The 113046-nt window shown below is 67.3% G+C and carries 96 protein-coding genes, 6 tRNA genes and 6 pseudogenes (2 of these 108 running past the window's edge); 50 read left to right on the top strand and 58 right to left on the bottom strand.

Features of this window, described 5'->3' with window-relative positions; translation table 11 throughout:
* Window positions 1-138, bottom strand: partial view of a myo-inosose-2 dehydratase gene (gene iolE, locus CLV01_RS13650; RefSeq protein WP_099734086.1) — the start only. 789 nt of this gene lie to the left of the window's left edge; only the first 138 of its 927 coding nucleotides appear in the window; the start codon lies at window positions 136-138; its stop codon lies beyond the left edge, outside the window.
* 73 nt (window positions 139-211) lie between these two features.
* A complete protein-coding gene (gene iolD / locus CLV01_RS13645; RefSeq protein ID WP_099734087.1) occupies window positions 212-2095 on the bottom strand; it encodes a 3D-(3,5/4)-trihydroxycyclohexane-1,2-dione acylhydrolase (decyclizing) in 1884 nt (627 codons plus the stop codon).
* 254 nt (window positions 2096-2349) lie between these two features.
* On the opposite strand from iolD, the gene CLV01_RS13640 reads away from it, so the two are divergent.
* Genes CLV01_RS13640 through CLV01_RS13610 form a run of 7 tightly spaced genes read left to right on the top strand, consistent with a single transcriptional unit; the run spans window position 2350 to window position 9990 of the window.
* Window positions 2350-3351, top strand: a complete 1002-nt coding sequence (locus CLV01_RS13640; RefSeq protein WP_180288390.1) for a sugar ABC transporter substrate-binding protein — start codon at window positions 2350-2352, stop codon at window positions 3349-3351.
* A 3-nt stretch (window positions 3352-3354) separates the two neighbouring features.
* Entirely contained in the window at window positions 3355-4920 is a 1566-nt protein-coding gene (locus CLV01_RS13635) for a sugar ABC transporter ATP-binding protein (protein WP_180288389.1), read from the top strand.
* Between the two features lie 28 nt (window positions 4921-4948).
* Complete coding sequence (locus CLV01_RS13630; RefSeq protein WP_097202768.1) at window positions 4949-5998, top strand: ABC transporter permease; 1050 nt, start codon at window positions 4949-4951, stop codon at window positions 5996-5998.
* A gap of 24 nt (window positions 5999-6022) precedes the next feature.
* Window positions 6023-6946, top strand: a complete 924-nt coding sequence (locus tag CLV01_RS13625) for a sugar phosphate isomerase/epimerase family protein (protein ID WP_099734088.1) — start codon at window positions 6023-6025, stop codon at window positions 6944-6946.
* A gap of 9 nt (window positions 6947-6955) precedes the next feature.
* Window positions 6956-7777, top strand: coding sequence for a TIM barrel protein (locus CLV01_RS13620; protein WP_099734089.1), 822 nt, complete (start codon window positions 6956-6958; stop codon window positions 7775-7777).
* 15 nt (window positions 7778-7792) lie between these two features.
* Window positions 7793-8806 (top strand): Gfo/Idh/MocA family protein, encoded by a 1014-nt coding sequence (locus tag CLV01_RS13615; protein ID WP_099734090.1) that lies wholly within the window; start codon window positions 7793-7795, stop codon window positions 8804-8806.
* An 11-nt stretch (window positions 8807-8817) separates the two neighbouring features.
* Window positions 8818-9990: a Gfo/Idh/MocA family protein gene (locus CLV01_RS13610; protein WP_099735158.1), complete on the top strand. Its 1173-nt coding sequence runs from the start codon at window positions 8818-8820 to the stop codon at window positions 9988-9990.
* A gap of 88 nt (window positions 9991-10078) precedes the next feature.
* Here the strand turns inward: CLV01_RS13610 and CLV01_RS13605 are convergent, their stop codons facing one another.
* Window positions 10079-11407, bottom strand: coding sequence for a dicarboxylate/amino acid:cation symporter (locus tag CLV01_RS13605; protein WP_012204771.1), 1329 nt, complete (start codon window positions 11405-11407; stop codon window positions 10079-10081).
* Between the two features lie 213 nt (window positions 11408-11620).
* Here CLV01_RS13605 and CLV01_RS13600 point away from each other — a divergent pair, with 213 nt between their 5' ends.
* Window positions 11621-14272 (top strand): hybrid sensor histidine kinase/response regulator, encoded by a 2652-nt coding sequence (locus CLV01_RS13600; protein ID WP_012204770.1) that lies wholly within the window; start codon window positions 11621-11623, stop codon window positions 14270-14272.
* A gap of 24 nt (window positions 14273-14296) precedes the next feature.
* Here CLV01_RS13600 and CLV01_RS13595 read toward each other — a convergent pair whose 3' ends face one another.
* Entirely contained in the window at window positions 14297-14935 is a 639-nt protein-coding gene (locus CLV01_RS13595; protein WP_034392075.1) for a LuxR C-terminal-related transcriptional regulator, read from the bottom strand.
* Between the two features lie 529 nt (window positions 14936-15464).
* On the opposite strand from CLV01_RS13595, the gene CLV01_RS13590 reads away from it, so the two are divergent.
* Both CLV01_RS13590 and CLV01_RS29095 read left to right on the top strand, forming a co-directional pair.
* Entirely contained in the window at window positions 15465-16493 is a 1029-nt protein-coding gene (locus CLV01_RS13590; protein ID WP_013803085.1) for a porin, read from the top strand.
* Window positions 16494-16728: 235 nt separating this feature from the next.
* The gene (locus tag CLV01_RS29095) at window positions 16729-16893 is read left to right on the top strand and encodes a hypothetical protein (RefSeq protein WP_013803086.1); all 165 of its coding nucleotides are present in this window, start codon (window positions 16729-16731) and stop codon (window positions 16891-16893) included.
* A 59-nt stretch (window positions 16894-16952) separates the two neighbouring features.
* Here the strand turns inward: CLV01_RS29095 and CLV01_RS13585 are convergent, their stop codons facing one another.
* The 4 genes from CLV01_RS13585 to CLV01_RS13570 form a co-directional block, all read right to left on the bottom strand.
* The gene (locus CLV01_RS13585; RefSeq protein ID WP_099734091.1) at window positions 16953-17693 is read right to left on the bottom strand and encodes a hypothetical protein; all 741 of its coding nucleotides are present in this window, start codon (window positions 17691-17693) and stop codon (window positions 16953-16955) included.
* Complete coding sequence (locus CLV01_RS13580; RefSeq protein WP_013803088.1) at window positions 17690-18682, bottom strand: MlaD family protein; 993 nt, start codon at window positions 18680-18682, stop codon at window positions 17690-17692. Before CLV01_RS13580 ends, CLV01_RS13585 begins: the two co-directional genes overlap by 4 nt.
* Window positions 18683-18747: 65 nt before the next feature.
* Window positions 18748-19551 (bottom strand): MlaE family ABC transporter permease, encoded by an 804-nt coding sequence (locus CLV01_RS13575; RefSeq protein WP_012204765.1) that lies wholly within the window; start codon window positions 19549-19551, stop codon window positions 18748-18750.
* Between the two features lie 72 nt (window positions 19552-19623).
* Window positions 19624-20088 (bottom strand): Cd(II)/Pb(II)-responsive transcriptional regulator, encoded by a 465-nt coding sequence (locus CLV01_RS13570; RefSeq protein ID WP_013803089.1) that lies wholly within the window; start codon window positions 20086-20088, stop codon window positions 19624-19626.
* Between the two features lie 39 nt (window positions 20089-20127).
* On the opposite strand from CLV01_RS13570, the gene CLV01_RS13565 reads away from it, so the two are divergent.
* From CLV01_RS13565 to CLV01_RS13520, 10 genes are all read left to right on the top strand, one after another.
* Window positions 20128-22344 (top strand): heavy metal translocating P-type ATPase, encoded by a 2217-nt coding sequence (locus CLV01_RS13565; protein WP_099734092.1) that lies wholly within the window; start codon window positions 20128-20130, stop codon window positions 22342-22344.
* Window positions 22341-22727 carry a DUF3703 domain-containing protein gene (locus CLV01_RS13560; protein ID WP_013803091.1) on the top strand — a complete coding sequence of 129 codons (387 nt, stop codon included), beginning with the start codon at window positions 22341-22343 and terminating at the stop codon, window positions 22725-22727. Before CLV01_RS13565 ends, CLV01_RS13560 begins: the two co-directional genes overlap by 4 nt.
* 49 nt (window positions 22728-22776) lie before the next feature.
* On the top strand, window positions 22777-23268 hold the full coding sequence (locus CLV01_RS13555; protein WP_228676793.1) for a hypothetical protein: 492 nt from the start codon (window positions 22777-22779) through the stop codon (window positions 23266-23268).
* A 121-nt stretch (window positions 23269-23389) separates the two neighbouring features.
* Window positions 23390-23749 carry a hypothetical protein gene (locus CLV01_RS13550; protein WP_099734093.1) on the top strand — a complete coding sequence of 120 codons (360 nt, stop codon included), beginning with the start codon at window positions 23390-23392 and terminating at the stop codon, window positions 23747-23749.
* Window positions 23746-25194, top strand: a complete 1449-nt coding sequence (locus CLV01_RS13545; protein WP_099734094.1) for a TolC family protein — start codon at window positions 23746-23748, stop codon at window positions 25192-25194. Before CLV01_RS13550 ends, CLV01_RS13545 begins: the two co-directional genes overlap by 4 nt.
* Before the next feature lies 1 nt (window position 25195).
* Complete coding sequence (locus tag CLV01_RS13540; protein ID WP_012204758.1) at window positions 25196-26578, top strand: multicopper oxidase family protein; 1383 nt, start codon at window positions 25196-25198, stop codon at window positions 26576-26578.
* Between the two features lie 20 nt (window positions 26579-26598).
* A complete protein-coding gene (locus CLV01_RS13535; protein WP_047474288.1) occupies window positions 26599-27090 on the top strand; it encodes a cupredoxin domain-containing protein in 492 nt (163 codons plus the stop codon).
* Window positions 27091-27125: 35 nt separating this feature from the next.
* The gene (locus CLV01_RS13530; RefSeq protein WP_065346266.1) at window positions 27126-27656 is read left to right on the top strand and encodes a DUF411 domain-containing protein; all 531 of its coding nucleotides are present in this window, start codon (window positions 27126-27128) and stop codon (window positions 27654-27656) included.
* A gap of 15 nt (window positions 27657-27671) precedes the next feature.
* Complete coding sequence (locus CLV01_RS13525; protein WP_099734095.1) at window positions 27672-28064, top strand: copper-binding protein; 393 nt, start codon at window positions 27672-27674, stop codon at window positions 28062-28064.
* A gap of 66 nt (window positions 28065-28130) precedes the next feature.
* Window positions 28131-29141, top strand: coding sequence for a P1 family peptidase (locus CLV01_RS13520; protein WP_099734096.1), 1011 nt, complete (start codon window positions 28131-28133; stop codon window positions 29139-29141).
* Window positions 29142-29147: 6 nt separating this feature from the next.
* Here CLV01_RS13520 and CLV01_RS13515 read toward each other — a convergent pair whose 3' ends face one another.
* The 3 genes from CLV01_RS13515 to ettA all read right to left on the bottom strand — a co-directional run bounded on the left by CLV01_RS13515 (window position 29148) and on the right by ettA (window position 34786).
* On the bottom strand, window positions 29148-30293 hold the full coding sequence (locus CLV01_RS13515; RefSeq protein WP_012204753.1) for an FAD-dependent monooxygenase: 1146 nt from the start codon (window positions 30291-30293) through the stop codon (window positions 29148-29150).
* Between the two features lie 167 nt (window positions 30294-30460).
* Entirely contained in the window at window positions 30461-33064 is a 2604-nt protein-coding gene (locus tag CLV01_RS13510) for a DUF1631 family protein (RefSeq protein WP_099734097.1), read from the bottom strand.
* 60 nt (window positions 33065-33124) lie between these two features.
* Entirely contained in the window at window positions 33125-34786 is a 1662-nt protein-coding gene (ettA, locus tag CLV01_RS13505; protein WP_013803101.1) for an energy-dependent translational throttle protein EttA, read from the bottom strand.
* 267 nt (window positions 34787-35053) lie between these two features.
* On the opposite strand from ettA, the gene CLV01_RS13500 reads away from it, so the two are divergent.
* From CLV01_RS13500 to CLV01_RS13485, 3 genes and pseudogenes are all read left to right on the top strand, one after another.
* Window positions 35054-36853 (top strand): DEAD/DEAH box helicase, encoded by a 1800-nt coding sequence (locus CLV01_RS13500; protein WP_097202784.1) that lies wholly within the window; start codon window positions 35054-35056, stop codon window positions 36851-36853.
* Window positions 36854-37093: 240 nt separating this feature from the next.
* Window positions 37094-38850: pseudogene (locus tag CLV01_RS13490) on the top strand (M14 family zinc carboxypeptidase).
* Between the two features lie 85 nt (window positions 38851-38935).
* A tRNA-Arg gene (locus CLV01_RS13485) sits at window positions 38936-39012 on the top strand.
* Window positions 39013-39439: 427 nt separating this feature from the next.
* Here the strand turns inward: CLV01_RS13485 and CLV01_RS13480 are convergent.
* Entirely contained in the window at window positions 39440-40342 is a 903-nt protein-coding gene (locus CLV01_RS13480) for a LysR family transcriptional regulator (RefSeq protein WP_099734098.1), read from the bottom strand.
* A gap of 132 nt (window positions 40343-40474) precedes the next feature.
* On the opposite strand from CLV01_RS13480, the gene ycaC reads away from it, so the two are divergent.
* Together ycaC and CLV01_RS13470 are read left to right on the top strand one after the other, a co-directional pair.
* Window positions 40475-41101, top strand: a complete 627-nt coding sequence (ycaC, locus tag CLV01_RS13475) for an isochorismate family cysteine hydrolase YcaC (protein ID WP_099734099.1) — start codon at window positions 40475-40477, stop codon at window positions 41099-41101.
* A gap of 10 nt (window positions 41102-41111) precedes the next feature.
* Window positions 41112-41801: a hydrolase gene (locus tag CLV01_RS13470; protein WP_099734100.1), complete on the top strand. Its 690-nt coding sequence runs from the start codon at window positions 41112-41114 to the stop codon at window positions 41799-41801.
* 105 nt (window positions 41802-41906) lie between these two features.
* Here CLV01_RS13470 and CLV01_RS13465 read toward each other — a convergent pair.
* The 17 genes and pseudogenes from CLV01_RS13465 to CLV01_RS13390 form a co-directional block, all read right to left on the bottom strand.
* A pseudogene (locus CLV01_RS13465) lies at window positions 41907-42280 on the bottom strand (type IV pilin protein).
* A 134-nt stretch (window positions 42281-42414) separates the two neighbouring features.
* Window positions 42415-46896 carry a pilus assembly protein gene (locus CLV01_RS13460; RefSeq protein ID WP_099734101.1) on the bottom strand — a complete coding sequence of 1494 codons (4482 nt, stop codon included), beginning with the start codon at window positions 46894-46896 and terminating at the stop codon, window positions 42415-42417.
* Window positions 46897-46915: 19 nt separating this feature from the next.
* Complete coding sequence (locus tag CLV01_RS13455; RefSeq protein ID WP_099734102.1) at window positions 46916-47509, bottom strand: pilus assembly PilX family protein; 594 nt, start codon at window positions 47507-47509, stop codon at window positions 46916-46918.
* On the bottom strand, window positions 47506-48300 hold the full coding sequence (locus tag CLV01_RS13450) for a prepilin-type N-terminal cleavage/methylation domain-containing protein (RefSeq protein ID WP_099734103.1): 795 nt from the start codon (window positions 48298-48300) through the stop codon (window positions 47506-47508). The genes CLV01_RS13455 and CLV01_RS13450 overlap by 4 nt, the downstream gene beginning before the upstream one ends.
* A 28-nt stretch (window positions 48301-48328) precedes the next feature.
* Window positions 48329-48619 (bottom strand): hypothetical protein, encoded by a 291-nt coding sequence (locus CLV01_RS29545; protein ID WP_257221605.1) that lies wholly within the window; start codon window positions 48617-48619, stop codon window positions 48329-48331.
* Between the two features lie 98 nt (window positions 48620-48717).
* A pseudogene (locus CLV01_RS29540) lies at window positions 48718-48849 on the bottom strand (prepilin-type N-terminal cleavage/methylation domain-containing protein); the annotation flags it as partial.
* A gap of 23 nt (window positions 48850-48872) precedes the next feature.
* Window positions 48873-49385, bottom strand: a complete 513-nt coding sequence (locus CLV01_RS13440) for a GspH/FimT family pseudopilin (RefSeq protein ID WP_097202792.1) — start codon at window positions 49383-49385, stop codon at window positions 48873-48875.
* A 450-nt stretch (window positions 49386-49835) separates the two neighbouring features.
* Window positions 49836-49911: transfer RNA gene (locus CLV01_RS13435), tRNA-His, on the bottom strand.
* Between the two features lie 256 nt (window positions 49912-50167).
* Window positions 50168-50243: transfer RNA gene (locus CLV01_RS13430), tRNA-His, on the bottom strand.
* Window positions 50244-50317: 74 nt separating this feature from the next.
* Window positions 50318-52213: a SurA N-terminal domain-containing protein gene (locus tag CLV01_RS13425; protein ID WP_099734104.1), complete on the bottom strand. Its 1896-nt coding sequence runs from the start codon at window positions 52211-52213 to the stop codon at window positions 50318-50320.
* Window positions 52214-52273: 60 nt separating this feature from the next.
* Window positions 52274-52349, bottom strand: a tRNA-Val gene (locus tag CLV01_RS13420).
* A gap of 14 nt (window positions 52350-52363) precedes the next feature.
* Window positions 52364-52636 (bottom strand): HU family DNA-binding protein, encoded by a 273-nt coding sequence (locus tag CLV01_RS13415; protein WP_012204727.1) that lies wholly within the window; start codon window positions 52634-52636, stop codon window positions 52364-52366.
* 452 nt (window positions 52637-53088) lie between these two features.
* The gene (gene pgsA, locus CLV01_RS13410) at window positions 53089-53658 is read right to left on the bottom strand and encodes a CDP-diacylglycerol--glycerol-3-phosphate 3-phosphatidyltransferase (RefSeq protein WP_026062576.1); all 570 of its coding nucleotides are present in this window, start codon (window positions 53656-53658) and stop codon (window positions 53089-53091) included.
* 77 nt (window positions 53659-53735) lie between these two features.
* Window positions 53736-55688, bottom strand: coding sequence for an excinuclease ABC subunit UvrC (gene uvrC / locus CLV01_RS13405; protein WP_063326573.1), 1953 nt, complete (start codon window positions 55686-55688; stop codon window positions 53736-53738).
* Window positions 55689-55747: 59 nt separating this feature from the next.
* The gene (locus CLV01_RS13400) at window positions 55748-56734 is read right to left on the bottom strand and encodes a Bug family tripartite tricarboxylate transporter substrate binding protein (RefSeq protein WP_043823497.1); all 987 of its coding nucleotides are present in this window, start codon (window positions 56732-56734) and stop codon (window positions 55748-55750) included.
* 51 nt (window positions 56735-56785) lie between these two features.
* Entirely contained in the window at window positions 56786-57775 is a 990-nt protein-coding gene (locus CLV01_RS13395; protein ID WP_099734105.1) for a hydroxymethylglutaryl-CoA lyase, read from the bottom strand.
* Window positions 57772-58989, bottom strand: coding sequence for a CaiB/BaiF CoA transferase family protein (locus tag CLV01_RS13390; RefSeq protein WP_099734106.1), 1218 nt, complete (start codon window positions 58987-58989; stop codon window positions 57772-57774). Before CLV01_RS13390 ends, CLV01_RS13395 begins: the two co-directional genes overlap by 4 nt.
* A 168-nt stretch (window positions 58990-59157) precedes the next feature.
* Here CLV01_RS13390 and CLV01_RS13385 point away from each other — a divergent pair.
* The 5 genes and pseudogenes from CLV01_RS13385 to CLV01_RS13365 all read left to right on the top strand — a co-directional run bounded on the left by CLV01_RS13385 (window position 59158) and on the right by CLV01_RS13365 (window position 64126).
* Window positions 59158-60041, top strand: a pseudogene (locus tag CLV01_RS13385) (LysR family transcriptional regulator).
* Window positions 60042-60046: 5 nt separating this feature from the next.
* Complete coding sequence (gene earP, locus CLV01_RS13380; RefSeq protein WP_099734107.1) at window positions 60047-61180, top strand: elongation factor P maturation arginine rhamnosyltransferase EarP; 1134 nt, start codon at window positions 60047-60049, stop codon at window positions 61178-61180.
* A gap of 162 nt (window positions 61181-61342) precedes the next feature.
* Window positions 61343-61897: an elongation factor P gene (gene efp / locus CLV01_RS13375; protein WP_012204719.1), complete on the top strand. Its 555-nt coding sequence runs from the start codon at window positions 61343-61345 to the stop codon at window positions 61895-61897.
* Between the two features lie 153 nt (window positions 61898-62050).
* Window positions 62051-62653, top strand: a complete 603-nt coding sequence (locus CLV01_RS13370) for a DUF2239 family protein (protein ID WP_099734108.1) — start codon at window positions 62051-62053, stop codon at window positions 62651-62653.
* A 54-nt stretch (window positions 62654-62707) separates the two neighbouring features.
* Window positions 62708-64126, top strand: a complete 1419-nt coding sequence (locus CLV01_RS13365; protein ID WP_096915858.1) for an MATE family efflux transporter — start codon at window positions 62708-62710, stop codon at window positions 64124-64126.
* Window positions 64127-64188: 62 nt separating this feature from the next.
* On the opposite strand, the gene adhP is transcribed toward CLV01_RS13365, so the two are convergent.
* From adhP to CLV01_RS13320, 9 genes are all read right to left on the bottom strand, one after another.
* On the bottom strand, window positions 64189-65217 hold the full coding sequence (gene adhP, locus CLV01_RS13360; RefSeq protein ID WP_012204716.1) for an alcohol dehydrogenase AdhP: 1029 nt from the start codon (window positions 65215-65217) through the stop codon (window positions 64189-64191).
* A gap of 150 nt (window positions 65218-65367) precedes the next feature.
* Entirely contained in the window at window positions 65368-66756 is a 1389-nt protein-coding gene (gene rimO / locus CLV01_RS13355; RefSeq protein WP_016453016.1) for a 30S ribosomal protein S12 methylthiotransferase RimO, read from the bottom strand.
* Between the two features lie 92 nt (window positions 66757-66848).
* Window positions 66849-67388: a polyhydroxyalkanoate synthesis repressor PhaR gene (gene phaR, locus CLV01_RS13350; RefSeq protein WP_043819348.1), complete on the bottom strand. Its 540-nt coding sequence runs from the start codon at window positions 67386-67388 to the stop codon at window positions 66849-66851.
* 214 nt (window positions 67389-67602) lie between these two features.
* Window positions 67603-67679, bottom strand: a tRNA-Val gene (locus CLV01_RS13345).
* Window positions 67680-67749: 70 nt separating this feature from the next.
* Window positions 67750-69015, bottom strand: a complete 1266-nt coding sequence (locus tag CLV01_RS13340) for a Zn-dependent hydrolase (RefSeq protein WP_099734109.1) — start codon at window positions 69013-69015, stop codon at window positions 67750-67752.
* A 24-nt stretch (window positions 69016-69039) separates the two neighbouring features.
* Window positions 69040-70500, bottom strand: coding sequence for a dihydropyrimidinase (gene hydA, locus CLV01_RS13335; RefSeq protein ID WP_099734110.1), 1461 nt, complete (start codon window positions 70498-70500; stop codon window positions 69040-69042).
* 30 nt (window positions 70501-70530) lie between these two features.
* Window positions 70531-72024, bottom strand: a complete 1494-nt coding sequence (locus CLV01_RS13330) for an NCS1 family nucleobase:cation symporter-1 (protein ID WP_013803149.1) — start codon at window positions 72022-72024, stop codon at window positions 70531-70533.
* 132 nt (window positions 72025-72156) lie between these two features.
* A complete protein-coding gene (preA, locus tag CLV01_RS13325) occupies window positions 72157-73476 on the bottom strand; it encodes an NAD-dependent dihydropyrimidine dehydrogenase subunit PreA (RefSeq protein WP_013803150.1) in 1320 nt (439 codons plus the stop codon).
* Between the two features lie 34 nt (window positions 73477-73510).
* Window positions 73511-74878 (bottom strand): NAD(P)-dependent oxidoreductase, encoded by a 1368-nt coding sequence (locus CLV01_RS13320; RefSeq protein WP_099734111.1) that lies wholly within the window; start codon window positions 74876-74878, stop codon window positions 73511-73513.
* 324 nt (window positions 74879-75202) lie between these two features.
* Here CLV01_RS13320 and CLV01_RS13315 point away from each other — a divergent pair, with 324 nt between their 5' ends.
* A complete protein-coding gene (locus CLV01_RS13315) occupies window positions 75203-75883 on the top strand; it encodes a TetR/AcrR family transcriptional regulator (RefSeq protein ID WP_013803152.1) in 681 nt (226 codons plus the stop codon).
* 4 nt (window positions 75884-75887) lie between these two features.
* Window positions 75888-76418 (top strand): spermidine N1-acetyltransferase, encoded by a 531-nt coding sequence (speG, locus tag CLV01_RS13310; protein WP_012204707.1) that lies wholly within the window; start codon window positions 75888-75890, stop codon window positions 76416-76418.
* Window positions 76419-76428: 10 nt separating this feature from the next.
* Here the strand turns inward: speG and CLV01_RS13305 are convergent, their stop codons facing one another.
* The 4 genes from CLV01_RS13305 to CLV01_RS13290 all read right to left on the bottom strand — a co-directional run bounded on the left by CLV01_RS13305 (window position 76429) and on the right by CLV01_RS13290 (window position 80370).
* The gene (locus CLV01_RS13305) at window positions 76429-76842 is read right to left on the bottom strand and encodes a DUF1801 domain-containing protein (protein WP_096915854.1); all 414 of its coding nucleotides are present in this window, start codon (window positions 76840-76842) and stop codon (window positions 76429-76431) included.
* Between the two features lie 130 nt (window positions 76843-76972).
* Window positions 76973-77049 (bottom strand) — tRNA-Val (locus tag CLV01_RS13300).
* 67 nt (window positions 77050-77116) lie between these two features.
* Window positions 77117-79366: a RelA/SpoT family protein gene (locus tag CLV01_RS13295; protein ID WP_099734112.1), complete on the bottom strand. Its 2250-nt coding sequence runs from the start codon at window positions 79364-79366 to the stop codon at window positions 77117-77119.
* The gene (locus CLV01_RS13290; RefSeq protein WP_180288474.1) at window positions 79363-80370 is read right to left on the bottom strand and encodes an alpha/beta fold hydrolase; all 1008 of its coding nucleotides are present in this window, start codon (window positions 80368-80370) and stop codon (window positions 79363-79365) included. Before CLV01_RS13290 ends, CLV01_RS13295 begins: the two co-directional genes overlap by 4 nt.
* A 69-nt stretch (window positions 80371-80439) precedes the next feature.
* Between CLV01_RS13290 and CLV01_RS13285 the strand changes: the two genes are divergently transcribed.
* The gene (locus tag CLV01_RS13285) at window positions 80440-81234 is read left to right on the top strand and encodes a 3-hydroxybutyrate dehydrogenase (protein ID WP_012204702.1); all 795 of its coding nucleotides are present in this window, start codon (window positions 80440-80442) and stop codon (window positions 81232-81234) included.
* A gap of 72 nt (window positions 81235-81306) precedes the next feature.
* Here CLV01_RS13285 and CLV01_RS13280 read toward each other — a convergent pair whose 3' ends face one another.
* Window positions 81307-82053 (bottom strand): SIMPL domain-containing protein, encoded by a 747-nt coding sequence (locus CLV01_RS13280; protein ID WP_043819357.1) that lies wholly within the window; start codon window positions 82051-82053, stop codon window positions 81307-81309.
* 305 nt (window positions 82054-82358) lie between these two features.
* Between CLV01_RS13280 and ompR the strand changes: the two genes are divergently transcribed.
* Complete coding sequence (ompR, locus tag CLV01_RS13275; RefSeq protein ID WP_017404718.1) at window positions 82359-83096, top strand: osmolarity response regulator transcription factor OmpR; 738 nt, start codon at window positions 82359-82361, stop codon at window positions 83094-83096.
* Window positions 83097-83200: 104 nt separating this feature from the next.
* The gene (locus tag CLV01_RS13270; protein ID WP_012204699.1) at window positions 83201-84703 is read left to right on the top strand and encodes an ATP-binding protein; all 1503 of its coding nucleotides are present in this window, start codon (window positions 83201-83203) and stop codon (window positions 84701-84703) included.
* A gap of 103 nt (window positions 84704-84806) precedes the next feature.
* Here CLV01_RS13270 and ispF read toward each other — a convergent pair whose 3' ends face one another.
* The gene (gene ispF, locus CLV01_RS13265; RefSeq protein WP_013803157.1) at window positions 84807-85286 is read right to left on the bottom strand and encodes a 2-C-methyl-D-erythritol 2,4-cyclodiphosphate synthase; all 480 of its coding nucleotides are present in this window, start codon (window positions 85284-85286) and stop codon (window positions 84807-84809) included.
* Between the two features lie 16 nt (window positions 85287-85302).
* Window positions 85303-86133, bottom strand: a complete 831-nt coding sequence (gene ispD, locus CLV01_RS13260) for a 2-C-methyl-D-erythritol 4-phosphate cytidylyltransferase (protein WP_099734114.1) — start codon at window positions 86131-86133, stop codon at window positions 85303-85305.
* 161 nt (window positions 86134-86294) lie between these two features.
* Between ispD and mfd the strand changes: the two genes are divergently transcribed.
* From mfd to CLV01_RS13240, 4 genes are all read left to right on the top strand, one after another.
* Window positions 86295-89789, top strand: a complete 3495-nt coding sequence (mfd, locus tag CLV01_RS13255) for a transcription-repair coupling factor (RefSeq protein ID WP_063326589.1) — start codon at window positions 86295-86297, stop codon at window positions 89787-89789.
* A 17-nt stretch (window positions 89790-89806) separates the two neighbouring features.
* A complete protein-coding gene (locus CLV01_RS13250; RefSeq protein WP_099734115.1) occupies window positions 89807-90472 on the top strand; it encodes a hypothetical protein in 666 nt (221 codons plus the stop codon).
* Window positions 90473-90551: 79 nt separating this feature from the next.
* On the top strand, window positions 90552-91265 hold the full coding sequence (serB, locus tag CLV01_RS13245) for a phosphoserine phosphatase SerB (RefSeq protein ID WP_012204694.1): 714 nt from the start codon (window positions 90552-90554) through the stop codon (window positions 91263-91265).
* Window positions 91266-91572: 307 nt separating this feature from the next.
* Window positions 91573-92136 (top strand): ABC transporter substrate-binding protein, encoded by a 564-nt coding sequence (locus tag CLV01_RS13240; RefSeq protein ID WP_065346285.1) that lies wholly within the window; start codon window positions 91573-91575, stop codon window positions 92134-92136.
* A 66-nt stretch (window positions 92137-92202) separates the two neighbouring features.
* On the opposite strand, the gene CLV01_RS13235 is transcribed toward CLV01_RS13240, so the two are convergent.
* Window positions 92203-92421, bottom strand: coding sequence for a DUF3820 family protein (locus CLV01_RS13235; protein ID WP_063326593.1), 219 nt, complete (start codon window positions 92419-92421; stop codon window positions 92203-92205).
* A 196-nt stretch (window positions 92422-92617) separates the two neighbouring features.
* Between CLV01_RS13235 and CLV01_RS13230 the strand changes: the two genes are divergently transcribed.
* Window positions 92618-93403 (top strand): MetQ/NlpA family ABC transporter substrate-binding protein, encoded by a 786-nt coding sequence (locus CLV01_RS13230; RefSeq protein WP_012204689.1) that lies wholly within the window; start codon window positions 92618-92620, stop codon window positions 93401-93403.
* Window positions 93404-93500: 97 nt separating this feature from the next.
* Here the strand turns inward: CLV01_RS13230 and CLV01_RS13225 are convergent.
* Window positions 93501-94402 (bottom strand): annotated as a pseudogene (locus tag CLV01_RS13225) (EamA family transporter).
* Between the two features lie 109 nt (window positions 94403-94511).
* On the opposite strand from CLV01_RS13225, the gene CLV01_RS13220 reads away from it, so the two are divergent.
* A complete protein-coding gene (locus CLV01_RS13220; RefSeq protein ID WP_013803176.1) occupies window positions 94512-95009 on the top strand; it encodes an Lrp/AsnC family transcriptional regulator in 498 nt (165 codons plus the stop codon).
* A 30-nt stretch (window positions 95010-95039) separates the two neighbouring features.
* The gene (locus CLV01_RS13215; RefSeq protein ID WP_047473683.1) at window positions 95040-95351 is read left to right on the top strand and encodes a hypothetical protein; all 312 of its coding nucleotides are present in this window, start codon (window positions 95040-95042) and stop codon (window positions 95349-95351) included.
* A 9-nt stretch (window positions 95352-95360) separates the two neighbouring features.
* Here CLV01_RS13215 and CLV01_RS13210 read toward each other — a convergent pair whose 3' ends face one another.
* On the bottom strand, window positions 95361-96011 hold the full coding sequence (locus CLV01_RS13210) for a LysE/ArgO family amino acid transporter (protein ID WP_065346286.1): 651 nt from the start codon (window positions 96009-96011) through the stop codon (window positions 95361-95363).
* A gap of 70 nt (window positions 96012-96081) precedes the next feature.
* Between CLV01_RS13210 and CLV01_RS13205 the strand changes: the two genes are divergently transcribed.
* The gene (locus CLV01_RS13205) at window positions 96082-96987 is read left to right on the top strand and encodes an HTH-type transcriptional regulator ArgP (RefSeq protein ID WP_012204684.1); all 906 of its coding nucleotides are present in this window, start codon (window positions 96082-96084) and stop codon (window positions 96985-96987) included.
* Between the two features lie 43 nt (window positions 96988-97030).
* On the opposite strand, the gene CLV01_RS13200 is transcribed toward CLV01_RS13205, so the two are convergent.
* Together CLV01_RS13200 and CLV01_RS13195 are read right to left on the bottom strand one after the other, a co-directional pair.
* Window positions 97031-97579, bottom strand: coding sequence for a DUF2721 domain-containing protein (locus tag CLV01_RS13200; protein WP_013803179.1), 549 nt, complete (start codon window positions 97577-97579; stop codon window positions 97031-97033).
* A 116-nt stretch (window positions 97580-97695) separates the two neighbouring features.
* Window positions 97696-98685 (bottom strand): LysR family transcriptional regulator, encoded by a 990-nt coding sequence (locus CLV01_RS13195; protein WP_099734116.1) that lies wholly within the window; start codon window positions 98683-98685, stop codon window positions 97696-97698.
* A gap of 190 nt (window positions 98686-98875) precedes the next feature.
* Here CLV01_RS13195 and CLV01_RS13190 point away from each other — a divergent pair, with 190 nt between their 5' ends.
* From CLV01_RS13190 to CLV01_RS13180, 3 genes and pseudogenes are all read left to right on the top strand, one after another.
* Complete coding sequence (locus CLV01_RS13190) at window positions 98876-99904, top strand: tripartite tricarboxylate transporter substrate binding protein BugE (RefSeq protein WP_099734117.1); 1029 nt, start codon at window positions 98876-98878, stop codon at window positions 99902-99904.
* Window positions 99901-101325: pseudogene (locus tag CLV01_RS13185) on the top strand (M20 family metallopeptidase); the annotation flags it as partial. The gene CLV01_RS13190 and the pseudogene CLV01_RS13185, both read left to right, overlap by 4 nt.
* A gap of 220 nt (window positions 101326-101545) precedes the next feature.
* Window positions 101546-101680, top strand: coding sequence for a DUF3149 domain-containing protein (locus CLV01_RS13180; protein WP_012204679.1), 135 nt, complete (start codon window positions 101546-101548; stop codon window positions 101678-101680).
* Window positions 101681-101735: 55 nt separating this feature from the next.
* Here the strand turns inward: CLV01_RS13180 and CLV01_RS13175 are convergent, their stop codons facing one another.
* The 4 genes from CLV01_RS13175 to CLV01_RS13160 form a co-directional block, all read right to left on the bottom strand.
* On the bottom strand, window positions 101736-101993 hold the full coding sequence (locus CLV01_RS13175; protein ID WP_088165271.1) for a SlyX family protein: 258 nt from the start codon (window positions 101991-101993) through the stop codon (window positions 101736-101738).
* On the bottom strand, window positions 101990-103186 hold the full coding sequence (locus tag CLV01_RS13170; RefSeq protein ID WP_099734119.1) for an aminotransferase-like domain-containing protein: 1197 nt from the start codon (window positions 103184-103186) through the stop codon (window positions 101990-101992). The genes CLV01_RS13175 and CLV01_RS13170 overlap by 4 nt, the downstream gene beginning before the upstream one ends.
* 137 nt (window positions 103187-103323) lie before the next feature.
* Window positions 103324-104310: a Bug family tripartite tricarboxylate transporter substrate binding protein gene (locus tag CLV01_RS13165; RefSeq protein WP_065346291.1), complete on the bottom strand. Its 987-nt coding sequence runs from the start codon at window positions 104308-104310 to the stop codon at window positions 103324-103326.
* Window positions 104311-104369: 59 nt separating this feature from the next.
* A complete protein-coding gene (locus CLV01_RS13160; RefSeq protein ID WP_099734120.1) occupies window positions 104370-105857 on the bottom strand; it encodes an amidase in 1488 nt (495 codons plus the stop codon).
* A gap of 115 nt (window positions 105858-105972) precedes the next feature.
* On the opposite strand from CLV01_RS13160, the gene CLV01_RS13155 reads away from it, so the two are divergent.
* Window positions 105973-106881, top strand: a complete 909-nt coding sequence (locus tag CLV01_RS13155; protein WP_013803186.1) for a LysR family transcriptional regulator — start codon at window positions 105973-105975, stop codon at window positions 106879-106881.
* A 68-nt stretch (window positions 106882-106949) separates the two neighbouring features.
* On the opposite strand, the gene CLV01_RS13150 is transcribed toward CLV01_RS13155, so the two are convergent.
* Window positions 106950-108023, bottom strand: a complete 1074-nt coding sequence (locus CLV01_RS13150) for a PDDEXK nuclease domain-containing protein (RefSeq protein ID WP_097202812.1) — start codon at window positions 108021-108023, stop codon at window positions 106950-106952.
* A 231-nt stretch (window positions 108024-108254) separates the two neighbouring features.
* Between CLV01_RS13150 and nth the strand changes: the two genes are divergently transcribed.
* Window positions 108255-108908, top strand: coding sequence for an endonuclease III (gene nth / locus CLV01_RS13145; protein WP_043819386.1), 654 nt, complete (start codon window positions 108255-108257; stop codon window positions 108906-108908).
* Window positions 108909-108911: 3 nt separating this feature from the next.
* Here nth and CLV01_RS13140 read toward each other — a convergent pair whose 3' ends face one another.
* Both CLV01_RS13140 and CLV01_RS13135 read right to left on the bottom strand, forming a co-directional pair.
* Window positions 108912-109919: a Bug family tripartite tricarboxylate transporter substrate binding protein gene (locus CLV01_RS13140; protein ID WP_099734121.1), complete on the bottom strand. Its 1008-nt coding sequence runs from the start codon at window positions 109917-109919 to the stop codon at window positions 108912-108914.
* Window positions 109920-109966: 47 nt separating this feature from the next.
* A complete protein-coding gene (locus CLV01_RS13135; protein WP_063326605.1) occupies window positions 109967-110455 on the bottom strand; it encodes a DUF3237 domain-containing protein in 489 nt (162 codons plus the stop codon).
* A 106-nt stretch (window positions 110456-110561) separates the two neighbouring features.
* Between CLV01_RS13135 and CLV01_RS13130 the strand changes: the two genes are divergently transcribed.
* Window positions 110562-111437, top strand: coding sequence for a helix-turn-helix transcriptional regulator (locus CLV01_RS13130; RefSeq protein WP_373681048.1), 876 nt, complete (start codon window positions 110562-110564; stop codon window positions 111435-111437).
* Between the two features lie 9 nt (window positions 111438-111446).
* On the opposite strand, the gene CLV01_RS13125 is transcribed toward CLV01_RS13130, so the two are convergent.
* A complete protein-coding gene (locus tag CLV01_RS13125; RefSeq protein ID WP_099735161.1) occupies window positions 111447-112454 on the bottom strand; it encodes a tripartite tricarboxylate transporter substrate binding protein in 1008 nt (335 codons plus the stop codon).
* Window positions 112455-112597: 143 nt separating this feature from the next.
* Between CLV01_RS13125 and CLV01_RS13120 the strand changes: the two genes are divergently transcribed.
* Window positions 112598-113046, top strand: the 5' end (the start) of a protein-coding gene (locus tag CLV01_RS13120) for a LysR family transcriptional regulator (RefSeq protein ID WP_026062687.1). Its footprint extends 457 nt past the window's final position; 449 of the gene's 906 nt are visible here — the first part of the coding sequence; it begins with the start codon at window positions 112598-112600; the stop codon falls past the right edge of the window.

Raw genomic sequence — 113046 nt, 5'->3', positions numbered from 1 at the left:
GCCCAGCTCGAAGCCCGCGTAGCCGATCTCGGCGCCCTCCTTCAGTGCCGTGTCCAGCGGCGTATCGCCACCCAGCGAGGGCAGGTCGTCGTTCATCCAGGACAGGGGATTGATACCGATGCGAACGTTCCAGGTCATGCGAGTCCTCCTTGGGGCAGATGGGCAGATGGGCAGATGGGCAGAAGTCGGACGGGGCGACGGTGGCGCGGCGTCAGCGCCGCTGGCCTGCCTTGTGGTGCAGGTACTCGCGCCGCGCGCCCTGGACCTCGGGGCGGCCCGAGACCTCGGGCACGGCGACATCCCACCAGGCGCCGCCATCGGCCGTGGTGCGGTGGTGGGTGGTGTCTATCACCAGCACCTGGCTGCGGCGGGACGCCCGCGCACGCAGCATTTCGCGGCGCAGTTCCTGCACGTCGCCCACGTGGACGGCCTCGGCCCCCATGGCGGCGGCGTGGCGGGCGAAATCGATGGACGAGCGCTCTCCCCCCTCGGGCACGCAGTCGTCGAGCATGTTGTTGAAGCTGGCGCCGCCGCAGCGCACCTGCAGCCGCTCTATGCAGCCGTAGCCACGGTTGTCCAGCACCACGACGATGATCTTTCGGCCCAGCAGGACCGAGGTGGCCAGCTCGGCGTTGAGCATCATGTAGGAGCCATCGCCCACGAGCACGATGACCTCGCGCTCGGGCCGCGCCAGCTTCACGCCCAGGCCGCCCGCGATCTCGTAGCCCATGCAGGAATAGGCATAGTCCACGTGGTAGTTGCCGGGCAGGCCGCTGCGCCACAGCTTGTGCAGCTCGGCCGGCAGCGTGCCGGCCGCGCAGACCACGATGTCGCTGCAGGCGCTGTCCAGCCCGGCGTCGGCGGCCGATTCGCGCACGGCGCCTATCACCTCGGCGTCATAGGGCAGCTCGCCCTTGGGCACGTGCAAAGTCAGCGCCGCCACACGCTCTGCCCAGGCTGCGGCCCGGGCGCGGCTGTCGGCCGTCCACTGCGGATCGGCGCGCCAGCCGGCCAATCCCGCGCCAAGCTGGGCCAGGCCGACACGCGCATCGGCCACCAGCGGCTGGCCGCGTTTCCTGGCGGCATCCAGGGGCTGCACGTTCAGGCCCAGCACCCTGGCATGGCCGTACAGCGCATGCGAGCCGCTGGTGAAATCCTGCTGCCGCGTGCCGACGGCCAGCAGCACATCGCACTGCCGGGCCGCGTGATTGGCGGCGGGCGAGCCCGTGACGCCCATGGCGCCCAGGTTGAGCGGGTGGTCCCAGGCCAGGCTGCCCTTGCCGGCCTGCGACTCGGCCACCGGCACGCCATGCGTTTCGGCAAACACGCGCAAGGCCTCCCAGGCCTGGCTGTACAGCACGCCGCCGCCCGCCACGATCAGCGGCCTTTTGGCGGAGGCCAGCAAGGCCACGGCCTCGGCCAGCCCGGCAGCGTCCGCCGGCTGACGGCGCAGACGGATCAGCGGCGGGTGGAAGAAATCCATGGGCCAGTCGAAGGCCTGGGTCTGCACATCCTGCGGCAGCGCAAGGCAGACGGGGCCGCACTGGGCCGGGTCGGTCATGACCTGGATGGCACGCGGCAAGGCCACCAGCAATTGCTCGGGCTGCATGATGCGGTCGAAGTAGCGCGTGACCGGGCGCAGGCAGTCATTGGCGCTCAGATCACCCTGCTCGAAGCTCTCCACCTGCTGCAGAACGGGATCGGGCAGGCGCGAGGCAAAGATGTCCCCGGGCAGCAGCAACAGCGGCAGCCGCGCCACATGCGCCAGCGCGGCCGGGGTCACCAGGTTGGTGGCGCCGGGCCCGATGCTCGAGGTCACGGCCATCATGCGCTGGCGAAAGTGCGCCTTGGCAAAGGCCACGGCCGCATGGGCCATGCCCTGCTCGCTGTGTGCGCGCAGCGTGGGCAGCCGCTGCCGTTGGGCATGCAGGGCCTCGCCCAGCCCGGCCACGTTGCCATGTCCGAAGATGGCGAACACCCCTGCGCAATAGGGCTGGACGGCCGTGCGGCCATCGGGCTGCATGACCTCGGCCTGCAGGGCGGCCAGGTAGCGGACCAGCGCCTGGCTGACGGTCAATCTCACGGTGCCTGTCATCTCTTGCCTTGCCTTTCCATGGCCATTGCTCAGAGGCTGTCCGCAGGCAGTGCTTGGCCAGCGTCCAGAACATGGAAAAAGATTAAAACTATTAGAAATTTTTTTCCTTAGGTGTATTCACTTAGAAATTAATTTCCAAAAATTAGAGGGACAGAACTACATTTCTCCTCAGAGTCCGGGGCAATCCGGTGTTTGGCGAGTCAAGGCGGGGTATGAACGCGCCCCGCTGCCGCTCAAGGACAAGGAGACGAGGGATGAGGAAAAACCATCTGCTGGCGGCCATTGCCGCCGCCTTTCTGGCAGCACTGCCCGTGCATTCCCAGGCTCAGACGCAGAAGCAGACACAGAAGCAGACACAGGCGCTGACACAGGCGCAAGCCCACGCACAGCCTCTCAGGATCGGCGTGGCGATGGCGCTCTTCGACGACACCGGCCTGACCATCCTGCGCAACGGCATCGTGGACGCGGCCAAAAAACACGGGGCCGAGCTGCAGATCGAGGACGCCAGCAACGATGTGGGCAAGCAGCTGAGCCAGATCCAGAACATGATTGCCCAGCGGGCCGACGCCATCATCGTCAACCCGGTGGACACCGACGCCACGCCCAGAATCACCCGCATGGTGAGCGACGCCGGGATCGCGCTGGTCTACGTGAACCGCCAGCCCGTCGATTTCGACAAGCTGCCCACAGGCACCGCCGTGGTGGCCTCCGACGAAAAACTCTCGGGCACGCTGCAGGCCCGCCAGGTCTGCAAGCTGCTGGAGGGCCGCGGCAACATCCTGGTGCTGATGGGGGAGCTCTCCAACGAATCGGCGCGCACCCGCACCCGCGACATCGAGGAAGTGGCGGCCACGCCCGAATGCGCGGACATGAAGATCCTCGACAAGCGCGAGGGCAAGTGGAGCCGCACGCAGGGCCAGGACATCACCATGAACTGGCTGAGCTCGGGCATGAAGTTCGACGCCATCCTCGCCAACAACGACGAGATGGCGATTGGCGCCATCAACGCGCTGAAGGCGGCCCGCAAGTGGAGGCCCGACACCATCGTGGCCGGCATAGACGCCACGCCCGACGGGCTGTCGTCCATGAAGAACGGCGACCTCAAGGTCTCCGTCTTCCAGAACCTGGCCGGACAGGGCGCCAAGGCGGTCGATGCCGCCCTGCGCCTGGCCGGCAAACAGCCGGTGGAGCGCTTCGTGAACGTGCCCTTCGAGCTGGTGACGCCCGAGAACATGGGCCAGTACGCCAGGCCCTGAGCCATGTCCGCATCCCCTCTGCACGGGCCGGACCGCGGCCCACCCGCGCCTGCCGCACCGCGCGCGCAACACGCGCCCCATGCCTGCAGCGACCTGCTGGAGGTGCGTGGGGTGGGCAAGTCGTTTCCGGGCGTCGTGGCGCTGGCCGATGTGCAGCTGCGCCTGCGCAGCGGCAGCGTGCATGCGCTGATGGGCGAGAACGGTGCCGGCAAATCCACCCTGATGAAGATCATTGCCGGCGTGCATGCGCCCGACACCGGCGAGATCCGCCTCAGGGGCCGGCCCGTCACGCTGCGCAGCCCGCTGGATGCGCTCAGGCAAGGCATCGCCATGATCCACCAGGAGCTGAACCTCATGCCCAGCATGACGGTGGCCGAGAACATCTGGATAGGCCGCGAGCCCGTCAACCGCTTGGGCCTGGTCGACCACCGCCAGCTGCGCCAGCGCACCCAGGCCCTGTTCGAGCGGCTGGCCATCGACATGGACCCCGACTCCGAGGTGCGCACGCTGAGCGTGGCCAGCCGCCAGATGGTGGAGATCGCCAAGGCCGTGTCCTTCGACTCCGAGGTGCTGATCATGGACGAGCCCACCTCCGCGCTCACCGACCGGGAGGTGGAGCACCTGTTTCGCATCATCGGCCACCTGCGCGGCCAGGGCAAAGGCATCGTCTACATCACGCACAAGATGAACGAGCTGTTCGAGATCGCCGACGAGTTCTCGGTGTTCCGCGACGGCAGGTACATAGGCACGCATGCATCGGCCGATGTCACGCGCGACGACATCATCCGCATGATGGTCGGGCGCGAGATCACCCGGATGTTCCCCAAGCAGGACGTGGCCCCGGGCGATGTGGTGCTCTCGGTGGACGGGCTGGGCGTCGAGGGCGTGTTCCATGGCCTGCGCTTCGAGCTGCGCGCCGGGGAGATCCTGGGCGTGGCCGGCCTGGTGGGCTCCGGGCGCTCCAATCTTGCCGAGGCGCTGTTCGGCGTCGTGCCCGCCACCTGCGGCGAGATCCGCATCGGCGGCGAGCCGGTGCGCATCACCTCGCCTGCCCAGGCCATGCGGCTGGGCATGGCCTTTCTCACCGAGGACCGCAAGGACACGGGCTGCTTCATGGGCCTGGACCTGCTGGCCAACATGGAGGTGGCGCTGTTGCACGAGCGCCATGTGCGCTGGGGTCTGGTCGCGCATGCCGCCGTGGCGCGCGAATGCGAGGACATGGCCCGCACGCTGCAGGTCCGGTCCCCCGGGCTGCACGAGGACATCCGCAACCTGTCCGGCGGCAACCAGCAAAAGGTGCTGATCGGCCGCTGGCTGCTGACGCGCCCGCGCATCCTCATCCTGGACGAGCCGACGCGCGGCATCGACGTGGGCGCCAAGGCCGAGATCCATCGCCTCGTGGGCGCACTCGCGGCCCAGGGAACTGCCGTGCTGATGGTCTCCTCGGAAATGCCCGAGGTGCTGGGCATGAGCGACCGCATCCTGGTCATGCATGAGGGGCGCATGACCGGCATCGTCGAGCGCAGGGACGCCGACCAGGTGCGGATCATGGAACTGGCCTCCCGCTGAGCCCCGATATGCAACGGAGACACGCAAGATGAGCAATTCCCAGACGGTTTCGCAAGCCCAAACGCAAACGCAAACCCAAGCGCAGGCCCGGCCCGCCCGAAAGCAGCGCGCCCGGTGGCCGCCGGAGCTCAGCATCTTCCTCGTGCTGCTGGGCATCGCCCTGTTCTTCGAGGCGGCAGGCTGGCTCACCGTGGGCCAGAGCTTTCTGCTCAACGCCGAGCGGCTGCAGATCATCGTGCTGCAGATGGCGGTGGTCGGCATCATCGCCGTGGGCGTCAACCTGGTCATCATCACCAGCGGCATCGACCTGTCCTCCGGCTCCGTGGTGGCCGCCGCCGCCGTGGTGTCGGCCAGCCTGGCGCAGGTATCGGACTTTCCGCGCGCGGTGTTCCCCCAACTCACCGATCTGCCCGTGGTCTGGCCCGTGCTGGCAGGCATGTGCGTGGGCCTGATGGTCGGGCTGATCAATGGCTCGCTGATCGCCTTCACCGGCATCCCGCCATTCATCGCCACGCTGGGCACCATGGTCGCGGCACGCGGCTTTGCCAAGTGGTTCACCAACGGCACGCCCGTCTCCATGCTGACGGACGAGTTCGCCGCGCTGGGCTCCGGCGCCCATCCGGTACTCATCTTCCTGGTGCTTGCCGCCGTCTTCCACACCGTGCTGCGCCATACGCGCTTTGGCAAGTTCACCTACGCCATCGGCGCCAACCGCCAGGCTGCCGTGGTCTCGGGCATCAACGTGCGCCGGCATCTGGTCTGGGTCTACATGATTGCCGGCGTGCTCAGCGGCATCGCCGGCACGGTGACGGCGGCGCGGGCCATCTCCGGCCAGTCCGGCATGGGCGTCATGTACGAGCTCGATGCGATCGCCGCCGTCGTGATCGGCGGCACCTCGCTGGCGGGCGGCGTGGGCCGCATCACCGGCACGGTGATCGGCGTGCTGATCCTGGGCGTCATGACCTCGGGCTTCACCTTCATCCGCATCGACGCCTACTACCAGGAGATGGTCAAGGGCGCCATCATCGTCGCGGCCGTGGTCGCCGACCAGTACCGCAACAAGAAGGCGCGGCGCTGACGGCGCGCCCTGCAGGGAGGCATCATGAAAATCGCCCTCGATCCCTACATGATCCGGCACGAGTGCCTGGACCGCCTGCCGCACGCCGTGGCCGAGCTGGGCTATGACCAGATCGAACTGTCGCCGCGCAGCGACTTCCTGGACTGGTGGGTGATGCCGCGCGCCACCAAGGAGCGCATGGCCGCATTCCGCCAGGCCATGCGCGCCAGCGGCGTGGCGCTGGCATCGCTGCAGCCCATGTACCGCTGGGCCAGCCCGTTCGAGGACGAACGGCAATGGGCGATGCGCTGCTGGAAGAAGGCCATCGAGGTGGCCATCGAGATGGAGTGCGCGCTGATGGTCTCGGAGTTCGGCCGTGGAGCCTCGCCCGAGCGCTCGGTGAACGGTCCTGCCGGCGCGAATCCGAAGGAGATGTGCGAGGCCGCCTGGTTCCGCTCCATGGACGAGCTGCTGCCCATCCTGGAGCGCGAAGGCATCACCCTGTCCGTGGAGCCGCATCCGGAGGACTGGATAGAGCAGCTGCAGCCGGCCATGGACATCGTGAGGAACATGGGCTCGAAGGCGCTGCGGCTGTCCTATATCGCCCCGCACACCTTCCACTACGGCGACGACATGGCCGCCATGCTGCGCGAGGCGGCGCCGCTGCTGGCCCATGTGCGCGTGGCCGATACCTTCGACCACCGCAAGAGCAGCCAGTTGCGCTACATCGTCAACCCGCCGGGCTCGCACCACATCCGCGTGCACCAGCACCTGGACATGGGCCAGGGCGAGATCGACTGGGACCTGTTCTTCGGCACGCTGGGCGCAGCCGGCTTCGATGGCGTGCTGTCGTCCTGCGTGTTCGCCTGGGAGGAGCGGGCCGCCGAATCCAGCCGCTTCATGCGCCGGGAGATACAGCGCTACCTGAACAGGCATTTCTCCCCCGCCGCCCTGCCCCTGCCAGCCTGAGCCCTTGCCATGCACCAGCCCATCCACTTCGCCATCAACCGCATCAGCGCCTCTCGCATGCCGTTTGCCGACTACCTGGGCATGTGCCGGCGCCTGGGCGTGTCGGCCATCGAGATCCGCAACGATCTGCCCCGCGCCGAGATCCGCGACGGCACGGCGCCCGCCGCGATCCGGGCTGCAGCGCAGCAGGCGGGCATCACCATCCTGTCCATCAACGCGCTGTATCCCTTCGACGTTTTCGACGCAGGCCTCGAACGCGAGGCGCGCGAACTGGCTGTGTATGCGCGTGACTGCGGCGCGCAGGCCCTGGTCATGTGTCCGTTGAACGACCGGGCCGATGCGCGCACGCCGGGCGAACGGCGGCGCGACCTGGTGCAGGCGCTGCGGCAGTTGCGCCCCATCCTCGACGGCCACGGCATCCAGGGCCTGGTCGAGCCCCTGGGCTTTGCCGAGTGCGCACTGCGCCGCAAGTCCGATGCGGTGGCCGCCATCCATGAGGCCGCGGGCGAGCGCCATTTCAAGCTGGTGCACGACAGCTTCCACCACCACCTGGCGGGCGAAGACCTGTTCTTTCCCGAACAGACCGGGCTGGTGCATGTCTCGGGCGTCGAGGACCGCCAGCTGGAGAGCGGCCAGATGCGCGACGGCCATCGCGTGCTGGTCGGCGAAGGTGACCGCCTGGGCAACATCGCCCAGTTGCGCGCCCTGCTCGATCGCGGCTGCGGCGCCCCGGTCTCGTTCGAGCCGTTCGCGGAAGGGATCACGCAAGCGGCCGACAGCGAGGCTTTGCTGCGGCAAAGCATGGACTTCATCCGCCATTCATTGCTTTGACGAGGAGAGGACGACATGACATTGCAGATCGGAGTGATTGGCTGCGGGGCCATAGGCCAGGACCATATCCGCAGGATGTGCCAGACGCTGTCGGGCGCCCGGGTAGTGGCGGTGACGGACATCGATGCGCAGCAGGTGCGTGAGGTGATGGCCCGGCACGGCCCGGGCATCGAGGCCTTTGACAGCGGCCCGGCGCTGATTGCCGCGCCGCAGGTGCAGGCGGTACTGGTCACGTCCTGGGGACCCACGCACGAGGAGCTGGTGCTGGCGGCCATCGCCCAGGGCAAGCCGGTGTTCTGCGAAAAGCCGCTGGCAGTCACCGCTGACGGCTGCCTGCGCATCGTGCAGGCGGAGATGGCCCATGGGCAGCGGCTGGTGCAGGTCGGCTTCATGCGCCCCTACGACGCAGGCTACCGGGCATTGCGGCAGGTCATCGCCAGCGGCCAGATCGGTGCGCCGCTGATGGTGCACTGCGCGCACCGCAATCCCTGCGTGGCCGACGGCTACACCACCGGCATGGCCATCACCGATACGCTGATCCATGAGCTTGATGTGCTGCGCTGGCTGCTGGACGACGAATACGCCAGTGCCCAGGTGGTGTACCCGAAGAGAACGCGCCACGCCCTGCCCCATCTGGCCGACCCGCAGATCGTTCTGCTGGAGACCGTGGGCGGCATCCGCATCGATGTGGAGGTGTTCGTCAACTGCCGCTATGGCTACGACATCCAGTGCGAAGTGGTGGGCGAGACAGGCATTGCGCGCCTGCCCGACCCCGCAGCCGTCCCCCTGAAAAGCGCGGCCGTGTACTCCATACCCATACTCACCGACTGGAAGCAGCGCTTCATGGCCGCCTATGACGTGGAGCTGCAGGCCTTCATCGACGGCGTGCGCGGCCAGCGGCTGACGGGTCCCTCGGCCTGGGACGCCCATGCCGCCGCCGTGGCCGCCGATGCCTGCGTGCTGGCCCAGTCCTCCGGCGCCGTAGAGCGCATGGCGGCGGCGCCCCGGCCCGCGTTCTACCAAAGCTGAAGGTGAACACCATGATCGACGCAACACCCATGCCCGGCCACCCGATTGCCTGGGCCATGGTCGGCGGGGGACAGGACAGCCAGATCGGCCCGGTGCACCGATCGGCGGCGCAGCGCGACCACGGCTTGCAGCTGGTGGCTGGGGCCTTCGACATCGACCCGGTGCGCGGCCGGCAGTTCGGCGAGCGGCTGGGCCTGGATGCGCAGCGCTGCTATGCCGACTACCGCGCCATGTTCGAGGCCGAGGCGCTCCGCCCGGACGGCATCCGCGCCGTGTCCATCGCCACGCCCAACAACACCCATTTCGAGATCTGCAGGGCCGCGCTGCTGGCGGGGCTGCACGTGGTCTGCGAAAAGCCGCTGTGCTTCACCACGGTCGAAGCTCTGCAGCTGCTGGAGCTGTCGCGTGCCAGCAGGCGGATCGTGGGCGTGGCCTACGGCTACGCGGGCCACCAGCTCATGGAGCAGGCGCGCGAGATGGTCGCGCAGGGCGAGCTGGGCGAGATCCGCATCGTGCAGATGCAGTTCTCGCACGGCTTTCACAGCGAGGCGGTGGAAGCCGCCAGCGCGGCCGCGCGCTGGCGCATGGACCCGGCCCATGCCGGCCCCAGCTATGTGCTGGGCGACCTCGGCACGCATCCGCTGTACCTCTCGCAGCTGGTGCTGCCCGGGCTGGAGATAGAGCGGCTGATGTGCTCGCGGCAGAGCTTCATCGGCAGCCGCGCCCCGCTGGAGGACAACGCCCTCGCCCTCATGCAGTACCGGGGCGGCGCCATGGGCTATCTGTGGGCCTGCGCGGTCAACAGCGGCTCCATGCATGGGCAAAGGCTGCGTGTCATCGGTTCGAAGGCCAGCCTGGAATGGTGGGACGAGCATCCCAACCAGCTGCGCCACGAAATCCAGGGCCGGCCGGCCCAGGTGCTCGATCGCGGCATGGACTACCTGCATCCCGCTGCACGGCAGGAAGACCGCATCGGCGCCGGCCATGCCGAGGGCCTGTTCGAGGCCTGGGCCAACCTCTACCGCCGCTTCGCCCTGGCCATGCATGCCACGGACCGGGGCGACAGCCTGGCCCTGGGCAAGATCCGCTATCCGGACATCCAGGCGGGCGTCGAGGGAGTGCGCTGGGTGGAGAACTGCGTGCGTTCGGCCGACGCAGGCGGGGTGTGGATCGACTATCGCTGAGAGCGATGCGGGGCGCATCGCAAGCGAATGCGGCGGCCAAGGCCGCCGCATCGAGCAGGAGATGGGTTGGTGCCCGGGGCCTGCGGACTCAGGCCTTGACGGCTGCGGCCTCGGCAGGCAGGGCCTGCACAGGCTCTCCATCCAGGGCGGCATTGAGCTTGCTGTAGTCCAGCTCGTTTTCCCAGCGCGAGACCACCACGGTGGCCACGGCATTGCCCATGAAGTTGGTCAGCGAGCGGCACTCGCTCATGAAGCGGTCCACGCCAAGGATCAGGGCCATGCCGGCCACGGGCACTTCGGGCACCACGGCCAGCGTGGCGGCCAGGGTGATGAAGCCCGCGCCGGTCACGCCGGCAGCACCCTTGGAGCTGAGCATGGCCACCAGCAGCAGCGCGATCTCATGGCCCAGGGTCAGGTGGGTGTTGGTGGCCTGGGCGATGAACAGCGCAGCCAGCGTCATGTAGATGTTGGTGCCGTCCAGGTTGAAGGAGTAGCCCGTGGGCACGACCAGGCCCACGACGGACTTGCCGCAGCCGGCGCGCTCCATCTTCTGCATCAGCGAAGGCAGGGCCGATTCCGAGGACGAGGTGCCCAGCACCAGCAGCAGTTCCGCCTTCAGGTAGCGCGCCAGCTTGAGCACCGAGAAGCCGCACAGCCGCGCCACGAAGCCCAGCACCACCACCACGAAGAGCAGCGAGGTGATGTAGAACGAGCCCACCAGCCAGGCCAGGTTCACCAGCGAACCCAGGCCGAACTTGCCGATGGTGAAGGCGATGGCGCCAAAGGCTCCCAGCGGCGCAGCCTTCATCAGGATGCCGACCAGCTTGAACACGGGGGCCGTCAGCGCCTCCAGGAAGTTGAGCACGGGCTTGCCCGCATCACCGACCATGGCCAGCGAGATGCCGAACAGCACGGCCACGAACAGCACCTGCAGGATGTTGTCGCCCACGAAGGGGCTGACCAGCGTCTTGGGGATGATGTCCATGGCAAAGCCGGTGAGCGTCAGCTCGTGCGACTTGGCCACATAGCCCTTGACGGCGGCCTGGTCCAGGTCGGCCGGGTTGATGTTCATGCCCGCGCCGGGCTGCACCACGTGCGCCACCACCATGCCGACCACCAGGGCCAGCGTGGAGAAGAACAGGAAGTAGGCCATGGCCTTGAGGAACACGCGGCCCACGGTGCGCAGGTGCGTCATGCCCGCAATGCCGGTGACGATGGTCAGGAAGATCACCGGCGCGATGATCATCTTCACCAGCTTGATGAAGGCATCGCCCAGCGGCTTGAACTGCTCGGCGTACTGGGGCTCGAAGTGGCCGAGCAGCACGCCTGCCACGATGGCGACCACCACCTGGAAATACAGCTGGCGGTAGAAAGGCAGCCGCTCGGGGCTGGCGGCGTGGGTGGGGACGGCATGCATGGTGCGGCTCCGGCGGTACTGTGTGGGGGTGGGCGCACCACCAAGGTGCGGCGAGGTCCAGTTTGTACCGCTGGCGTGCTCCGGCGCCGATAACCTATTGGTATTAGGCGCAGGTGCTCTCCCAGGGAGAATGCACGCAAAATCAGGGTAATCCCCAACCCCTTCCCGCCCCTGGAAGGCACCAAGCTGGCGCCCAATCGGGTCCAGACCACCATGCCCCAACCCGTTCGACGCCCTTCACGCCGTTCCTTCTGGACCCTGCTGCTGCTGTTCGGCGGCATGCTCGCCTGCATGCTGCTGGCCGGGGAACTGGTCTACCACCGCGCCCTGCGCGGCGAGGCCGAAAGCGTGCAGCGCCAGCTCAGCCTCTACGCCCAGGCCCTGGGCCAGCGCATAGACCGCTACCGCACCCTGCCCGAGGTGCTGGCGCTGGACGCGCAGCTGCGCGCCGCCCTCACCCACCCGCTGTCTCCCGCCGAGGTCGATGCCCTCAACCGCAAGCTGGAGCAGGCCAACGGCGCCAGCCAGTCGTCCACGCTGACCCTGATCGACCGCCACGGCACGGCCCTGGCCGCCAGCAACTGGCGCGAGACGCGCAGCAACGTGGGCGTGGACTACAGCTTCAGGCCCTATGTCCAGCAGGCGCTGTCGCGCGGCAGCGGACGCTTCTACGGCATCGGCCTGACCACGGGCCTGCCGGGCTACTTCCTGTCGCAGGCCATCCTGGACGAACAGAACGCCGTCGCGGGCCTGGTGGTGATCAAGATCGCGCTGCTGGAGCTGGAGCGCGAATGGCTGCAGACGCCCGACGTGGTCATGGCCTCGGACGAGCACGGCGTGGTCTTCCTGGCCAGCCAGCCCGACTGGCGCTACCGCCTGCTGTCACCGCTGAGCCCCGCCGACGAGGCGGACCTGGCCGCCACGCGCCAGTACATCGACCAGGAGCTGCACCCCATGCGCTACCGCGTGCGCCAGGGCCTGGAGCAAGGCAGCCGCCTGGTGCAGATGCAGGAGCCCGCCCTGCCCGGCACCACGCTGTGGCAGACCCTGCCCCTGCCCGGCAGCGACTGGCAGTTGCACCTGCTGCACGACACGCAGGCCAGCACCGTGGCCAGCCGCTGGGCGGCGGCGGCCGCTGCGGGCGGCTGGCTGGCCCTGGGCCTGCTGGTGCTGTTCGTGCGCCAGCGCAGGCGGCTGGCCGCGCTGCGCCTGCGCAGCCGCCTGGAGCTGGAGACCGTGCTGCGCCAGCATGCCCAGGAGCTGCGCACGGCCCAGGACGGCATCGTCCAGGCCGCGCGCCAGGCCGACACGGGCCTGAGCCGCAGCCTGGAGCACCTGCCCCAGGGCGTGGTGGTGATCGATGCCGACCTCAACCTGGTGGCCTGGAACTCGCGCTACGTGGAGCTGTTCCGGTTTCCCTCCGAGCTGCTGCGCACGGGCCAGCCCATCGAGAACCTGTTCCGCTACAACGCCCGGCGCGGCCTGCTGGGGCCCGGCCCCATCGAAGAGGCCATCCACCGGCGGCTGCAGCATCTGCGCAGCGGCAGCCCGCACCTGCGCGAAAGCACCAAGGACGACGGCACGGTGCTGGAGATCCGCGGCAACCCGCTGCCCGATGGCGGCTTCGTCACCAGCTACGCCGACATCACCAGCTACAAGAACGCCGCGCGCGAGCTTCGCTCGCTGGCCGATGCGCTGGAGCAGCGCATTGCCGAGCGCACGCGCGACCTGGCCGAAGCCAAGCGCGAGGCCGAGCAGGCCAACCGCTACAAGACCCGTTTCGTGGCCGCTGCCGTGCACGACCTGCTGCAGCCGCTGAACGCCGCGCGCATGTTCAGCTCCCTGCTGCGCAGCCATCTGCATGACGACGCGGGCCGCCATGTGGCCGACAGCATCGACGGCGCCCTGGCCGCGCAGGACGCCATCCTGGGCAGCCTGCTGGACATCTCGCGCATGGAATCGGGCCAACTGGAGGTGCGCGTGCGCGACTTCGCGCTGGGGCCGCTGCTGCAGGTCATGCGCCACAACTTCGGCATCCTGGCCGAAAGCCGGGGCCTGCGCCTGAGCGCAGTGGACACGCGCTGCGTGGTGCGCAGCGACGAGGCGCTGCTGCGCCGCATCCTGCAGAACTTCCTGTCCAACGCCATACGCTATACGCGCCAGGGCCGCATCGTCATCGGCTGCCGGCGCCAGGGCCAGCAGCTGCGCATCGAGGTGCACGACCAGGGACCGGGCATTCCCGAAAGCCTGCAGCACGAGATCTTCGAGGAATTCCGCCGCCTGGACGAAGGCCATGGCGACGACCGTGGCGCCGGGCTGGGCCTGGCCATCGTCGAGCGCCTGGGCCGCCTGCTGGGCCACGAGATCGGCCTGCGCTCGCACCTGGGCCGGGGCAGCGTGTTCTGGGTCTGCGTGCCGCTGGGCGATCCCGCAGCCGTGCCGCAGATCGCCGCGGCCACGCACTCCGGCGAGGCAGGCCAGGACGCACCGCTGCAGGGCATGAGCGCCTGGTACGTGGAAGACGATGCCCAGTCCTGCACCGCCATGCGCGCCCTGCTGCAGCGCTGGGGCTGCAACGTACCGCTGGCCGGTGGCCCGGCCGAGGCGCTGGCGCTGGCCGCGCCCGGCGAAGCGCCGCAGCTGGTGCTGCTCGATGTGCGCCTGGGCCAGTTGCACGGCCCCGATGTCTACGCGCAGCTGTGCCAGCGCTGGGGCCAGTCGCCGCCCGTGATCCTGGTCACGGCCGAGCGCGACGGCATGGTGCGCCGCCAGGCGGCCGAGCGCGGCTGGGGCTTTCTGGCCAAGCCCGTGCGCCCGCCCGCGCTGCGCGCGCTCATGAGCCAGATGCTGCTGCGCCACCGATAGACGTGGCACGGCAGGGCCTGGCGCTCAGACCGTGCCGTCGTTCTCCAGGCTCTTGACCAGCACGGCCGCCTGCGTGCGGCTGTAGCACTCCAGCTTCTTGAGAATGGCCGTCACATGCACCTTGACGGTGTTCTCGGCCAGCCCCAGCTCGTGGGCGATCTGTTTGTTGAGCAGGCCGTCGGCCAGGCACAGCAGCACGCGGAACTGCTGGGGCGTGAGCTGGGCCAGCCGCGCGGCCAGCGCGGCGTCGGCCTCGGAGCGCTCGGCGGCCATGGGCGGGAACCAGCTGCCGCCGTCCAGCACCTCCTGCAGCGCCGTGCCTATGGCCTCGGCCGGCGCCGATTTCGGAATGAAGCCCGCGGCACCGAACTGCTGCGCACGGCGGATCACGCGCGGGTGGTCATTGGAAGAAATCACCACCACCGGAACATCGGGGTACTCGCCGCGCACATGCAGCAGCGCCGAAAAGCCGCGCGCCCCCGGCATGGCCAGGTCCAGCAGCACCAGCTCGATCTCGGGGTGCTGCTGCAGCGCCGCGCCCAGCGTGGCGGCGCTTGCGGCTTCCAGCACGGCGAACTGCGGCAGTGCCTCGCGCAGCACATGGATCACCGCGGCGCGGAACAGCGGGTGGTCATCGGCAACGAGCAGGGTGGATTCGGACATGGGCGCGAGTCTGACACGTCTGGAAGCACATGCCCGGCTCATGGGGCCCATGCCTGGCCCATGGCCGGGTTGCAAGCTGGCACGCTGTTTGCAATCAGTTGCAGCCAAAGGCCTGGCAACAGGCACAAATCCACCGCCCAACCGACGAACAAGGAGCCCTGAATTGACCTTTGAGCCCTCTTGCAAGGACCTGCTGCACAGGCCTGGTGCCCCGGCCCCATCCCAGTGCACGGTAGTGTTCAAGCCGCGAGAGTGCAAAACACAAATTAAGTTTCGTCATAACTGTGTCAAAGACACCACTTCCTGGCTGGCGCGATGGCTCGGATGCGTTGTAATACGCGGCTTAGCCAGTCAAGACCGCCTTGCACCCAGGCCGCAAAGACGTGCCGACGCCAGCCCGCCCCTGATGCGAAAACGCCACTGTCCCAGGTTTGCCACATAGCCCAGCCCGGGCGATTGGTTCATCGTCTGCCCCGGTCACAGCACTGGCCACCCGTTTCCACTCTCTAACAATGAAAGACTCCTCAACATGAAACGTTCCTTCATCGCACTGGCCGCTGCACTGGCCTGCGCCGGCGCTGCACACGCCCAAAGCTCGGTCCAGCTGACTGGCCTGGTGGACGCCTATGCCGGCTCCATGCGCATGGCTGGCGACGCCAGCGGCAAGGGTGTCGTGGGTTCGGGCGGCATGACCACCTCCTGGTGGGGCATGAAGGGCCAGGAAGACCTGGGCGGCGGCCTGAAGGTCGATTTCCAGCTGACGGCCTTCATGCGTGTGGACACTGGCAGCCCCGGCCGTTTCGATGGTGACCCGTACTTCTCGCGCGATGCCAACGTCGGCCTGTCCGGCGGCTTCGGCACGGTGCGCCTGGGCCGCGGCATGGCGCCCAACTTCCTGCCCACCATCCTGACCAACCCCTTCGGCGACTCCTTCACCATCTCCCCGCTGGTGCTGCACGCCAACGTGGGCACGACAGCCTGGGGCTCGGCCAACCTGACCACGCCGTCCGACACCGGCTGGAGCAACCAGGTCGTCTACACCACGCCCAAGTTCGGCGGCCTGCAGGCGAACGTCCACTACCAGTTCGGTGAAAAGGGCGGCGATTCCGGCAAGAAGAACATCGGCGTGAACGCCATGTACTTCGGCGGCCCCCTGAGCCTGGTGGCCTTCTACGAGCGCGCCCAGATCAGCAACCCCGTGAGCCTGGCCGTGATGCCCACCAAGACCGACTGGATGCTGGGCGGCACCTACAACTTCGAAGTGGCCAAGCTGTACGCAACCTACGGCCAGGCCAAGGTCAAGGATCTGGACCGCAAGAACAGCACCTACTCGCTGGGCCTGGACGTGCCCGTGACCAGCGCCGGCACCATCAAGGCAGCCCTGGCCCGCACCAAGGCCGAGATCGGCGCCGTGGACTCCACGCGCACCACGGCCAGCCTGGGCTACGACCACTACCTGTCCAAGCGCACCGATGTGTACACCGTGCTGATGCACGACCGCATCACGGACCTGAAGTCGGGCACCAGCCTGATCGCGGGTATCCGCCACCGTTTCTAAGGCGACGCCTGGCCTGCCAGCACGGGCCAGGGACTTACGTCCCGAACTTTCAGCGAGGCTCTGCCTCGCTTTTTTTTCGGCCTCTTGAAAGTCGATAGAAATTTTCTCTCAGTACTTTTTTACAAACGTCAAGAGAGAAAGCGATTGTCCGACAGCCGCGCTGCGCAATCCGGTGTGCAATGGAGTCCAGGCCCAGCCCAATGCTCTGCCTGCGCTGCCAGACAGGAGGTCCACCATGCGCAGACCCAGCCCCTTCGGACGTCATCCCTTCATCGCCTTCACCGCAACGGTCGTGCTTGCCGTAGCCGCCAGCGTTGCCACCTTCTGGCTGGACAGCGCCGCCCCGGCCGCAGACACCTTGCTGCAAAAAGACCCGGGCGCCCTGCTGTCGTCGATGTAAGCCCTGCAAACGCCTGCAAATGCCTGCCCAGCGCCATCCCTTTCGGACTGGCGCTGTTTTCATTTGCCGGCCGATGTGCCCCCACCGCTGGCCGTCTTCTCCAGCAGCGACAGCCTGCGCCTGACGGCCTGGGCCTTGTCCACCTCGCCCGCCTGATCATGGGCCCTGGCCTGCAGCAGCAGCCAGGCCATCACCGCACGGCGCCAGCCCTGGGCCGAGGCGGTTTCGGCACCCAGCTCCAGCAACTGCGGCTGTGCCGCACCCGCCCGCAAGGCCGCGCCAGCCGCCACCAGCCGGGACAGCGGCTCCTTGATGGGGCGCACGGCGGCCAGCGCCGACGCAGACCCGCCCAGCAGAGCCTGCGCCACGGGGCGCTGTAATTCTGGCAATAGCGCAACGTCTTCGGGCCGGGGCCTGCCTTGCAAATAGCGCGCATAGGCGGCCTCGGCCGGCGCAGCGTCAAGCGCCAGCGCCAGCGCCTGGTAGCCGGGGCAGTCGTCCCATTCCAGACTCGCCACCTGGGCCGCGCAGCGCATCAGCTCCAGACGCGCGGCCAGGTCGGTGCGGCCCGTAGCGGCCACCTCGGCGCGGGCCTTGTCCCATTCCATGGCCTGCACGCGCTGGCGGCCTTCCAGGTAGGCGGTGGATGCGCGTTGCGAAGCCGATTCGGCATTCAGCGCCCAGTCCGGCGCGGGCGGGCGGCTGCTGCAGCCGGCCAGCACCAGGGTCAGCACGGCGCCGGCGGCGGCATGGCGCGCCAGGAGGGTTGCGGCAGAAAGTTTCTTGGCGGCAGCACTCATGGCAGCTTCAACTCCGGTTGATGGGCAAACGGCCACTTGCGCTGCAGGTCGGCCAGCACGCCTTCCAGGCGGCGCAGGTTGCCCTCGACCTCGGCGCGCAGGGCACCCAGGTCGGCCGTGGCCTCGCGCGCATTGGAGCCCACGGCCTGGGCCTCGGCCAGCACGGCGTCCACCTTGCCCAGCGTGCGGCGCGTATCGGCCAGCAGGCCGTTGAGCTGCACCACGGTGGAACGCACCTCGGGCATGACGCCGCCGGCGTCGAACACCTGGCTGTCGGCCCGCGCCACCATGCGCTCCATGCGGGCCAGCGTGGCATTGGCGCGGTCCAGCAGGGCCGTGACCTTGCGCGCCTCCTGCTCGCTGCCCATGACCACGCCCAGCACGCCGCCCGGCCCCTGGGCCCGGCCGGCCAGGCCGCGCAGTTCGGTCAGCGACCCGCCCAGGGCCGAGTCCGGCGCGGTGAGCTGGGCGATGTTGCCCAGCACTTCCTTGGCCGTGGACATGATCTGCGGCAGCTCGGCCGTGGCATCGCCGCGCAGCACGGGGCGCACGGCCTCGTCGGGCAGCGGCGGATCGCTGAGGATGCCGCTGTAGGCCTTGATGGTGGTGCCGCCCACCAGCCCCTTGACCAGGGTGAAGACGCTGGACTCGCGCAGCCAGTGCGCGTCCTTGCGCGGCACGTCGATGAGGATGCGCACATTGCCGTCCTCGGCCAGCTCGATGCGGCGCACGCGCCCGATCGGAAAGCCCGAGAAGGTCATGTCCATGCCCACGCTCACGCCCTCGGAGTCGTCGGCCGTGAGCACCAGGCGCTGCGTGGCGTCGAACACGCCGCGCGAGTACAGCAGGTACAGGGCCGATCCAAGAATCAGCACCAGCGTGAACAGCAGCAGTCCAGCCGCCTTGGCGCGCAGGTGCGCCACGGGCTTGAGGGCCTCGATTTCCTCGCCGTCCCAGGGGTCTGGCGGCGTGCGCCGCGTATCGGTCATGGCATTCCTTGTTCTGGCACGGGCCTTGCCGTGCATGTGGGGTTCGTGGAGTTCAGCAGGCGTGCTCAGTAATAGTTGCCCATGAGCGAGATCACCTCGATCACCAGCAGCACGGCAAACATGCGCGCAAAGCCGCCCAGCGCCGCGCCGCCCAGCCGGTGGCGCCGCAGCGGCGCATACAGGCCCGAGGCCATGGGCATGATGGCCACGGTGAGGCTGAAGAACCAGGTCTTGAGCACGAAGACCAGGGTCACGGCCGGCGTGAAGATCTGGCCGAAGATGCGCGTATAGCCGGGCAGGCCCGCCAGCGTGAAGCCATAGACGCTCAGGTAGACGGTGACCAGGGCCACCACGCAGCTGAGCACGGCCAGCGTGACCGAGGCGAACACGCCACCGGCCGCGCGCGGCACCAGGGCCATGCGCAGCGGGTCGGAGCCGCGCTCCTGCCAGGCCTGGAGCTGGCCCCGTGCGCGCAGCTGCGCAATCAGCGTGCCGTTGGGAATGGTGCAGCGCATGGCCACGAACAGCGCGGCCGTCAGCGGGATCAGCTCGATCACCAGCACACGCACCACCATCTCCAGCGCATAGCGCGACAGCCCATAGCTCAGCGCCGTGACGATGACGATGCGCGTGATCACCGCGCACAACAGGGCCGCAAGCGCCGTGAAACCCAGCAGGATGGGCCCGGTCTGCACATAGATCTGGTGCGCCATGGCACGCCGTGCACCGCGCCGGTAGCTGGAGGGGGACATGGCCAGCACCAGCAGCACGGCGCCCAGGTAGACGCTGCGCCACCAGGCCAGCGCATGGTCGCGCAGCGCCGCCCAGATGCGGTCGGGAAGGGACAGGGCTGCGTGGCTGAGGCTCATCGGACGATGATAGCGAGCCGTACCGGGACGGTCCGTCGGACGCCGGCGCAAGACAGGCAGCTGCGGACGGCGCTACACATGGCGCTTGGCGCCGGAGCTGCCCAGGGCGGGTGCCAGCGGTTCGTCGGCCTGAGCGTGCAGAGCCTCGATCAGATGGCAGTAGCTGTCCGACCCGTCGCACTGGCTGCGCAGCTGCATCAGCTCATGCTCCAGCGCGCGCAGCTCGGCCAGGCGCTCGCGCACATGGCCCAGGTGGGCATCCAGGGTTTCGTTGGCAGCCACGCAGTCGGCCTTGCTGGCGCCGTCCAGCGCCAGCAGGGTGCGGACCTCGTCCAGCGACATGTCCATGGCGCGGCACAGGCGGATGAAGCGCAGCCGGTGCACATCGCTGTCGCTGTACAGCCGGTACTGGTTGTCCTCGCGCACGCCTGCACTGAGCAGCCTTTCCTTCTCGTAGTAGCGGATGTTGGCGGCGGCCACGCCGGAACGCTTGGCCGCCTCGCCGATGCGCCAGCGCGCAGATTCATGCTGTGACATGCTTGACCTTGAAGTGACTTCACCGTTTCCAATGCTCGCATGAACTCCAATCGCCTGCCAAGCCCTCAGGGCAACGAGGCCCTGAAAGCCTCCCCAGCCCTTTCCAAGCCCGCCTCGACTTCGCCGTCTTCCGCCTGCGGCACCGATTGCTGCGCGCCCTTCACCATCACCCAGCCCACGCCGGCCCGCAAGAAGGCCCAAGGCCACTCGCATGCGCACGGCGAGGGCCATGGCCACGATCACGCCCATGACCACGACCACGACCACGACCACGACCATGACCACGGTCACGACGAGAGCGATCCCCATGCCGGCCACGACCACAGCGTGCTGCCCGGCTGGCCGCGCATCACGGCCGCGCTGATTGCAGCCGTGCTGGCCGAAGCCGCCCACTGGGTCAGCGGCTCCCAGGGCGGCGTGCCTGCCCTGCAATACGGCGGCATGGCCGTGGCCGTGCTGGCCATTGCCCTGTCGGGCCTGGGCGTCTACAAGGCCGGCATCCGCGACGTGCTGCGCCTGAAGCTGGGCATCCATGCGCTGATGGCCATTGCCGTCACGGGTGCCTTCGCCATCGGCCAGTGGCCCGAGGCCGCCATGGTCATGGCCCTGTACGCCGCGGCCGAGCGCATCGAGGACCAGGCCATGGACCGCGCGCGCAATGCCATCCGCAGCCTGCTGCAGATGGCGCCCGAGACGGCCGACGTGCTCCAGCCCGATGGCAGCGTGCAGCGCGTGGCCGCCGCCGACGTGGCGCTGGACGCCACCGTGCGCGTGGCCCCCGGCGCGCGCGTGCCGCTGGACGGCGTGGTCCTGCGAGGCCAAAGCTCGGTCAACCAGGCTCCCATCACCGGAGAAAGCGCCCTGGCCGACAAGGCCCCGGGCGACGAGCTCTACGCCGGCAGCATCAACCAGGATGGCGAGCTGCAGATGCGCGTCACCTCGGCGGCCAATGACAGCCTGATTGCGCGCATCGTCCACGCCGTGGAGCAGGCCCAGGCCTCCAAGGCGCCCACGCAACGCTTCGTCGACCGCTTTGCCGCCGTCTACACGCCCATCGTGCTGGTGCTGGCCATTGCGCTGGCGGTGCTGGCACCGCTGGTCATGGACTGGAGCTGGCATGACGCGGCCTACCAGGCGCTGGCCCTGCTGGTCATCTCCTGCCCCTGCGCCCTGGTGCTGTCCACCCCCGTCACCGTGGTCAGTGCACTCACGGCGGCCGCACGCCGCGGCCTGCTGATCAAGGGCGGCCAGGCGCTGGAATCGGCCCGCAAGCTGCGCGCCATTGCCCTGGACAAGACCGGCACGCTGACCACGGGCAGCCCCAAGCTGGTCGAATGGAAATCCTGGAGCGAAGAAGACGCGGCCCAGGACTCCAGCCAGCCCGCCGCATATGCCCTGGCCCTGGCCGGCCGCTCGGACCACCCGGTCTCGCGCGCCATTGCTTCCGGCCTCCAGGCCGATGCCGGCGTGGCCGCCGTGGCAGCACGGGCCTCGGTCAGCAAGCTGCTGGCCCTGCCCGGCCGTGGCGTGCAGGCCGAGATCGACGGCCAGCTCTGGACCCTGGCCAACCTGCGCTGGGTGCAGGAGCAAGGCTGGGACAGCGCCGCGCTGCGCGCCGGCCTGGCCATGCACGAAGCCCAGGGCCGCACCGTGACCCTGCTGGCCGACAGCAGCGGCGTGCGGGCCCTGTTCGCCGTGGCCGACCCGCTGCGGCCCCAGGCCCGCGAGGCCGTGGCACGCCTGCAGGCCCTGGGCGTGCAGCCCGTGGTGCTCAGCGGCGACAACACGGCCACCGTGCGCTCCATCGCTGCCGAAGCCGGCATCCAGGATGCGCGCGGCGGCCTGCTGCCCCAGGACAAGCTCGACGCCCTGGCCGAGCTGCAGCGCACACGCGGCCCCACCGCCATGACGGGCGACGGCATCAACGACGCACCGGCCCTGGCCCAGGCCGACATCGGATTTGCCATGGGCGGCATGCACAGCACGGGCATGGCCATGGAAACCGCCGACGTGGTGCTGATGAACGACGACCTGCGCCGCCTGCCCGAGGTGGTGGAACTGTCGCGCAGCGCCCACGCCGTGCTCTGGCAGAACATCGCCCTGTCGTTGGGCGTCAAGCTGGTGTTCTTCGCACTGGCCCTGGCCGGCAACGCCAGCATGTGGCTGGCTGTGCTCGCCGACATGGGTGTGAGCCTTCTGGTGGTCGCCAACGGCCTGCGGCTGCGCCGCTGGGGCAGCGACAGGGAGGCGGCATGACCGACGCCCAGCGCCGCGCCGCCTTCACCCACCTGCTGCACAGCTTCCGTTCAAGCCAGGACCAGGCGCCCGCACAGCGCTGGCTGCTGCTGGAGGCCAGCCATGTGCTGGGCCAGCAGCTGCTGGGCCTGCACTGGCGATCCCACTGCTGGATGCTGCGCCATGCGCTGCAACTGCGCGATGGCGGGGAGGTGGCAGGCCAGTTGCTGCGCCTGGCCCTGGTGCCTGCAGGCCACCTGCTGGACCGGCTGCCGCGCGGCAACACAGGCCGCGCCACGGTGCCGGCCACCCTGCCCATGGACATGCCGCCCGCCGTATCGGCCCTGATCGCCGAGGCCCTGCGCGCCACGCGCCGCCCGCCCCGGCAAAGCCCACGCGCCTGAGGAACTTCGCGCCACCGTCCGGTATCATTCCAAACCTATGCGCCGCCCCTTGTCCATTGTCCTGGTCTTGCTGCTGGTCCTTCGTGGCCTGCTGGGCGACGCCATGGCCATGGGGGCTGCGCCCGTCATGCCGGCCCTGGCGCCGGCTGCGGCATCTGCGCCAGCGTTGGCTCCGGCGTCGGCACTCCACCACCACGCGCCCGAAATCGCGCGGGAAGTCGCGCTGGAAATCACGCAATCGCCGGACAGCCCTGAGCAGCATCATGCGGCGCACGTCGCAGATCACGACCCAGATCACGCATCACACGCCGAGCACAGTGCAGGCTGCGCTCCCCAGGCCGGTGGCCTTGCGGGCGGCAGCTGCGGCGAACATGAACATGGGCCCAGCTGCACCCTGTGCGGCATCTGCCATTCGGCCCTTTTCACCCCTGGCCAGATCGGTTCGGACGGCGCAGCGCCGTCCTCCGCACTGCGCCCCCAAGGCAGCGCGCGCTTTGCCAGCGCGGCCAAGCTGCAGGCCATCAAGCCACCCATTTCCTGAAGCCTGACGCCCGAAGTGCGTCCGCGCCATCCCTGCCGCCCCTCCATGGGCAGCCCGCTTGCGGGCATGGCGGGGCGTCTGGCCGCGGATGCGTTGTCCGTTTCGCATTCAGGAGAACACCATGCGCCGTGCGCATTTTCTCGTCCCCCTTATCCAATTCGGGCTGGCGGCCCTTGCCGCATCCAGCCCCGCTGCCTGGGCCCAAGCACATGACGGCAGCCTCCCCCCCGCCTCTTCCTCCGCAGGCCTGACAGGCGCCATCGATCCGGCTGCGGCCAGCCTGCCGCTGCGCCATGCCGCGCTGCCGGCCAGTGGCGCCGTGGAAACCGAGCTGACCGACTGGCGCCAGGCCAATGCGGCCGTGGCCGAGTTTCCCAACGGCCATATGGACATCCTGCGCTGGGAAGCCGCCCAGGGCGGCCGATCCACGCCTGCGGCGTCCCCGCACGGCTCTCACATGCAGCACGGAGGCCGGCCATGAAGCGCACCCTCTTCGCCCCCACCCGGCTGGTCGGCGCCATGGCTGCCGTGCTGGTCCTGGCCGGCTGCGCCAGCATCTCGCCCGACGGCCTGCGCGGCGCGGTCCAATCCCATACCGCCAGCCGCCTGCCGGACGGCGCCCAGCTGCCACCAACCGATCTGCAGGCCCGCGACACGGCGCAGCAGCGCATCGACGAGTGGCTGCGCCAGCCGCTGGACATGGACCAGTCCGTGCGCATCGCACTGCTCAACAACCCCGGCCTGCAGGCGCGCCTGGCGCAACTGGGCGTGCAGGATGCCGAACGCGTGCAGGCCCTGACCCTGCCCAACCCCACGCTGGCCCTGGGCCGCATGGTCAACAGCGACGAGCGCGAGATCGAGCGCCAGCTGAGCTTTGGCCTGGTCAGCCTGATCACCCTGCCCTGGCGCAGCCGCTGGCAGGGCATGCAGATGGAACAGGCCACCCTGACCGCCGCGCAGGATGTGCTGCGGCTGGCCGCCGACACGCGCCGCGCCTGGCTGCGCGCCGTGGCCGCACGCCAGCAGCTGGCGTCCAGCGAGCGCATGCACGAAGCGGCCGAGGCCGGGGCCGAGCTGGCGCGGCGCATGGCCCGCGTGGGCAACTTCAGCCGGCTGCAGCAGGCACGCGAGCTCAGCATCCAACAGGACACCGCAGCCCAGCTGGCGCGTGCGCGCCTGGCCGCCACGGCCGAGCATGAGCAACTGGCCCGTCTGATGGGCCTGTGGGGACGGCGCATCGATTTCAAGCTGCCCGACCAGCTGCCCGCCATCCCGCAGGCCGCCACGCAGTTGCGCTCCGGGGACGATGCCGAAGCCACCGCGCTGCGCGAGCGCCTGGACCTGCGCGCCCTGCGCCGCGACCTGGACCAGTTGGCCGAGCGCCGTGGCTGGGCACGCCTGGGCGCCATGTTCGGCGACATCGGCCTGGGCTACAACCGCAACACCGCCACGGACCGGGCCACCGGCCACAGCGATGTGACACGCGGCTGGGAGATCGACCTGCCCCTGCCGCTGTTCGACTGGGGTGGCGCCGCCAGCGGCCGCGCACGTGCCGAGGTCCAGCGCAGCGCGGCCCAGCTGCAGCAAGGCGCCATCCAGGCGCGGGCCGAGGCGCGCAGCAGCTGGATGCGCTACCGCACGGCCTGGGACCTGGCCCACCAGCAGCAGGCCGAGGTGCTGCCGCTGCGCCGCTTCATCCAGGACGAAACCATGCTCCGCTACAACGGCATGTTCGTCAGCGTCTGGGAGTTGCTGGCCGAGGCCCGCAACAGCGCCCAGGCCGTGGCCACCGCCACCGACGCCCAGCGCGACTTCTGGCTGGCCGACACCGACCTGCAGCTGGCTCTGGCCGGAACCTCGCCAGGCACGGTCGAAGCCGCATCCAGCGCCGCCGCACCCACTCCCACGAACACAGCGAGCCACTGACATGAACCGCCGCAACTTCTTCACCGGCGCGGCCGTGGCCGCCGTCTCCAGCGCCGCCGTCAGCCGCGTGGCCCTGGCTGCCCTGCCCGAGGCAGCGACCCAGTCCTCGGCCGAAACCGCCGCTCCGCTGGCACCGCCCAACGGCCGCCCCTACCGCCCCGTGGTCACGCTCAACGGCTGGACCACGCCCTGGCGCATGAACGCAGGCGTCAAGGAATTCCACCTGGTGGCCGAGCCCGTGGTGCGCGAGGTGGCACCGGGCTTCTTCGTCAACATGTGGGGCTACAACGGCCAGAGCCCCGGCCCCACCATCGAGGTCGTGGAAGGCGACAAGGTGCGCATCTTCGTGACCAACCGCCTGCCCGAGCACACCACCGTGCACTGGCACGGGCAGCGCCTGCCCAACGGCATGGACGGCGTGGGCGGCGTGACCCAGCCGCATATCCCGCCCGGCAAGACCTTCGTCTACGAGTTCACGGCGCGCCGTCCCGGCACCTTCATGTACCACCCGCATGCCGACGAGATGGTGCAGATGGCCATGGGCATGATGGGACTGTGGATCACGCATCCGAAGGCGGCGCATCCGCAGATCGCCGAGGTCCAGCGCGACTACGCCTTCCTGCTGTCGGCCTACGACGTGGAGCCCGGCTCCATGACGCCGCGCGTGGCCGAGATGACGGACTTCAACATCTGGACCTTCAACAGCCGGGTGTTCCCCGCCATCAGCCCCGTCGTCGCCAGGCGCGGCGACCGGGTGCGCCTGCGCGTGGGCAACCTGACCATGACCAACCACCCCATCCACCTGCACGGCCACGAATTCGAGGTCACGGGCACCGACGGCGGCCCCGTGCCCCGGTCCGCTCGCTGGCCCGAGGTGACCACCGACGTGGCCGTGGGCCAGATGCGCCAGGTGGAGTTCATCGCCGACGAGCTGGGCGACTGGGCCCTGCACTGCCACAAGAGCCACCACACCATGGGCGCCATGGGGCATGACACGCCGACCATGATCGGCGTGGACCACCGGGGCCTGGTCGGCAAGATCCAGAAGATCGTGCCCGACTACATGGTCATGGGCGAGCGCGGCATGGGCGACATGGCCTCCATGGAAATGCCCCTGCCCGACAACACCTTCCCGATGATGACCGGCACGGGCCCCTTCGGCCCCATCGAGATGGGCGGCATGTTCACCACCCTCAAGGTGCGCGAGCAGCTGGGCGCCAACGACTACGGCGACCCGGGCTGGTTCAACCACCCCAAGGGCAGCGTGGCCTATGAATGGAAGGGGCCGGCGGCCGAGGCCTCCGCACCGCGCCAGACCACGCCAGGCCAGTCCCCCGGCGCACCCAGCGTGCGCAAGCCCGGTGCGGGCCATGAGCACCACTGATGCCATCCAAGGAGCACCTCATGAACACCTTTGCCCTCCTCCTCGCCACCGCACTGCTCGCCGGCCCCGCTGCCGTCTTCGCCCATGGCAGCGAAACCCACGATGACGCTCCCAAGGCCGCCGCGGTCAAGGAGCAAAAGCCCTGGGGCATTGCCGGCGATGCCTCGGCCGCCCGGCGCACCATCACCCTGGACATGAGCGACAACATGCGCTTCACGCCAGAGCGCATCAGCGTCAAGCGCGGCGAGACGGTGCGCCTGCGCGTGGCCAACAAGGGCCAGGTCATGCACGAGATCGTGCTGGGCACGCCGGCCTCGCTGGACGAGCACGCGCAGATGATGCTCAAGTTCCCCACCATGGAGCACGGCGAGCCCTACATGGCCCATGTCTCGCCCGGCAAATCCGGCGACCTGGTCTGGAATTTCAACCGCGAAGGCAGCTTCGACTTTGCCTGCCTCATCCCCGGCCACTACCAGGCCGGAATGCGCGGAACCATCACGGTGACGCAATGAGCGCGCCCCTTCTTCTCCCCCTTCAGGAGCACCCCATGAAACACGAACGCATGGCATCCGCCCACCCGCGCCGCAGTGCGCTGCGCCGCATGGCCCTGGCCTGCACGGCATTCGCCGCCCCTTCGCTGTGGGCGGCTGCACCCACGGCGCCCAAAGAAGCACCCAGCACCCGCATCCCCGTCGAGGTCTGGAAGGACCCCAACTGCGGCTGCTGCCAGGACTGGGTGGTGCACATGGAGCAAAACGGCTTTGCCGTCACCGTGCACGACACCGGCAACAGCGCCGTGCGCGCCAGGCTGGGCATTCCGGCGCGCCTGGGCTCCTGCCACACGGCCCTGGTCGAAGGCTATGCGCTCGAAGGCCATGTGCCTGCGGCCGACGTGCACAAGCTGCTCAAGCAAAAGCCCAAGGCGCTGGGCATTGCCGTGCCCGGCATGCCCGTGGGCAGCCCCGGCATGGACGGCCCCGAATACGGCGGCCGCAAGGACCCCTACGAGGTGCTGCTGATCACCAAGAACCTCATGAACAGCGACGTTTCCACCCGTACCTTCACCAGCTACCGCTGAACCCCGGAGCACACCATGTACAACACAGCCCTCCTTGTTTCCCGTACGTCCCGTACCGCCCTTGCCGTGCGCCTGGCCCTTGCCGCCGCGCTGATCCCGGCCTGGGCCTGTGCCCAGGCCACGGCCCACGACCATGCGGCGCATGGCGCGCAATCTGCCGAAACCGCACCTGCCGCCGTCAGCCAGGACCTCAGCGAAGGCGAGGTCACGCGCTGGGATGCTCGCACCAGCAAGGTCACGCTGCGCCACGGCGAACTCAAGAACCTGGGCATGCCGCCCATGACCATGGTCTTCCAGCTGCGCGTGGCTGCACCCGAGCCCGCCCTCAAGGCCGGCGACAAGGTGCGCTTTCGCGCCGAGCAGGACCAGGGCGCCTTCGTGGTCACGCAGCTGGAAGTGCTGCGCTGAAGACCGGGTGCAGGGCTGCCGTTTCGGCTAAGGTGAAGGCCTGTCCATCACCGAGCAGAGCAGCGCATGCCAAGCACCGACTCAGACCCCGGCTCCATCACCCGCGTACAGGGCATCGAGGTAGGCCACCACACCGATGCCCGCCGCCCCACGGGCTGCACCGTCGTGCTGGCGCGCGGCGGTGCCGTGGGGGGCTGCGATGTGCGTGGCGCCGCCCCCGGCACGCGCGAGACCGACCTGCTGCATCCCTCCAACCTGGTGCAGCAGGTGCATGCCGTCATGCTCTCGGGCGGCAGCGCATGGGGGCTGGACGCGGCCAGCGGCGCCATGCGCTGGCTGGATGAGCAGGGCATAGGGCTGGATGTGGGCGTGGGCCGCGTGCCCATCGTGCCGGCCGCCGTGCTGTTCGACCTGGCGGTGGGCGACAGCCGCATCCGCCCGGGTGCCGATGCCGGCCATGCGGCCTGCCAGGCCGCCAGCGCCGCGCGGCCTGCCGAGGGCAATGTGGGCGCCGGCATGGGCGCCTGCGTGGGCAAGGCCTTCGGCATGGATCGCGCCATGAAGGGTGGCATTGGCACGGCCTCGCTCACCGTGCATGGCGTCACCGTGGGCGCGCTGATCGCCTGCAATGCCGTGGGCGATGTGGTCGACCCGCACAGCGGCGCACTGCTGGCCGGCGCGCGCAGCCCCGATGGCCGCCAGCTGCACGACACCTGCCGTGCCCTGCTGCGCGGCGAAGAGCCCCGGCCGCTGCTGGCAGGCACCAACACCACCATCGGCGTGATTGCCACCGATGCCCGCATCACCAAGGTCCAGGCCCAGCGCCTGGCCGTGGTGTCCCATGACGGCCTGGCACGCGCCATACGCCCCGTGCACACCATGAGCGATGGCGACACATTGTTCGCCCTGGGCACGGGCCTGGCCGAGCACTCGCTGGGCATGCTGACCCTGTCCGCCATGGCCGCCGAGGCCGTGGCCCTGGCCACGGTGCGCGCCGTGCTGGCCGCGCAGTCGCTGACCACGGCCGAAGGGCTGGAGCTGCCCTGTGCCAGGGAGCTGGCCGCCTGCCGGCCCTGACCGGGCTCAGGCCTGCAACGCAACCGCCCAGGCGTCGTAGCCATAGACGCCATCGGCATTGCCACCGGCGCGCAGCCAGTTGTTGCCACGCGAGCCGATCTGGATCTCGCTGGTGCGCTGCATGCGCATGGCCTGGTAGCGCGCCAGGACCTCGGGCACCTGCTGCGGACCCGGGGCGGCATCCAGGTTGCGGGCCAGCACCACGGCGTCTTCGATGGCCATGCCTGCGCCCTGGGCCATGAAGGGCATCATCGGGTGGCAGGCATCGCCCAGCAGCGTGATGCGGTCCTGCGACCAGGCCGGCAGGGGATCGCGCTCGTACAGCGCAGTCTTGAGCACGCCATCGCAGGCGTCGAGCAGCGCCCGGGCATCGGGATGGAAATCGGCGTAGAAGCCGCGCAACTCCTCGACGCTGCCGGGCGTGGTCCACGATTCCTCGTGCCAGGAATCCTGGGCCGTGGTGGCGAAGATGAAGGTGTCGCGCCCCTGGTTCAGCGGAAAGGTCACGATCTGGCTTTGCGGCGTGGCGCCCCACCATTTGGTGAAGGCCTGGATGTCGGGCACATGGCGCACGCGCTCGGTGGGCACCACCGCGCGGAAGGCCACCACACCCGTGAAGCGCGGGCTCTCGGCACCGAACAGGGCCGCGCGCACCACGGAGTGGATGCCGTCCGCGCCAATGAGTGCGTCCAGCCCGGCCACTTCGCTGCCATCGGTGAAGGCGATGTCCACGCCTTGCCCCGTCTGCGTGATCTGGCTGGCACGCTTGCCCAACTGCACCTGGTCCAGCGGAAAGGCATCGGCCAGCGCGGCCAGCAGATCGGCGCGGTGGATGGTCAACTGCGGGGCGCCGTACTTGCGCTCGGCCTCGTCACCCATGGTCAGGCGCGAGGTTTCCTCGCCCGTATCCCAGTTGCGGCTGATGCGGTGCGTGGGCCGGGCTGCGCTGGCGCGCACGGCGGCGGCAATGTCGGCGCCCAGGCCATCGAGGGCGCGCACGGCATTGGGCGTGAGGTTGATGTCCGCGCCCACGCGCAGGAACTGCCGGCTTTGCTCGAACACCAATACTTCATGCCCTGCCTGGTGCAGCGCATTGGCTGCCGCCAGTCCGCCAATGCCTGCTCCGACGATGCCTATCCTCAAACGCGCCATGATTCCTGTCTCCTGCTGGTGGGGTCTATTCGGTGATGCGCCCCGTGATCCGGAGCGCACCGATGCAGGACATTGTCTTTTTGACAGGCCTCAGGCCTCAACCTCCGCAAGGCCCGAATTGGGCACGATTCGTCCCCATCGGCGCCGGCGCATGTCCGGCAGGCGCCTCAGTCCACGCGCCGCAGTTGCCCTTGTGCCAGCAGCTTGTCGCGCATGCGGCGCGTCATGGACTGGGTGCTGCCATCGGTGGCCGTGAACAGGAACAGCGTCTGCTGCGGGCTGACCCAGGTCAGCTGGGTGCGGATGCACTGCCGGGCGTTGGACAGTTCCACCCAGGTGCCCAGTGCCCAGTCTTCGGACACCACGGGAACCACCGGCGGCGGTGGCTCCAGGGGCAGCGCGGGCTCGGCAGGCATCGGGGCGGCTTCGCCACCGGCCAACGCAGCCTGCCCCGCAAGCCCAGCAAGGGCCTGCGGCGCTTGTGCAGCCGGGGTGGCCGGCAGCTCATCCTGCAGCGCCTCGGGCAGTTCCAGGTCCTGCTCGGTCAGCGCGCCGATATCGTCCACCATCGGCTGCCGCACATCGAGCGGCGTCGGCAGGGAGGCCGCCACGCCAAACAACGACTGCGGCAGACGGCCCGCCAGGGAGCCGGGCGTTGTCTGGCCAAGCGTTGCCGCACCATTGGAGGAAGACAGGGACGCCAGCACCGAGTCCGACCCGTAGATGGTCGGCGGTACGGAGTCCAGATAAATGTCCACGCTCTCTATGGGCTGGCGGACCACACCGGCATCCAGCGCATCCTGGTGCAGGCCGGCCAGGCGCGCGGCAAAGGCCTGGATTTCCTCTTCCGTACGCCCCACGCTGCGCAGGCCGGCGCGCAGCCGGGCCTGCAGCCGGGGTGCCAGCGCCACCAGGCGGTCGGTATCGCGGCCTGCGTGCGCCGACACGCTCCACAGCAGGCTGGGCACCAGGGCCAGATAGCCGCCGGGGTCCCGGGCCTCGCTGCCGTCCACGGGTTCCTGAACGCTGGCGATCACTTCGGCCCAGGGTCCCGTGGCGAATTCCAGAATGTCATCGGGCACGCCCTGGGCGCTGGGCAGGCGCCGGATGGCGGCTGCAATCTGCTCGGCCCTGGGCATGGCGGTTTCGGGCCAGCGCGGGTCCACGCCCCGCCTTTCCACATGCCTGAGTGCAGCCGAGACAGGCCCGGTCACCGTGCCGCCTTCCGGCATTTCGCCAGGACCCACGGGCTGCATGCCGCTGCCGCCCCAACCGTCGCGCAGCTGCTGCAGCACCGTGGCAAAGGCCGACGCATCGGCACGCTGCAGGGCCGCCAGCCGCATGGCGGCGGAATCGGCCACCTGCAGGAATTGACCGTAGCCGGGCGCGGATTCACTGTCGAACCACAGGCTGCGTGCCGTCAGCTCATCCAGCAGTTGGCGCGCGGGGTGGCTGCGGTCTTCAAAAAAGCGCGCGTCCTGGACCACCAGCTGCTGCAGCAGCGGCTCCAGACGGCCCACGGTGCGCTGCACGGAAGGCAGCAGGCGCGTGTCGGCCGCCATGAAACGCATCATGCGCTGCAGGGTGTGCAGCGCGGCGCCGTCGTCGGCGCGCACGCCGGGTGCGGGCTCCTGCTGCTCGGGCGGCTGCAGCGCCTGCATCAGTTGCTCCAGCTGGGCCGAGTGGTGCTGCACGGACTCCAGCGCCATGCAGCTCAGCGAAGTCCAGCCTTCGGGCAGCGCCGCCAGCACGGTGGGTGCCGTCTCGCTGCCCTGCCAGGCGGTGGTCTGCAGGCGGCTTGCGCCGTCCATGGCCGGCGCAAACTGCCCGGGCACGGAATAGGCGGATGTGTGGGCCAGCGCCAACATGGAAGAAGGCGCCGAAGTGGGCGCCTCGCGGTGCGAATCCATCCAGCGTGGATCGGACAGCAGGGCCGCCACCAGGCGCCGCGTCAGCTCATCTTCCTGGGCCTGCTGGCCAAAGGAGCCATAGGCGCGGCTCTGGGCCACGGCATCGCCATAGTGGGAAGGTGCCCGCCAGCGGCTTTGCCCCGGCAGGTCGGAATGGCGGCGTCCCGCGTCGGGCGAAGGGGCCTGTACCGGCGCCAGGCCATAGGCCGCAGGCTGCACCCCCTTGTCACGCAGGGATTGGGCGATATGGCCGTACTCGGACACCAGCAGCGCACCCAGGTGCTCACGCATGAAGCCCAGCCAACAGGCGGCGGAGCCGGGGTCCACCCCGGTGTCGTCGATCACGCGCTGCAGCGCCTGCACATAGCTGTGGGGCCGCAGCGGATTGCGTTCGGGCTGGACACGGTCCAGGCCCTGGACGGCGCTGACCAGGGCGTCGAGCTCGGCCAGCGCGATCTCCACCTGCGGCGCCACATGCTGCAGCAGGCGCTGGTGGGCCAGCTGGGACTGCAGCACGGAGTCGTCCAGGAGGGAGAGGGAGGCGAAATCGGTGGTGCCGGGCACACCGGACGCACCGGACATGCCAGGCACAGGGGGCCAGACAGCAGCGCCGCCGGATTGACCAAAGCATTCCAGCAGCGCCCGCCCATAGCCCTTGAGCATGGGCGCCCGGTGGCGGGCCAGCAGCTCCAGTGCCTCGGGGATTTCAGCGCGGCGCGGCAGGCCGGAGCCCGGCTGGTCGGCCTGCTCCATGGCATGCGCCGTGCGCTGCAGCAGCCGCAGGATCAGCGCCTCCGAGCCGCGAACAGCCTGCACCAGGCAGGCTTGCAACGCGGCAACAGAAACGGGTGGAGGATTCATGGCCCGAAGAATACAGGCTCCAGCCCGTGCCGGAGGCGCTTTGAGGCTTGCCTTTGATGCTTACTTCAGTGCCTTGTAGCGCATGCGCTTGGGCTTGGCACCCTCCTCGCCCAGACGCTTTTTCTTATCGGCTTCGTACTCCTGGTAGTTGCCATCGAAGTACACCCATTGCGAATCGCCTTCGGCGGCCAGAATGTGCGTGGCGATACGGTCGAGGAACCAGCGATCGTGGGAGATCACCAGCACCGTGCCCGCGTACTCCAGCAGCGCATCTTCCAGCGCGCGCAGGGTTTCCACGTCCAGGTCGTTGGAGGGCTCGTCCAGCAGCAGCACGTTGCCGCCCTGGATCAGCGTCTTGGCCAGGTGCAGGCGGCCGCGCTCGCCGCCGGAGAGGTTGCCGACCTTCTTTTGCTGGTCCTGGCCGTTGAAGTTGAAGCGGCCTGCGTAGGCGCGCGACGCCATCTGGAACTTGCCGACGTTGATGATGTCCAGCCCGCCCGAGATGTCTTCCCACACCGTCTTGTCGTTGGCCAGCGCGTCACGCGTCTGCTCCACATAGGCCATCTTGACCGTCTGGCCCACGATGACTTCGCCGGAGTCGGCCTGCTCGCGCCCCGCGATCAGCTTGAACAGCGTGGACTTGCCGGCACCGTTGGGGCCGATGATGCCGACGATGGCGCCAGCGGGGATGTTCATGGTCAGGTTGTCGATGAGCACGCGGTCGCCAAAGCTCTTGGTGACGTTGTTGAACTCGATGACCTGGGTGCCCAGGCGCTCGGCCACAGGAATGAAGATTTCCTGGGTTTCGTTGCGCTTTTGGTATTCGAAATCGCTCAGTTCCTCGAAGCGCGCGATACGGGCCTTGGACTTGGTCTGGCGGCCCTTGGCATTCTGGCGAACCCACTCCAGTTCCTTCTTCAGGGCCTTGGCACGGGCTTCCTCGCCCTTTTGCTCGGACTCCAGGCGGCTTTGCTTCTGGAACAGCCATTCGGAGTAGTTGCCCTTGTAGGGAATGCCGTGGCCACGGTCCAGTTCCAGAATCCACTCGGCAGCGTTGTCCAGGAAGTAGCGATCGTGGGTGATGGCCACCACGGTGCCGGTGAAGCGGTGCAGGAATTGCTCCAGCCATTCCACGGACTCGGCATCCAAGTGGTTGGTGGGTTCGTCAAGCAGCAGCATGTCGGGCTTGGACAGCAGCAGCTTGCACAGGGCCACGCGGCGCTTTTCGCCACCGGACAGCTTGCCGATCACGGCATCCCAGGCCGGCAGGCGCAGGGCGTCGGCAGCGATCTCCAGTTGGTGCTCGGAGTCGGTGCCGGCAGCGGCGATCTTGGCTTCGAGCTCGCCTTGCTCGGCGGCCAGCGCGTCGAAGTCGGCGTCGGGCTCGGCATAGGCGGCATAGATTTCATCGAGGCGCGAACGGGCCGCGTTGACTTCGGCCATGGCCTCTTCCACGGCCTGGCGCACGGTGTGCTCCGCATTGAGCTGCGGCTCCTGCGGCAGGTAGCCGATGGACAGGCCCTGCATGGGCAGCGCCTCGCCTTCGAATTCCTTGTCCACCCCAGCCATGATCTTGAGCAGCGAGGACTTGCCCGAGCCGTTCAGACCCAGCACGCCGATCTTGGCGCCCGGGAAAAAGCTGAGAGAGATGTCCTTCAAGATCTGCCGCTTGGGCGGCACGGTCTTGGTGAGGTGGTTCATCGAGAAAACGTATTGAGCCATTCTGGTCCGAGTACTTGAATCGTTGATTTCTGCAAAAACCGGGCAACAAATCGGTTGCACGCCAGCCGTGATTATCCGCGCATGCGACAATACCCTGCGTCACGGGTTCCAGTTGCCCGTGACATCAGCATTCCAGCTGGGGACGATGGACGCTGTTTTCCAGGCTCCCGACATTGAACTACATCCGCCTACGACTGGTCCGGCAACCGCCCTGGTTGCCTCGACAGGCAGATACCCAGCGCCCCGGACGGGCGCATCTTTGATCACATGACATTTGAAGAACTGAATCTGGCTCCCGCCATTCTGAAGGCCGTGCTTGAGGAGGGTTACGAGAACCCGACTCCCATCCAGGCACAGGCCATCCCTGCGGTGCTCGCCGGCCACGACCTGCTGGCAGGTGCCCAGACCGGCACCGGCAAGACCGCTGCCTTCACCCTGCCCATGCTGCACCGCCTCTCGCAAGGCCAGGTGCCGCGCAACAAGTTCGGCGGCAAGGGCATCCGCGCCCTGGTGCTGACGCCCACGCGTGAACTCGCCGCACAGGTCGAGGAATCGGTGCGCAGCTACGCCAAGTACCTGGACATCAACTCCACCGTCATCTTCGGCGGCGTGGGCATGAAGCCCCAGATCGACCGCATCAAGAAGGGCGTGGACATTCTGGTCGCCACGCCGGGCCGCCTGCTGGATCTGCAGCAGCAAGGCTTCATGGACCTGTCCACCGTCGAAGTCCTGGTGCTCGACGAGGCCGACCGCATGCTGGACATGGGCTTCATCCATGACGTCAAGAAGGTGCTGGCCCTGGTGCCCAAGGACAAGCAAAGCCTGCTGTTCTCGGCCACCTTCAGCGACGAGATCCGCGACCTGGCCAACGGCCTGCTGCGCAACCCGCAGTCCATCCAGGTCACGCCCAGCAACACCACCGTGCAGCGCATCACCCAGGTGATCCACCCCGTGGGCCGCGGCAAGAAAAAGCAGGTGCTGCTGCACATCATCAACGAGAACAACTGGAGCCAGGTTCTGGTGTTCACGCGCACCAAGTTCGGCGCCAACAACGTTGCCGAATTCCTGACCAAGAACAACATCAGCGCCATGGCGCTGCACGGCAACAAGAGCCAGAGCGCCCGCACCCAGGCCCTGGCCGGCTTCAAGACCGGCGAGCTGCGCGCCCTGGTCGCCACCGACATCGCTGCACGCGGCATCGATATCGACGAGCTGCCGCACGTCGTGAACTACGAGATCCCCAACGTGTCCGAGGACTACGTGCACCGCATCGGCCGCACGGGCCGTGCCGGTCGCGAAGGCCACGCCGTCAGCCTGGTCTGCATGGACGAAGAAGGCTTCATGATGGACATCGAGCGCTTCACCAAGCAGGAAATCCCTGTGCAGGTGCTCGAAGGCTTCGGACCCGAAGAGGACGAAGTGGCCGAGCCCATCGCCATGGGCCGCCAGACCATCTGGGGCGGTGCAGGCAAGCCGCCCAGCCGTGACGTCATGCAGGCCGCCGCCAAGGCTGCGCGCCAGGAAATGATGGACCGCATCCGCACCACCAAGGCCACCCAGCCCGACCGTGGCGGCCGCGCAGGTGGCCGTGGTCAGGCCCCCAAGGCCAGCTCGGACGAAGGCCGCTCCGAAGGCAACGCCGGCGGCCAGGGCCGTGGCCGCAACCACGCCGGTGCAAGCGCCAACAACAAGCCGCGCCGCGATCGCTTCGATGGTCCGGGCAATGGCTCCGGCGCCGCCCACCGTCCCAAGGCAGCCCCCCAGAACGCCCCCCGGCGCGGCCCGCGCCCTGACGGCGAAGGCGGCGGCGGTGTCCGTCGCTTCGATGACCAACCCCCGCGCGCTGATGCCCACCTGGGCACGCAGCTGGGCCATGCACGCAGCAGCGGCCCCCGTGGCAGCGCAGGTGGCGGCCAGCCCGATCCGATGCGCACCAGCGTGGACACCATGGCCGAACGCGGCCGCCGTGGCGGCTTCAACCGCGGCGGCAATGGTGGCGGCGGCGGTGGTGGCGGCTTCGGCGGCGGTGGCCGTGGCGGCCCCTCGCGCGGCGGCTACGGTCGCTGACCTGCACCACGGCTCCTTGGCATGCCCTGCGGCAAGCCGAGGAATCCGCCAGCAAAAAAGGGCTGCATCTCTCCGGGGCTGCAGCCCTTTTCACATGGCGCAGATTGCGCATTCAGCCGACAGCGCGCCGCAAGCCTGCATGGCTATCATCCCGATAGCATTGCGGCCTGCGGCTATTGAAGGCCGCGCCCTTTTCCCGGATTTCAAAGACTCCCCCGACTGGTTCCTCAAGGCCACGCCATGACACTGCAGACCCCACACGCCACCCCCTCCAGCCAGCGCCCCGATTCGGAGCTGCCACAGGACAGGTTGCGGTGGTCGGCCCTGGCGTGTGCAGCCCTGCTTTCCGCCTGCGCCAGCACCCCGCTGCCGCCATGGCCCACCACCTCCAAGCCCCAGGCGCCCGCCCCACCCGGCCGGCCCCCGCCACCCCGGTGGTGCCGCAGGCGACCACGCAGCCCATCGCGCCGGCCAACAACCTGGTCCCCCTGCCCTACAACGCGGCCGTGGCTGCGCGCTTTCCCGATCCAGCCACCCGCTACGACACACCGGGCCTGGCGCCGCAGCGCAACCAGTTCACCACGGCCAGCGAACTGTCTTCCTGGCTGAACAGCCAGGCCAGCAAATCCCTGGGCCGCGACACGCGCCTGGGTATCGTGCAGCCCGGCAGCTCGCAGCGCGGCAGCCCCATCCAGGCCCTGGTGGCCACGCGCGCACCCGGCATTCAGCCGTCGGCGCTCTATGACAGCCGCCGCCCCACGGTCATGCTCGTGGCCGGCCAGCACGGCGACGAACCCGCGGGTACGGAGGCCTTGCTCATCATCGCCCGCGAGCTCGCTCCCGGCGGCCTGCTGGAGCCGCTGCTGCAGCAGATCAACGTGATCCTCGTGCCGCGCGCCAACCCCGACGCCGTGGAAGCCGGCACGCGCAATGCAGCCGATGGCACCGACATCGCCCATGACCACCTGCTGCTGAACACGCCGGAGGCCAAGGCCCTGGCCACGCTGGCGCGCGACTACCGCCCCGTCGCCGTGGTGGACCTGCAGGAATTCCCCGCCGCCAGCGTCTTCCTGCAGAAGTACCAGGCCATACAGCGCTACGACGCCCTGCTGCAGTACTCGGCCACGGCCAACCAGAATGAATTCGTGACCAAGGCTGCGCGCGAGTGGTACACGGCGCCGCTGCGCACCGCGCTGTCGCAGGCCGGCCTGAGCAGCGACTGGTACTACACCACCAGCCAGGATCTGCAGGACAAGTCCATCTCCATGGGCAGCCTCGCGCCCGATTCGCTGCGCAACGTCAGCGGGCTCAAGAACTCCGTGGGCTACCTGGTCAGCAGCCGCGGCTCGGACCTGGGCCGCGCCCACATCCAGCGGCGCGTGCACACCCTGGTCACCGCGTCCACACGCATGCTGCATTCCAGCGCCGAGCGCGCCAAGGACCTCACCCAGGTGCAGGCCTTCGTGGCGCGCGAGACCGCCTCCCTTGCCTGCCATCAGCAACTGGCCGTACTGGCCGAGCAGACGCCCGAGCAGCGCACCCTCACCATGATCCAGCCCGACACGGGCGCCGACCAGCAGGTGCGCGTGGACTGGAACGCTTCGCTGCAGCCGCGCACCACGCTGTCGCGCCCGCGCTCCTGCGGCTATTGGCTGTCCGCCAGCGCCCAGCCCGCCGTGGACAGGCTGCGGCTGCTGGGCCTGCAGGTGCTCAAGGTGGCCGAGCCCGGCCAGCTGCTGGCCGACTCGTACAACGAAGCCCGCTCGGCCACGCCCGCCAGTGGCGCCTATGCGCTCACGCGCGGCGCCGTCGAAGCGCCAGTGGGCAGCTACTACCTGACGATGAACCAGCCCATGGCCAATCTTGCCGCTGCGGCGCTGGAGCCCGACACGCCCTACAGCTACCTTGCACGCGGCCTGGTGCCCACGATGACCGACATGGCGCGCGTGATGGCGCCTCCTTCGGTGGTTTTCGAGGAAGAAGACGACGCCGAATGACGGCAAGGGCGCCAGGGCACGCCGCCAAGCCCTGAGCGCCCACCCATTGCGGGTATGATCCGCGCTGGCCCGTCAGCGGCCATACCTGCCCGTAGCTCAACCGGATAGAGCAATTGCCTTCTAAGCAATAGGTCGGGGGTTCGAGTCCCTCCGGGCAGGCCATCCTGGCATCCCAAGAAATCCCAATACGTCCAAAGAAGTCCAAGGGCCCGCACTGGTCTCGGGCTTCAGATACATCTAGCTTCCGACGTCGTCCAACGGCGCCCCAGTGGCGCGATACACGCGTGACGTGATGCCATCCGGAGTGGGTTCGACGTACCTGACTACGTGCCTGACTAACGGCAAGCACCGGGACATTGCCGTGCTCTACGGGCAGGATCGATGGCGCACAAGAGCTGTCTCCTGGCGTCCGCTCGGCGCAGATGCAACACGACAGCCGCGTGATCGCACGGTCCCGATTGATTGAAAATCTGGTCGCTCTGGAAAAGCAGCTTCCGGAGGTGGAAGGCATCAAGTACCCGGCCGGATCATTCATCTGTCAGCGATGAAGATGGAGCTCCGGGTGGTAGCCAGTCGGCTTGCCGGCAGCTCAGTCTTCGTCCAGCGCCTTAAACCGCTCTGCCAGGAAATCCAGCAGCGCCCGCACGGCCGGCAGCAGCCCGCGCCGTGAGGCGAACACCGCATGGATGATCTCGCGCCGTGGCGCCCAGCCCGGGATGACGTGGACCAGTTCACCGCGCGCGATCTGCTCGCGCACCATCATCGAGGGCAGTTGCACCACGCCCACCCCAGCCAAGGCCGCCGCGCGCAGCGCCAGCATGCCGCGCGTGACCAGGCGCGGCCGGTGGCGGATGGCCGCCTGCGTGCCGTCCGGGCCGATCAGGTGCCACACATGCTCGTGCTGCGGCAGGCCCAGGTCCATGCTCGGCAGGCCTGCCAGGTCGGCGGGCACCTGGGGGATGCCGCCTGTCAACAGCTGCGGGCAGGCCACCAGGCATTGCCCGCGCTCGGCGAGCATGCGCATCACCAGGTCGCTGTCCTCCAGCGGCGGCGGGCGCACGCGGATGGCAACGTCGATTCCTTCGCCCACCACGTCCACGCGGCGGTTGGTTTCCTCGAGGTGGATCTCCACGCGCGGGTACGCGGCCATGAAGGCCGCCAGCATGTCGGCGATGCGCGCATCGAGCAGCGCCACCGGGCAGGTCATGCGCACGATGCCACGCGGCTCGGCGTGGGTCAGCGCGATGGCCTCGTCGGCGGCGTCGGCCTCCACCAGCATCGCCTTGCAGTGGCCATAGTAGGTCTGGCCGGTCTCGGTGACGGCAAATCGCCGCGTGGAGCGCTGGATCAGGCGCGTGCCGAGACGCTCCTCAAGCTGCGCAATGCGACGGCTCAGCTTGGATTTGGGCATCCCCAGCGCGCGGCCCGCGGGCGCAAAGCCGCCGTGGTCCACCACCTGCACGTAGTAGTAGAGGTCGTTCAGGTCTTTCATTGCACACCGCCTTCATCGTTCCTCAGATAGGACTCTGATGGCAAATATTAACGACTACCGCGTTCATCGTTCAAATCCTATTCTCTATCCGTCAGCCAAGACCTTTGTCTGGGCGACCCAAGGAGATTCACCATGACCAAGCCCTACGTCCGCCTGGACAAGGACAACGCCGCCGTGCTGCTGGTAGACCACCAGACCGGCCTGCTATCCCTTGTACGCGACATCGACCCGGACAAGTTCAAGAACAACGTGCTGGCGCTGGCCGACATCGCCAGCTATTTCAAGCTGCCCACCATCCTGACGACCAGCTTCGAGAACGGCCCCAACGGACCGCTGGTGCCGGAGCTCAAGAGCCAGTTTCCCCAGGCGCCCTACATCGCCCGGCCCGGCAACATCAACGCCTGGGACAACGAGGACTTCGTCAAGGCCGTGAAGGCCACGGGCAAGAAGCAACTCATCATCGCCGGCGTGGTGACCGAGGTGTGCGTGGCCTTCCCGGCACTGTCGGCCATCGAGGAAGGCTTCGACGTCTTCGTAATCACTGACGCCTCCGGCACCTTCAACCCCATCACCCGCGATGCGGCGTGGAATCGCATGTCGCAGGCCGGCGTGCAACTGATGAGCTGGTTCGGCGCTGCCTGCGAACTGCACCGCGACTGGCGCAACGACGTGCAGGGGCTGGGCACTCTGTTTTCCAACCACATCCCCGACTACCGCAACCTGATCACGAGCCACACCACGTTCACCCAGGGCAATTGAGGAGAAGACCGTGAGCACACCCCAAACCATCGCCAACTTCAACGGCGCCCGCCCGGTCATCGATCCCGACAATGTGGCGATGCTGCTGATCGACCATCAAAGCGGCCTGTTCCAGACCATCAAGGACATGCCCTTCACCGAGGTGCGTGCCAATGCCACCACACTCGCCAAGGTAGCGACACTGGCGAAGATCCCGGTCATCACCACCGCATCGGTGCCGCAGGGTCCGAACGGCCCCTTGATCCCCGAGATCCACCAGTACGCCCCGCATGCCCGGTACGTGGCGCGCAAGGGCGAGATCAACGCCTGGGACAACCCGGAGTTCGTCGCTGCCGTCAAGGCCACCGGGCGCAAGCAGCTCATCATCGCGGGGACGATCACCAGCGTCTGCATGGCCTTCCCCAGCATCGCCGCAGTGCACGAGGGCTACCAGGTCTTCGCGGTGATCGACGCCTCGGGGACCTACTCGAAAATGGCGCAGGAGATCACGCTGGCGCGCGTCGTGCAGGCTGGTGTCGTGCCGATGGACACGGCGGCGGTGTGCTCGGAGGTGCAAAAGACCTGGAACCGTGAGGACGCGTTGCAGTGGGCGCAGGCCTACAGCGCAGTCTTCCCGCCTTACCAGTTGCTGATCGAAAGCTACTCCAAGGCGCAGGAAGTGGCCAGGAACGGTGAGCAGCTGGATTCGCAACGCACCTGACTGCGGTAGCACGGCACGGGTACGAGACCGCTTGCCCAAGGTGTCGGCGGCCATGGTGGAATTTGTGGATGAGGCGCAGGACTGAGACCCCGGCCCCGGAGGCGCTCAGCGCCAGCAGTCTCCCACCGTTCCCAGGGGCGAGATGCCCTTCACGCCCAGGGCGTTCAGGGTGTAGTCGCCGCAGCGCCTGTCCGATGCCTGGCGGCCGGTGCGCGTGGCCTTGAGCGTGTAGCCGCCTTCATTGGCGGCCGTAGCCATCGTCAGGGTGTAGTGGCCGTTCTCGGACTTGTCCCCCAGGGCAGTCTGAGGTTGGCGACGGAGCTTGTGTAGCCACCGTTCTGCGCCCGCCAGCGCTCCTGCCGGGCGGCGGCCTCGCCCAGCAGGCTTTGCGCCTCCACGCGCCGCGATCGCAGCACGTATTCCTGGTAGGAGGGGTAGGCGATCGCCGAAAGAATGGCGACCACCGCCACCGTGATCATCAGCTCGATCAGCGTGAATCCATTTAGCTTGCTGCGCACGCATTTCTCCTTGGGGGCCCGCAGGGCCAGCCAGACGGCCGGGGCCGGCAGGCCCCTGTGTGTAGTGGATGGGTGTGTAGTGGATGGCATGGCGGTCACGGGTTCGCTGGCTGGCGGCGCCAGCTCTGTCGCCCCCGGTCCACTCCGCTGTTGATATCGTCGCCCCCGGTCTTGACTGGGTCTCCCGCCCCGCTTGGCTTTCCGCTGGAGTCGAAGATCTTCGCGCCGCTGATGGTGGTCCTGCCCGGCCCCACCTCGCGGCCGTTGACCTGCTGGCCTGCCAGGTTGTCGGAGGCGTTGAAGATGCCGTCGCCGTTCACATCGAAGGCGACATAGTCGGTCTTGCCCCCGGTGTCGGGATCGATGGCGTAGATCGTGCTGGCCAGACCCGCGGAGCAGGGGTCGCCCAGCGGTGGGCGGATGGAGGTGAACACCAGTCCCCGCCCGTACAGGCTCATGTCGTAGACCAGTCTTTCTCCGTCGCGCGGCAGATCGACGTACCAGCCCCAGCTGTGCACATTGGAGTCGGCGGTGCTGGTGGCGTCCTTGTACCAGGTGACCGGGTTGGCCGACAGGGCGAACTTGCCCGGAAAGCCGCTCACCTGGGTGAACTGCTGGGCCTGCAGATCCCCGCGTCCCTTGCCGGCGGTAGGCAGCGGCTGCGGCGCAGTCGTGGCGGGTGTGCCGTAGCGATCCCAGATACCGAACACCGATTGCCGGCGCATGTCCAGCTTGTCGTCATCCGTCATGAAGCGGCCCGTACCGAAGGCCACCACATCGCCCTTGCCGCTGGAGTGCCGCACCACGTAGGGTGCGGTGGTGATGGACAGCCGCTTGCCGCCGCTGCGTTCGGACTCGCGTGCCACAAAGAACAGTTGCGCATTCCATGAGCCGCTGGCACCGCTGGCCAGGTCCACGCGCCATACATTGCCCGCAAGATCACCGGCATAGGCCAGGTCCACCTTGCCATCGCCGTTGTTGTCCACCACGGCGGCACGCGACAGGCCGTTCTTCGGCGCAGGCAGCGCGTTCAGCTCTGCGGCCGTCATGCCTGCCGCGAAATCAAAGCGCCGGATGACCTCGCCACTGGAGACATCCAGCACAAACAGGCTGGACTCGCCGGAGGCGCTGTTCGACGCCTGGTAGCCATTGGACAGGAACACCACCCACCTGCCCTTGGACCGGCCGGCGTCGTTGAGCCGCGCAACGACAGGCGCGGGCATCGAGTAGCCCATGCGTTCGTCCTGTTCAACCCCGAACTCCCACAGCAACCGGGGGGAGGTGGGGTCCGTGACGTCCAGCGCGAAGACCTGCCGCCCGCCCGCGCCCAGGCTGCCGACCAGCACCCTGTGCCAGGCGTTGCCGAAGTAGACATCCGAGACCACGGGCGTCCCGTCCACGAAATAGCGGTGCGGAGCGCCGCCCGCGCCATACCGGGACGCCAGGACATTGAGCGAATCCTTCACGCCCGATGGAATGAAGGCGAACTCCTCCTTGCCCGATGCCGCGTCGAAGGCGTGCAGCATGCCGTCGTTGGCGCCCACATACAGCATCTCCTTGGCAGCCTGTTTCGCGGCAAAGGCGGCATAGGTGGTGCTGCCCTCCAGCTTGTCCGCAGCGGAGGCGCGGTACAGGCCGCCCTTGACCCGCACCAGCGAGGAATTGACGATATCGCCCAGCACATTGGGCTTTCCGCTGTCCAGGGGCTTGCGCACGCGCAAGTCATCGCGCACCTCGCCGCGCAGGAACTCGATGCGCTTTTTTGCCTGGCCATCGGCGGAGTTCGTGGCCGGGTCCGTGTTGAGCACGGCCAGCCAGGACGCATCGGAGCGCTGCCCGCTGAGACTGGAGTACGTGAAAGGGCTCAGCGACACGGCACTGCCGGTCCTGCTGGGATAGTAGATCTTGCGGTCATCGGCGGACCGCGCCGACAGGAGTTCCGCCGCGCTCCAGACCAGCGTTCTGTCGCTGGTGGTGAGCTTCTCGCGGATGACATCGCCGCTCCAGTACTGGACCTCGAACGTGGTCCGGTACAGGTCGGCGCCTTCGCCCAGTGTCGCCGTGGGCATGTCCACGCTGACCGCCGTCACGGAACTGATGCTCTGCAGGATGTCGTTGAACGCCTTGGTCAATTGGTCCTTGAGCGTGCCGGCATTGGTCACCAGAAAATAGTTGTCCGGATCTCCCGTGATCTTGGAGGGGTCGCGGTCCGGCACTCCGTACTTGGCGGCATACCACAGCGGCCCCTTCAGGAAGCTGCCCGCGTCGGTCGCATTGCCCGGAGTGAAGCTGCGGGTGGCCGTGAGCCCCAGGTTCGTGCATTCCGTGCGCTGCTGGGCCGAGATGCTGCCCCGGCAGTAGCCCGGATCGCGATTGGGTGGCGTGTTGTAGGCGTAGTAGGCCGAGGCCGTGTCCTTGTCACGCACCTCCAGGTACATGCCGTCCTTGGTGGTGCCCGAGATCACATAGCCCATGTGCTGTCCCAGGCCGCCAGCGGCGTATTCGGACACCATGTCGATCTTCACCTTGCCATCGGCCTGCAGCGCGATCGTGTAGCGCGCGATGGCGTCCATGTCATGGTCGGCGCCCTGCTCCACGTCCTCGTAGTTGATGCGGAACTCCGCATAGGGCCGCCCGCCATTGACCGAGGCATCGATGTCCGCCTTGCCCGTGTTGGCAATGTTGACCACGTAGTAGTCGACGATCTGGTTGGTCGGCGTGAAGACCGCATTGTTCACGGTGCTGCCACCGGCACTGCCGGAGACGGTCTTGGCAAACGGCGCAATGGTCACAAAGCGTTTGCCGCCGATCGGAAAGCGTATTTCCGGCAGCGGTGACGCAATGGCCACGGAGTAGGTCCTCAGCGCATTCTTGCCCTGGCTGTTGCCGAAGATGGCATTCCTGGCGCCGAAACGGGCCACACCGGCGGCATAGTAGGTGCCTTCCTTGCTGGGCTCCTCGGGAGACAGGCCGCGCGCCCAGGACAGGTCTGCAATGGTCTTGACCGAAGGAGCCTGGTCGGCATTGGCCGACGTTGACTGGCCGATGAAGAAGTTCTTCCCGTCTATGCGCTCGGCCGAGCCGATGGCCGCCACCTCGTCAGAGACATTGAAGCCATTGAGGGCGCTGGCGCCGACGCTCGCGTAGCGGCTGCCGGGCAGCTTGCCGTCGTAGGAGGGATTGATGTCGCTGAGCACCGTCATGACGGGACGGGAGCAGTACTGGTAGCCGCCCCCGCCTTCGGCCTTGGCCTTGTAGGGCGTTTCCCAGGCGGGCTTGGACAGGCCCAGGGACGCATCCTTGGAGGAGCCGCCGGCGTAGTCATAGATGCCGAGGGCCTGGGACGCGCCGCCGAAATAGCGCATGGTCTCGAACATCATCTCGCTGATGGGATTGCCCCACATGGCGCACTTCGAAGGCTTGTCCAGCGAACTGATGGGTCCGGACGTGATCCAGCCGCATTCCACGTATTTGCCGCCGGTGTAGCCGATCAGGCGCTGGCGGTCTATGTTGGCGACCACGCCATTGACACCCGTCCTGAACTGGCCCGTCTGAGGGTCGACTTCCTCTGCGAAATTGCTGATATTGCGGCGCAGCACGCCGCCGGCGATGTTTTTCTCGTACGAGCCTGTGAGCAGGCCGAAGTACATCTTCCCGTTCTCTCCGAAGTCGTGCAGCAGCCCCGTGGGCTTGTAGATGGTCTTGCCGCCGTTGGGATAGGCCTTGCAGCTGGCCTCGAGCAACTGGACATTGCTGCTGGAGCAGGCCTCCACAAGCAGGTTGTAGTCGGTGATCCTGCTGGTGCCTCGCGCGCACGAATTGCCGCCTGCACAGTTGCTCTGCCCTGCAAAGCCCTCCTGGGACACCCAATCCCAGATCTGGAACGAGGAGTCATTGAGCACGCGCAACTGGGTGATGACGCCAGCGGCCTCCCCCAGCGTGGTGACGGCAAACAGATGGCGCGTGCCGGACGCCGGCTGGCGCAGCGGCGCATAGTCCGAAATGCTGTAGACCCCGAGATCCCGCGCAGGGTCATAGGCCTTGCCCCAGCTGTGCGCATCCCTGGGAATGTAGGCGGTCTGCAAAACGGTGCGCGAAGCCGTGTCCTCCGCACGCATGCCGCCATAAAGCACGCGGCGTATGGCGTCCATGCGCGATGTGCCCAGATAGTTCAGGAAGTCGCCACTCCAGTTGTTCGAGCACTTTTTCCTGTTGCTTCCGGTCGCTGCCTGCGAGGGCACGAAAACACCCTTGGAATAGCTGTAGCAGACGTTGTTGTTGAAGTAGCCGTAGTAGTCGATCTGGTCCGGCTTGTACCCGACATCGATCACACCGTCGCCGTTGAGGTCGGAGGCATCGTTGTAGGCCTCGTAGTACAGCTTGTGGTCACGCCCCATCACCAGCATGTTCAAGGGCGCCAACGCCTGGTTCACGAACAGCGGCATCTGGGACAGCACGGTGTCCGCGCGCCCCTGGGCATGCGCCGGCGTACCGGCCAGTGCCAGTGCGCACGTCCACAGCGCCAGGGCCAGGGCCCTCGGGCCCTGCATGGTTTTCCAACTTGCAATGCGAGCCATTGAAGCTCCCTCCCCCTGCTTACTTTATGAACATGTTGACGCTGGACCGCAGGCACAGCGCATCCGCTCCGCAGGCCTGGGCCTGCGACTTTTCCGTGGCCTGGGCATTGACCTCATAGAAGTCCGTGCAGCCGGTGGCGGGTGCATCCAGCGCGGACGTCGCACTACCCGACTTGGGACAGGCGGTCGTGATGTATCGGGGATACCAGTACCCATCGGGCTTCTGAAACCCGGCCGCCTTGGCCTTGGTCGTCCGGAAATCCGTACCGAGCCCGATGGAATCCGTACGCACATCGGACACCGAGCAGGGAATGCTGCTGCCCTCGGCCACCGGAGTGCCGGCGCCATTGCATGGCTTGAGTGCGACGGCATGCTCCAGCAGCTTGCGCTCGCCTTCTCGCAGCGTGCCATCCGCGGTTTCATACAGCCGCTGGCTATCCACCATGTTGGCGGCGATGCGCGCCTCCAGCGTGGCCACGCGCATGCCGACCACCGCCAACAACAACACCAGCAGCAGCATGATCATGGACACCAGCAAGGCATTGCCGCGCTGGCGCCCGTGCAGGACACAGGACATGCAGCGGCGGCTCCGGGCTCCGATCAGCGCGGTCATGGCATCAGATTCCTCAGGGTGAGCGTGCCGGTGGCCAGTTGCAGCAGGGCGCCGGCATTCGCATCGCATCGGGCCGCGGCGCCGCCCAGTTGCGCCCAACGCTCGCAGACGGTGGAGGCCATGCCCTGCGTCACCTTGCCGGAGCTTTCCAGCAAGAGGGCAAGGCGCAGGGAACGGATGGCTTCCTGCTGCCCGGGCAACGTGGCCGCGAAGGCATCGACCCGACGTATCGCGCCGGGCGCTGTCTGCCGATCGATGCCGAACTCGAAATGCACCGCCCGCACGCCATCGGCAAGCGGCACAACCTCCTGCGCCGCCCGGCACACCAGCACACCACTTTCAACGGTGTATTTCTCCGCGAACATGCCGGTCGCAGGCGCCGGAGCGTCATAGGGGCCGGCGGCTCCCAGGTTCGCGGGCGTGCCCGCACAATCGGTTTCTGCAGCGTCCCGGGGCTGGAAGCGAAGGCAGATGCTCTGCGCGTCAGCCGCGTAGAGCGCCTGTCCCTGGGCGAACTGGCAGCCGTTGGGATGGGGCGAGGAATCGGCAGGAAATGCGTCGAATATCGCCTGCGAAGGGTCCCTCCTGTAGCCTGCCTTGGAGAACTCGGAGTCCAGCACGGCCAGCGCCAGCCGGCTGTTGCCGAGGTTCTCGCTCTGCCCCACGCGAAAGCCGAAGCTCGACAGCCCCTGCATATAGATGGTGGTGGCAATCAGCACGAGGAACAGGCCGATGGCCAGCGCCACCATAATCTCCACCAGGGACAGGCCCGCCTGGGACGGCATGCGCATGCGGCACGCCCATGCGCCCGGCCCGCGCTCAAAGCCGCGACCGCAGCGTGAATGTACAAAATTCATTGTCGCTTCCATCCAGACATTGGCCTTTCTTGACCGGCCAGGCCACCGTCACGGACACCAGGCCATCGGCATCGGCGCTCACGGCGAAGGAGCTGTCGATGCGGTCCGCGGTGAGATCGGGCACCAGCTTGCGGGCCCGGTCGCCCCAGCAGGCCAGGCGCTGCTCCCGCGGCTGCGGCAAAGGCTGGCAGGCCGCAGGGGCCGCGGGCATCGCGGCCCCCTGTAGCTTCTGATAGCCGGCCAGTTCCTCCACGGGCGAGCCCTTCGCGTCAAGGACCGTGGCCGTATCCCCCGCAGGGTCTCCAGCAGTTCGGAAGCCAGCATGGATGCCATCTGGCGCCGCTCGGTATCCACGGTGTATTCAATGGCGCGCACATGGATGCGCACGGCGCCCAGCAGCCCCACGGCCACCAGCAGCACGGCGACGAGTACCTCGATAAGGCCTGCGCCGCGTTGCCTGCGAGAAGGAAAAGGAATGGACATGTTGCAGACCCGTTGCACGCGCATCAGCAACTGCCGCCGGCAGGCAGCCGCTGCTGGCGCACAAGCCCGGCGCGAGTCACTCTCAGGCAGTGCATGCGCGTGGCATGGCGAGCCGTGACGGTCAGCGTGTACAGCGTGCTGGCGCCGGAGAACTGCCTGGCGGTCCCCGTGGTTTCGAACAGGACGCCCTGGGAAGAATCACCCGAGGGCGACACGGTCACGGCATCAGGCACCCGGGCCTCGCGCACCAGTTGCCCCCCCGACTTGGCGGACCATGTCTGCCCCGTGCCCACGAAGCTGCTTTCCACCCGTTTGTAGACCGCTTCGGAGCGAGCCAGCTGCAGCAACGACTGCAACTCGAGCGCAGCCGAGCTGACGCGCTGGTTGGCTATTTGGACGATGAAGGAAGGAGCGGCCAGAGCGGCCAGAATCGCGACCAGCGCCACCACAACCATCATCTCGATGAGGGTGAAGCCACGGGGCCGTTGCCACCTGCCGCCTGGACAGCCGTTGCGCGTGTAACCGGGATTTTTCATGCAAGCGTGCTTTTCGTTGGCGAGGGACCGTGCGACAGGCCTGCAAGCCCTGCGCCATTGCTCTTGATTGATGTTTGCAATCGTAATTCAACAGCAATGCAAAACACCTATTGACACAGGTCATGGGACAAATATAGGACTTGTCTTATAAAAACCTGCGCAGAGCGCAACACCCCATCCAGCAAGCCCGGCCCGCCGTCCGCGCACGCAAGCTCGGCGGAACAGCCCGCGCAACGGGCATGGCCACGGTGGCGATACGGCAGATCGCGAAGTCAGGCAGGCAGGCCTCGCATCAAGCGCCTGAAAATCCACGGCAGCATGAGCCGCCGCAATCCAGCCGCAGCGCGATTGGCCATGCGAATATCCCGCCCGCTTCCAGCCCGAGGAAGAAAAAGTTTTCGCCCAAAGCAAAAATCCCCAGTGCATTTCTGCACTGGGGATTTTCTTGTTTGGGGTGGCTGATGGGGCTCGAACCCACGACAACAGGAATCACAATCCTGGACTCTACCAACTGAGCTACAGCCACCGTTGAAGCATTCGATTATATGCCAAAAACCAGCAGACAAATGCTTTGGAACAGGCGTTGCGTGACGGATCGGGAGCAGCAGGAACAAAGGCGCATCGGGGGACGCGGGCAACGGGCAGGATGCCGCCATCCTCCATGCAGCCGCAGCCGGCAGGGACCTTGCCCGCCGTCCCTGGAGCTTTCGGGGGCAACCAGTCCCCCTGCCGCCCAAAGCAAAAATCCCCAGAGCATTTCTGCTCTGGGGATTTTTTTTATTTGGGGTGGCTGATGGGGCTCGAACCCACGACAACAGGAATCACAATCCTGGACTCTACCAACTGAGCTACAGCCACCGTAGAAGAACGCTATTCTATTCCAAAAAACTGCTTGATTTCTGAAATTTCTGTTTTGCTAGAAATTTCTCTCATCAGGGGCGCGGGACCTTGATCTGCACCTTGAGCTGTTTCTTGAGAAGCTCGTAGTATGCCATAGCTTCTGCGACCGTAGAGCTTCGCAGGAAGTCCTGCTTCTGCGCGGCAGCAGCCTGTGCATCATCGGCCGGGCGCTCGACGATACGGTTGATCTTGACCACGGCATAGCCTTGGGCACCCATGTCAACACCCGTCCAGGCAGGCAGCTGAGCGGTCGGTGCGCGCAGGGCGGCATCCACCACTTCGCGCGACAGGCCTTCGGGCTGGTCACGGCTGATCACCTTGGCGGCAGGCAGTTGCGCCGCATCAGGCTTGGCCTTCCATGCGGCGAGCTTAGCCTCGCCATCGGCCTTGGCCAGTTCGGCGGACTTTTGCGCCACGTACAGGGTGCGCAGCTTGTCGCCCACCTCGGCCATGGGCAGCGTACGGGCAGGCGTGTACTCCACCACGCGGCCGGCCACCAGTTGGCTGGAACCCAGCTCCACCGCATCGGTGTTGCGCTTGTTGTTCAGCGAGTCGCTGGAGAACAGCGCCTCCAGGAAACGGGGGTTGGCCAGGGGGCCCTTGACGTTGGGGCCGGGCTGGCGCGTCACATGGTCTGCCTTTTGCACGGTGAGCTTGAACTTCTCGGCCACGGGCTGCAGGCTGTCCGACTGCTCGTAGACCGCGTTGGAGAAGCCTTCCGCCAGTTCGGCGAACTTGCGCTGGGCCTGCTGCTGCTTGAGTTCGGCTTCCAGCTTGGGACGCATCTGCTCGAAGCTCGGCGCCTTGGGCTTCTTGATGTCCACCAGCGAGATGATGTGGTAGCCGAAGTCGCTGTGCACCACGTCGCTGATGTCGCCCACCTTCATGCCGAAGGCTGCGTCCTCGAAGGGCTTGACCATGGCACCGCGGCCGAAGTAGCCCAGATCGCCACCCGATGCAGCGGAGCCACCGTCCTGCGAATTGGCCTTGGCCAGTTCGGCGAAGCGCTTGGGGTCCTTGCGCAGCTCGGCCAGCAGTTCCTCGGCCTTGGCCTTGGCTTTTTCCTGCTCGGCGGCAGGCGCATCCTTGCTTGCATTGATCAGGATGTGGCTGGCACGGCGCTCTTCGGGGCCGGCCAGGCGCTCGGCGTTCTGGTTGTAGTAGGAACGCACATCGTCTTCGCTCAGCGTGATGCCGGCCTCGATGCTGGGAACGTCCAGCAGCAGGTATTCCACCTTGGCCTGCTCCGATTGCTGGAACTGGCTGGTGTGAGCGTCGTAGTAGGCCTTGAGGTCTGCCTCGGTGGGCTGGACCTTGCTGGCGTAGGCGCTGGCTTCAAAGCGTGCCACCTGCACTTCGCGGCGCTGGTACAGCGCATCGATGGCCTGCTTGACCTGGGTGTCGGTCGCAAAGGCCGTACCCGTCACGCCACCCATCACCTGGTTCATGGACAGCTCGCGGCGCAGGTTGGCCTCGAAGCCTTCGGGCGTCAGGCCCTGCGATCCAACCAGGGCGCGATAGGCCTCGGCATCCATCGAGCCGTCAGGCTTCTTGAGCGCGGCAATCGCGGGGATCTCCTGCAGCGTGCGCACCAGCTGGGCATCGGACGCTGCCAGATGCATCTTCTGCACGGCAGCAGCCAGCACCTGGTCACGCACCATCTTCTCCAGCGTGGCGTAGCGCGCCTGCGGCGAGTCCAGCAGCTTGGGGTCGATGTTGGGGTTCTCGGCGCGCAGGCGATCACTCTCCATGCGGTGCGCGTTCTCCCAGTCGGCCTGCTTGATCTCATGACCATCGACACGTGCGACGATGACGCTGGACTCTGTGAAGTAGTTCTGGTTCACACCCACGAAGATGAACGAGGGAATGATCAGCAAGAACAACAAGATCATCACGAACTTGGAATGCTTGCGGATGGATTCGAACATGGTCTGTCGTCTTTCAATGGCAGAAATAGAAAAGGCGAACTTTCGTTCGCCTTTTGTTCTTGGTGGGTGCTGACGGGGTCGAACCGCCGACCTACGCCTTGTAAGGGCGCCGCTCTACCAACTGAGCTAAGCACCCCACCTTGACTGGTGTCAGTTCAGGGCATCTTTCAATGCCTTGCCCGGACGGAACTTTGGAACCTTGGCGGCCTTGATCTTGATGGTTTCGCCGGTGCGGGGGTTGCGGCCCGTACGAGCAGCGCGCTTACCAACGGCGAATGTGCCAAAACCAACGAGCGACACTGTACCACCCTTTTTGAGGGTTTTCTTCACAGCCTCAATCGTGGAATCCAGTGCACGAGCAGCCGCAGCCTTGGAGATGTCGGCGTTGTTAGCGATGTGCTCAATCAGTTCGGTTTTATTCACAAGATGCCTCTGGAGAAATAAGTGAATGGGATGTCTCTGCGGCCACCAACTTGGCTCGGCCAGAAACCCGGCGCGACGGATACGGAATCTGGCTTGCCGTTCGACGCCTGCCTCGGGGCAGACATCGGTGAATTAAAGCCATCGACCTTCCAGGTGTCAATGCACGCTGCGCATCGCAGCGACAGGGGACAATTCTATGCGGTTTTGGCGCCAGCTTTGGCTTTGCGGCCGGTTTTTTGCGCCCGGCGCAGGCTAGCGGCTTCACGAATTGACAAGGGTTGACAATGGACTTGTCCGCTGCAGGCCTTGCCAGTGCTGCAATGCGCCTCACCGCTTCGCATCCACGACGCCGCAGCGGCTGCCCTGCCTGATTCAAATGCTTCCAAAAAAATAGCAACGCCAGACAGTTTGACGTGTCTGGCGCAGGATCCCGGGAACGGCCGGAAAGGACCTCAGTGCGTGACCCGCGCGCGGATCTCGGGCAGGGCTTTTTGCAGGTAGTACACCATCGACCAGACGGTGAGCACCGCCGCCACCCAGATCAGCACCTGGCCCCAGACGCCGGTGTCGATCATGCCGAACACACGGCCGTCGTACAGCAGGAAGGGAATGGCCACCATCTGCGCCGTGGTCTTGAGCTTGCCCAGCATGTGGACGGCCACGCTCTTGCCCGCGCCCAGGTGCGCCATCCACTCGCGCAGGGCCGAGATGGCGATCTCGCGGCCGATGATGATCAGGGCCACGAACACATCGGTGCGCTGCAGGTGCACCAGCACCAGCAGCGACGCGCAGACCAGGAACTTGTCGGCCACCGGGTCGAGGAAGGCCCCGAAGGCCGATGTCTGGTTGAGCTTGCGCGCCAGGTAGCCGTCGAGCCAGTCGGTGGCCGCGAAGACGATGAACATGACCGTGGCGACCAGGTTGCGGGTCGCCACATCGAACGGCGCGTAGAACACCCCGACGATCAGCGGAATCGCGACGATCCGCGTACAGGTCATCAAGGTGGGGATTGTGAGAAACATGGCCGCCATTGTGTCACGTACCTTGGTGTTTGAGGTTCTGTTTCAAGGCCCGCGGTGCAGCCTGCGGGACGGTCATTTCAATGCAATGCACGGTAGATATCTTCAGCCAGCGCGGCCGAGATGCCGTCCACGCTGCACAGATCCTCGACGGTGGCTTCGGACACGCCGCGCACGCCGCCAAAGCGCTGCAGCAGGCGCGCGCGCTTCTTGGGGCCGACGCCCGGAATCTCCTCGAGCTTGCCGCCGCCCACGCGCACCTTGGCACGCGCCGCGCGCATGCCGGTGATGGCGAAGCGGTGGGCCTCGTCGCGGATCTGGGCCACCAGCATCAGCGCGGCCGAGTCGTAGCCCAGGTAGATCTTCTCGCGCCCGTCGGCAAAGACCAGCTCTTCCAGGCCGACCTTGCGCCCCTCGCCCTTTTCCACGCCCACGATGCGCGAGACATCGAGGCCCAGCTGCTCGAAGACTTCGCGCGCCATGCTGACCTGGCCCTTGCCACCGTCGACCAGCACCAGGTCCGGCAGTTGCGGCTGCTTGCCCGTGAGCTCGGCACCGCCCGCCTCTCTTTGCGCTTCGGCCACGCGGCTGTAGCGGCGCGTCAGCACCTGGCGCATGGCGGCATAGTCGTCGCCGCCCGTGATGCCTTCGATGTTGAAGCGCCGGTATTCGCTGCTTTGCATCTTGTGGTGATGGAAGACCACGCAGGAGGCCTGCGTGGCCTCGCCCGCCGTGTGCGAGATGTCGAAGCATTCGATGGTGAGCTCGTCCAGGTTCTCGCAGGCCAGGTCCAGAGCCTCGACCAGCGCGCGCGTGCGCGCCTGCTGCGAGCCCTCTTCGGCCAGCAGGCGGGCCATCTGGATGTCCGCGTTCTTTTGCGCCATCTCCAGCCAGATGCGCCGCTGCTCGCGCGGCTGCTGCACGGCGGTGATGCGCACGCCGCCTTGCTCGCTCAGCAGCGCCAGCAGTTTCTTGTCCACCGGGTGGCTGACGATGAGCACGGGCGGCACGGCCACGCCGGTGTAGTGCTGGGCGATGAAGGCCTCCAGCACGATGTCCTCGACCGGGCGCGCGGATTCGGCAAGATTGGCCTCTTCCTCGCCGGCGTAGACCGAGGCGGCATCGCCCAGGTTGGCGGGAAAGTACGGCCGGTCGCCCAGGTGGCGGCCGCCGCGCACCATGGCCAGGTTCACGCAGGCGCGGCCGCCCTGCACCTTCACGGCGAGGATGTCCACGTCGCGGTCGTCGGCGGTTTCTATGACCTGCTGGTGCAGCACGCGCGACAGCGCCGTCATCTGGTTGCGCACCTCGGCGGCCTGCTCGTATTCCATGCGCCCGGCGTGCTCCATCATGCGGGCCTCGAGCTGGCGCAGCAGTTCCTGGGTTTCGCCGCGCAGCATGGCCTCGGCATTGCGCACGTCCAGCGCATAGGCTTCGGGCGAGATCAGATCCACGCAAGGGCCGCTGCAGCGCTTGATCTGGTAGAGCAGGCAGGGGCGCGAGCGGTTGGCAAAGACCGTGTCCTCGCAGGTGCGCAGCCGGAAGACCTTCTGCAGCAACTGGATGCTTTCCTTGACGGCCCAGGCGTTGGGATAGGGACCGAAGTAGCGGTGGCGCTTGTCCACGGCACCACGGTAGTAGGCCATGCGCGCGAAGCGCTGGTGGGCAGGCTCGCCAGCCTGGCCGTCGCGCGCGGCCACGCCGGTGATCTTCAGGTAGGGATAGCTCTTGTCGTCCCTAAACAGGATGTTGTACTTGGGGTGCTGCGTCTTGATGAGGTTGTTTTCGAGCAGCAGGGCCTCGGCCTCGGAGCGCACCACCGTGGTCTCCATGCGGGCGATCTTGCCCACCATGTGGCCTATGCGCGTGCCGCCATGGTTCTTGGTGAAGTAGCTGGAGACGCGGCGCTTGAGGTTGATGGCCTTGCCCACGTACAGCAGCGTGCCTGCCGCGTCGAAATAGCGGTAGACGCCGGGCAGACCCGGCAGCGCTGCCACCTGGGCCAGCAGTTCATCGGAATGGGGTTCGGACATGCGCCTATTGTGGCCGCTGCCCGGGCCCGCCGCAGCGGGCCTGCGGGCCCCCGGGGCTCTTACTCGGCCTCGATCTTCGAGGACTTGACCACCTGGGCCCAGTTGGACCACTCGGTCTTGACCATGGCGCCCAGCTGCTGCGGGCTCATGTAGTCCGCCGTGGCGCCCTGCTCCTGTGCCTTTTGCTTGAAGGCCGGGTTCTCCACCACCTTCTTGAGGTCGGCCGTGAGCTTGTCGATCACGGGCTTGGGCGTGGCGGCGGGCGCGAACACGGCAAACCAGGAGGTGGCGTTGACGCCCGCATAGCCGGCCTCGGCCGTGGTGGGCGCGTCAGGCAGGCTGGGCAGGCGCTGGGTGCCGGTGACGGCCAGCACGCGCAGCTTGCCGCTTTGCACGTGGGGCATGAAGGGCGGCGCCGTGCCGAAGGTCAGGTCCACCTGGCCGCCCAGCAGGTCCTGCAGCGCGGGGCCGGTGCCCTTGTAGGGGACGTGGACCATCTTGATGCCGGCCTGCTGCTCCAGCATGGCGCCCGTCACGTGCTGAAGCGAGCCATTGCCCGACGAGGCGTAGTTCAGCTTGCCGGGGTTGGCCTTGGCATAGGCCACGAGTTCGGCCAGCGTCTTCACGGGCAGCTCGGACCGCACCACGATGATCTGCGGCGCCGACAGCACATTGGCCACGGGCTGGAAGTCGCCCTGCTCCCAGATGCGGGCCTTGGTCAGGTGGGGCGAGATGACGTGGTAGCCCGAGTACTGCATGAGCAGGGTGTAGCCATCGGCCTCGGCACGCTTGACCAGGCTGGCTGCGATGGAGCCGTTGCCGCCGCCCTTGTTGTCCACCACCACCGACTGGCCGATGACGGGCGCCAGCGCCTGGGCCGCCATGCGCGCCGCCAGGTCGGTGGTGCCGCCGGCTGCGGCCGGCACGATCATGGTGATGGTCTTGGCGGGGTAGCCGCCCTGGGCCAGCGCGGCTGTGCCGCCCAGGCCCAGCCCTGCGATGGCCATGGCCACGGCTGCGATCTGTCTGCGTTGAATCTTCTTCATCTTTGTCTCCTTGGTTTGCTCGGTTCTTGTGAATGAGAATGCGCGCCGGCCTCAGCCCTTGGCCAAAGCCCGTTCGCGGATGGCTGCAAAGTCGGCTGGTGGCTGGTGCAGGTCCAGCCGCGCACCGGCCTTGGCGATCTGGCTGGCCGTGTCATGGCCGATCAGCGCGGGTAGGCTGCGCGCGGCCGCGACGATCTGCGCCAGGTCCACGCCGGTGTCGTAGCCCATGAGCTGCAGCGCGTGGACGATGTCCTCGGTGCAGGCATTGCCCGATGCGCCGGGCGCGTAGGGGCAGCCGCCCAGGCCGCCGATGGAGGCGTCGAAGCGGTCGCCGCCCGCCTCGATCGAGGCCAGCACATTGCCCAGGGCCATGCCGCGTGTGTTGTGGAAGTGCAGGGTCAGTCCCAGCTGCGGCCAGCGCTGCCGGAAGGTGGCCACCATGGCACGCACCTGGGTCGGGAAGGCCATGCCCGTGGTGTCGCACAGCGTGATGCCCTGCACGCCCAGGTCGGCAAAGCGCTGCACCCAGTCGAAGACTTCCTGCTGCGGCACATCGCCCTCCATGGGGCAGCCAAAGCAGCACGACAGCGAGACGTTGACCGGCACGCCTGCCTGCTGCGCCGTGGCCACGACCTGGGCCAGCGCCGCAAACGACTGGCTGCGCTGCATGCGCAGGTTGCACAGGTTGTGCGTCTCGCTGACCGACATGACCAGGTTGAGCTCGTCCGTGCGCGCCTCGATGGCGCGCTCGGCGCCGCGGGCATTGGGCACCAGGGCCGTGTAGACGGTGCCGGGGCGGCGCTCTATCTCACGCATGACGATTTCGCCATCGCGCAGCGCGGGAATGGCCGTGGGCGAGACAAAGGCCGTGACCTCGATCTTGGACAGCCCTGCCTGCGACAGCGCATTGACCAGGGCGATCTTGTCCTCGGTGGGGACAAAGGCCTGCTCCATCTGCAGCCCGTCGCGCGTCCCGACCTCGTTGAAGAAAACGCGGCGGCCCGCGCCCTGCCAGACATCCGTGGGGTGGACGGCATTCATTGGATCACTCCCTTGCTGCGCAGCAGCGCAATCTGTTGGGCCGTGAGGCCGGCCTCGGCCAGCACGGCATCGGTGTCATCGCCCACATGGGGCGCACTGCTGCGCACCGTGCCGGGCGTGAGCGAGAGCTTGGGGACGATGCCCGGCACCTCGATGTCGTCTCCGTCGCGCGTGTGCTGGCTGAGGATCATGTCGCGGGCGCGGTAGTGCGGGTCCTCGGCAATGTCCTTGGCCGTGTAGACCTTGCCGGCCGGCACGCGTGCGGCGGCCAGCTGGTCCATAACGGCCTGCACGCTCTGCGAGCGCGTCCAGCCGCCGATGACGGCGTCGATCTCGGTGATGCGCGCCACGCGGCCCGCGTTGTCGGCCAGTTGCGGATCGTCGGCCAGGTCCTGGCGGCCGATGGTGGCCATCAGGCGCTTGAAGATGGAGTCGCCATTGCCGGCCACCAGCACCCAGCCGTCCTGGCAGGGATAGGCGTTGGACGGCGCAATGCCCGGCAGCGCACTGCCCGCCGCCTCGCGCACGGCACCAAAGGCGCTGTATTCGGGCAGCAGGCTTTCCATGACGTTGAACACGGCCTCGTGCAGCGCCACGTCGATGACCTGGCCGGCACCGCCGTTCACCTTGCGGTGGTACAGGGCCATCATCACGCCGATCACTCCATGCAGCGCGGCCAGCGTGTCGCCAATCGAGACGCCCACGCGCACCGGCACGCGGCCGGGCTCGGCCGTCAGGTGGCGCAGGCCGCCCATGGCCTCGCCGATCACGCCAAAGCCCGGCAGGTCGCGGTAGGGGCCGGTCTGGCCGTAGCCCGAGATGCGCAGGATGACCAGGCCAGGGTTGAGCGCATGCAGCTCTTCGGGCGACATGCCCCAGCCTTCCAGCGTGCCGGGACGGAAGTTCTCGACCAGCACATCGGCCTCGGCGATCAGGCGCCGCGCGATGTCCTGGCCTTCCTGCTGGCGCAGGTCCAGCGCCACCGAGCGCTTGTTGCGCGACTGCACCTGCCACCAGACCGAGGTGCCGTTCTTGATCAGGCGCCAGTTGCGCAGCGGATCACCCGCGCCCGGCGCCTCGATCTTGACCACGTCGGCGCCGAACTCGCCCAGCGTCTTGCCGCAGAACGGCCCTGCGATCAATTGCCCCATCTCGACCACGCGCACGCCATTGAGCGCGCCGGGTGTGGGTGCCTGCCTTGTCTGTTGTGTCATGGGTTAGCGCTTCCTCTTTGTCTCCTGCGGCCAGCCTCCGATGGCATTGCCGCGGCGCCGATCTTGCCGCCGTCCGCGCGCGCTGCAAAACGCTCAAGCGCGACGCTGCCATCGCAAACCGGCATGGCAGAACCCAGCCGGGCGGGGCCGGGAGATAATCGCCACCCCATGAAACTCGACCCGATTTCGCTGCGCCTGTTCGTGGCCGTGATGGAGGAAAGCGCCATCGCCCGCGCCGCCGCACGTGAACACATCGCCCCTCGGCCGCCAGCCGGCGGCTGGCCGAGCTGGAAAGCCAGCTGCAGGTGGAGCTGTTCACGCGCAGCAACCGCGGCAGCGTGCCCACGGCCGCCGCCTATGCACTGCTGAACATGGCGCGCGGCGTGCTCAACGACCTGGACGGCATCGGCGAGCAGATGCGCGAGTACGGCAGCGGCCTGCGCGGCCATGTTCGCGTGATGGCCAACATCTCGGCCATCACCCAGTTCCTGCCCTCCCAGCTGCAGCGCTTCCTGGACCAGCACCCGCATGTGGACGTGCGCCTGCAGGAGCGCGTGAGCAGCGACATCGCACGCGCCGTGGCCGACAACGAGGCCGACATCGGCATCCTCAACCAGGGCAGCTACGGAGAGAAGATCCGCCTGCGCCCGTACCGGCGCGACCGCCTCATCGTCATCGTGCCCCAGGGCCATGCGCTGGTACGCAGGCGCTCGCTGCGGCTGGCCCAGGTGCTGGACCATGACCTGGTGGGCATGCACGCCGGCAGCGCGCTCAACCACCAGATCACGCGCGCCGCGGCCGACCTGGGCCTGCAGCCCCGGCTGCGCATGAAGGTGACGGGCTATGACGCGCTGTGCCTGATGGTGGCCTCGGGCCTGGGCGTCGGCATCCTGCCCGAAGGCAGCGCACGCCTGTACCTGGGCGCCCTGCCGCTGCGCTGCATTGCGCTGGACGAGCCCTGGGCCGAGCGCCAGCTGATGCTGTGCGTGCGCTCGCAAGAGGCACTGCCGCCAGTGGCGCAGTTGCTGGTCGAACACCTGTGCGAACCCTGATCCCCATGCTTGCCTTCAACCCCATCCCCCCGGCCCCTCTGCCAGAGCAGGCCGCTGCACGGACCTGGGACATCTTCTGCCAGGTCATAGACAACTTTGGCGACATCGGCGTGTGCTGGCGCGCGGCGGCCGACCTGGCCTCACGCGGCCAGCGCGTGCGGCTGTGGATGGACGACGCCAGCGCCCTGGCCTGGATGGCTCCCCGGCCGCACCCGGCCGGGCTCAGCGTGCACGGCTGGCCCACGCAGGCGCAGGACGTACCGCAGTCCATGGGTGATGTGGTCATCGAGGCCTTCGGCTGCGAGATCCCGCCGCCCTTTTTGGCGGCCATCGCGCGCCGGGCACCGCTGTGGATCAACCTCGAATACCTGTCGGCAGAGGACTATGTGGAGCGCTGCCACCGCCTGCCCTCGCCGCTGATGTCGGGGCCGGCTGCGGGGTTGACGCGCTGGTTCTTCTACCCGGGCTTCACGGCCGCCACGGGCGGCCTGCTGCGCGAGCCGGACCTGGCCGCGCGCCAGGCAGCTTTTGCTTCCGAGGGCCGGCAGGCCTGGCGCACACGCCACGGCATAGGCACCGGCGATTGCGCCATCTCTCTGTTCTGCTACGAGCCCCCTGCCCTGCCGCAATGGCTGGCCGAGCTGCATTCAGCCCCCCCGGTCCCGCAGGCCACGCATTTGCTGGTGACCCCGGGGCGCGCAGCCGCCGCCGTGCAACAGGCCATGGCCAGCGTGCCCGCCACGGAACAAGGCGCGGTGACCCGGCATGCGCTGCAGCCCTGCCCTCAACCTCAGTTCGATGAAATGCTCTGGGCCTGCGACCTGAACCTGGTGCGTGGCGAGGATTCGCTGGTACGCGCACTGTGGGCGGGCCAGCCGCTGGTCTGGCACATCTATCCCCAGCACGACGACGCCCATCACGACAAGCTCGACGCCTTTCTTGACTGGCTGCAGGCACCAGCCAGCCTGCGCGCCTTCCACCATGCCTGGAACGGCATGGCACCGGCAAGCACGCTGCCCGCAATCACGCCCGCGCTGCTGCAGCAATGGCAGGAATGCGTGCAGGCGGCACGCTCGCGGCTGCTGCAACAGACCCCATTGATTGAGCAGCTACAAGCTTTCGTGACCGAAAAAAGCTAGAATGCACGTTTTGCCTCCCTGGAGGCGCCGCTGCGGGCGACCGCCAGCCGGCCGCCATCGACCAACCAGGGTTGCACCCGCCGCGGAACTGCGGCAGGCGCACCGTCCCAGCGACTTCGCTTGCCTGCCCTGTTGAGCGGCTCAACCTCAGCCAAGCAAGCTATGAAAATCGCTCAAGAAATCCGCGCCGGCAACGTGATCATGCACGGCAAGGACCCGATGATCGTCCTGAAGACCGAATACGCTCGCGGTGGCCGCGGCGCCGCCACCGTCCGCATGAAGCTCAAGTCCCTGCTGGGCAACATGGGCACCGAAGTCGTCTTCAAGGCCGACGACAAGATCGACAACGTGATCCTGGACAAGAAGGAGTGCACCTACTCCTACTTCGCCGATCCGATGTACGTGTGGATGGATGCCGACTTCAACCAGTACGAAGTGGAAGCCACCAACATGGGTGACGCCATCAACTACCTGGAAGACGGCATGGAAGCCGAAGTCGTGTTCTACGACGGCAAGGCCATCTCCTGCGAACTGCCCACTTCCGTGGAACGCGAAATCACCTGGACCGAACCCGCCGTCAAGGGCGACACATCGGGCAAGGTGCTCAAGCCTGCCAAGATTGCCACCGGCTTCGAAGTGCCCGTGCCCCTGTTCGTGAGCCAGGGCGACAAGATCGAAATCGACACCCGCACGGGCGAGTACCGCAAGCGCGTCTAAACAACGCCTGCAGTTCCCTCTGCGAAGCCCCTGGCAGTCTCTGCCAGGGGCTTTTTCTTTGGGCGCGCGGTATCCACGCAGATATTTACCCGGATTTAATTGACTTGCTAATTTTACCCGGCTAATATCTGCCGCATGACTACCGACTCTTGCATGGCGGGCGCCGAGCCCGCACCCAGCTACACCATCTTCCAGGGCCATGGCCGTCTGCTCCAGGGGGACAGGCCTGCCGTCCTGCAGTTCCTGCAAAGCCATGAACAACAGGCGCAGGGCAGTGGATCGGCACCGCCGTTGTGGGTTTTCGACGACCACAGCGGCATGCGGCTGGACCTGGACTGGCGCAGCGAACTGGCCGCATCGCCCGCACCCGGTCAAGCCGCCGCCCCGCGCAGCGTGGGCCGCCCCAAGCTGGGCGTGGTGGCACGCGAAGTCACCTTGCTGCCACGGCACTGGGAATGGCTGAACCGCCAGCCCGGCGGCGCCTCCGGCGCACTGCGCAGGCTGGTGGACGAGGCGCGCGGCAAGCACGCCGCACAGGATGCCGTGCGCGCCGCCACCGAAGCCGTCTACCGCTTCATGAGCGAGATGGCGGGCGACCTGCCCCATTTCGAGGACGCCAGCCGCGCCCTGTTTGCACGCCAGGCCGAAGCCTTTGCACAGCACACCGCCGCCTGGCCCGAGGATGTGCGAAGCTATCTGCAGCAACTGGGCGGCCCCGTGTGGGCGGGCTCACCTGCGGCGCCAGCCCAGGACTGAAGACCTGACCCGGCCCGACCTCACTGCTTTTCTCGTCGCATTACCAGACACAACATGACGAAACCAACCGAACCACTGCCTCAGGCCGCCGCGCCTGCCGCATCCAGCCCCGGCGGGCCGCCAATTGCCGGCAGCCAGCCGTTGTGGCGCACCTTTCTGGTGTTCCTGGGCCCCATGGTGCTGGCCAACATCCTGCAATCACTGTCGGGCACCATCAACAGCGTCTTCATCGGCCAGATGCTGGGCGTGCAGGCGCTGGCCGCCGTCGCGGCCTTTTTTCCGGTGATGTTCCTCTTCATCGCCTTCGTGATCGGCCTGGGCGCGGGCTCCTCGGTGCTGATCGGCCAGGCCTACGGCGCGCGCATGCATGACAAGCTGCGCGCGATTGCGGGCACGGCCATGTGCATAGGACTGCTGTTCGGCGCCATCGTGGCCCTGTTCGGCGGGCTGTTCACCGAGCCGCTGATGCGATTGCTGGGCACGCCGCCCGACATCATGGAGCAGGCCACGCTGTACTCGCGCATCGTGCTGCTGGGCATGCCGGGGCTGTTCGTGTTCCTGCTGGCCACCTCGCTGCTGCGCGGCGTGGGCGACACGGTCTCGCCCATGCTGGCCCTGCTGATCTCCACGGGCACGGGCCTGGCCTGCACCCCGGCGCTGATCGCGGGCTGGGCCGGCCTGCCGCGCCTGGGCGTGGCCAGCGCAGGCGTGTCCATGATCCTGGGCTTCACCCTGGCGCTGGCCTGGCTGGGCTGGCGGCTGCGCCGCATCGGCAGCCCGCTGGCGCCCAATGCCGCGCTGTGGAAGGCCATGCGCATCGACCGGACCCTGCTCAAGAGCATCCTGCGCGTGGGCATTCCCACGGGCGTGCAGATGATTGCCTCGTCCATGGCCGGGCTGGTCGTCGTGTCGCTGGTCAACGGCTTCGGCTCCAGCGCCACGGCCGCCTATGGCGCGGTCAACCAGATCAACTCGTTTGCACAGTTTCCCGTGATCTCGGTCGCCATCACGGCCTCCATCCTCGGAGCCCAGGCCATCGGCGCGGGCCGCAGCGAGCGCCTGGGAGCCATCACGGCCACGGCCATCCGCATGAACCTGGCATTGGGCGCCGCCCTGGCCCTGATCGGCAGCCTGTTCGCACGGCCGCTGCTGGGCATGTTCATCACCGACGAGCAGGTGCTGGTGCTGGCCATCGAGCTGCTGTACATCGTGCTGTGGAGCGGCCTGCTGCTGGGTTGCTTCATTGCCCTGTCGTCCATCATGCGTGCCAGCGGCGATGTGGTCATTCCCACGGCCATCACCATCACGGTGCTCGCCGTGCTGGAGCTGCCCATGGCCTGGTGGCTGAGCCGCAGCTTCGGGCTGATGGGGATCTGGATGGCGCTTCCGCTGTCCTACACCCTGACGCTGTGCCTGCAGACCGCCTACTACAAGCTGGTCTGGAAGAAGCGCCCCATCCGCCGCATGGTGTAAGGCATGCGCCATGCAAAACAGGCTTCCCGAGGGAAGCCTGTTTTTTTGGGGTGGGCAAGGCGTCAGGCGTTCAGGTCCAGCACCACGCGCCCTTCGATCTTGCCTTCATGCATGCGCGCAAAGATGTCGTTGATGTTCTCCAGCCGGTCCGTGGACACGGTGGCCTTGACCTTGCCCATGGCTGCGAAATCCAGCGACTCCTGCAGGTCCAGCCGCGTGCCCACGATGGAGCCGCGCACCGTCACGCCGCTGAGCACCATGTTGAAGATGGGCAGCGGGAAGCTCCCGGGCGGCAGGCCGTTGAGCGACACCGTACCGCCGCGCCGCACCATGCCCAGCGCCTGCTCGAAGGCCTTGGGCGATACCGCCGTCACCAGGGCGCCGTGTGCGCCGCCAATCTCCTTTTTCAGGTAGGCCGCAGGGTCCGTGGTCATGGCATTGACCGTGACCTGTGCGCCCAGGCGCCGGGCCAGCGCCAGCTTGTCGTCATCCACATCCACCGCCGCCACGTTCAGGCCCATGGCCTTGGCATATTGCACGGCCATGTGGCCCAGGCCGCCGATGCCCGAGATCACCACCCAGTTGCCGGGCTTGGTGTCCGTGACCTTCAGGCCCTTGTAGACGGTGACGCCCGCGCACAGCACGGGTGCGATCTCGATCAGGTCCACGCTGCCGGGCAGCAGGCCCACGAAATTGGCATCGGCCAGCGCGTACTGCGCAAAGCCGCCGTTGACGGAGTAGCCGGTGTTCTTTTGCTGCTCGCACAGCGTCTCCCAGCCGCCCAGGCAATGCTCGCAATGGCCGCAGGCCGTGTACAGCCAGGGAATGCCGACGCGGTCGCCCTCCTTCACATGGGTGACGCCTGCACCCACGGCGGCCACATAGCCCACGCCTTCGTGGCCGGGGATGAAAGGCGGATTGGGCTTGACGGGCCAGTCGCCCTGCGCCGCATGCAGGTCGGTATGGCAGACGCCGCAGGCCTCGATCTTCACCAGCACATGGCCGGGATCGGGCCTGGGCACCGGGACTTCCTCGATGGTGAGCGGCTTGCCAAACTCCCGCACCACGGCGGCCTTCATGGTCCTGTTCATTCGCGCCATCCTTTCTTTGCGTCAAAGTAGGTACAGCATTTCAGCGAAGCGACCTGAACGCCTTGATCAAAATCAGGCCTTGGACCATCAAGGACAAAAAAAGCGGGCAAGGAAAACCTTGCCCGCTTTTCAGGGATGCGAATGCAGGCCTTACACAGGCTGGCCCACCAGGTCGTGACCCTGCGTGCCCACGATGCGCGCCTTCACGAAGTCGCCCACCTTGTAGGTCTTGCTGGCCTTCTCGGGCGGCAGCAGGTGCACCAGGCCATCGATCTCGGGGGCATCGGCATAGCTGCGGCCCACGCCACCCTTCTTGCCCAGGCCCACGGACTTGTCCACCAGCACCTGCATGGTCTGGCCCACGCGCTTTTGCAGGCGCGCAGTGGAAACCTCTTCGGCCACGGCCATGAAGCGCGCGCGGCGCTCCTCACGCACTTCCAGGGGCAGCATGCCGGGGATCTCATTGGCGGCAGCGCCTTCGACGGGGCTGTAGGCAAAGCAGCCCGCGCGGTCGATCTGCGCCTCGCGCAGGAACTGCAGCAGGTGCTCGAACTCCTGCTCGGTCTCGCCGGGGAATCCCGCGATGAAGGTGGAGCGGATCACCAGGTCCGGGCAGATCTCGCGCCAGCGCTGCAGGCGCTCCAGGTTCCTCTCGCCGTTGGCGGGGCGCTTCATGCGCTTCAAGACATCGGGATGGCTGTGCTGGAAAGGCACGTCCAGATAGGGCAGCACGCGGCCCGTGGCCATGAACGGAATGATCTCGTCCACGCTGGGGTACGGGTAGACATAGTGCAGGCGCACCCAGGCGCCATAGGGCTCGGCGATCTCGGCCAGCGTCTGCACCAGTTCGAGCATGCGCGTCTTGACCGGCTTGCCGTCCCAGAAGCCCGTGCGGTACTTCACATCCACGCCATAGGCCGAGGTGTCCTGGCTGATCACCAGCAGTTCCTTGACGCCACCCTCGAACAGCGCACGCGCCTCCTTGAGCACATCGCCCACGGGACGCGAGACCAGGTCGCCGCGCATGGAAGGGATGATGCAGAAGGTGCAGCGGTGGTTGCAGCCCTCGGAGATCTTCAGGTAGGCGTAGTGCCTGGGCGTGAGCTTGATGCCCGCCTCGCCAAAGGCGCCCGGCACCAGGTCGATGAAGGGATCGTGCGGCTTGGGCAGATGGGTGTGGACGGCGTTCATCACCTCCTGCGTGGCGTGCGGCCCGGTCACGGCCAGCACGCTGGGGTGCACTTCCTGGATCAGGTTGCCGCCATCCTTGCCCGCCTTGGCACCCAGGCAGCCCGTGACGATGACCTTGCCGTTCTCGGCCAGCGCCTCGCCAATGGTGTCCAGGCTCTCGCGCACGGCGTCATCGATGAAGCCGCAGGTGTTGACGATCACCAGGTCAGCGCCCTCGAAGGTCTTGGAGGTCTGGTAGCCCTCGGCGCTGAGCTGGGTAAGGATGAGTTCGGAGTCCGTGAGTGCCTTTGGGCACCCAAGAGACACGAAGCCCACGCGCGGAGCGGCCGCGCCTGCAGGGGTTGTCATGGTTGTTGCGTCGCTCGTGGGGGTCATAGGGGCGATATTGTCCCAGTTCTGCGAGAACTTGGTAAACCGCCCCTGAACTTATCCCTGCAAGCTCAGCTATTGCGCTTGATCCCGAGCGCACCCAGCATCTGCTCGGTCTGCTTTTGCATCTGGTCCTGCATCTGGGTGAACATGTTCTGCGACTGCTCCATGTAGCTGCTCATCATGTTCTGCATGGCGGGCGGCTGCATGCGCATGAACTGGCTCCAGGCCTCGGGCGAGGTGCCCTGGGCCTGCTCGGCCAGCTTGTTCTGGAAGTCGGTGAACATCTGCACGTTCTTTTCCAGGTAGGAGCCCATGTAGCCCTGCATGGCATGGCCGTAGAAACGGATGATGTTGGCCAGCACGGTCTCGGAGAACATGGGCGCGCCGCCGGCCTCTTCTTCCAGAATGATCTGCAGCAGGATGCTGCGCGTGAGGTCTTCGCCGCTCTTGGCGTCCTTGACCACCACGGGCTCGTTGCTCATCACCAGCTGCTTGACTTCCGTCAGCGTGATGTAGGAGGACGTGTTGGTGTCGTAGAGACGGCGGTTGGGGTATTTCTTGATCACGCGCTGGGCGCTGGGGGCGGCGGCTGTTGTCGTCTCTTGCATTGCAATGCTTCTCCTCTTGTACGTGCTTGTACGGGCAATTGGTCTATTGCACTGCAACAGATTCTAGGCAGCGCACACAGCACCTGGCGCAGCAGTAACCCTGATGGTGATCAACGCATGCGACAGAGCGAATGGCTGCCTTGCCGCCGTACGGGCAAAAAAAAATCCCGCTTGAAGCGGGATTTTCTGCAGCCCCTGGTGAGACTGCTTTGTTTGGTAGGCGCGATTGGACTCGAACCAACGACCCCCACCATGTCAAGGTGGTGCTCTAACCAGCTGAGCTACGCGCCTGTCGTTTGTTGAAGCCGCAAGTATAGCAGTGCAAAACAGGGCTTCCGGGCAAGTTGCGCAGTTTTTCCGATCACAGCACCTTGGCGCGTTCCAGCATGGCGTGCATCAGCACATTGCAGCCTGCGGTGATGTCGGCCGGCGTGGCGTCCTCGATCTCGTTGTGGCTGATGCCGTCCTTGCAGGGGATGAATACCATGCCGGCCGGCGCCAGCCGCGCCATGTAGACCGCATCATGCCCGGCGCCCGAGACGACGGGCATGTGAGAGTAGCCCAGGGCCTTGGCGGCGCGCGCCACCGCATCCACGCAGTCGGCATGGAAGGGTTGGGCGGGGTAGCTGGACACCAGGTTGATCGCTATGGACAGGCCCGTCTCCCGGCTGATGCGATCGGCCACGGCGCGGATGTCGGCGTCCATGGCTTCGCAGTCGGCATCGGTGGCGTTGCGCAGGTCGATGCTGAATTTGACCTGGCCCGGGATCACGTTGCGGCTGTTGGGATGGACCTGCACCATGCCCACGGTGCCGCGCCCGTGGGGCGGATGGCGGTGGGCGCAGGCCACCACTTCCTGCATGAGCTGCGCGGCGGCCTGCAGCGCATCCTTGCGCAGGGCCATGGGCGTGGGGCCGGCATGGGCTTCCATGCCCGTGACCACGCAGTCGTACCAGCGGATGCCCAGCACGCCGGTGACCACGCCAATGGTCCTGGCGTTGTCCTCCAGCACCGGGCCCTGCTCGATGTGGGATTCGAAGTAGGCGCCGATCGGGTGGTCGCCAGGCTCCTGGCTGCCCACATAGCCGATGCGCTCGAGCTCTCCCTTGACGGTCTTGCCTTCGGAATCGGTGGCCGCATAGGCATGCTCCAGCGTAAAGGCCTTGGCGAACACGCCCGAGCCCATCATCACCGGCACGAAGCGCGAGCCCTCCTCGTTCGTCCAGAAGGCCACCTCGATGGGCGCTTCGGTCTCGATGCCGTGGTCGTTGAGCGTGCGCACCACCTCCAGCCCCGCCAGCACGCCGTAGTTGCCGTCGAACTTGCCGCCCGTGGGCTGGGTGTCGATGTGGCTGCCCGTCATGATGGGCGGCAGGCTGTTGTCGCGCCCGGGCCGGCGCATGAAGCCGTTGCCGATCTTGTCGATGGTCACCGTCATGCCCGCCTCGCGCGCCCAGCGGGTCACCAGATCACGGCCCTGGCGGTCCAGGTCGGTCAGCGTCAGGCGGCAGACGCCGCCCTTGGGCGTGGCTCCGATCTGCGCCAGCTCCATGAGTGAATCCCACAGCCGGCTTCCGTTGACGCGCAGCTGCGCGATGTCCTGCTTCACTTGGGTATCTGTATCCATTGCGGTCTCCTTGTCATGCGGGCTTCAGCGCGCCACGGCCGTGGGCTGCAGCGTGGCGGCGCGGCGCTGCACCGCGTCGAAGTTGGGGCCGAAGGCCGGGCGCTTGATGTAGCGCCCCTTGCCCATCTCGGCACGCAGATCGCCCTGCGCATAGGCCACCACGCCCTGGCTGATGGTGTGGCTGGGCATGCCCTGCACGGTGCGCCCCTCGAAGATGTTGTAGTCGCCCTTGGAATGCTGGGTCTTGACCGACAGGGTGTGGGTGGCAGCAGGGTCCCAGACGACCAGATCGGCATCGGCCCCCACGCCGACCAGGCCCTTGCGCGGATAGATGTTGAACAGCCGGGCGGTGTTGGCCGAGGTGATGGCCACGAATTCGCTGGGCGTCAGCCGGCCGGTGTTCACGCCCGCATCCCAGATCACGGCCAGGCGCTCTTCCACGCCGCCGGTGCCGTTGGGGATCTTGGCGAAGTTGTCCCGGCCCATGGCCTTCTGCGCGGCGCAGAAGGTGCAATGGTCGGTGGCCGTGGTGTGCAGCTGGCCCGACTGCAGGCCCTGCCACAAGGCCTCCTGGTGGCCCTTGGCACGGAAGGGCGGGCTCATCACATGGGCGGCCGCCTTGGCGAAGTCGGGATCGCGGTACACGCTTTCGTCGATCACCAGATGGCCGGCCAGCACCTCGCCATACACACGCTGGCCGCGCGCACGGGCAGCGGCAATGGCCTGCGCCGCCTCGGTGCAGCTGACGTGCACCACGTAGATGGGCACGCCCAGCACGCCGGCGATGGCGATGGCGCGGTTGGCCGCCTCGGCCTCCACCATGGGCGGGCGGGCCAGCGGATGGCCCTCGGGCCCGGTGATGCCCATCTTGGCCACTTCCTGCTGCAGCAGGTAGACCAGCTCGCCGTTTTCGGCATGCACCGTGGGCATGGCGCCCAGCTCCAGCGCGCGCTTGAAGCTGTTCACCAGCGTTTCGTCGTCGCACATGATGGCGTTCTTGTAGGCCATGAAGTGCTTGAAGCTGTTGATGCCCTCCTCGCGCACCAGCGTGCCCATGTCGGCATGGACGCTGTCGCTCCACCAGGTGACGGCCACGTGGAAGGAGTAGTCGGCCGCAGCCTTCTCGGCCCAGCCGCGCCATTTGCGGTAGGCGTCCAGCAGCGGCTCCTGCGGATCGGGAATGACGAAATCGATGATGCTGGTGGTGCCGCCGGCCAGCGCCGCCGCCGTGCCGGTGTAGAAGTCATCGGCCGTGACCGTGCCCATGAAGGGCAGTTGCATGTGGGTATGCGGATCGATGCCGCCGGGCATGACGAACTGCCCCGAGGCATCGATCACCTGCGCCCCGGCCGGCACCAGGGCCGCCACATCCGGCCCCACGGCCGCAATCGTCCCATCGACACACAGCACATCGGCCTTCTCCTGCCGGTCTGCATTCACCACCGTGCCGCCACGCACCCATACCGAACCCTGTGATTGACCCATAGCGTCATGCCTCCTGTTGGTTGGTCCGGCCTATGCCTTGCTCAGCGCGGGTGCGCCCTTGGTCACCTGGCCTGCCATGCCGATGCGGTAGACCACGCCGGCAATGAACAGGCCGATGAACCATGCGTAGTCATAGGCATGCTTGAAGAAATCACCCACGTTCGGGAATGCAGCGGGGAACGCCGCGTGCAGGAAGCCGGGCAGGTTGGGCGCCACGCCCAGGGCGAAGGCTGCCACGGCCACCCAGTTCCAGCCGTTGGAGTAGCGGTAGACGCCCTCTTCCCTGTACAGGTCTTCCACCACCAGCTGCTTTTTGCGCACCAGGAAATAGTCCACCATCAGAATGCCCGCGATCGGCCCCAGCAGGGCCGAGTAGCCGATCAGCCAGGTGAAGATGTAGCCCTCGGTCGATTCCAGGATCTTCCAGGGCATCATCACGATGGCAATGGCCACCGTCATGTAGCCGCCCACGCGGTAGCTGATCTTCTTGGGCGCCAGGGCGGAGAAGTCATAGGCCGGCCCGACCAGGTTGGCCGCCAGGTTCACGCTCACGGTGTCGATCAGCAGCACGATGAGCGCGATCAGCACGGCCGCCCCCGTCATGCGGCTGGCGACATCCACGGGGTCCCACAGGGCCTTGCCGTAGATCACCACGGTGCCCGATGTCACCACCACCGCCAGCATGGCCAGCAGCCCCATGGGCACGGGCAGGCCGATGGCCTGGCCCACGACCTGGTCCTTCTGCGACTTGGCAAAGCGCGTGAAGTCCGGAATGTTCAAGGCCAGCGTGGCCCAGAAGCCCACCATGGCCGTCAGCGACGGCCAGAACACCGACATGAACTGGCCCGCCTTGGGGCCGCCCGGCGCGTACTGCGAAGGCTGCTCCATGATGGGGCCGAAGCCGCCGGCCTTCTGGTAGACCCATCCCAGCAGCACGAAGCAGATCAGGATCTTGAGCGGCGCAGTCCAGGTCTCCAGCTTGCGGATGGACTCGATGCCATGCACCACGAAGTAGAACTGGATCGCCCAGAACACCAGAAAGCACACCAGCTGCCCCACATTGATGCCCAGGCCCGCGATCTTCTCTCCTTCCAGCGGATGGCCCAGCAGCACGCCCAACAGGGTGTAGATCATCATGCCGCCGAACCAGGTCTGGATGCCGTACCAGCCACAGGCCACCAGGGCCCGCAGCAGGGCGGGCAGCTTGGCCCCGTGGGTGCCGAAGGAGGCACGGGCCAGCACGGCAAAGGGAATGCCGTACCTGGCCCCGGCATGGCCGATGAGCAGCATGGGAATCAGCACGATGAGATTGCCCAGGAACACCGTCATCACCGCCTGCGACCACGACATTCCGTTAGTGATCATGCTGGCGGCCAGCGTGTACGCCGGAATGCACATCACCATGCCTATCCACAGGGCGGCGAAGTGGTACCAGGTCCAGGTTCGCTGGCTAGGCAGCGTGGGTGCGAGGTCGTGGTTCCACAGGCTGCCTGTGGACTCACCGGAATGCGGGGCATGCGACATTGCGAAGCTCCTTCTCGAAGAGAGAAATCACCAATCCATTGCTGATCCAGGGTCTGACCTTTTCCATCAAGCGCATTTCATGCCAGGTCGGCCCGGATGCGGGCCGTGCGCCGACCTGCCGCAATGCCCCCTCTAGCCCTGCGCCGTCACGGCCTGGCGCATGGGGTTGTTCGGATGCGTGGTCCAGTTCGCATACTCCCCGGTGACCGTCTGGCCGGTGCGGGGGTCCACCTCGCCCGGCTGCAGGCTGCGCATGGTGATGCATTCGGGCACGGGGCAGATGGACACGCACAGGTTGCAGCCCACGCATTCGGTGTCATCCACCTCGAACCGGCGCACACCGCCCTCCTTGCTGAAGGTGATGGCCTGGTGGGAGGTGTCCTCGCAGGCCACGTGGCAGCGCCCGCACTGGATGCAGCTGTCCTGGTTGATGACGGCCTTGTCGATGTGGTTGAGGTTGAGGTCCTTCCAGTCCCTGACCGTGGGCACGGCCCGGCCCTGGAAGTCCTCGATGCGCGCAAAGCCGTGCGCGTCCATGTAGTTGGACAGCCCGTCGCACATGTCCTGCACGATGCGAAAGCCGTAGACCATGGCCGCCGTGCATACCTGGACATTGCCGCATCCCAGCGCGATGTATTCGGCCGCGTCCTTCCAGGTGGTGATGCCCCCGATCCCCGAGATGGGCAGGCCCGCCGTCTGCGGATCGCGCGCGATCTCGGCCACCATGTTCTGGGCGATGGGTTTCACGGCCGGGCCGCAGTAGCCGCCGTGCGAGCCCTGGCCATCGGTGCTGGGGTGCATGACCAGGGTGTCCAGGTTCACGCCCATCAGCGAGTTGATGGTGTTGATCAGGGACACCGCATCCGCGCCGCCGGCCTTGGCCGCCCGCGCGGGAAAGCGCACGTCGGTGATGTTGGGCGTGAGCTTCACGATCACGGGCAGCCGGCTGTACTGCTTGCACCACTGCGTGACCATCTGGATGTACTCGGGCACCTGGCCCACGGCCGCGCCCATGCCGCGCTCGCTCATGCCGTGCGGGCAGCCGAAGTTCAGCTCCAGCCCGTCGGCGCCGGTGTCCTCCACCATGGGCAGGATGCGTTTCCAGCTTTCCTCCACGCAGGGCACCATCAGCGAGGCGATCAGCGCGCGGTCAGGCCAGGCCTTTTTCACGCGGGTCATCTCCTCCAGGTTGGTGCGCAGCGGCCGGTCGGTGATCAGCTCGATGTTGTTCAGGCCCATCACGCGCCGGTCCTGCGCCATGAGGGTGGAGTAGCGCGGCCCGTTCACGTTGACCACATGCGGGTCCTCGCCCAGCGTCTTCCACACCACGCCGCCCCAGCCGGCCTCGAATGCGCGGGTGACGTTGATCTCCTTGTCCGTGGGGGGTGCCGAGGCCAGCCAGAACGGGTTGGGGCTGGAAATGCCCAGAAAGCGGCTGCTGATGTCTGCCATGTCGATGCTCCTTGAAAAGCGCGGGCACAGCCGCTCAAACCCCGGCCACCACGGCGCTGGTCAGCGCCTGGTGCATGGCTCGCGCGGCCACCTTGCCGTGCTCCACCGCCTGCACGGTCAGGTCCTGGCCACCGGCGCGGCAGTCGCCGCCGGCCCACACGCGCGGCACGCTGGTGCGGCCTTCGTCGTCGGTGTCGATGCGGCCGTCACGCAAGGCAATGGCCGCGCCCGCCGGCGTGGCGACATAGGTCTGGCCAATGGCCTTGAGCACCATGTCGGCCGGCACGTCGAACACCTCCTGCGTCACCTGCAGCCTGTCGCCCTCCATGCGGGTGCATGCCATGCGCACGCCGCAGACCTTGCCGTCCTGCACCAGGATCTCCTGGGGCGCGGCCCACAGCCGCAGGTTGACGCCATGGGTCTGCGCCCATTCCTGCTCCACCCAGGAGGCGGACAGCGCATCCTTGCCACGGCGGTAGAACATGGTGACCTCGTCGGCGCCCAGCAGCCGGGCCTGCACGGATGCATCCACCGCCGTCATGCCGCCGCCGATCACCACCACGCGCCGGCCCACCGGCACCGTGGATTTGTCGGCCGCCTGGCGGATGTCGGCAATGAAGTCCACCGCATTGCGCAAGCCTTCGGCCTGCGGCTCGGCCGTGCCCAGCGCATTGACGCCCGCCAGGCCCAGGCCGAGAAATACGGCGTCATGCGCCGCCAGCAGCGAATCCAGCGTGAAATCTCGCCCCAGCCGCTGGTTGTTGCGCGGCGTGATCCCGCCCACGGACAGCAGCCAGTCGATTTCCTTCTGCGCAAAATCGCCGGGAGTCTTGTAGCTGGCCAGGCCGTATTCATTGAGCCCGCCCAGCTTGGGCCGGGCATCGAACAGCACCACCTCATGGCCCTGCAGGGCCAGTTGGTGCGCGCATGTCAGGCCGGCAGGGCCAGCCCCGACCACGGCCACCTTGCGGCCCGTGGCGGCGGCACGCTGGAACAGCGGTGCACCATCGGAGGCCATGAAGGCATCGGTCGCATAGCGTTGCAGTGCACCAATTTCGACCGGCTTGTCCTCCTGGGTGTTGCGCACGCAGGCCTGCTCGCACAGCTGCTCCGTGGGACAGACGCGGGAGCACATGCCGCCCAGCGGGTTGGCCGTGAGGATTTCGCGCGCCGCGCCACGGACGTTGTCCTGGGCAATGCGGGCGATGAAGGCCGGCACATCGATGCTGGTAGGGCAGGCCGTGGTGCACGGCGCGTCATAGCAGTAGTAGCAGCGCTCGGCCTCGATCAAGGCCTGGGAACGGTTCAGCGCGGGATGGGCGTCGGAGAAATTGGCCGCGTAATCGGCCAGGTTCAGGCGGCCGGCGGCAATGCCGCAGGCGCGTTGCGCGGGGCTATCCATGGTGCATCCTCCAGAGTCAGGATTGAGGGCGTGAAAGGGGCCGCGGCATGCAGGTGCACGCCGGGCCATCTCGGACAACGCAAGGCGGGCCGCAGGAAGGACTCCTGAACGGCCCCGGATCCAACAACACAGTCTTCGGAGGTTTCATCGTGGTCCTCGCATGTGTAAGTGACGCCTCTTGTCGGGCGCACTGGGGGTGGAACGGAATTTACGCGGGTGAAAAAATTTACCAATCAGTAAAATCACCCAGAAAGTCGTCAGCAAGAAAGATGCCAGACAATCGCACCAAAATGGCGCCACTTATCCCGACTTACCATCTGCGCAATGGCAACCCTTTCTGACAATGCGCCCCCTTCCCTGGCGCGATCGGCCACGCGCAAACCCACGGCTGCACGCCTGCGCAAGGAACTGAACATCCTGCAGACGGCCGAGCTTCACTTTGCGCAATACGGCTTCGAAGGCGCATCGCTGGAACTGATCGCGCACGACGCCGGCCTGAGCCGCCACAACCTGCTGTACTACTTCGCCAGCAAGGAGGAGCTGTACCTGCGCGTGCTGGGCGACGTGCTGACGCAGTGGCTGGCCGGCATGTCCGACCTGCTGCGGGGCGACGACCCTGCGGAGGCCCTGCGCATCTACATCCGGGCCAAGCTGCAGTCCTCGCGCGAGCGGCCCCATGGCTCCCGTGTCTTCACGCGCGAGGTGATGGCCGGCGCGCCCCGCTTCGGACAGGCCATAGCGAGCCAGGTGGGCCCGGCGCTGGCGGCGGACGTGCAGGCCTTCGAGCGCTGGGTGGCGCAGGGCAAGATTGCCCGCGTGGATTTCACCCACCTGATGTTCATCCTCTGGTCCGTGACCCAGGCCTATGCCGATCAGCAGGCCCAGTTCGCGCTGCTGCTGGGCCGGCCGGAACTGACCGCCGACGACTACGACACGGCGGCCGATCTGATCTACCGGCTGGTAATCCGTGGCCTGCAGCCGGATACCGCGGCTCTCGCACAATGAGCGCATGAATCACAGCATCCGCCTGAGACCCCTGGAGCGCGAAGATCTGCGCTCCGTGCATCTGCTCAACAACAATGCCGCCATCATGCGCTACTGGTTCGAGGAGCCCTACGAGACCTTCGACGAGCTTTCCGCGCTCTACGACGCCCACGTGCACGACCAGACCGAGCGCCGCTTCATCGTCGAGCACCAGGGCGATCGCGCCGGTCTCGTCGAGCTGGTGGAGATCGACCTGATCCACCGGCGCGCCGAATTCCAGATCATCATCGCCCCCGAGCAGCAAGGCCAGGGCATCGCAGCCCAGGCAACGCGGCTGGCGCTGGACTATGGCTTCAAGACGCTCAACCTGCACAAGATCTTTCTCCATGTGGACCAGGAGAACGAGAAGGCCATCCACATCTACGCGCGCATAGGCTTCGTGCAGGAAGGCGTGCTGATCGACGAGTTCTTCGCCAACGGCCAGTACCGCAACGCCATCCGCATGTACCTGCTGCAAAACGACTACCTGCAGGCACAGGCCGGCATCGGCACCTGAGCGGGGACCTTCATCCTTTCGGCGACCTCTTCCTGGCAGCCGCCTCGTTGAGGGCGGCTGCCTCGCGCACCAAGTCCTTGAACGCTTGCGCATCGATCTCCTCGCCCTCGCGGATATCGATGGCACGGCGCACCTTGCCTTCAAGGCTGGCGTTGAACAGGTGCTGCGGGTCGGCCAGCGATGCGCCTTTGGGAAAGGTGAGCTTCACGGCCGATTGGTAGGCCTCGCCCGTGCACAGAATGCCACTGCACGACCAGACCGGCACCGACCATTTCCACTCTTCCGCCACGTCCGGAAGCGCTTGCACGATGAGCCGGCGCACATGCGCCAGCACCTCGCCGCGCCAGCCGCCCAGCTCGGCAATGCGCTGGTTGATCAATACGCTGGCCGACGCGGCCGCCTCGGGCGAAACTGTCTTGATCATCCATGTCTCCCAAAGTGATGCATGTTCGATCACAAGACAGGCCAAGGCAAGACCACAGGGAGAACGCACAAACAAAAAAGCCTTCTGAGTGATCAGAAGGCTTTTTGCATTCCATCTGGCAATGGAAAATTGGTAGGCGCGATTGGACTCGAACCAACGACCCCCACCATGTCAAGGTGGTGCTCTAACCAGCTGAGCTACGCGCCTGTGTTTGTTCGAGAAAGCGATTCTAGCACGGCTTTTTCAGCCTCCAGGCAAAAATGCCTGAACATGCTCAACGCCGCCGCGCTGAACGCACGCCCGCCACGGCGGCCACGATGCCCAGCACCTTGCTCAGGCGGCCCGAATCGGCCACCTCCACGGTGAAGGTCATCCAGGCCGTTCCCTTGACGGACTGGGTCTGCACGCCAATGACATTGGTCTTTTCGCGTGCAAAGACTTCCGAGATATCGCGCAGCAGGCCCTGCCGGTCCGCCGCTTCCACGGACACATCGACCGGGTAGACGGCCGAAGCCACGGTGGCCGCCTTGGGCTGGCCCCAGGCCACGTCGATCACGCGCTCGGAATTGCGCGCCGCCATCTCGCGGAAGTTGGAGCAGTCGGAGCGGTGCACGCTCACGCCCTTGCCGCGCGTGACGAAGCCCCGGATGTCGTCCGGCGGCGCAGGCTTGCAGCACTTGGCCAGCTGGGTCATCAGCGAGTCCACGCCAACGACCAGCACGCCACCCTTGGGCGAGTCCGTGCCGCGCGCCTTGCGCACCGGGGAGAATTCCTCGACTTCTTCCTCCGCCTCGACCGGTCGCAGCACGGTCTCGATGTTGCGCAGCGAGTATTCATCCTTGCCGACGACTTCGAACAAGGCATCGGCCGATTTGAAGCCGAGCTGCACCGCCAGCTCCTCCAGCTTGACGGCGGTCTTGCCCTCGCGCTGCAGCAGTTTCTCGACCGCCTCGCGGCCGCGCGCCACGGTCTCGTGCGTGGCCTGGGCATTGAACCAGGCACGCACCTTGGCCTTGGCACGGTTGCTGGTCAGGTAGCCGAGGTCGGCGTTGAGCCAGTCGCGCGAGGGGCGGCCTTCCTTGACCGTGGTGATCTCTACGGTCTGGCCGTTTTGCAGCGGTGTGTTCAGCGGCACCATGGCGCCGTCCACGCGCGCGCCGCGGCAGCGGTGGCCCAGGCTGGTGTGCACCGAGTAGGCAAAGTCCACGGGCGTTGCGCCCTGCGGCAGCTCGATGACCGCCGCATCGGGGGTGAGCACGTAGATGCGATCCTCGAACAGGCCGCGATGGTGCGCGCCCGCCAGGTCGCTGCCCCAGGCCAGCAGCTGGCGCAGCACGGCGATCTTGGCGTCGTACTCGCTGCTGGCGGTGACGCCCGCGTATCCCTTGGTGCCCGCCTCCTTGTAGGCCCAGTGGGCCGCCACGCCGTGCTCGGCATGGTCGTGCATGGCCTGGGTGCGGATCTGGATCTCAATGGCACGGCCCGTCTCGTCGCGCACCACGGTGTGCAGCGACTGGTAGCCGTTGGGCTTGGGCTTGGCGATGTAGTCGTCGAACTCCGCCTCGATGGGCGTGAACTGCTCATGCACCCAGGACAGGGTGGCGTAGCAGTCCTTGATCGTGGGCACGACGACACGCATGGCGCGGATGTCGAAGACCTGGTCGAAGTTCAGCGACTTGCCGCGCATCTTCTTGACGATGCTGTAGATGTGCTTGGGCCGGCCCTGCACCGTGGCGCTGATGCTGTGCGCACGCAGATCGGCCTCCAGCCGCGCCCGCATCTGCTCCATGTAGGCCTCGCGCTCCACGCGCTTTTCATCGAGCAGGCGGGCCACTTCACGGTAAGTCTCGGGCTCCAGGAAGCGCAGGGACAGATCCTCCAGCTCCCACTTGATCTGCCAGATGCCCAGGCGGTTGGCCAGCGGCGCGAACACCGTCAGCGCCTCGCGCGCAATGCCGGGAGAGACCGGGCGCTTGCTGGCCGCGTAGTAGCGCAGCGTCTGCAGGCGCGAGGCCAGCCGCAGCAGCACGACGCGCAGATCGCGCGAGAAGCCCAGCAGCATCTTGCGCACGTTCTCGGTCTGCGTGGCCTCATCGTCCAGATACTGGCCGCCCAGCTCGGCGCCGCGCGCCTGCTGCTGCACGCGCATGAGCTTGTTGGTTTCCACCGCCAGGGTGGCGAAATTCTCGCCAAAGGCCTTGGCGATCACTTCCTGCGGGCGATTCAGGTGCACGCTGGCATGCACCAGATAGATCGCCGCCTGCATCGTTTCGGAGCCACCGATGGTCTTGAGGATGGCGGCCACCGCATCGGCATGGGCCATCGTGTTCTCGCCGGACTCCATGGTCTCGGTGGCGATCAGCGGCTCGGCAAAGCTGCGCGCGCGGGCCAGCGCGTTGACCTGTTCGGGCAGGGTCTGCGACGTGGCCGTGATCAGGTGCGGCAGCACCGCCGGCACCTGGCCCGGCGCGGCTGCGGCGGGCGAAGGCGCCTGCACGGCGGCCTCGCTGCTGGCGGTCTTCATTCGTCACTCCCCCTGGCCTGCTCGGCAAGATTCATGGTGCTTGGCAAGCGCTCTTCTCCCCATAAGAACCGGCACAGCAAGGCCACCTGCCCTGCTGCGACGAAGGTGGGCGCATGCCCCACCCCTTCAAATTCCACGCAATGCGCCTTCGGGCCGCGCTGCGCCATGGCCTGCGCCGTGGCCGCAGTCAGCAGATCGGACTGCGCACCACGAACTAGCAAGACGCGTGCCTTGATCTGGTCATACAGCTGCCACAGCAGCGCTTCGCCGGCCTGGGCCATCTCGGGCGTCATCTGCTGCAGGGACACTGCAATCTGAGGGTCATAGTGCAAGACAAGGCCGCCATCGGCGGCCGGCCGCATCATAGGTCGCGTCAATCGCAACCATTGCCCTTCGCTATGTGGGCCGAAGCCTTCGGAAATCAAGAGCAGCGCATGGGCTGCCTGTTCAAGATTTTCAAAATGCACGCCCTTGCCCAGGTACTGACCTATGCGCTCCAGGGCAGACCACTCGATGACAGGCCCCACATCGTTGAGCACCAGCCTGCGGATGGGCGCCGGCAGCGGCAGCCCCGGCTGGCCTGCAAGCGCCATGCCGATCAGCCCGCCCATGCTGGTGCCCACCCAATCCAATTGTTCGACGGGCGCCTGCGCATGCACCTGGGCCAGCAAGGCCAGCATGTCGGCTGCGTAAAGAGGCACCTGGTAGGCGGCCGGATCCTGCAGCCAGTCGCTTTCGCCACGCCCGACCACGTCGGGGCAGATCACGCGGGCGCGTTCGCTGAGCCGCTCGGCCAGCACGTCGAAGTCACGCCCCTGGCGCGACAGGCCGTGCACGCAGACCACGACATGGGGATGGTTCGGATCGCCGGTGCGATTCCATTCCCAATAGGCCATGCGGTGCGACGCATTCTCTTGAGCAGCCGGGCTGGCAGTACGGCTCCAGGGTGAGGCACGCCCGGCAACTGCCGGGCAGGATACGTAGTTCAGCGTAGGATGATTCATGGAAACGCATTCGCGGAGCCGGCGCCGATAATGGCTGTGTTGCATCGTACATTCATTCGGAGACTCTCTATGTTGAAAGGCAAGACCGCCCTCGTGACCGGTTCGACCAGCGGAATCGGCCTCGGGATCGCGAAGGCGCTGGCCCGCCAGGGCGCCAATATCGTGCTCAATGGTTTCGGCGATGTGGACGGCCCGCGGGCCGAAGTGCTGGCCGCAGGCCAGGCCGCAGGTGCCCAGGTCGCCTACCACGGTGCCGACATGAGCCGCGTGGCAGACATCGAGGACATGGTCCAGTACAGCGTGCGCAACTTCGGCCAGATCGACATCCTCGTGAACAATGCCGGCATCCAGCACGTGGCGCGCGTGGAAGACTTCCCGCCCGAGCGCTGGGATTCCATCATCGCCATCAACCTGTCCAGCGCCTTCCACACCTCGCGCCTGGTCCTGCCCATGATGCAGGCGGCCGATGGCGGCAAGGGCTGGGGCCGCATCATCAACGTGGCTTCGGTGCACGGCCTCGTGGGCTCGGCGCAGAAGTCCGCCTATGTGGCGGCCAAGCACGGCATTGTCGGGCTGACCAAGGTCACGGCGCTGGAGAACGCCACCTCCGGCATCACCTGCAACGCCATCTGCCCCGGCTGGGTGCTGACGCCGCTGGTGCAAAAGCAGGTGGACGCCAAGGCCGAGCAGCACGGCATCAGCAACGAAGAAGCCAAGAAGCTGCTGCTGGGCGAAAAGGAACCCTCGATGCAGTTCACCACGCCCGAGGAGCTTGGCGAACTGGCCGTGTTCTTCTGCTCGCCCGCCGCAGCCAACGTGCGCGGCGTGGCCTGGAACATGGATGGCGGCTGGGCTGCGCAGTAATCGGAGCCAGACAGGACCACTGCCAAAAAAGGAGCGCCACGGCGCTCCTTTTTTCATGGATGGGTCACCCGGTCAGTACATCTGCACCGAGCCCGACACGTGGACCATCACCTGCGCCTTGCCCGCTTCCACGGACACGGCATCCATTTCCGCGCCGGCGGCCTTGGCGGACATGGCCATCATGCGCGGACGCGGCATGGGCACCGAGGTATCGCTGCTGCTCACGTTGACCTCGCGCAGGCTGTAGTTGGCAAAGCCGAAGCTCTTGGACAGCGTGGTGGCACGCTGCTTGAACTGTTCGATGGCCTTGGCCTGGGCCTCGCCCTCGACCTTTTCACGGGCCTCGCGCGACAGGCCGAAGCCCACTTGCGACAGCGTCATGTCCTGCACCTGTGCCGCCGTCTGCGTGATGCGCGCGAAGTCGCGGCCCTGCAGAAGAATCTCGGCGCGGCCCTGCCAGCCTTCCACCTTGTTGTCCTTGCCATAGCGCGGATAGATGCCGAAGCTGCCGGTGCTCACATCCATCTGGCCCGACTGGGCGCTGCGCTTGGTCACGGCCATGGCGGCCTCGACCACTTTCTGCAGCTGGGACTGGACCGTGGCCGCATCGCGCCCTTCGCGCGTGGCCGACAAGGTGGCGGTCAGCAGGTCCTGCACCACATCCACCGAGCCTTCTGCAGACAACTGCACCACATTGGCCGGCTGTGCCTGCGCCGAGGCGGCGTTCTGCGCCCAGGCACCGCTGGCACAGGCCAGCGCAGTGGCCGCGACCACGGACTTGACCCAGGGGCGGGACAGCTGTTTGGAAAGCTTGCTCATGCGTTCACCCTTTGAAATGAAAGGTAGTTCAGGGATACAACTGCATGCCGCCCTTTCGCTACGGCATGCCGCCAGATAGTGACAGGTGTGGAGCCGTTCAGGCCTATTCGCCCCGTCATTCACAACATTATTGCAACGATAAATGCATCAACGCGGAGAACCCATAGTTAAATATTCTAAAGACACATTTTCCGTTCTAAATTTAAACGCAACATCTGTAACACACGGCAAAAGTTCGGGGTTTTGACCAGACTTTTCAGCGCAAGCTGGTAACAATGGCGGCTGTTACAAATGACCGACCGAGGATGAACATGGCCACTACGACCAACCGCACCGACAAGATCTTGGTGGTGGATGACGATGCGCGCATCCGCGACCTGCTGCGCCGCTACCTGACGCAGGAAGGCTTCGAGATCATGATTGCCGAAGATGGCAAGGCGCTGAACCGCATCCTGCTGCGCGAAACAGTGGACCTGATCGTGCTTGACCTGATGATGCCCGGCGAGGATGGCCTGTCCATCTGCCGCCGCCTGCGCTCGGCCAATGACCGCACGCCCATCATCATGCTGACCGCCAAGGGCGAGGATGTGGACCGCATCGTGGGCCTGGAAGTGGGCGCCGACGACTACCTGGGCAAGCCCTTCAACCCCCGCGAACTGCTGGCCCGCATCCATGCCGTGCTGCGCCGCCGCCCGCCGCAGGAAGCGCCGGGCGCGCCCTCCGGCGACAACGAGGTGGTGAGCTTCGGCCCCTTCACCTTCGACCTGGGCACGCGCGTGCTGCAAAAGAACGGCGAGGAACTGCCGCTGACCACGGGCGAATTCGCCATGCTCAAGGCCCTGGTGCGCCACCCGCGCCAGCCGCTGTCGCGCGAGAAGCTGGCCCTGCTGGCGCGCGGCCGCGAGTTCGAGCCCTTCGACCGCAGCCTGGACGTGCAGGTCTCGCGCCTGCGCAAGCTGATCGAGGAAGATGCTGCCGCACCGCGCTATATCCAGACGGTCTGGGGTGTGGGCTACGTGTTCGTACCCGATGGCGCGAACTGATCGATAGATAGTCCGCTGGCCTGCACCCGAGACAACCGGTAACGCAGGCTGGCCGGCACAGGCGTAATCTCGCAGCCGGCCCCTAGAATGACGAACCGCATTCCATGAGTTCCTTCACCGTCCCGCCCCACGACGCCACCAGCCCTGCGCCGCTCGACTACGAGCGGCGCATGACTGCGCGCTCTCCGCTGGGACTCAATCTTTTCTGGCGTACCTTCTGCCTGCTGGCCCTGCTGCTGGTGGGCAGCATCCTGGCGTGGCTGCAGACGCTGCGTGCCTTCGAGTTCGAGCCGCGCACGCTGCACACCGCCCAGCAGATCGCCTCGCTGGTCAACCTCAGCCGCGCGGCCCTGGTGCATTCGGATGCCATCAACCGTGTCTCGCTGATCAAGACCATGGCCGACCAGGAAGGCGTGCGCATTCTGCCGCGCGAGCCTGGCGACAGCTTCGAGCTGCTGGACCAGAGCACGCTGGGCAAGCGCCTGACCGAAGAACTCACGCGCCGCCTGGGCTACGGCACCATCGTGGCGCGCAGCGTCAATGGCGAACCGGGGCTGTGGGTGGGCTTCACCATCAATGGCGACCGCACATGGCTGCTGATGGACCGCTCGCGCTTCACGCCGGCCAGCGGGCGCACCTGGCTGATCTGGCTGATCACGGCCGGCCTGCTGTCCCTGGCGGGGGCGGCAGCCATCGCGCGCCTGATCAACCGGCCGCTCAAGCAGTTGAGCTATGCGGCCAACCGCGTGCGAGATGGCGACTTCGACGCCAGCCAGCTCGATGAGGAAGCCGTCACCAGCGAGATCCGCGAGGTCAATATCGGCTTCAACCGCATGGCGCAGAAACTGGCCCAGCTGGAGCAGGACCGCGCGGTGATGCTGGCTGGCATCTCCCACGACCTGCGCACGCCGCTCGCCCGCCTGCGACTGGAGACCGAGATGAGCGTGGTGGACGACGTGGCGCGCGAGCACATGGTGGCCGACATCGTGCAGCTTGACGCCACCATCGACAAATTCCTGGACTACGCCCGCCCCGACCATGTGACCCTCAATCCGGTGAACCTGCATGCCGTGGTCTCTTCCTGCGTCTATGCGGTGCAGGACCACCGCGAGCTGCAGATCAGCATGGCCGTGCCCGAAGGCGTCTATGTGCTGGCCGACGAGGTGGAACTGGCGCGCGTGATCTCCAACCTGTTCGAGAACGCTCGCCGCTACGGCAAGACGCCCGAGACCGAAACCACCCACGTGGACGTGACGGCATCGGAGCGCGAAAGCTGGGTCGTGATCCGCATCCGCGACCATGGCCGTGGCGTGCCGCCCGAGCAGCTGGCCAGCCTGACCCAGCCCTTCTTCCGTGGCGACTCCGCGCGCACGGCCGCAGCGGGCGCGGGCCTGGGCCTGTCCATCGTGGACAAGACGGTGCAGCGCATGGGCGGCGTGTTTGCGCTGTCCAACTCCTCCACGGGCGGGCTGGTTGCCCATGTGCAGTTGCAGCGTGCCTCGGGCGTGGCCAAGGGTGCCGAGCCCGAGCAGCGTCTGCAGCGCCCGCAGATCAAGCGCCAGCTGCCCCCGCGCGCGCAGGACGGCGCCCTGGACGGAGAAGACTGAGTACGCAGCGCACGTTCGTCAGATACGTTCGGCAGATACAAAGGCCCCGGCGATCGTTGACCGATCGCCGGGGCCTTTTGCCATGGGGACGGTACCCCGCTGGTCAGGCGCGGAACAGCAAGGCGGCGGCGCGCGCCTCCATGGCCTGTTGCTGGCCCACGGGCCCGAGCTTCTCGGCCGTCTTGGCCTTGACGTTGACCTGGTCCAGCGCCAGGCCCAGCGCCGTGGCGATGCGCTCGCGCATGGCAGGAATGTGCGGCGCCAGCTTGGGGGCCTGGGCAATGATGGTGCTGTCGATGTTGCCAATCTCCAGGCCCGTGGCGCGCACGCGGCGCGCAGCTTCCACCAGCAGCACCAGCGAATCGGCGCCACGGAATTCGGGGTCGGTGTCGGGGAAATGCCGGCCGATGTCGCCCAGCGCCGCGCCGCCCAGCAGCGCGTCGGTGATGGCGTGCAGCAGCACGTCGGCATCGGAGTGGCCCAGCAGCCCCAGTTCATGCGGCACCTCGATGCCGCCCAGGATCAGCTTGCGCCCGGGCACCAGGGCATGCACGTCCCAGCCCTCGCCAATACGAAAATTCATGTGAAACATTCCAGGTTCAGAAAAACGGATTGCCCGACGCCTGCGGCTGGTCGCGCTTGCCACGGTAGCGTTCCAGCGTCGCGCCATGCGCGCGCTGCGACAGCACGGCGGCAGCCAGCGCAAAGTCGTCGGGATAGGTGACCTTGAAGTTCTGCGCGCCGCCGGGCACCAGGCGCGGGCGCTGGCCCACGGCCTCCATGGCGCTGGCCTCGTCGGTCACGGCCGATCCCGCGTGCTCCAGGGCGTCAAGCAGCGGCGCGATGCGAAACATCTGCGGCGTCTGCGCCAGCCATTTGTCGCTGCGGTCCACCGTGCCCGCCACGCGCACCCCGCCAGGCCCGGTCACGGCCGTCTTGAGCGTGTCGGGCAGCTTGTGCGCCAGCAGGCCGCCCACGGCATCGTGCTCGCAGGCGTCGATCAGGGCATCGATCAGTTCGGGCGTCACCAGGCAGCGCGCGGCGTCGTGCACCAGCACCCAGTCGTGCGCGCTCGCACCGCGCACCAGCAGCTCCTTCAGGCCGTTGGTCACGGATTCGGCCCGCGTGGCGCCGCCGCAGGCCGCCGTGGAGTAGCGCGTGGGCGACGGGCCCGGCAGGCCCTGGCGCCAGAAATCATCGCCAGGCGCGATCACCACCAGAGTGTGGTGCACGCGCGCTGTGCCCGCAAAGGCGGCCAGTGTGTGCGCCACCATGGGCGCACCGGCCACCAGGTGGTATTGCTTGGGCAGTTCAGGCGCAGGCGCATCGGGTGCGATGGCGCGCGAGCCCGTGCCCGCACAGGGGATCAAGGCCCACAGGCGGGCCGGCTCCAGGGACGCGGGCGCAGCCGCCGCAAGCAGATCTTTCATGGAGGCGCATTGTAGTGACGGCCATGCGCCACCATGGACATGCGGGCATGCCTGCATGGCCGCCATGCGTGCTGGCTAAAATGGTTCGATACCCCTCTGCGCGTGCCGAGGGGTTTTGTCGTTACTTCGCCCAGGCGCTGCGGCGCCCACGTCCAAGCACCATGGAACTGCCCAAGCTCACTCCCGGAAAACGCTTCACCCTGCCCCGCCCCGTGGGCAGCGCCGACGCCCTGCTGCTGGCCCGCCTGGGCGAGCGCGAGAAGGCTGCTGGCCGGGTGACGGCCATCGTCACGGCCGACGCCTCGGATGCCCAGCGGCTGATCGACGAGATGGCCTTCTTCGCCCCGGGCCTGCGCTGCGCGCTGTTCCCCGACTGGGAGACCCTGCCCTACGACAGCTTCTCTCCCCACCAGGACCTGATCAGCGAGCGCCTGGCCACGCTGTGGCGCATCAACCAGCGCGACAAGGAGCATGGTGCCGACGTGGTGCTGGTGCCCGCCACCACGGCGCTGTACCGGCTGGCGCCGCCCTCCTTCCTGGCCGGCTACACCTTCGAGTTCAAGAGCGGCCAGAAGCTGGACGAGGCCAAACTCAAGGCCCAGCTGACGCTGGCCGGCTACCAGCATGTCTCCCAGGTGGTCAGCCACGGCGAGTACGCGGTGCGCGGCGGCCTGATCGACCTGTTTCCCATGGGCTCGCTGCAGCCCTACCGCGTGGATCTGTTCGACGACGAGATCGACTCCATCCGCACCTTCGACCCCGACACCCAGCGCAGCCTCTACCCCGTGCCCGAGGTGCGCCTGCTGCCCGGCCGCGAGTTCCCCATGGACGAGGACGCGCGCGCCAAGTTCCGCCAGCGCTGGCGCGAGCTGCTGGAGGGCGACCCCACGCGCAGCCGCATCTACAAGGACATGGGCCAGGGCATTGCCACGGCCGGCATCGAGTACTACCTGCCGCTGTTCTTCGACGAAACGGCCACCGTGTTCGACTACCTGGGCGCCGATGCCACCGTGGTGATGCATGGCGACCTGGAGCCGGCCTTCCAGCGCTTTTGGCAGGACACCAAGGAGCGCTTCCGCCTGGTGCAGGGCGACCCCGAGCGCCCGGCCCTGCCGCCCGAGGTGCTGTTCCTGTCCGCCGACCAGTTCTACACGCGCGCCAAGGAGCACGCTCAGCTCGCGCTGCGCCCAGGCACCGAGGACGTGGCCGACAGCGCCATCTTCCAGAAGCTGGAGGACCTGTCGGTGGTGCGCGGCGCGGAAGACCCGCTGGCGCGCCTGCAAAAGCACATTGCCAGCAGCGCCCACCGCATCCTGCTGCTGGCCGAGTCCGATGGCCGGCGCGAAAGCCTGCTGGACTTCTTCCGCGCCTCGGGCGTGAACCCGCCGGTCTTCGACTCGCTGGCCGAGTTCCAGGGCGATGCGGGCGAGAAGGTGGGCATTGCCACGGCCGGCCTGATGAACGGCTTTGCCTGGGTGGAGGAAGGCCTGGACTTCGTCACCGAGACGGAGCTGTTCGCCACCAGCCCCACGGGCCGCAGGCGCCGCCGCCAGGAGCAGGTCAGCGATGTGGAGGCGCTGATCAAGGACCTGTCCGAACTCAAGGTGGGCGACCCCGTGGTGCATTCGGACCACGGCATCGGCCGCTACCAGGGCCTGGTCAACATGGACATGGGCCAGAAGAACCCTGACGGCACGCCGGCCGTGCAGGAGTTCCTGCACCTGGAGTACGCGGGCAACGCCGTGCTCTACGTGCCCGTCAGCCAGTTGCAGCTGATCAGCCGCTACACGGGCGTCTCGCCGGAGGACGCGCCGCTGCACAAGCTCGGCGGCACGCAGTGGGAAAAGGCCAAGCGCAAGGCGGCCGAGCAGGTGCGCGACTCGGCAGCCGAGCTGCTGAACATCTACGCACGCCGCGCCGCACGCCAGGGCCATGCCTTCCGCTACTCGCCCCAGGACTACGAGCAGTTCGCCAACGACTTCGGCTTCGAGGAAACGGCGGACCAGCGCGCCGCCATCCACGCCGTGATCCAGGACATGATCAGCCCCCAGCCCATGGACCGCCTGGTCTGCGGCGACGTGGGCTTCGGCAAGACCGAGGTGGCGCTGCGCGCGGCCTTCGTGGCCATCACGGGCGGCAAGCAGGTGGCCTTCCTCGCGCCCACCACGCTGCTGGCCGAGCAGCACTACCAGACCCTGGTGGACCGCTTCTCCAAGTGGCCGATCAAGGTGGCCGAAGTCTCGCGCTTTCGCTCGGGCAAGGAGATCACGGCGGCCGTCAAGGGCATTGCCGACGGCTCGGTGGACATCGTCGTGGGCACGCACAAGCTGCTGTCGGAGTCCACGCAGTTCAAGAACCTGGGCCTGCTGATCATCGACGAGGAGCACCGCTTCGGCGTGCGCCACAAGGAAGCCATGAAGGCCATGCGCGCCGAGGTGGACGTGCTCACGCTGACGGCCACGCCCATCCCGCGCACCATGGGCATGGCGCTGGAAGGCCTGCGCGACCTGTCCGTCATCGCCACCGCGCCCCAGCGGCGCCTGGCCATCAAGACCTTTGTGCGCAACGAGGGCACGGGCGTGATCCGCGAGGCCGTGCTGCGCGAGCTCAAGCGCGGCGGCCAGTGCTACTTCCTGCACAACGAGGTCGAGACCATCGAGAACCGCAAGCAAAAGCTCGAGGAAATCCTGCCCGAGGCACGCATTGCCGTGGCCCACGGCCAGATGCCCGAGCGCGAGCTCGAACGCGTGATGCGCGACTTCGTGGCCCAGCGCTACAACATCCTGCTGTGCTCGACCATCATCGAGACCGGCATCGACGTGCCCAGCTCCAACACCATCCTCATCAGCCGCGCCGACAAGTTCGGCCTGGCCCAGCTGCACCAGCTGCGCGGCCGCGTGGGCCGCAGCCACCACCAGGCCTATGCCTACCTGATGGTGCCCGACCTGGACAGCCTGACCAAACAGGCCCAGCAGCGGCTGGAGGCCATCCAGCAGATGGAGGAACTGGGCTCGGGCTTCTACCTGGCCATGCACGACCTGGAGATCCGCGGCGCCGGCGAGGTGCTGGGCGAGAACCAGAGCGGCAACATGATGGAGGTGGGCTTTCAGCTCTACAACGAGATGCTGTCCGAGGCGGTGCGCAGCCTCAAGGCCGGCAAGGAGCCCGATCTGCTCAGCCCGCTGTCGGCCTCCACCGACATCAACCTGCACGCGCCGGCCCTGCTGCCCAACGACTACTGTGGCGACGTGCACCTGCGCCTGTCTTTCTACAAGAAACTGGCCACGGCCCGCACCAGCGACCAGATCGACACCCTGCTCGAAGAAATCGTGGACCGCTTCGGCAAGCTGCCGCCCCAGGCGCAGACGCTGATCGACGTGCACCGCCTGCGCGTGCTGTCCCAGCCCTACGGCGTGGTCAAGGTGGATGCAGCGCCCGGCGTCATCAACATCACCTTCAAGCCCCAGCCACCTGTGGACCCGATGGCCATCATCCACCTCATCCAGAAGAACAAGCACATCAAGCTGGCCGGCAACGAGAAGCTGCGCATCGAGCGTGCCCTGGACAACCCCAAGGACCGTGCCCAGATGGTGCGCGACGTGCTGCGCAGCCTGGGCCAGCCGCTGGTGGAGGCGAAGGCGGCCCAGCCCGCATAGAACGCGTCGTTCCAGCCATGTTCCTCGAAGCGAGCATCGCCCTGCTGGCCCTGGCCACCGCGCTGTGGCTGCGCCCCTGGCGCATGCTGGCCGGCCGCCCGGGTCCGGGCGGCCCGCAGGACCGCGTTGCCTCGCCCCTGGTCACGCCGCTGCTGGGCGTGCTCGTGCTGCTGCCCTGGATCTGGGCCCTGCCCACGCTGCACCGCATGCCGCTGCAACTGCAGTGGTCATCGGCGCCGCTGGTGGTGCTCATGCTGGGCTGGCCTCTGGCCGTGCCGCTGCTGCTCATCGTGGGCGGGCTGGCCGCCCTGCTGTCGCCGGCCCTGGGCTGGGGCGATGCGCTGGGCATCTCGGTCTGGCAGGGCATCGTGCCCGCCACGCTGGCCATGCTCTGGGGCGCGGCGCTGCGGCGCTGGCTGCCGCACCAGATCTTTGTCTACATCCTCGCCCGCGGCTTTGCGGGCACGGTGCTGTGCGTCTTCATCGCCGCGCTGCTGGCCCAGGCGGCGGGCCACGCCCTGCCCGGCGTCAACGAGGATCTGTCACGCATCGCGCGCTGGCTCATGGCCTGGGGCGATGCCGTGGTCACCGGCATGGTCACCGCCATCTTCGTGGTGTTTCGCCCCCAATGGCTGGCCACCTGGTCGGACGCCATCTACCTGCGCCAGCCGCCCGCAGCCTGACGGCAGGCCCGCCACTGGATATGATCTGCGCCTGTTTCCCGCCAGCCCGGCGGCCCGTCCCCTTTTTGCTGCCCCACCCATGACCGATGTCACCGAATTCGCGCCCGGACTGCTGATCCGCGGCATCCAGCCGCCACTGAAGCTGGCCGACTACAAGCTCATCGCGTTCGACATGGACTCGACGCTGATCACCATCGAGTGCATCGACGAGATCGCCGACGCCACCGGCAAGAAGGCCGAGGTCTCGGCCATCACCGAAGCCACCATGCGCGGCGAGATCACCGACTTCAAGGACAGCCTGCGCCAGCGCGTGGGCAAGCTCGTCGGCGTGACCGAGGCCGACATGGCCCGCGTGCTGGCCGAGCGCCTGAAGCTCTCCCCGGGCGCCGAAACCCTGGTGCGCGCAGCCCAGGCTGCGGGCCTGAAGGTGCTGCTGGTCTCGGGTGGCTTCACCTACTTTGCCGAACATGTGCGCGGCATGCTGGGCATCGACTTCGTGCGTGCCAACGTGCTGGAGATGCGTGACGGCGCGCTGACCGGCGGCCTGATCGAGCAGCCCTGGGGCGACATCTGCGACGGCGCCGAAAAGCGCCGCACCCTGCTGGAGGTCGCCTCGCTGCTGGGCATTCGCCCCGACCAGTGCATCGCCGTGGGCGACGGCAGCAACGACATTCCCATGATGCAGGTCGCAGGCCTGTCCGTGGCCTACCACGCCAAGCCGCGCGTGCGCAACGAAGCCAAGGTCTCCATCACCGAAGGCGGCCTGGACCGCCTGCTGGAAGTCCTGCGCTGAAAACGGGTGGCAGCGGCGCGCGCAGGCCGCTGCGCCGCTCCGCAATCAATAGCTGAGAATGTTCTGTGGGCTTGCTTTTCCGGCAAGCCCCAGTCTTTTCTACAATGCATCACGCAGCTCCATAGGCCACCACCCCAGCGCCGGGTGGCCCACCTACAACAGCAGGCTGCACGCCGGCGCATCCGCGCGCCGGTGCTTGGAATCTCCTCCCCCATCCCCATGTGACACACAAGGCCGCAGGCCTGCCCGCATACGGGCAGCCTGTGGCGCGCCGACCGGCGCGGGCCCGCCTGCGCCGACCGTGTACATGACCACCATGATTGGAAAAAACTCCGTGAAGACTTCGTTCCGCGCCACTGCCTCCGTGATCGCCCTGGCCATTGCATCGCTGACCGTGCCCACGCTGGCCCAGGCCAAGCGCATGGGCAGCGGCGGCAAGTCCGTGCGCCCGGCGTCGATCGGCAAGGCCCCCGCTCAGCCCGCAGCGCCTGCGGCACCCACCGCCAGCAAGGCGGCGACTCCTTCCACCCCCACCGCACCGGCCGCGCCTGCAGCCCCGACCGCTGGGGCAGCCCCCGCTGCGGCACCTGCGGCTGGGGCCGCCCCCGCTGCTGCTGCACCTGGCGCGGCTGCCGCTCCCGCAGCACGCGGCTCCGGCATGATGGGCACGCTGGGCGCCGCTGCCGTGGGCGCCGTTGCAGGCTCCATGGCCGGCAATGCGCTGGCTGGCGCCATGACCCCTGAAAAGGATGCGGCCGCCAAGGAAGCCGAAGCCAAGGCCAAGGCCGCTGAAACCGAGGCAGCCGAGCTGCAGCGCAAGGCCGACGAAGCCAAGGCCAAGGCGGAAGCCGCACGCGCTGCCGCCAAGTAAACCGCCTGCGTTTTCCCCCGAAAAGGCCGCGCCCGTCGCGGCCTTTTGCTTTTTAGGGCAGTTGCTTCAGCGCGGCCCGGCGCGCAGCGGCTGCAGCAGGTGCGACAGGCCGTTGTGGTCCAGTTCCTGCATCAGTGCCAGCAACTGGCCCAGCTCTCCCTTGGGGAAGCCTTCGCGTGCGAACCAGTTCAGATAGTTGCCGGGCAGGTCGGCGATCAGCCGGCCCTTGTACTTGCCGTAGGGCATGTGCACCTGCACCAGCTTTTGCAGCATTTCGGAGTCCATGGCGACGATGGTACGCGCTGCGGCATCGCAAGAATCCGCATAAAAAGCCACAGCCTTATAACCAAATAGCAAAATTGTTCATTGCGGTCGCTGGCGCCGCACTAGACTATGCGCCTGCCTGCCGTACTGCCCGATACAGAACCACTCCACCGGGCCTGCGGCGTTTTTGCAACCCGTTGAAGAAAGTCCTCCGGTCATGTTGAAGAAAGCCCTCTCCGCAATCGCGATTGCCACGCTGGCCCTGACGGCCCAGGCCGCCGACGTGCTCAAGGTCGGCGCCACCGCCGTGCCCCATGCAGAAATCCTCAACCATGTGAAGCCGGCCCTGAAGGCCCAGGGCATCGACCTGCAGATCAAGGAATTCAGCGACTACGTGCAGCCCAATGCGGCCGTCGAGGACAAGCAGCTGGACGTGAACTTCTTCCAGCACCAGCCCTACCTGGACAGCTACAACAAGGACCGCAAGACCTCGCTGGTGGCCGTGCCCAATGGCAAGGTCCACGTGGAGCCCTTCGGCGGTTACTCGCAGAAGATCAAGAACGTGAAGGATCTGAAGGACGGCGCCACCATCGCCATCCCCAACGACCCCTCCAACGGTGGCCGCGCCCTGATCCTGCTGGCCAAGCAGGGCCTGATCGAGCTCAAGGACCCCAAGAGCCTGACGCCCACGCCGCTGGACGTGGCCAAGAACCCCAAGAAGCTCAAGTTCAAGGAACTCGAAGCCCCGCTGCTGCCACGCGCGCTGGCTGACGTGGACCTGGCCCTGATCAACACCAACTACGCCATCGAGGCCAAGCTCAATCCCACCAAGGATGCGCTGTTCATCGAAGGCGCCGATTCGCCCTACACCAACATCGTGGTCTCGCGCCAGGACCGTGCCAACGATCCCAACATCGCCAAGCTGATGAACGCGCTGCACACGCCCGACGTGAAGAAGTTCATCCTCGAGAAGTACAAGGGCGCTGTCGTTCCTGCGTTCTGAGGCGCAGGGAATGCAGCCGGTCGGCTGCGTCCTGTCCCCGCAAAAAAAGCGCTGCCTCGGCAGCGCTTTTTTCATTCCCGTTCCCTGGTATCGCCACTCAACCCGCAGGCGTCACCTCGGCCGGCGCCTTGGCCGCCGCAGCGGGCCGCGTGATGGCGCTGCCCATGGCCGCGCCCATGATGCAGGCGATGGCCAGCCACTGGGTCCCCACCAGGTGCTCATGCAGCAGCAGCATGCCCATGAGGGCGGCAATCGCAGGCTCCGTGGCCAGGGCGATGCCGAAGGTGGCCGGTGGCAGGCGGCGCAGGGCCATCATCTCCAACGTATAGGGCAAGGCGCTGGAGATGGCCGCCACCACCAGGCCGAAGGCCAGGATGGACGGCTGCAGCAGCTTGGCCCCCGCCTCGGCCACGCCGAAGGGCACCACCACCATGGCAGCGAACACCAGGCCCAGCGACACGGCCTGGCCGCTGGGAATGCTGCCCAGGCGCTGCCCCAGCAGGATGTACAGCGCCCAGCAGATGGCAGCACCCACGGCGCAGGCAATGCCCACGGGCTCCAGCACCAATCCGCCCGCGCCGGCGCCCCTATCGGCAAAATCAGGGCCAGCCCCGCCACGGCCAGCGCCAGCCAGACAAAGTCCACCGGCCGGCGCGAGTGGTAGATGGCCACGGCCAGCGGACCGGAGAATTCGATGGCCACGGCCAGTCCAAAGGGAATGGTGCGCAGCGCCATGTAGAACAGCAGGTTCATGGCGCCCAGCGCCACGCCGAAACGCAGCAGCGCCCAGGCCTGGGGGCGGGCCAGCGTCCAGCGCCAGGGCCGCCAGATGGCCACCAGGATCAGCGCGGCAAAGCCCACGCGCAATGCCGAAGTGCCCTGGGCGCCCAGCACCGGAAAAAGCTGCTTGGCAAGAGAAGTGCCCACGCCCAGTGCCGTGACCGAGCCCAGCACGGCCAGCAGGGGCCAGGCGCGGTTCCATGTGGTGTTTGTTGTCATGGCACGTACGATATTGCAGGCCAGCGATGCAAAAGGCTCGTTTTGGGGCCTCTTCGCGCAATATTCGCTCTTTCCAACCGCCTCGCCCCCGTTTTACGCCCCGCCCCCCATGCCCGCCATCGCACTCGATACTTTTGACCGCGCCATCCTCGACGTGCTCCAGCGCGACAACCTCACGCCACAGCGCCTCATTGCCGAGCAGGTCCACCTTTCGGCACCGGCCGTGCAGCGGCGCATACGGCGCCTGCAGGAGCTGGGCGTGATCACGGCCAACGTGGCCGTGGTCGATCCCGTGCGCACGGGGCGTCCGCTCACCGTGCTCATCAACGTGCAGCTGGCCAACGAGCGCCCGGACCTGTCCCTGGCCTTTCGCGCGCGCGTGGCGCGCGAGCCCGCCGTGCAGCAGTGCTACTACGTGACCGGGGAAGCCGACTATTCATTGATCGTCACGGCTGCCGATATGCAGGAGTACCAGGCGCTGGCGGCGCGGCTGTTCTCCGGAGACGACAACATCCGGCGCTACACCACCTCGATCGCTCTGGAACGCATCAAGACCGGGCTGCAGTTGCCGATGGCAGAACACAAGCCCGACAATGAAACAAGTTGACACAACCTAGACATACACCAGGAGACTGCTTTGAGCGCACCTTCACCGGACAGCATGGCCCGCCTCGTCGCCACACGCACCCTCGACAAGTACGAGCGTGACTACTATCCCAAGCGCGAGCGCATCACCATTTCCTTCCGGGGCGACCTGGCCGAGCAATACAACTACGACAAGATCCAGCCATTGTCCGAGGCCCAGCGCCATGGCCACAAGGTCGTCATCGAGGCGACCAGCCAGAAGACCGGTGCCACGGGCCACTACTGCATCGAATGCAACAGCTGGAACCTCATCGAGGCCGTAGGCACCTGGGCGCCCGGCGAGCAAGCCCCGGCCGCAGACTGATCTGCGCCGTCAGCCGCCTGCCGGTGCCAACGCGCTGCCAGCCACCCACCAGGCCAGCGCCAGCATCATCACGCCCGTGAGGCCATCGAGAACGCGCCAGGCCTGCGGCTTCTCGAACAGGCGCTTCATGCGGCGGCCCGCAAAGGCCAGCGCCACGAACCACGACAGGCTGGCCGATGCGGCGCCCACCACATAGACCCACTTGAGCACGCCTTCCTGGCGCGCGCCGATGGAGCCCATGAGCAGCACCGTGTCCAGATAGACATGGGGGTTGAACAGGGTGATCACGGCCAGCGTGGAGACCACGCCCAGCAGGCCACGCGGGGCCAGTTGCCCGCCCGATGCCGCCAGTTGCGCATCGGGCGCCATGGCCATGCGCCACAGCGCGATCAGCCCATAGGCCAGCAGGAACAGGGCGCCACCCAGCGTCAGGTAGCGGGCCAGGTCGGGGTTGTCGCCCAGCAGCCGGGCCATGCCCGCCACGCCCAGGCCGATGAGCACCACGTCGCTCACCACGCACCAGGCCACGCAGGCGCGCACATGCTGACCGTGCACGGCCTGGCGCAGCACATAGAGGTTCTGGGCGCCGATGGAGACGATGAGAGACAGGCAGACCGTGAAGCCCGCCAGCCAGGAAGAAGAAACATTTGCAGTCCACATGGCCGGGATTGTCTGGCCGGCAAATGGTTAAGTAAAATTACATTTACTCAACCAAATGAAGAATATCTAAATGCTCGACTACGCCGGACTCGAAGCCCTGGCGGCCGTGGTGCGCGAAGGCAGCTTCGAGCGCGCGGCGCGCAAGCTGCATGTCACGCCCTCGGCCGTTTCCCAGCGCATCAAGCTGCTGGAGGAGCGTGTGGGCCAGGTGCTGGTACTGCGCGGCCAGCCCTGCTCGGGCACCGATGCGGGCCGCAGGCTGTGCCTGCACCTGGAGCAGGTGGCCCTGCTCGAAAACGATCTGCGCCGCAAGAACCCGGAGCTGGTCCCCGAGGGCCAGACCGCCCTGCCCACGCTCAAGCTGGCCGTCAATGCCGACTCGCTGTCCACCTGGTTCATGGACGCCATGTCCGCCTTCACGCGCGACGGCAACGAGCTGCTGGACATCAGCATCGACGACCAGGACCACACGGCCAAGCGCATCCGCGAGGGCGAGGTGCTGGCCGCCGTCACGGCCACTTCCTCGGCCATTCCCGGCTGCAACACCTGGCCGCTGGGCCGCATGCGCTACGTGGCGGCCGCCAGCCCCGACTTCATCCGCCGCTACCTGAAGGACGGCATCACGCCCGAGGCCATGGCGCGCACGCCCATGATGAGCTACGGCCGCAAGGACAGCCTGCAGGACCAGTGGCTGCAACGCCTGGGCGCGGAGGGGCGGCGCAACACGCCGCGCCACTTTCTGCCCTCCAACCAGGGCTATACGCGGGCCTGCGAGCTGGGCATGGGCTGGGGCATGCACCCGCCGCTGATGATCGGCGCGCAGCTGGCCGAAGGCAGCCTGGTGGAGCTGCTGCCCGGCAACGACCTGGACATTCCCATGTACTGGGCCCATGCGCGCAATGCGCAGGCCAGCCTGCAGCGGCTGACGGACTGCGTGATCCAGGCCGCGGCGGCCTGCCTGGACCCGATGGAGTGAATGGGCGATGGCGACAGCGACGGCGGCGCCGTCCGCGCCCGGCTCAGGGCTGGCGGCCGGTGTCGTCTGCCGGGGTGGACGGCTCAGCCTGGGCCTGGTCGTTGCGTTCCGGCCGCTGTATGGTGCGCACGGCCGCGCGCACGCGGGTCAGGGTGTGGAAGTCCAGCAGGCTGGTGGCCATGATGGTTTCCCAGAGAAAGCAGGCCAGGGCCGAGAGAAACATCAGCACGCCGAACAGAAAGCCCAGCACCGCATAGCCATGGCCGTTGATGCCGTAGGCCTCGCCCAGGAACAGCAGGGCAATGGTCAGGCCGATGCAAAAGCCGCAGACGGTCAGCAGCCCTATGCAGACATTGGCCAGCCGGCCGCGCTTGCGCAGAAAGTGCAGTTCCGTGAGGCTGCGCGCGATGAAGTCCTCTTCCTGCGGGTTGCGCAGCAGTTCTTCCAGCTTGCGCGCGCGGTCGATGATGCGGGCCAGCCGCCCGGCCACGGCGCCGATCATGCCGGCCACGGCCGTCAGGAAGAACACCGGCGCCAGCGCCAGCTGGATGCTGTGGGTGACGGTATCGGCGTCTAGCGACCAATTGATCATGCGGTCCTCTGCGTGCTTTCTGTTGTCTGGTGCGGCCATGCTGCCGTGTTTTCGCGCGGACAGTATTGTGGCCGCAAGCGGGGCCGGCAAGAGGCCATGTCGCCAGCTTTTGGCATTCAGCGGGCCGGTGGCGCTGGCAGCATCTGCCGGCACAGCGACAGCATCTCGGTCAGCAGGGCGGGCGCCTGGTCGCGCCGGCAGACCACGCCCAGCGGCGCCAACCTGCCCGTCAGCCGCACATCGAGCCGGCACACGCGCGCATGGGTCTGCAGGCCCGGCGCAATGCTCAGCGGCACCAGGGCCACGGCACCGGGCTGGCTCAACAGGCCCTCCAGTATCGGCAGGGAAACGGTGGAGACGGGAAACCAGGGCGCATCGGGCAGCGCCTGGAGCACCTCGGCCTCGAAAATCCCGCGCACGGCGATGTTGGCCGTGGGCAGCACCCAGCGCGCGCCGGTCAAGGCCTGCAGCGATACATCGCGGCGCCCGGCCAGTGCATGCGAGCGTGCGGCCACCACCACGGCCGTGTCGGCCAGCAGCGGCTCGAAGACGAAGGGGCCGGGCAGCAGCGCCGGCTCGCGGCAGAACACCGCATCCAGCCCGCCGCCCAGCAGCTGGGACAGCAGCCGGGTGCTGGCGTCTTCGTGCACATCGACATGCACCTCGGGATGTTCGGCATAGAACCGCGCCAGCAGGGGCGAAAGAATGGCCAGGGCTGCCGCCGGAATGGCGCCCAGGCGCAGCGCGGCCGCGGCGCCCCGGCGAATGGCAGCCAGCGATTCCGCCACCTCCTCCAGTGCGGCCAGCACGCCGCGCACCGTGTCCACCAGGGTCTGGCCGGCCAGCGTGGGGCGTATGCCGCGCGCATGGCGCTCGAAAAGGCGGATGTCCAGCACGCGCTCCATCTCGGCCAGCGCCTGGGTGGCGGCCGACTGGCTCATGTGCAGCGTGGCGGCGGCCTGCACCACCGAGCCGCATTGCTGCAGCGCCACCAGCAGCTGCAGCTGGCGCAGGCGCACATGCTTGGTCAGGCGCGAATACAGCAGCCGCCCCTGGGGCGTGGCCGCATCGTCCAGGCCGTCGCGGTCATCGAAGTCATTGCTCATGGGAGTCTCAGTGTTTTCCCCAGGCAGGCCCTGGCGCGCCACAGGCGGCGCAGGGCAAGCTATCGGAGTGGCTTATAGCTTGGCACAAATACCGTGGCCCACGCGGGCGGCAGGATTTCTATAGTCGCCTGCATCGGGAGCCGGCGCGGCCCAGGCCTGCGGCTCCTCCACCGTTGATGGAACCCATGCCATGCAAGCCAAATCCCTCTTTCAGCTGCCGCGGCGCACCGTGCTCTCGCTGGGCACGTCCGGTCTTGCCGCCGTGTTGTGCGGCCTCACCCTGGCCCACACGGCCTCCACGGCCCATGCGGCCGACGCCTATCCGAACAAGCCGGTCAAGCTCATCGTGCCCTTTGCGGCAGGCGGCTCCACCGACATCGTTGCGCGCGTGATCGCAGAGGGCCTGCGCAGCACGCTGGGCCAGCCCGTGGTGGTGGACAACAAGGCCGGCGCTGGCGGCCTGATCGGCACCGAAAGCATTGCCCAGGCCGCGCCTGACGGCTACACCATCGGCATGGCCACGGTGAGCACGGCCACCATCAATCCCTCGCTGTACACGCGCGCCGCCAAGCTGGAAGGCAGGCTTTTGCCCGTGGCAAACCTGGTAACCATGCCTTCGGTCTACATGGTCCACCCCAAGATGGGCGTCAAGGATTTCCCGGGCTTTCTGGCCAAGCTGCGCGCCCAGCCCGGCGCCTACAGCGCGGGCGTTCCGGGCCTGGGCACGCTGGGCCATCTGATGGTGGCGTCCTTCAACGAGACCATGAAGACCCAGGTGCAGATCGTGCCCTACCGCGGCAACGGGCCGGCGCTCAACGATGCGCTGGCCGGCATGGTGCAGGTGATGACCGACCAGCTGCCTTCGGCCATGCCCCAGATCAAGGGCGGCAAGCTCATCCCCGTGGCGCTGTCGGGCAACAGCCGCTCGCCCGACCTGCCCGATGTGCCCACCTTCAAGGAGCTGGGCTACGCGCAGCTCAACGAACTGGGCATCAGCTGGTTCGGGTTGGTCGTGCCGGCCGGCACGCCACCGGCCATCGTCCGGCAGTTGCAGGATGCGTCGGTGAAGGCCGTGCGCCTGCCCGAGGTGCAAAAGCACCTGAAGCTGCTGGGCGCCTCGGTCACCGAGATGGACCAGGCCCGCTTCCCCGCCCAGATCGCCAGCGAACTGCAGCGCAACAAGGCGCTGCTGGACAAGGCAGGAGTGAAGCCGGAATGAGCGCAGTCGAGCACCTCCAGGACTTCTTCCAGCAGCAGTCCCCGCGCATGGCGGCCCTGGCCGACAGCATCTGGTCCCTGGCCGAGCTGCGCTATGCCGAAACCGCTTCTGCCCGGCTGCACATCGATGCGCTGGAGCAGGCGGGCTTTCGCATCACGCGCGGCGTGGCCGGCATTCCCACGGCCTTCCTGGCCGAATGGGGCGACGAGGGCCCGGTGCTGGCCTTCCTGGGCGAGTACGACGCGCTGTCGGGCCTGAACCAGCAAAGCGGCGCCCTGGTCTGCACGCCCTCCACCGACAGCCCGGGCCTGGCGGGCCACGGCTGCGGCCACCATCTGCTGGGCACCTCGGCGCATTTCGCGGCCGTTGCGCTGCAGGAGCACCTGCGCCGCAGCGGCGCCAAGGCACGCGTGCGCTACTACGGCTGCCCGGCCGAGGAAGGCGGATCGGGCAAGACCTTCATGGCCCGCGCCGGGGTTTTCGACGATGTGGACGCGGCGCTGACCTGGCACCCGGCCAGCTTCACCGGCGTGTTCAGCCAGAGCACGCTGGCCAACATCCAGGCGAAATTCATCTTCCACGGCAAGGCCGCGCATGCCGCGCATTCCCCGCACCTGGGCCGCAGCGCGCTCGACGCCGTGGAGCTGATGAACGTGGGCGTGAACTACCTGCGCGAGCACATGCCCACCGATGCGCGCGTGCACTACGCCATCACCGACTCGGGCGGCCTGTCGCCCAACGTGGTGCAGGCGCGCGCCGAGGTGCTGTACCTGGTGCGGGCCGCACGCAACCACGAGGCGGCAGCGCTGTACGAGCGCGTGCAGAACGTGGCACGCGGCGCCGCGCTGATGACGGACTGCCGGCTGGAGATCGTCTTTGACAAGGCCTGCTCCAACCTGCTGCAGAACCGCACGCTGAACCAGGTGATGTATGCGCAGATGCAGGCCCTGGGCCCGCTGTACGTGGACCCCGGCCTGCATCGCCTGGCCGGAGACTTCCAGGCCACGCTGGACAGCAACGACGTGGACCAGGTCAGCCGCCCGCTGGCCAGCGTGCTGCGCGGCAAGGTGCCGGCCGTGTTCGAAGGCCTGGCGCCCTACGATCCTGCCGTGGAAGACACCCTGTTCGGCTCCACCGACGTGGCCGATGTGAGCTGGATCACGCCCACCGTCCAGGCCTGGGTGGCCTGCTACGCCTTCGGCACGCCGCTGCACTCCTGGCAGATGGTCTCGCAAGGCCAGTCCGGCCTGGCCCACGCCGGCATGGTGCGCGCCGCCCAGGTGCTGGCGGCCACGGCCATCGCCTTGCTGGAGCAGCCCGAACGCATTGCCCAGGCCAAGGCGGAGCTGCTTGAGCGCCGCGGCGGCCGACCCTATGCGTGCCCGATTCCTGCGGAGGTGCCCTTGCCGTTCACGCGGGGTGATGGGCTTGGCTCGCCCTGGATGATCGACTCGTACCCCATGCCCAGTTCCCGGGCTTGGCCGGGCTTGGCCGGGCTTGCCGGGGCTTGCCCCTTTGCGCTGCCGCAAACCCACCCCGCCGCCGCGTTGACCCATCACAAGCCCTCCGCGCCAGGCCACGGCGATAGTTGGATCGGGACCCCACCGATACCAACAAACCACAGGAGGACTTGTGAAGCTGATGATTGATCTTTTTTCCACCGACTACGGCCTGATGAGCCTGGGCGCCATCGTCTTCATGCTGATCATGGCGGGCTTTTTCCTGCGCCTGTTCCTGGGCAAGATGAAGCACGTGGCCAACAAGCCGCTTGAATGAAGAAATGCCCAGGCAGGGGCTGGCCTGGGCATTCGCACGCAGCCGCCCTGCGCACTCAATAGTGCGGGGGCAGCTCGTCGCGCAGATTGGTCGCGCCGCCGGCGGGTCCGCCTTCGGGCACCCGGCGGCGCAGGTCGCGCAGCTCGTCAAGCAGCCGGTCGATCTGCTGCTGCTGGCGGTAGATGGTCAGGTTCAGTTGCTCCAGCAGGTCTTCGGTGTAGCTGGCCTTGATCTCCAGCTCCATCACGCGCGCCTGCAGGGCACCGGCGTCTGCGTGCCCGCCGCCGTGTTCTGCGTCGTCAGCCACGCTCATGCCTTGAGCGCCTGGGCCAGGCGGGCGATGCCTTCGCGGATCTTGTCCTCGTCAGCCGTGGCGAACGAGAGGCGGAAGCTGGTGGCATCGGGGTTTTGCGCAAAGAACGGCGCACCCGGCACAAACGCCACGCCCTGGGCAATGGCCCGCTTGGCCAGCTCACCGGCATCGGCCAGCGCGCCGCCCTTGCCGGTCAGGCGCACCCACAGGAACAGGCCGCCCTGGGGCTGCAGGAATTCCACGGCATCGCCGAGGTGCTCGCGCAGCGCATCGCCCATGGCCTTGGCGCGGCGCGCGTAGACCTCGCGCACATGGGCCAGGGTAGAGGGCATGGCGCCGGACTTCAGGTACTGCGCGGCCGTGGCCTGGGCAAAGGTGCTGGTGTGGGCATCGCTGAACTGCTTGCACATCACGGCGCGGCCCAGCAGCTCGGCCGGGGCCACCAGCCAGCCAATGCGCAGGCCGGGGCTGAGCACCTTGCTCAGCGAGCCGCAGTGCGCCAGCCAGTCGCGGCTGCCGGGCACCTCGCTGGACAGCGCCAGCAGGCTGGGCGGAGGCGCTTCGCCAAAATACAGGTCGCCATAGGGATCGTCTTCCACCACCAGGGTCTGGTACTTGACGGCCAGCTCCAGCACCTTCTTGCGGCGCTCCAGGCTCAGCATGGCGCCGCTGGGGTTGCCGAAGGTGGGGATCAGGTAGACCAGCTTGGGGCGGTGCTCGGCAATGAGTTGCTCCAGCGCATCGACCTGGGCGCCTTCGGCATCGATGGGCGCGCTGATGACTTCGGCGCCGTACAGGCGGAAGCACTGGATGGTGGCCAGGAAGGTCGGGCCTTCCACGATGACCTTGTCGCCGGGGTTGATCATGGTCTTGCCCAGCAGGTCCAGCGCCTGCTGGCTGCCCGTGGTCACCACCAGTTGCTCGGGGGCCAGCTCGCGCACGCCCTTGCCGGCCATGAAGGCGGCGATCTGCTCGCGCAGCGGCTGGTAGCCCTCGGTCGCACCGTACTGCAGCGCGGCGCCCGGCTCCTGCTGCAGCGCAGCCTGGGAGGCGGCGCTGATGCCGGCCACGTCGAACATGGCGCTGTCCGGGAAACCACCCGCAAAGCTGATGATGCCGGGCTTGCCCAGCAGCTTGAACAGCTCGCGGATGGCGGAGGTTTCTACGTTGTTCAGACGGTCGGCGAATTGCATGGGCAGGAGTCTCTTTGTCGGTGCAATGAAAAGGCGAAGCCTGCATTGTCGCCAATCCTGCCGCAGCTTTCCTGCACGATTAGAAGCCCCCTGAGTCGATTCGCGCCTTCCCCCTCTCTCCCGGAAGGCAGCTGCGTTCAATCCACCTTGATGTCGGCTCTGGCGGCCACGGCGCGCATTTGCGGCAGTTCGCGCTCTATGCGCTCCTGCAGCGCGCTGGCCGGACCCCATGCGGGCGACAGGCCGATGTCCACCAGCTTCTTCTTCATGGCCGGCTCGGCCATGGCGTCGGCCAGCGCCTTTTCCAGCTTCTTCTGGATGGGGGCGGGCAGGCCGGCCGGGGCGAGGAAGGCAAACCAGGTGTCCATGGCAAAGCCCGGGTAGCCGCTTTCGGCCACGGTGGGCACCTGGGGCAGCAGGGCCAGGCGCTGCGGGCCCAGGGCTGCGATGGGACGGATCTTGCCGGCCTTGATCAGCGGCGTGGTGGCCACCACCGTGTCCACGGCCACCTGCACCTGGCCGCCCATCAGCGCGGTGAGGCTGGGCGAGCTGCCATTGAAGGGCACATGCACCATGCGCATGCCCGTGGCGGTCTTGAGCATTTCGCCGCCGAAGTGCACCGAGGATCCCGTGCCGAAGGAGCCGTAGGACAGCTTGTCGGGGTCGGCCTTGGCCAGGGCCACGAGTTCGGGCAGCGTGCGTGCAGGCGTTTCGTTATGGGCCACCAGCACCAGGCCCATGTCGGCCACCAGCCCCAGCGGCGTGAAGCTGCGCAGCGGGTCATAGGGCAGCGGGTTGCGGATGGCGGGGTTGAGCGTCAGCGTGGTGCTGGCGCCCAGCAGCAGCGTGTAGCCGTCGGGCGGCGCCTTGGCCACCAGCGCGCCCGCCACCACCGTGCCTGCACCAGGGCGGTTTTCCACGACCACGGGCTGGCCCAGCCGTTCACCCAGCGAGGTGGCCAGCAGCCGACCCAGGATGTCGGTGGCGCCGCCCGGCGCAAACGGCACGACCAGCTTGATCGGACGATCCGGGTAGGACTGGGGCTGGGCTTTGGCTGCGGGCAGCGCAAGTGCCGTGGCACCGGCCATCAGACACGACAGAAAACGGGAACGGGACAAGGCCATGGCGCGGATCTCCTGGGGGACGAGGGAACGGGAACCTGGGAAAACTCGATGCAGCGGTTTCAGTCGAGCAGCGGGCTGCGCACGCGCGAGAAGCCGCCGGCCTGGTCATAGGCATGGCCGATCTGCAGCACGGCCAGATCGGCCTGTGCCGGGCCGATGATCTGCAGCCCGGCAGGCAGCCCCTGCGGCCCGAAGCCTGCGGGCGCGGCCAGGGCCGGCAAGCCGGCCATGGTGGCGGGCACCACGGTCTGCATCCAGCGGTGGTAGGTGTCCATCTCGCGGCCGCCCACGGCATGCGGCCAGTCCAGCGCCGCATCGAACGGGAAGACCTGGGCGGAGGGCAGCACCAGAAAGTCGTAGCTGTCGAACAGGCGGCGCAGGGTTTCGTACCAGGCCGAGCGCACACGCGCCGCGTCATAGACCGCCATGGCCGGCAGCGCCAGGCCGCGCTCGATTTCCCAGAGGGCCTCGGGCTTGAGCAGGGCATGCGTGGCCGGGTCGCGGTACAGGGCGGCGTTGGCCCCGGCCACGCTGAAGCTGCGCAGGTCGATCCAGGCGCGCCACAGGCGTTCGAAGTCGAAGGCCGGCACGGCCTCTTCCACCGTGCAGCCGATGGTCTTGAAATGCCGCAGCGCCGCGCGGCAGGTCTCCAGCAGGCCGGGCTCGGTGGGCAGGTGCCCGCCCAGGTCCCCCAGCCAGCCGATGCGCAGGCCCTTGCAATCGCGCTGCAGCTGGGCGGTCCAGTCCTTGGGCGACTCGCTGCGGCGCGTCAGCGGCAGGCGTGCATCAAAGCCTGCCTGCACGGACAGCAGCAGGGCCAGGTCGGGAATGTCCCGCGCCATGGGGCCGGCCACGCTGAACTGCTGGAAGAACACCTCCTCCGAAGGGCCATGCGGCACGCAGCCCACCGAGGTGCGCAGTCCGTAGACATGGTTGAAGGCGGCCGGCGTGCGCAGCGAGCCCATCATGTCCGAGCCATCGGCCACGGGCAGCATGCGCAGCGCCACGGCCACGCCGGCTCCGCCGCTGCTGCCACCTGCCGAGCGCGAAGGATCGAAGGCATTGCGCGTGGTCCCGTAGACCGGGTTGTAGGTATGGCCGCCCAGGCCGAACTCGGGCGAATTGCTGCGCGCCACAAACAGCGCACCGCCTGCGCGCATGCGCTCGAACACCACGCAATCGGTCTGCGAGACCTGGCCCGCGAAGATGGGCGATCCCTTGGTCGTCACCATGCCGGCCGCCGGCATGATGTCCTTGGGTGCCTGGGGAAAGCCGTGCAGCGGCCCCAGGCTCTGGCCGCGCGCCAGCAGCGTGTCCAGCTCGCGGGAGCGGCCGCGCAGCCAGTCGCGGTCCAGCGGAGACACCAGCGCGTTGACCACGGGGTTGAGCCGGTCGATCTGCGCGCAATAGGCATCCAGCACCTCCACGCAGGACAGATCGCGGCCCTGGATGGCCTTGGACAGCGCGACGGCCGACATCTCCACGACGCTGCCACCCCCGGTGGCCAGTTCCGGCTGCTGCTTTGCGGTGCTTGCGTTTGGCTCCATGGATTTCCTCGTTTTTGTGACAGAACGAAGTCAGCATAAGCAGGCGAAACTATTTCGACAATCGCCTTTTTCTTGGCTTATCGTTGCGTTTTTCGCAAACCATGAGCAGGCCATCATGCTTTCCAACCGCCTACAGGACACGGCCCTGCGCTACTTTCTCGAAGTGGTGCGCAGCGGCTCGGTCAGCGAAGCCGCCACGCGGCTCAATGTCTCGCCCTCGGCCGTGAGCCGCCAGGTCGCCGGACTGGAAGAGATGCTGGGCGTGCCGCTGTTCGAGCGCCGCCCGCGCGGCATGGCGCCCAGCCCGGCAGGCGAGCTGCTGGCCGCCCACGCACGCCGCGGTGCGCTGGAGGCCGACCGTGTGGTCTCCGACATCGAGGCCCTGCAGGGCCTGCGCCGGGGCGTGGTGCGCGTGTGCAGCTCGGGCGGCTTTGCCATCGAATTCCTGCCACGCGCCATGGCACTGTTCCGCGAGCAGTACCCGGGCATGCAGTTCCACCTGCGTGTGGAGGCGCCTGCCGCCGTGACCCAGGCCGTGCTGGGCGGCGAGGCCGATGTGGGCCTGACCTACAGCCGCGCGGCGGCACGTGACATCGAGGTCTGGCACCGCCAGGTCTCGCCCGTGGTCGCCATCATGCGGCCCGACCATGCGCTGGCCCGGCATGCCAGCATCACCCTGGCCCAGATGCATCCCCATGCCATTGCCCTGCCCGAGGACGCCAACACCGCGCGCCAGCTGTTCGACATCGCCTGCAGCCACCGCCGCCTGGTGTTCGAGCCCGCCCTGGTCAGCGGCCAGTTCGAGACCCTGGTGCACTTCGTGCTGCACGGCGGCGGCCTGTCGCTGGGCGGTGAGGTCACCATGCGCGAGCGCGTGCGCCGAGGCGAGCTGCATGCGGCGCCCATCCGCGAGCGCGGCATGAATGCGCGCGCCATCGAGCTGCAGACGCTGTCCGGACGCACCCTGTCCAAGGGCGTGCGGGCCTTTGTGGAACACCTGCGGGAACTGCTGCCGCCTGGGTAGGAGGAAGAGGAGAAGGGAACGAAGGAAGAAGAAGAAGGGGAACGGGTCTCAAGCGCAGTGGCAGGCGCTCAGGCCGGCCCGCCTTCCAGCTGGCGCTGCGCCCAATGCCACTGCGCCCGGCGCGTGGCCTGCCGCAGCCGCTGTGCCAGCGTCTGGCGCTCAGGCAGGCCGGGCAGGTACTCGGCCATCTGCACGCCGCGCAGCCCCAGTTCCAGCAGCTCGATCTGCTCGGAGCTGTTGCCCGTGCACAGCACCATGCCCATCGGCGTGTTCTCGCCCTGCTCATGCTCATGCCGGTCCAGCCAGCGCAGGTATTGCTCCATCTGCTCCTTGTCCTCGGCCGTGAATTCGCCCACCTTCAGCTCCACCGCCACCAGCCGCCGCAGCTTGCGGTTGTAGAACAGCAGATCGAGGTGGAAGTCCTGCTCATCCATATGCATGTGCATTTGCCGCGCCACCAGGGTGAAGCCCGTGCCCGACCGCAGCAGGAAGGCCTCCATCTCGCGGATGATGGCGGCCTGCAGGTCGCCCTCCTGCCAGGCATCGTGCAGCCCCAGAAAGTCGAAGATGTAGGGATCGCGCATGAACAGCGCCGGCGACATGCGCTCGGTGCTGCGCGGCGTGACCGGCTCCTGCGCGATCAGCGCCTCGGCATCGCAGGGCAGCGCCAGGCGTTCATAGAGCTGGGAGTCGATGCGGCTGCGCAGCGTGCGTGCGCTCCAGCGCTCGAGGCTCGCCATGCTGGCGTAGTACTCGCGCTGCACTGGGTCCTTGATCGCAATCAGCACGATGAAATGCGCCCAGCTCAATTTCCGGGTCGGCGAGATGACCAGGGGCTGGTCGGGAAACGCGGTGGAGAACTGCGTCATGCGCCACAGGTTCTTCTCCGAGAAGCTGCTGCCATAGTCCTGGACCAGATGACCGGCCAGCACCGGCAGGACCTCATCGCTGCAGCCTGCCTGCCGCACCTCGGATTCATGGCCATGGATGTGCTGGCCGATGTGCCAGTACAGCAGGGTGAGTTCACTGTTGACGTTGGCTGCCACGCGAAGCCGCGCGGCCTCGATCAGGTCCCGCACATTGCCCAGCAGGGCCTGTGACGATGCGAGCGCGGGAGAAACGGATATCTTGCGAGTGGCCATGTGGTCGCCCCCTCCTGGTGGCGTGATGTCTGGATGTCTGGTGTCGGCGGAATCGATCCGGCCGACTATTGCGATGCGGCCTTGGCCAGTCAACGCCGCATCTGCATAACCAGACGATCTGACCCTGGCAGACATGAAAAATCAGAACATTCCTAGAGCCTGTTACGTACTTTCAAATACCCGCGCTTGCATGACAATGCACGCCACATCGATGGATACGCGCCCCCCACAATGAAAACCACCAGCATCGAACCCTTCTTCGCCACGCTCAAGGCCGCCAATCCCTCGCCCCAGACCGAGCTGGAATACACCAACGTCTTCGAGCTGCTGTCTGCCGTGCTGCTCTCGGCCCAGGCCACGGACGTGGGCGTGAACAAGGCCACGCGCAAGCTGTTTCCCGTGGCCAATACGCCCCAGGCCATCCTGGACCTGGGACTTGAAGGGCTGGAGGGCTACATCAAGACCATCGGCCTGTACCGCAGCAAGGCCAAACACCTGATGCAGACCTGCCAGATCCTGGTCGAGCGCCACGGCGGCCAGGTGCCGCGCACGCGCGAGGAGCTGGAAGCCCTGCCCGGCGTGGGCCGCAAGACCGCCAACGTGGTGCTCAACGTGGCCTTTGGCGAGCCCACCATGGCCGTGGACACGCACATCTTCCGCGTGGGCAACCGCACGGGCCTGGCACCGGGCAAGACGCCGCTGGCCGTGGAGATGCAGTTGATGAAGCGCGTGCCCCCGGCCTATGCCGTGGACTCGCACCACTGGCTCATCCTGCTGGGCCGCTACGTCTGCCAGGCCCGCAAGCCACGCTGCTGGGAGTGCGTGGTGGCGCCGTACTGCGACTACTCGCCCAAGACGCCTGCCCCGGCTGCGGGCAAGCGCTGAGCCTCAATCGGCCTTGAACCCCGTGGCCGCCACGGCCTTGCCCCAGGTGACCGTGTCGGCGCGCATGATGCGGGCGAGCTCGTCGCCCGTGGTGCCCGTCACGCGGAAACCGGCTTCTTCCAGCCGGCTGCGGCTGTCGGGCTGCTGCAGGGCGCGCACGATATCGGCCTGCAGCCTGGCCACGATCTCGGGCGGTGTTTTGGCGGGCGCGACCACGCCGAACCAGGAATTGAACTCCAGCGACGGATAGCCCTGCTCCCGGATGGTGGGCAGCTCGGGCATGGACTGGGTGCGCGTGGCGCCCGTGCTGCCCAGGGCCGTGAGCTTGCCGGCCTTGACCTGGGGCGCGGCCAGGGCCGCCGTGGCGAAGACGGCCTGCACGTCGCCGCTGAACAGGCCGCCCAGGGCATCGTTGGTGTTCTTGTAGTGCACGGGCTCGGGCTTGAGCTGCACGGCATTGCCGAACATGAAGGCGCCGAAATGGCCGGGCGTGCCGGCGCCGAAGGTGGCGATGAACAGCTCCTTGCGCTGGCGCGCCCAGGCCACGAAATCGGGCACATTGCGGGCCGGCACCTTCTGCGGATTGACCAGCAGCACGAAGTCGGAGGTGACGACCTGGCTGACGGGCACAAAGTCCTTTTGCGGGTCGTAGGGCAGGCGCTGGTAGGTGCTGGGGGCAATGCTGAGCTGGCCGGTCTCGCCCAGCATCAGCGTGTAGCCGTCAGGCACGGCGCGTGCCGCCTCGCTGGCGGCGATGAGGCCGCCAGCGCCCGGCTTGTTGTCCACGACCACGCCCAGGTTGCCCCATTGCTCGGAGAGTTTCTGCGCGAGCAGGCGCGCCACGATGTCCGGCCCCGTTCCCGCAGGAAAGCCGACGAGCAGGCGCACGGGCTTGCTCGGAAAGGCCGGCTGAGCGCCGGCCACGGTCCAGGGAGCCAGCCCGGTGGCCAGCACGGCGGCAAGTGCGCAGGCCACGGCGGTGCGGCGCGACTTCGATGCCTGGTTTTTCATGTGTCTTGTCTCCTGCATTGTGGGTATCGAGAGGGGAAAGGCGCGGCTCAGAGCAGTTCGTGAAAGCGCATCTGCACGCGATCGGGATGGCGCGCGCCGGTGCCGAAGAACAGGCGCTCGTTGATCCAGGCCAGCGCACGGCTGGCCGTCTCCATGCGGGGCGCGCAGCGGAAATAGATGTGCGCGGGGTCCACAGGCTCGCCGCGCGCCAGCTTTGCCATGTGCGTTGGGTCGCCGCTGCGCAGCGCCTGGTTGCAGACATAGATCAGGTCGCCGGCATCGGTCTCCAGCACATAGCGCGCATCGAGCTCGGCCAGCCCGCCGTGCACGATGCGCTGGAAGTCCGCGCCTCCGGGCAGCACGCGCGCGCTCCAGCCGTCGCCCTGGGCCGTGCCGCCCAGGATGGGGATCAGTCGGCGCCCGCCGTGCGCCGTGGCACCGACCTCCTGCGGCGGGCCCACCTGCACGCTCAGGTCGGCGAAGAAGCGAAAGCACGGATCGGGCAAGGCCGCAAGCTGCGGCACGTCATCTGGCATGGTTCTGGGGCTCCGGTGGATGGAATCGGGACCTAGCATAAGCACCATTGCCCGGGCCGGCCGTCATCCCGGAAGATGACAACGCCCTGCCCGCCCCTGCCATCCCTTGAGACACTGGACCGCCCCCTCCGACACCCCTGACGCCAGCGCCCTGGGCGCCCATGCGTCCGGCCACGTGCCCAGCCACGCCATCGGCCACATGGTCGCCAGCCTGGGCGAGCCCGGCTTCGCCCGGCAGGTGCTGGAGGCCATGAACCCGCTGCTGCCCGCCGCCTCCTGGTCGGTCTACCGTACGGGCCCGCGCAGCCGGCCGCAGCTGTTCCTGTCGGCCAGCAGCGAGGCGCGCGATACCACGCGCGACTGCTGGTGGGCCTATCTCTCGGGTCCTTATCTGCGCGACAGCACCTGGAACTACGGCGACGCCGGCCCGGCACGCGCCACGGCGCTGTGCCACATCACGGCCCAGGAGGTGGAGGGCGAGCACCGCGCCCTGGTCTACGACGCGCACGGCATGGCCGAGCGCGTGTCCATCGTCGAGCACCAGGACGACGGCGGTGTGTTTGCCGTCAATTTCTACCGCCACCAGCACCAGAGGGCACTGGGCGATGCGCAGATCGACCGCTTCGGGAGCATGGCGCCCGTGCTGCTGGCCCTGGCGCACAAGCACATCGCGCTGACGCAGGCGCAGCCCGCCGTGGTAACGGCCTTGGCTTCGGCCCCGGCCACCCCACCCAGCCAGCCCCGGCAGCGGCAGACACTGCCGGCCCTGCGCATGCGCCTGCTGCAGGCACAGCCCGACCTGACGCCGCGCGAACTCGATGTCTGCGCCCGGCTGCTGCAGGGCATGACGCATGAGGGCATTGCCTGCGACCTGTGCCTGAGCCTGCCCACCGTCAAGACCTACCGCAACCGCGCCTTTGCGCGGCTGGGCATCCACTTTCGCAGCGAGCTGTTCGCGCTGGCCATGGAGCCGCAGGGCTGAGGCCTTGCGTCAATCCAGCGATGCGCCGGACGCCTTGACGATGCGCGCCCACTTGGCGATGTCCTCGCGCAGCAGGGCCGCCATCTGGGCGGGCGGCACGGGCCTGTCCGCCGGCCCGGCCAGCTCCACGCCCGAGGCTTCGAGCTTGCCGCGCAGATCGCCGGCCGCCAGCGCGCGGGCCATGCCGTCCTGCAACTGCGCCAGCACCGGCGCGGGCACGCCTTCAGGCGCAAAAAGACCCACCCACAGCGTGCCGTTGTAGCCGGGCACGGTCTCGCCAATGGTGGGCACATCGGGCAGCAGCGGCGATCGCGCCGCGCCGCTCACGGCCAGCGCACGCAGCCGGCCGGCCTGGATATGGGGCAGCGTTGACGGCAGGCTGCCGAACAGCAGCGGCACCTGCCCGCCCAGCACATCGTTGAGCGCGGGCGCCACGCCCTTGTAGGGCACATGCTGCAGCTGGATGCCCGCCATGCTGTTGAGCATCTCGCCCAGCAGATGGTTGAGCGTGCCGTTGCCGGCCGAGGCATAGCGGAACTCGTCGGGCCGGCCCCGGGCCATGGCGATCAGCTCGGGCACGGATTTGGCCGCAAAGCCGGGATGGGCCAGCAGCACATTGGGCACGGAGCCGATCAGGCCGATGGGCCGGAAGTCCTTCACCGGATCGAAACCCGGCTTGCGGTACAGCGCGGGGTTGATGGCCTGGCTGCTGCTGATGGTCATCAGCAGCGTATGGCCGTCGCGCGGCGCCTTGGCCACGGCCTGGGTGCCGATGTTGCCGCCCGCACCGGGCCGGTTCTCGACCACCACGCTGGCGCCCAGCACCTCGGCCAGCTTCTGGCTCACCAGCCGGCCCACGATGTCGTTGGTGCCGCCCGGCGCCTGCGGGACGATCATCACGATGGGCCGCGCGGGCCAGGCCTGGGCACGGCCCAGCAGGGGCAAGGCGAGTGCAGTTGCCAGCAGGCTTCGGCGGCGCAAAAGGCTCGACGGCAGGGGAAAGGAAGAATCCGGCATGGTCATGTCTCCGTTTGTTCTTGTCGCAAGCCCGCATGGTTGCCCGTGCCGGGCCGGCGCACAATCGCGCATTTCCTGACCCGGCCTTCGGAATTGACAAAGCCTTGACCCAGCCCATGCCCTCTTCGCCCTTCATGCCCCTCATGCATTTCGACCTGACGGACCTGCGCCTGTTCGTGCATGCCGCCGAACTGGGCAGCCTCACGCGCGCCTCGCAAAGGCAGCACCTGTCCCTGGCCGCAGCCAGCCTGCGCATCAAGGCGCTGGAGGAGCAGGCGGGCATGCCCCTGCTGTACCGCGAGGCGCGCGGCGTGCGGCCCACGCCGGCCGGCGAAGCCTTCCTGCACCACGCGCGCGGCATGCTGCTGCAGTCCGAGCAGCTGCGCCACGACCTGCAGGAGTACGGCGCCGGCCTGCGCGGCCATGTGCGGGTGTTTGCCAACACCACAGCCGTGACCGATTTCCTGCCCGAGATCCTGCCCGCCTTTCTTGCCGACCACCCGCGCGTGAACGTGGACCTGCAGGAGCGGCCCAACGCCGAGATCGCGCGCGGCGTGCTGGACGGCCGGGCCGACCTGGGCATCGTGGCCGG

It is taken from the genome of Delftia sp. 60 (assembly GCF_002754395.1).
Taxonomy (GTDB): domain Bacteria; phylum Pseudomonadota; class Gammaproteobacteria; order Burkholderiales; family Burkholderiaceae_C; genus Comamonas; species Comamonas acidovorans.
Note: the sequence above shows the minus strand (reverse complement) of the source record. Positions and strands in the feature narration are given on the sequence as shown.

Excerpts from the sequence above, each read along its gene's own strand:
- iolD (WP_099734087.1), bottom strand. The coding sequence starts at position 2,095 with ATGACAGGCACCGTGAGATTGACCGTCAGCCAGGCGCTGGTCCGCTAC.
- CLV01_RS13640 (WP_180288390.1), top strand. The coding sequence starts at position 2,350 with ATGAGGAAAAACCATCTGCTGGCGGCCATTGCCGCCGCCTTTCTGGCA.
- CLV01_RS13635 (WP_180288389.1), top strand. The coding sequence starts at position 3,355 with ATGTCCGCATCCCCTCTGCACGGGCCGGACCGCGGCCCACCCGCGCCT.
- CLV01_RS13630 (WP_097202768.1), top strand. The coding sequence starts at position 4,949 with ATGAGCAATTCCCAGACGGTTTCGCAAGCCCAAACGCAAACGCAAACC.
- CLV01_RS13625 (WP_099734088.1), top strand. The coding sequence starts at position 6,023 with ATGAAAATCGCCCTCGATCCCTACATGATCCGGCACGAGTGCCTGGAC.
- CLV01_RS13620 (WP_099734089.1), top strand. The coding sequence starts at position 6,956 with ATGCACCAGCCCATCCACTTCGCCATCAACCGCATCAGCGCCTCTCGC.
- CLV01_RS13615 (WP_099734090.1), top strand. The coding sequence starts at position 7,793 with ATGACATTGCAGATCGGAGTGATTGGCTGCGGGGCCATAGGCCAGGAC.
- CLV01_RS13610 (WP_099735158.1), top strand. The coding sequence starts at position 8,818 with ATGATCGACGCAACACCCATGCCCGGCCACCCGATTGCCTGGGCCATG.
- CLV01_RS13605 (WP_012204771.1), bottom strand. The coding sequence starts at position 11,407 with ATGCATGCCGTCCCCACCCACGCCGCCAGCCCCGAGCGGCTGCCTTTC.
- CLV01_RS13600 (WP_012204770.1), top strand. The coding sequence starts at position 11,621 with ATGCCCCAACCCGTTCGACGCCCTTCACGCCGTTCCTTCTGGACCCTG.
- CLV01_RS13595 (WP_034392075.1), bottom strand. The coding sequence starts at position 14,935 with ATGTCCGAATCCACCCTGCTCGTTGCCGATGACCACCCGCTGTTCCGC.
- CLV01_RS13590 (WP_013803085.1), top strand. The coding sequence starts at position 15,465 with ATGAAACGTTCCTTCATCGCACTGGCCGCTGCACTGGCCTGCGCCGGC.
- CLV01_RS29095 (WP_013803086.1), top strand. The coding sequence starts at position 16,729 with ATGCGCAGACCCAGCCCCTTCGGACGTCATCCCTTCATCGCCTTCACC.
- CLV01_RS13585 (WP_099734091.1), bottom strand. The coding sequence starts at position 17,693 with ATGAGTGCTGCCGCCAAGAAACTTTCTGCCGCAACCCTCCTGGCGCGC.
- CLV01_RS13580 (WP_013803088.1), bottom strand. The coding sequence starts at position 18,682 with ATGACCGATACGCGGCGCACGCCGCCAGACCCCTGGGACGGCGAGGAA.
- CLV01_RS13575 (WP_012204765.1), bottom strand. The coding sequence starts at position 19,551 with ATGAGCCTCAGCCACGCAGCCCTGTCCCTTCCCGACCGCATCTGGGCG.
- CLV01_RS13570 (WP_013803089.1), bottom strand. The coding sequence starts at position 20,088 with ATGTCACAGCATGAATCTGCGCGCTGGCGCATCGGCGAGGCGGCCAAG.
- CLV01_RS13565 (WP_099734092.1), top strand. The coding sequence starts at position 20,128 with ATGAACTCCAATCGCCTGCCAAGCCCTCAGGGCAACGAGGCCCTGAAA.
- CLV01_RS13560 (WP_013803091.1), top strand. The coding sequence starts at position 22,341 with ATGACCGACGCCCAGCGCCGCGCCGCCTTCACCCACCTGCTGCACAGC.
- CLV01_RS13550 (WP_099734093.1), top strand. The coding sequence starts at position 23,390 with ATGCGCCGTGCGCATTTTCTCGTCCCCCTTATCCAATTCGGGCTGGCG.
- CLV01_RS13545 (WP_099734094.1), top strand. The coding sequence starts at position 23,746 with ATGAAGCGCACCCTCTTCGCCCCCACCCGGCTGGTCGGCGCCATGGCT.
- CLV01_RS13540 (WP_012204758.1), top strand. The coding sequence starts at position 25,196 with ATGAACCGCCGCAACTTCTTCACCGGCGCGGCCGTGGCCGCCGTCTCC.
- CLV01_RS13535 (WP_047474288.1), top strand. The coding sequence starts at position 26,599 with ATGAACACCTTTGCCCTCCTCCTCGCCACCGCACTGCTCGCCGGCCCC.
- CLV01_RS13530 (WP_065346266.1), top strand. The coding sequence starts at position 27,126 with ATGAAACACGAACGCATGGCATCCGCCCACCCGCGCCGCAGTGCGCTG.
- CLV01_RS13525 (WP_099734095.1), top strand. The coding sequence starts at position 27,672 with ATGTACAACACAGCCCTCCTTGTTTCCCGTACGTCCCGTACCGCCCTT.
- CLV01_RS13520 (WP_099734096.1), top strand. The coding sequence starts at position 28,131 with ATGCCAAGCACCGACTCAGACCCCGGCTCCATCACCCGCGTACAGGGC.
- CLV01_RS13515 (WP_012204753.1), bottom strand. The coding sequence starts at position 30,293 with ATGGCGCGTTTGAGGATAGGCATCGTCGGAGCAGGCATTGGCGGACTG.
- CLV01_RS13510 (WP_099734097.1), bottom strand. The coding sequence starts at position 33,064 with ATGAATCCTCCACCCGTTTCTGTTGCCGCGTTGCAAGCCTGCCTGGTG.
- ettA (WP_013803101.1), bottom strand. The coding sequence starts at position 34,786 with ATGGCTCAATACGTTTTCTCGATGAACCACCTCACCAAGACCGTGCCG.
- CLV01_RS13500 (WP_097202784.1), top strand. The coding sequence starts at position 35,054 with ATGACATTTGAAGAACTGAATCTGGCTCCCGCCATTCTGAAGGCCGTG.
- CLV01_RS13480 (WP_099734098.1), bottom strand. The coding sequence starts at position 40,342 with ATGAAAGACCTGAACGACCTCTACTACTACGTGCAGGTGGTGGACCAC.
- ycaC (WP_099734099.1), top strand. The coding sequence starts at position 40,475 with ATGACCAAGCCCTACGTCCGCCTGGACAAGGACAACGCCGCCGTGCTG.
- CLV01_RS13460 (WP_099734101.1), bottom strand. The coding sequence starts at position 46,896 with ATGGCTCGCATTGCAAGTTGGAAAACCATGCAGGGCCCGAGGGCCCTG.
- CLV01_RS13455 (WP_099734102.1), bottom strand. The coding sequence starts at position 47,509 with ATGACCGCGCTGATCGGAGCCCGGAGCCGCCGCTGCATGTCCTGTGTC.
- CLV01_RS13450 (WP_099734103.1), bottom strand. The coding sequence starts at position 48,300 with ATGCGCATGCCGTCCCAGGCGGGCCTGTCCCTGGTGGAGATTATGGTG.
- CLV01_RS13440 (WP_097202792.1), bottom strand. The coding sequence starts at position 49,385 with ATGAAAAATCCCGGTTACACGCGCAACGGCTGTCCAGGCGGCAGGTGG.
- CLV01_RS13425 (WP_099734104.1), bottom strand. The coding sequence starts at position 52,213 with ATGTTCGAATCCATCCGCAAGCATTCCAAGTTCGTGATGATCTTGTTG.
- pgsA (WP_026062576.1), bottom strand. The coding sequence starts at position 53,658 with ATGTTTCTCACAATCCCCACCTTGATGACCTGTACGCGGATCGTCGCG.
- uvrC (WP_063326573.1), bottom strand. The coding sequence starts at position 55,688 with ATGTCCGAACCCCATTCCGATGAACTGCTGGCCCAGGTGGCAGCGCTG.
- CLV01_RS13400 (WP_043823497.1), bottom strand. The coding sequence starts at position 56,734 with ATGAAGAAGATTCAACGCAGACAGATCGCAGCCGTGGCCATGGCCATC.
- CLV01_RS13395 (WP_099734105.1), bottom strand. The coding sequence starts at position 57,775 with ATGAATGCCGTCCACCCCACGGATGTCTGGCAGGGCGCGGGCCGCCGC.
- CLV01_RS13390 (WP_099734106.1), bottom strand. The coding sequence starts at position 58,989 with ATGACACAACAGACAAGGCAGGCACCCACACCCGGCGCGCTCAATGGC.
- earP (WP_099734107.1), top strand. The coding sequence starts at position 60,047 with ATGCTTGCCTTCAACCCCATCCCCCCGGCCCCTCTGCCAGAGCAGGCC.
- efp (WP_012204719.1), top strand. The coding sequence starts at position 61,343 with ATGAAAATCGCTCAAGAAATCCGCGCCGGCAACGTGATCATGCACGGC.
- CLV01_RS13370 (WP_099734108.1), top strand. The coding sequence starts at position 62,051 with ATGGCGGGCGCCGAGCCCGCACCCAGCTACACCATCTTCCAGGGCCAT.
- CLV01_RS13365 (WP_096915858.1), top strand. The coding sequence starts at position 62,708 with ATGACGAAACCAACCGAACCACTGCCTCAGGCCGCCGCGCCTGCCGCA.
- adhP (WP_012204716.1), bottom strand. The coding sequence starts at position 65,217 with ATGAACAGGACCATGAAGGCCGCCGTGGTGCGGGAGTTTGGCAAGCCG.
- rimO (WP_016453016.1), bottom strand. The coding sequence starts at position 66,756 with ATGACAACCCCTGCAGGCGCGGCCGCTCCGCGCGTGGGCTTCGTGTCT.
- phaR (WP_043819348.1), bottom strand. The coding sequence starts at position 67,388 with ATGCAAGAGACGACAACAGCCGCCGCCCCCAGCGCCCAGCGCGTGATC.
- CLV01_RS13340 (WP_099734109.1), bottom strand. The coding sequence starts at position 69,015 with ATGGATACAGATACCCAAGTGAAGCAGGACATCGCGCAGCTGCGCGTC.
- hydA (WP_099734110.1), bottom strand. The coding sequence starts at position 70,500 with ATGGGTCAATCACAGGGTTCGGTATGGGTGCGTGGCGGCACGGTGGTG.
- CLV01_RS13330 (WP_013803149.1), bottom strand. The coding sequence starts at position 72,024 with ATGTCGCATGCCCCGCATTCCGGTGAGTCCACAGGCAGCCTGTGGAAC.
- preA (WP_013803150.1), bottom strand. The coding sequence starts at position 73,476 with ATGGCAGACATCAGCAGCCGCTTTCTGGGCATTTCCAGCCCCAACCCG.
- CLV01_RS13320 (WP_099734111.1), bottom strand. The coding sequence starts at position 74,878 with ATGGATAGCCCCGCGCAACGCGCCTGCGGCATTGCCGCCGGCCGCCTG.
- CLV01_RS13315 (WP_013803152.1), top strand. The coding sequence starts at position 75,203 with ATGGCAACCCTTTCTGACAATGCGCCCCCTTCCCTGGCGCGATCGGCC.
- speG (WP_012204707.1), top strand. The coding sequence starts at position 75,888 with ATGAATCACAGCATCCGCCTGAGACCCCTGGAGCGCGAAGATCTGCGC.
- CLV01_RS13305 (WP_096915854.1), bottom strand. The coding sequence starts at position 76,842 with ATGATCAAGACAGTTTCGCCCGAGGCGGCCGCGTCGGCCAGCGTATTG.
- CLV01_RS13295 (WP_099734112.1), bottom strand. The coding sequence starts at position 79,366 with ATGAAGACCGCCAGCAGCGAGGCCGCCGTGCAGGCGCCTTCGCCCGCC.
- CLV01_RS13290 (WP_180288474.1), bottom strand. The coding sequence starts at position 80,370 with ATGAATCATCCTACGCTGAACTACGTATCCTGCCCGGCAGTTGCCGGG.
- CLV01_RS13285 (WP_012204702.1), top strand. The coding sequence starts at position 80,440 with ATGTTGAAAGGCAAGACCGCCCTCGTGACCGGTTCGACCAGCGGAATC.
- CLV01_RS13280 (WP_043819357.1), bottom strand. The coding sequence starts at position 82,053 with ATGAGCAAGCTTTCCAAACAGCTGTCCCGCCCCTGGGTCAAGTCCGTG.
- ompR (WP_017404718.1), top strand. The coding sequence starts at position 82,359 with ATGAACATGGCCACTACGACCAACCGCACCGACAAGATCTTGGTGGTG.
- CLV01_RS13270 (WP_012204699.1), top strand. The coding sequence starts at position 83,201 with ATGAGTTCCTTCACCGTCCCGCCCCACGACGCCACCAGCCCTGCGCCG.
- ispF (WP_013803157.1), bottom strand. The coding sequence starts at position 85,286 with ATGAATTTTCGTATTGGCGAGGGCTGGGACGTGCATGCCCTGGTGCCC.
- ispD (WP_099734114.1), bottom strand. The coding sequence starts at position 86,133 with ATGAAAGATCTGCTTGCGGCGGCTGCGCCCGCGTCCCTGGAGCCGGCC.
- mfd (WP_063326589.1), top strand. The coding sequence starts at position 86,295 with ATGGAACTGCCCAAGCTCACTCCCGGAAAACGCTTCACCCTGCCCCGC.
- CLV01_RS13250 (WP_099734115.1), top strand. The coding sequence starts at position 89,807 with ATGTTCCTCGAAGCGAGCATCGCCCTGCTGGCCCTGGCCACCGCGCTG.
- serB (WP_012204694.1), top strand. The coding sequence starts at position 90,552 with ATGACCGATGTCACCGAATTCGCGCCCGGACTGCTGATCCGCGGCATC.
- CLV01_RS13240 (WP_065346285.1), top strand. The coding sequence starts at position 91,573 with ATGACCACCATGATTGGAAAAAACTCCGTGAAGACTTCGTTCCGCGCC.
- CLV01_RS13235 (WP_063326593.1), bottom strand. The coding sequence starts at position 92,421 with ATGGACTCCGAAATGCTGCAAAAGCTGGTGCAGGTGCACATGCCCTAC.
- CLV01_RS13230 (WP_012204689.1), top strand. The coding sequence starts at position 92,618 with ATGTTGAAGAAAGCCCTCTCCGCAATCGCGATTGCCACGCTGGCCCTG.
- CLV01_RS13220 (WP_013803176.1), top strand. The coding sequence starts at position 94,512 with ATGCCCGCCATCGCACTCGATACTTTTGACCGCGCCATCCTCGACGTG.
- CLV01_RS13210 (WP_065346286.1), bottom strand. The coding sequence starts at position 96,011 with ATGTGGACTGCAAATGTTTCTTCTTCCTGGCTGGCGGGCTTCACGGTC.
- CLV01_RS13205 (WP_012204684.1), top strand. The coding sequence starts at position 96,082 with ATGCTCGACTACGCCGGACTCGAAGCCCTGGCGGCCGTGGTGCGCGAA.
- CLV01_RS13200 (WP_013803179.1), bottom strand. The coding sequence starts at position 97,579 with ATGATCAATTGGTCGCTAGACGCCGATACCGTCACCCACAGCATCCAG.
- CLV01_RS13195 (WP_099734116.1), bottom strand. The coding sequence starts at position 98,685 with ATGAGCAATGACTTCGATGACCGCGACGGCCTGGACGATGCGGCCACG.
- CLV01_RS13190 (WP_099734117.1), top strand. The coding sequence starts at position 98,876 with ATGCAAGCCAAATCCCTCTTTCAGCTGCCGCGGCGCACCGTGCTCTCG.
- CLV01_RS13180 (WP_012204679.1), top strand. The coding sequence starts at position 101,546 with ATGATTGATCTTTTTTCCACCGACTACGGCCTGATGAGCCTGGGCGCC.
- CLV01_RS13175 (WP_088165271.1), bottom strand. The coding sequence starts at position 101,993 with ATGAGCGTGGCTGACGACGCAGAACACGGCGGCGGGCACGCAGACGCC.
- CLV01_RS13170 (WP_099734119.1), bottom strand. The coding sequence starts at position 103,186 with ATGCAATTCGCCGACCGTCTGAACAACGTAGAAACCTCCGCCATCCGC.
- CLV01_RS13165 (WP_065346291.1), bottom strand. The coding sequence starts at position 104,310 with ATGGCCTTGTCCCGTTCCCGTTTTCTGTCGTGTCTGATGGCCGGTGCC.
- CLV01_RS13160 (WP_099734120.1), bottom strand. The coding sequence starts at position 105,857 with ATGGAGCCAAACGCAAGCACCGCAAAGCAGCAGCCGGAACTGGCCACC.
- CLV01_RS13155 (WP_013803186.1), top strand. The coding sequence starts at position 105,973 with ATGCTTTCCAACCGCCTACAGGACACGGCCCTGCGCTACTTTCTCGAA.
- CLV01_RS13150 (WP_097202812.1), bottom strand. The coding sequence starts at position 108,023 with ATGGCCACTCGCAAGATATCCGTTTCTCCCGCGCTCGCATCGTCACAG.
- nth (WP_043819386.1), top strand. The coding sequence starts at position 108,255 with ATGAAAACCACCAGCATCGAACCCTTCTTCGCCACGCTCAAGGCCGCC.
- CLV01_RS13140 (WP_099734121.1), bottom strand. The coding sequence starts at position 109,919 with ATGAAAAACCAGGCATCGAAGTCGCGCCGCACCGCCGTGGCCTGCGCA.
- CLV01_RS13135 (WP_063326605.1), bottom strand. The coding sequence starts at position 110,455 with ATGCCAGATGACGTGCCGCAGCTTGCGGCCTTGCCCGATCCGTGCTTT.
- CLV01_RS13125 (WP_099735161.1), bottom strand. The coding sequence starts at position 112,454 with ATGCCGGATTCTTCCTTTCCCCTGCCGTCGAGCCTTTTGCGCCGCCGA.